Below are 115343 nucleotides of genomic sequence, written 5' to 3'. Positions count from 1 at the left end.
TCCGCAACATGGCCGCAGTATGAACGACTTATTGCGCGCTGCTGACATCGCCATGCATGAGGCTAAAAAAGCGCGCAATGCGGTGCATTTTTATCATGATGAAATGGAAACCGGTTACCTGCGCAAAATTAGAATCGAACAGCGGTTACGCTCGGCATTGTCGGGCGGCCATCTATTTATGGTGTATCAACCTCAAGTGAGTCACGATGGGCGTATGCTTGGCGTTGAGGCGCTGATCCGATGGAAAGACAGCGAGCTGGGATTTGTGCCGCCGGATGAGTTCATTGGCGTTGCAGAAACTACAGGCCTGATGCCGGCTATCGGCGAGTTTGTGGTCAGCACGGCGATGCGCGAAATGACCTTGTTGCAGCAGCATTTGGGGCAGAATTTCGACATCGCCATTAATATCTCGGTGAAGCAGTTTTTGCAGGCCGGTTTTGTGGATGGCATACGTGAACAGATCGACCACTATCGATTGCAACCTCACTTGCTAACGCTGGAAATTACCGAGAGTGTGTTTATTGAGGATCTGCAAATGGTATTGCCGATTCTGAATGAACTGCACGACATGGGGGTGCGCATTTCGTTAGACGATTTTGGTACGGGCTATTCATCGCTCAGTGTTTTGCGACTATTGCCAATCGACGAACTGAAAATTGATAAGAGCTTTATCGATGATATTCGCACCGATCAGACGGCCCATAAAATGGCCCAGAGTGTGATTGCCATCGGTAAAAACTATGGCATGTCAGTGTTGGCTGAAGGGGTGGAGACCGCCGACCAAAAAGATATGCTGGTTAAAGATGGCTGTGACCGTTATCAGGGTTATCACTTTGCTCGGCCGATGCCCGCTGCAGAGCTGGCCGTCTTTATTCGTGAGAGTCCTGCCATTTATCTCTAGCCTGTTGATCGCAGGCTTTTGCTTGTAGCCAGCGCTGGCCTGAACGGGTGTGCTCTTTTTTCCAAAACGGAGCATCGGTTTTTAGCCGATCCATGATGTACTGGCAGGCATCAAATGCTGCCTGTCTGTGCATACTGCTAACCGCCACCAGCACGATCTGATCACCTAGCTGCAGCTTGCCATAACGGTGTATCAGCCGATAACCGAGCAATGGCCAGCGCGCTTGAGCGGCCTCCACGATTTGCAGAAGGCAGCGCTCAGTCATACCTGGGTAGTGCTCAAGTTCCAATGCTTCCACATCGGCATCGAGATTCATGTCTCTGACCTGGCCGACAAATAAGGCGATTGCACCGGCCCTTGGGTCTGAACTAAGCGCTTGGTATTCATCGCCAACCACAAAGTCCTGTGGCTGAACCTGCACTAAATTCATGCTTAGCCTCCGGTCATGGGCGGGAAAAAGGCGACTTCATCGTTGTCTTGTAGCGTTATCTCTTCATCGTCGCACAGTGCTTGGTTGACCGCGACTAACGCTTGTTCGGGGGACAATTGAGAGGTATGTTCTGGCCAACGCAGCTGCAGCTGCTGGCGTAATTCAGCGACAGTATTAGCCTGTAGATCTAGTTGCTGACAGCCCAGCTGCTCGCGCAGAGCAGCAAAAATTAACACCTTCATGGCGCACTCCAGTCACCGCTTTTACCACCGCGCTTTTCCAATACCCGAATGGCATCAATGCGCATGGCTGGGTCCAGAGCTTTGCACATATCAAACAGGGTTAAAGCGGCCACCGAAACCGCGGTGAGTGCTTCCATTTCTACACCCGTTTGGCCACTTAATTTACAGCGCCCGATGATGCGCACGCGCTGCTGATCGGGCTGTGGTTCAAACTCAACCGCCACTTTTGACAGCATTAATGGGTGGCACAGCGGAATCAATTGCGCGGTCTGCTTGGCGGCTTGAATACCGGCAATACGAGCCACGGCAAACACGTCGCCTTTATCGTGGCCACCATCGAGAATGCGCTGCAGGGTATCGCTTTGCATGACTACAAAGCCTTCGGCCAGAGCCTCTCGGTGGCTGACCTCTTTGCCACTGACATCCACCATGTTGGCTTCGCCATCGGTATTGATATGAGAAAACTCACCCATTGCAAGGCTCCTTGAGCTGTTTTAACCGCAATACAAAGTTGCAGGGCTTGTGCTGACTGTTCAATTGATCGGCAATGATGTTATCCCAGGCGGTGCGACAGGCATTGGTCGAACCTGGCAAACAGAAAATCAACATATCGTTAGAGAAACCCGCGATGGCGCGACTTTGAATGGTTGAGCTGCCAATTTCCTGATACGAAATCTGGCGGAACAGTTCACCAAAGCCATCGACGGTTTTATCAAACAGTGGAGCGATGGCATCGGGTGTGGAATCGCGCTCGGTAAAGCCAGTGCCACCGGTGACCAATACGACTTGGGTGATATCGTCGGCCGCCCACTGCGCGACTTGCGCACGGATGCGGTATTTGTCGTCCGCCACGATGCGTTTGTCGATTAGCTGATGCCCATCGGTTATCAGCCGCTCGCTAAGCAGCTGTCCGCTTTTATCGGTGTCCTCGGTGCGACTGTCGGACACCGTCAGGACGGCGATGTTGAGGCCAATCGCCTGATCTGTGTAGGTGTTTGCCATAACTGACTCCTGGCGCAATTAGCCGCCGATCATAGCAAAATGTTTGATGGCGCCGGTATTGCCTTGATGTAAATCGTGGCTGGCGGCTTTGAGTTGTAGCAGCTCTCTGAGCCGCTGTTGCAATTCGAGCTGGTGCTCAGCACGCATCAGCGGGCGCAAGTCATGGCCATGTTCGCCAAACAGACATAAATGCAATTTGCCAGCGGCCGAAATGCGCAGACGGTTGCAGCTGCTGCAGAAATGGCGGCTGTACGGCATGATCAGACCGATGTTGCCCAGATAGTCGGGATGAGCAAACTCCTGTGCCGGGCCGGCATGGGGGCCGCGCGTGAGCGGCTGCCAGCCTTGCTGCAGCAGTTGCTGTTTAATGCTTTCGCCGCTGACATGATGGCGCGCAAAATAGTCGGGCTGATCGCCAGTTTCCATCAGCTCAATAAAGCGCAGCGTCACTGGCGTGCGTTTGACCCAATGCAAAAATTCGCTCAGTTGCTGCGGTTGATCGGCCAGTAATACGGCGTTGACCTTGATCGGCAGCCCCAGCTGTAGGCCGCGTTCGATGCCAGCCAAGATCTGCTGCAAACGGTGATGGCCGGTGATGGCTTGAAACGCCCTTGGGTCCAGACTGTCGATGCTGACATTGAGCTGATCGAGACCCGCCTCATACCAAGCGTCGATATGCTCTAACAGTTTGTAACCATTGGTGGTCAAAGCGACGCTTTCTATCCCCTGGGTGCGTTTAATCTGGCGCAGAATCTCAATCAGGTCACGGCGTAACACCGGCTCGCCGCCGGTAATGCGTACTTTGCGGGTGCCGGTGGCGGCAAACGCTTGCACGATCTGGTCGATTTCAGCCAGAGACAGTGGGTGCGGCTCACCATCTCCCTGATAGCCGTTAGGTAAGCAGTAGTGGCAGCGAAAGTTGCACACATCTGTGATCGATAGCCGCAGGTAAGAAAATTGTCGCCCGTGATTATCGTGCAAAGGCTGCAGGGGAATGGGTTGCAAGGACATCATCACCTTGAGTGGTTGCCAGCGGGAATGGCCATTCATAGGCGAGTGTCGCGGCCATGACCGACCCTTGAACCATCATTCTACGGCGGTGCAAAGCGATTTCAATAGCGCCGCGGACGACGCTATTGAACACAGGGATTCTCTGCAGCGCTTTACGGCAGCAGAGTGAGCAGACCATTTTGCTGGCTGGCTTTGATCAGTAAGCTTTGATCTGCCACCTGCAGGCGAGCACAGTAATGTTCTGCACAGGCTTGGGATTGCAGGCTAACGGTTGGCATGGCCTGTCCGTCCGCCGAGGTTTGCAGGAAGAACAGGCGTATGTCGCTGGCAAACGGACTGGCTGCCCGCCAACGCACCAGTTGTCGCTGTTCTTTTTGATTCACCTGGTTAGTGAGTTGTAATGTGGCGATACCGTTGACGAGTTTTACGCTATCACTGCGGAACGGCTCAACGTTGGGCCAATAGTCCGGGATATCCGTGCTGAAGCGACCACCGCGTTGAGACAGAGCGTGAATATTGGCGCTGATGTCAGAGTTATCGGCACGGCTCAGCTGATTGCACTTCGGCGTTAAATGCAGCTGTTGGGAATTTTTCACTTCCAGGTTTACTGTAATCGAAGTGCCACTGTCACACTTGTCGTTGTCATCGATAGGAATTTGGAACCACTGCTCAGCCTGTGTGGTTTGATCGGCTTTAGCTTGCACTAGATCGACCAGCAGATAACCCAGGTTGCCGACGGGAATAGCCCAGCGCTCATATTGCTGTAAATGTCCTTCATTGGCGGGGCGAGCAAATTTACCAACGTCTCCGTCGCGATAGGGGCCGCTGGCATCCACGCGTACCGCGGCAACACCACTCACGGTACGCTGTTCTAATTGGCCACCATGGCCATAAGACTGACCACGATACTGGTAGCGCTGACGATTTTCATGGTCGGCATAGCTATAGAAGGCTTCGGGTAAAACCAGTGTATTGGCACCTAACATATGATCGATATGGTTGTAATAGCCTGCCACCTGGTGGAAAACATCGTATTCGTAGTAGTTACGTGCAATGCGCCCGTAGCCCATGTCGGCTAATAATCGACTGCCATGCGCCGCCCAAATGATACCGCCAACGTCCATTTCTCGATGTGGCGTATTGGTTGCTGTCGTGGTTGCAACCAGAGTGCTGTGTCGACTTTGCAAATAAAAGGGGCGCTCAGCGGTGGCCTGCTGCGACAGTGGCGTATCTGACATCAGGTCTAAACGCATTAAACCCGAGTCAGGGTAAATGGCCAGCCGCGATACTTGAGAGTGTTGCTGGCAGGCCGTGACTTCATTTTGCCAGTCACGAAAGACCATGGGGGTGACTTGCCAAGGATCATAAAAAGGGACGTCGTAGTAACTATGGCTGAAGTAACGTTGTAGTTCACAGGCGTCGATTGGCGGATTTAAGTCGCTTCGATTGAGGACGTTACCCGGATACATCAATTGCAATGCCATATGGCTCGATAAGCCGGTTTTTGCCCAGGCATCACCAAAATCAACAAAACGATTATCAGGCAGCACAGAGTCCACTAACCAGCTGGCGATTTTTGGGCCGCGCAGCCAGTTAAAACTGTGCACTGGCTGGCCAAAGGCAGCCATCAGTAATTGATTCTGCAACAAGACATAGGGATAGGATGTCAGCACCGCGTAGCTGGCACCTTCTAGATAACCACCATCGGCAAGGAAAAATTCGCGATGTAACCAGTTAGTAGTCAATACGGCCGCTAACACCTGTTGGGCTTTTTCGGTTTGCTCGTGATAGTTGAGTATCGCCCAGTGCAATGCCGCCGTGTTGAGCATTACCGTCCAGTTGTTGCCGTTGTACAAAGACCAATGCTGATGCTCGTATTGTTTTAGATAGCTGTCGATCTGGTATTCCAGCTCCTGGCGCAGATACGCTTCATCGGAATCAGAGATCAAAGGGCTGTTATCAAAAACATCTAACACCAGAGTCCAGAACTGGAATGCAGGTGCGGCATCCAACACCATAAATTCGCTGCTGTTGGCCATGTGCCAGTATTTGTTAAAGCGATAGTCGGCGGGCATGCCAATGTCTGCTGCCCATTTGGGGGCAATGGTTGCCCTAGGCGCGTCGTGCAGACGCTTAAATTCAGTGGCGAGAAACTTTTGCGCAAAATTCAGCACATCACTGCGCTCAAATTGGCACGGGTAGGCGTACTGATCACAAAACAGCTCTCTGCGCAGCAAGTGAATCATACGAAAACGTAGATTGTTATCGGCTACCCGATTGGTTTGGATTTCATCGTTCAAATAACGCTTGGCATCACGGTGCTCTGATAGCGTTGCTGGCAGGTTGTTGTGGCAGGCAATGCCGCCCATCAACAGGTTCTGCCAGCTGTCCTTCATATTATTGATCGTACCTAAGCCGGAATTCGGTCCTGGCACTTGGCAGTTAGCATCGAACTGTTCGATCTGTTGCAGTGCTGCAAACCACTGTTGGTTGCTGCCGTATAAACGAGGATGTTGCTGCGCAGGTTGTTGCGCAGCATTGAGGATCAGTTGATCGAGCTGTTGTTGCTGTTGTGTGCTTAATGGGCTGCCTGATAAATGTGCCAAATCCTGCGGCAATACTTCTATTTGCAAGCTCTGCTGCACATGTTCAGCGTCGTCGCCACTGCTTAACGTCGCGCTGATGTGATAGCGGCCAACGGCTGGAGCCATTAATCGCACGCCTTGCTCGATGGATTCAGTGACGACTGACTGACCACTCACCTGCCAGCTGAGCTTGGTGGTTGCGGTGTTATCGTAGCTGGCTTGGATATCGATATGGCTTACTGGCCAATGGACTGTTGTTGCTGTGCTGCTCAGTTGCAGGTTGGCCGCCGGTTTGTCGTTATCCTGGTCGTCGCTAGCAGTATCGCCATCGTTATCGGTCGTGGATCCACCATCAGGGCTCTGGTCGATATCTGGTTCTGTGGCTGGATTATCGCTACTGCCTGTCGCTGTGTCGCCGTCACTGCTGCTATCGGAGACCTGTTGATCGGTCTCTTCAGAGTTGTGGTCAGACGTTGAATTTCCCTGATCCGCTCCTGCGTCTGCTGTTGCAGCAGGGTTATCCTCGCCGCGAGAATCGCCACCAGAGGAGCCGCCACAGCCGCTTAGCACTAACGTGAGGATGAGTAGTGAATGAAGTTTCCAAGACATGATGGCGCCCTCCCTAAATATCGAAAAGGCGCCGATTATAGTCATCGGGGGACATTGGCCGACATGGTGCACGTCGCAAAACGACGCGATTGATACAGGGTGGCGCGATTGGTTACAACCGCGCGCAGCAAACCTTTAGTTAGTCGGCCAGTGTCAGTTCTGGCGCTGGGGTTTCGAGCAGTGCTGCCAGTGTTCTCACCAGGTCCATCTCCACCGCTCGCACTTGTTGATCGGCTTTGGCGCACGTCACCAAGGCTTTGATAAAGCGTCCCTTTAGGTGCGGGTAGGCTTGTTGTAACTGGGTTAGCGCCTCGTTAAGTGGTTTGAACTGCTGCTCCTTGGGTTGCAGTGTCAGCGTTAACGCGGCGGCTTTGCAGCCTTGTTCAAACGCCTGCTGTGCCTGGGCTTGGTTGTCGTGACCGTAATGGGCCAGATAACTCAACACCAATGCAGCCGATTGCTCGATTTGGCTGAATTGGCGGTAGCGGGCTTTGATCGGGCTGATCTCACCAAATACGGGCTCCAGGTACTGTAATACCAGCCGGTACAGACACCATTCAAAGACATCTATGGTGCCATCGGCTTTGGCCAATTTGACTAGCGTGGTGCGAAAGTCCTGATACTGACTAGGTGACAGCTGCTTTAACGCTGGAATCGCTTTCTCAACCAAGGGCAACCGCTGACTGTCTTCTAAATCTGATAAATAGGGCAGCCAGCGCAAAACTGATTGATAACTGTCCTGTCCCTGAAACTGGCGCACCATATCAAGTTGCTGCTCGTGCACCATTTGCGAAGGCGGTGCCAGCAGTAAGGTGAACACTAAGGCCCTAGCGGAATATGGGTCGTGAGCCGCGTCGGTCAAAATAGCCAACGCTTGCTGCTGTTTCTGCTCTGCTGGTTGCTCGTTCTCGTCGTTTGAAACCTGTGTAGTGGCAGTCATCTGACCGGCTGCAACCATGGCCACTCCAGCCACCAGCTGGCTGTTATCAAGCCCAGCTAATTCCGGACTTTCCTGCAGCGCTTGTTGCTGGCTTTGCGGTGCTAGATAGCGACCATCCCAACGTTTATCCAATCGTCGAATTCGTTCAGGTAGAGGAGGATGGGTCAGAAACCAATGAAAGCGCCAGGGAGCAGCTTGACCAAAAAACATATGTGCAGTTTCTTCGCGCTCAGAGCTGGATATCTCACTACCCGCGCCATGACCGATTACCTTTAGCGCGCCGGCAATGCCATCTGGGTTGCGGGTAAACTGCACCGCTGAAGCATCGGCTAAAAACTCACGCTGGCGTGATACCGCAGCTTTTATCAAGTTGCCAAAAAACACGCCGCTGTAACCAATAACAATCAGCGCTAAGCCCACGGCCCACAGTGGCAAGGTGTTGTTTTCTTTGCTGGATCGACTGCGGCTGTGCATCGCCGCATCCAGCATGAATCGGCCTATCAGGCCGATAAACAAGATGCCAAACAGAATGGCCATCAGGCGAATATTGAGGCGCATATCGCCATTAAAAATATGGCTGAACTCGTGGGCAATCACGCCTTGCAGTTGCTCTCGAGACAGCTGTTCAATGGTCCCTTGAGTGACGCCAATGACCGCATCAGAAGGTTGGTAGCCGGCAGCAAAGGCGTTAATGCTGCGGTCAGGAAGAACATAAACCGGTGGCACAGGCATGCCGGCGGCAATGGCCATTTCTTCGACCACATTCAGCAACCGGCGCTGGTAAAAATCATTGCTGTTAGGTGGTACCAGGCGTCCACCCAGCATTTCCGCTACGCGCTGGCCACCGCCGCGCAGAGACAGCCACTTAAATAAGCTGGCACAGACAACCACGCCAATCACCGCGGCGCTGATTGCCACCCACTGCTGCCAAGAGACTTTCGATACCAAACTTTGTGCCACACCTGTTTGGTCGGCGCTGTTGTATTCAAATCCCCATAAGGCAGCAATCACCACTAAATTGACGAGCACGGTGAGAGCCAATACGGCCAGGCCAAACAGCAATATCAATTGGCCCGTGCGTTTACGGGCCTGGTCTTGCTGGCTGAAAAAATCCATCGCTTAGAACGACACTTTGGGTGCAGCCTGAATTTCTGCTGAGTCGGCAAACTCCAGTAGCTCAGCATCACTGCTATGGCCGAAGAAGTTGGCAAACACCACAGGTGGAAATGATTGACGGTAGGTGTTGTAAGTGGTGACGGCGTCATTAAAGGCCTGACGAGCAAAAGATACCTTGTTTTCGGTACTGGTCAGCTCTTCGCTCACCTGCATCATGTTTTGATTGGCTTTTAAATCGGGATATGCCTCCATCACCACATTCATGCGTCCCAATGCGCCAGCCAATGCCCCTTCGGCTCCTGCTAGCTGCTGCATGGCAGCCTTGCCGCCCGGTGACTGAGCTGCAGCCTTTAAACCGGCAGCGGCTTCGTTGCGGGCACTAATCACGGCCTCTAATGTGTCGCGCTCATGCTGCATATAGGCTTTGGCGGTTTCAACTAGGTTTGGAATCAGGTCGTAGCGTCTTTTCAGCTGCACTTCGATTTGCGCAAAGCTGTTTTGGTAGCGGTTTTTGTAGGTCACCAGTTTGTTGTATATGCCAATGACATACACCACCAGCAAGGCGATGACCACCAGCACTACAATGGTTGATATTTCCATAACCGTGTCTCCGTTATTTTGCCCACAGTCCGTCGGCAGTTTGATAAGCGGTATTGCTGGCGGCAGCTTTGGCCGTCAGCTTTTCACCGGCAATTTTTTCGATATTCGCCAGTGATGTTTTTTGTTGGTCGGCAATTTCCTGATACTTCTGCTGGCGCTTACGGTTGATGCTCTGTACCAAACGGGCAGCGTCATTGTGATCTTTAACCAATAATCCAAGGTAGCCATCACGCTGTTCGCCCACCAGCATTTGTTGTTTGGCCTGGTCCAGTTCGAGCGCCCACAGGTGACTGCTTAGCATTAGCAGAGTAGTGGCAAATAGTGTCCGTATCATCATTGTCATCTCCACGTCAGAACAGCTCATCTTCTTGCTGGAACAGGTCATCCAGCTGTTTCTCTACCTTGACCCGCACCTCATGTTCAATTTTGACGTTGAGGTTGATGGTGATGGGTTTATCGGGTGCTTCCATTTTGACCGTGCAGGCTGCAAGCGCCAGCAAGGGGCCCAGCAGTAACAGTTTTTTCATGCATTGATTTCCTATCCCCGCGGCAGCTCAGCCCGTGGGTCTGTCTGTGGTTAAAAAGTCACTCTAGCGATGGCGGCTTTGAATGCAAGCCTTTCGCGCTGATGCTGTGTTCTAGTGCGCGTTCAGACTGACAGGCTATCGAGCTTTAGAGGCAGTTTTTACTGAGAGTTCGCTGCGCACTGGAGTTGCGTCAATTTAATCCCCCAGCAAATACCGCTATAATCGCCCGACTACAAATCAGGAGTCTGTCCTGACGGGGCGGTTTTCGTGTCCGTGTGCAGACGCCATGCCGAGATAGCTTAAGAGAGGACAGTTACGTGAAACAACTGAAAGCACTGATTCTGGCAGCCGCAGCGGTTGTAGCTGCTCAGGCCATTGCGTTGACCGACAGCGAAGCTGAAAAAATCCGCGAGCGCATTAAGCCCGTCGGTGAAGTGTGTGTTGGTGCTGATTGTGGCGGTGCACCGGTCGTTGCTGGTGGTGCGCCGCGTTCGGGTGAAGAGATCTACAACACGGCATGTACCGCTTGTCATGGTAGCGGAATTTTAGGTGCGCCAAAAAATGGCGACACAGCTGCGTGGGATGAGCGCCTGAGCAAGGGTATGGATAAGACCTGGCAGAACGCCATTAATGGTATTAACGCCATGCCTCCGAAAGGCAACTGTATTGATTGCTCTGACGATGAAATCTTGGCAGCGATCAAGTTTATGTCAGGCCGTGAATAAGGTCTGATAGTAAAAAAGCCGCTCTTAGGAGCGGCTTTTTTGTGTCCGTTAATCGAGTTGTAGCGAGCGCTTCATAAACTCGGGTAATGCTAACGCTGCGGCATGGATTTCGGCGTTGTAATACTGCGTAGTAAAGGCCTTGCTGGCGGCATCTTCGATACGAAACGCGCTGGCATCACCACCTTTACAGGCCAGTGTGCAGCTCCACCAACCCGATGGGTAAATCACCTGTGGGAAGGGGAAGGTGTGACTGCTGCTCGCGCCCGCCGTCGACATATCCAGGTGAATCTGTTTAATGATGCTGTCGCTGTGATACAGCGGTGATTCGCTTTGCTGAACTACCACCCCATTATCAGCCAGGGTGCGCATGCAGTCACGATAGAAATCCACGGCAAACAGCCCTTCGGCTGGGCCCACCGGATCAGTACTGTCGATTATAATGACATCTAATGATCCCGCAGGACGCTGCTTGATCCAGTCGATGCCATCGGCAAACAGGATGTGAGCGCGAGGGTCCTGGTTGGATTCACACAGTTCAGGAAAGTACTTTTCCGCCATACGAGTCACTTGCTCATCAATATCAATTTGATAAGCGACCTCGACATCGGGATGTTTCAACACTTCACGCAAGGTACCACAATCGCCACCGCCGATAATGGCCACCCGTTTAGGAGCTGGGTGAGCAAACAAAGGCACGTGGGCCATCATCTCGTGATAAACAAAATTTTCCCGGCTGCTGACCATAGTACAGCCGTCGATCACCATCAGTTTGCCGAAAGTCTCGGTGTCGTACATATCAATGGTTTGAAACTCACTGGTGACTTGCTCCAAATGAGCACGAACCTTGAGTGAAAACGCTGAGCCTTGTTGCTCAAAAATCTCGGTAAACCAGCCGTTAGCCAGGGGGTGTGTCATAGCGATTCATCTCACTGCATGAGGAAATGCATCAGCACAGATATTGCTGCACTGATCTTCAGGGGTACAATTGGGCGCCACAATAACTCAAGCCCTTGATGACGCCAAGCTCGGGGCTGTCAATGGAGCTGCCAGCTATGTCTTATTCTTCTGCTCATCATTACAACCTGCCGTACTGGAGCGAAGGCTATGTGTGCGTCGACGATAGCGGCCAGCTACAGGTAAAGCCGCACCCTGATCAGCCGGCGGTGACCTTGCAGCAGGTGGCTCAGCAAGCGCAGCAGCAAGGCTTACGCCTGCCACTGCTGGTACGTTTCCCGGGCATTATTCACCACCGGGTGGAAACCCTAGTGAGTGCTTTCCGCCAGGCACGGCAAGATGTCGGTTACCAAGGGCCCTTTGTGCCTGTGTATCCCATCAAGGTGAATCAGCAGCGTCCGGTGGTGGAGCAGGTGGTGCGCGGCCAACAGTTGGCAGGCTGTGAATATGTTGGCTTAGAAGCGGGTAGCAAACCGGAATTGATCGCCGTGTTATCTCAGCTTGGTAGCACCAAAGGCTTAATCGTGTGTAACGGCTATAAGGACCGACACTTTATTCGACTGGCGCTATTGGCAGAAAAGCTGGGTCATCAAGTGTTTTTAGTGATCGAAAAGTTATCAGAGCTGAAGCTGATTCTTGAGCAAGCAGAAGAGCTACAGGTGACGCCCAGGTTGGGCATTCGTGCGCGACTGGCCACCATTGGCAAAGGCAACTGGCAAAATACCGGTGGTGAAAAATCCAAATTTGGTTTATCGGCTGATCAGATATTGCAGGTTGTGACACAACTACAGCAACGCAATCAACTGCACTGCCTGCAACTGCTGCACTTCCACCTGGGCTCACAGCTGGCCAATATTCGCGATATCCATACCGGTTTGCGCGAATGCAGCCGGATGTTTGCCGAGTTGGTGCGCTTGCAAGTGCCCATCGCCTGGCTCGATGTCGGTGGCGGTCTGGGCGTCGATTACGAGGGCACGCGCTCGCGCAGTTATTGCTCGATGAACTACAGCATTCAAGAATATGCCCGCAATGTGGTGACTGCTTTTGCCGATGTATGTCGCGAACTCGACATTGCTATGCCGGGTTTGATCACCGAATCTGGTCGCGCTATGACGGCTCACCATGCGGTATTGCTGGCTCAAGTCATTGATCATGAAAGTCCAGCAGCTCAAGACCCTCAGCCGCCGGCAGCGGATGCTCCCGCAGAACTGCACGCATTGTTTGGCGCCTGGCAGCAGTTACAGCAGTCGATGAGCCCGCGTTCTTTGGTGGAGTTGTACCATGATGTGCAGCACTGGATGAGTGATGCACAGACGGCCTTTAGTCATGGTTTATATCGGTTGCAGGAACGTGCCCAAGCCGAGTCTTTGTATCGCAGTGTTGGCATCTTGCTGAAGCAGCGGCTAAGCCCTAGCAACCGCAGTCATCGGGAACTGCTTGATGAGCTGTATGAAAAGCTGGCCGATAAGGTATTCGTGAATTTCTCTTTATTCCAGTCGTTGCCCGATGTTTGGGGAATTGACCAAATTTTCCCGGTCGTGCCGTTAACTCGTTTGGATGAGCCAGTGCGTTGTCGTGGGGTGTTGCAAGACATTACTTGTGACTCCGATGGTCGCATCGATCAATACGTCGATGCCGATGGCATAGGCTCAAGCTTGCCTTTGCCAGGTATCGAGCGCGGTGACCAATTGGGATTCTTCCTGGTGGGTGCTTATCAGGAAATTTTGGGCGACTTGCACAACCTGTTTGGCGACACCGACTCGGTCGATGTTGAAAGTGGTGCCGACGGTATGCGGTTAAGTTCAGCGGCCCAGGGGGATGATATTCAGGCCGTGTTGGCCTATGTGAACTACGATGCCGCGCAGCTGCGGCAGCAGTTGCAGCACCAGGTAGAAGGCTCTTCGTTGCCACAACAGGATCGCCAGCGTTGGCTGCAGGAATTGCAGGAAGCCCTAAACGCTTATACCTATTTGGCAGACTGACGGAATTCAGGCAGGTTTTTTCAGCAAATTGCGCAGAAATATCGACGCAAATGGCATTTTGGTTACGGTTTTTGTGCCACGACTGGCGCTTGTCGACGGCTGGTCTATAACTACAAAGCCGCACGCGGCAACTGTCCATCAACTTCTGCTGGGAGGGATGTATGGCTGAAGAAACCGAATTCCAAGACGACGATTTCAGCGCTCAGGAGTCTTCTGCAAATCAGGAGGCGGTTAGCGCGCTCAGCCGTGAGCAACTGCGCAAAGTCATGCAAAGTGATGTCGAAGCGTTTTTAGCCCGAGGAGGCAAAATTCAGCAAATCGACAACAACGTGATGGCAGATCCGCCGCGCAAACCACAAAGCAGTTACGGCAGTCGCCCCATTTAATGAGGCTGTCTGTGCCAACCGGCTCGTTGTCGGGCCGGGCCACTGTTCTCGTCACGGGTTGTTGCTAAGCTAGTGATTCACCACGAGACGAGTGACGGATCATGCCCTCTCAACAAGCCAGAAAACAACGTCAGCGCTTAAATGCGATTCCAGCCGCTGCGGCCCTATTAGCCTTTGCCTTTTTCTGGCTAGTGCACAGCAGTCTGATCTAGGGCCTGTTAACGCCATTTAGCTCTTTGCTGCTGGAATCCATTTTTATTGAGTAAGGCATGAGGTGCGCCGTTTAACCCGTTAAATAAGCATCGAATAACACAGCTCAAGGAAAAACGGACTCCAGCCCGTTTGCTTATGTCTGAAAATCCCTCAATCTGCGTTGCTCAACCTTCATCTAACTTGTTAAACATCCATCTTCGCGGCTTAATTGAGAGGTTTTCAGTTCATAACAGCGCGTCGAAATAGCGTTGCTCTAGTGTCAGGCAGAAATAGCTGCAATCGCTTGCGGCAACTGCGCTAAGTGGTTGATCTCTTGATCAGGCTGGCAATCTGAATAGCCCCAGGTCGCATCGCTAACATTAACCCACACGGTTTTCATGCCGAGTTGCTGGGCAGCGATAATATCCTGTTCCTGTTGATCTCCAATGTGCACACAGTGCTGTGGATCGGCACCGACGTGGGACATGGCTGCCTCGAACATATCGGCTGCCGGTTTGGCGGCACCAATTTGTTCGGCACTAAAGTGCGCAGTAAACAGATGATCAATGCCGATCAGGGATAAGTTGGCATTGCCGTTGGTGAGTGCGATCAAGGGGCAATTCTGGGACAGCTGCTGCAGAGACTGCAACGCACCATCGAATAAGGTGACTTGATTGCGAGCCTGATAAAACACGTCAAAGGCAGCGTTGGCCATCTCGCCAGCCGCGACTTCTTGTAGCCCCGCTTGTAAAAATATCCGCCGCAGCACTTCACGGCGTAGGTGTGACACTTGATGGCGCCATTGCGGATAACATTCGGCAATGGTGTTTTTATAGTCACGCAGCGTCTCCAGTGTGTAGAACTCGGCCGCTACCGGACAGTGCTGTTCTATCCAGCGAAAGCAGGCCAACTCAGCCGCGTGAATCACCGGGTCGGTATCCCACAAGGTGTGATCAAGGTCGAGAGTGATAAGCGCTGGTTGCATTACACCACCGGAATCTGCGGCAAACGCAGAGCGAGAATATCGGCGATGTAATCTAAAAATAGGGTGTCCATCGAGCTGCGATAATAACTGGGGTCATGGCTGGCAACACTGAGTACACCATGATTATCCTTGCCGCGTATTTGTGCAGCCGCGACAGACTTACAATCGGTGGATTGATTGCCCAGCAAGGTGGCAATGTCTTCGCCTTGTAGTTGACCGCAGATCGCACGATGACCTTTAAATAAGCGCTGTACTTGACGTTGTCGTTCCGCTGAGCGAATAGAGACGAGCGGCGCTTCCAGATTACGCTCGGTAAAGTGCAGCATGGCCCAGTTATCGACGCCAAAGTCATTGCGCAGCGAATCGTCCAGAGCCGCTTGCACCGCCAGCCAGTTTTCTGCTTCGACCAAGGCTAATACTAGGCGTCGACTTTTCTCAAATAATTGATCGTTGCGGCGGGCATTTTCCAGCAGGTCTGACAGACGCTGGCGCAGCTCGACGTTACGCTCCCTATGAATCGACAGCTGCCGTTCAACCAAAGAAGTGGCTGGGCCAGCATTGTGCGGGATACGCAGTTGCATGAGTAGCTCATCTTTACCGACAAAAAAGTCGGGATGATCCTGCAAATACTGCTTAACCTCGTCGTCTGTTAGATGAAGCTGCTGGCTCATGCTGTCCTCATACGTTCATTCGGCCTTCGAATACCGGGGTGGCTGGGCCTGTCATATGCACATGGCCTTGGTCACCATCCCAGTTGATCCACAGTTCTCCGCCGGGCAATGTTACCTTCACCCCGGGCTTTAACCAGCCTCTCAGTTGGCCTGAAACAACGGCAGCACAGGCGCCAGTACCACAAGCCATGGTTTCTCCGACACCACGCTCGAACACCCGGAGGCGGATTTCATGCTCGCTGACGATTTGCATAAAGCCAACGTTCACTTTGTTAGGAAACGCAGGGTGCGGTTCAATGCGTTGGCCCCACTCATTAACCGGGGCGCTATCGACATCTTCTACCCGCAATACGGCATGGGGATTGCCCATCGACACTGCGCCCAGCTGTACATTACCGATGCCATCGACCGGCAAGTCGTATTCTGGTTGAAAATCCGTAGCCGCAAACGGCACCTGAGCGGGGGCTAAGACAGGCTTGCCCATATCAACGATGACGTCTTTGTCATCGGTCAGCTGTAGTTGCATGATGCCGGTAGCGGTTTCGACTCGGATTGTGCGCTTGCCGGTTAGATGCTGATCGTAAACAAAGCGGGCAAAGCAGCGTGCACCATTGCCGCAGTTTTCAACTTCACTGCCATCGGCATTAAAAATACGGTAACGAAAGTCGACGTCAGGACGGCTGGGTTTTTCAACCAGCAGTAGCTGATCAAAACCGACGCCAAACTGTCTATGGGCTAGCTCGGCAATTCTATCGCTGCGGATATAGCCGTTCTGGGTGACCAGATCGACCACCATAAAGTCGTTGCCCAGGCCATGCATCTTGCTGAATTTAAGCCACATGCGACCTCCTCAGGGCAAACACTGTTCGGTGGCAAACTGCTCGGCCACCGTTTCGCGTTGGCGGACCAGATGCAGTTGTTGGCCATCGACCATCACTTCTGCAGGACGACCGCGGGTATTGTAGTTGGATGCCATCACAAAGCCGTAGGCGCCGGCCGACATCACGGCCAGCAGATCCCCGCTAGTGATGGCTAAATTGCGGTCCTTACCGAGAAAATCGCCGGTTTCGCACACCGGACCGACAACATCGTAGCTGCGTTGTTGTGCATCACTGTGCTGCTTGACCGGCTTAATATCTTGCCAAGCGTTGTACAACGATGGACGGATCAGGTCGTTCATGGCGCCGTCGATAATGGCAAAGTTCTTGTGCTCGCTCAGTTTCAGGTATTCAACCCGCGTGACAAATACTCCAGCATTGGCAGCGATGGAACGACCAGGCTCAAACAATAGCTGCAATGACCGGCCCTGCAGGCGCTGCTTTACTGCGCTGACAAATTCGCTAATGGAAGCGGGCGCTTCGTCCTGGTAAGTGACACCTAAGCCGCCGCCCAAGTCCAGGTGCTCAATGTGAATGCCGTTAGCGCTGAGTTCGTCGATCAGCGCCAGTAATCGATCAAGGGCATCAAGGAAGGGAGAAATCTCAGTCAGCTGGCTACCGATATGGCAATCAACGCCTTTGATGGTTAAACCCGGCAAGCTGCAGGCTTTTTGATAGATACGCACAGCATCATCAATGGCAATGCCAAATTTATTGTCTTTTAGACCGGTGGAAATATAAGGATGGGTTTGGGCGTCGACGTCTGGGTTGATGCGCAAAGATACCGGCGCACTGACACCCATGTCGCTGGCGACGTCGCTTAGTCGCTCTAGCTCCGCTTCGGATTCTACGTTGAAGCAGTGCACACCGACTTCCAGTGCTCGGCGCATTTCACTGGCCTGCTTGCCAACACCAGAAAATACTATTCGGCTGGCTTCGCCACCGGCGGCTAATACACGCTCTAACTCGCCTTGGCTGACGATGTCAAAACCCGCACCTAGGCGCGCCAACACCGACAATACCGCCAGGTTAGAGTTGGCTTTAACGGCGTAGCAAATCATGCCTGGCCAATCGCCCAAAGCCGTTTGATACTGTTTATAGTGGTGTTCCAGTGCCTGACGAGAATACACATACAGCGGTGTGCCATATTGTTCAGCGGCTGCCGTTAAGTCGACGTGTTCAGCGTGTAAAGTACCATCACGGTAAGTAAAAACTGACATCAGGATTGGGTATCCGTTACTGGTGGCGGAGTGGGTTCGGGTAGATACAAATCGCCTTTTTGCCCACAGGCTGTTAACTGACTCAGAGCGCAGCAAGCAAAAACAAGCATCAGCAGGCGCGTATGCATCAAACCCTCCAATTATGCACAACCAGGCGACTCTAGTGGTAGGTCGACTGGGCAGCGAAAAGGGCTAAGTATAAGGACAAACAGGCGTTCTGTCTCGGCGTAAGCGGATTGTTGCTCAGGCGCTTTCGACACCGCTATTGGTCGCTTTAAGTGCCTGATTGAGCAAACGTTCAGTGCGAAACTTGGCTTCCAGGTGATCGATAACCTGCCGATTGTCGGCCAGATCCAAGTCGGTCAGATAACAAGGGTAGTCGCTGCCGGGAGTTCGCAGCTTCATAACCGCCGCTGCTACGGCTTGGTACAGATCATCACCGTACTGCCAGATGCTGAATTCTTCGTTATTGCAGTACAGAGTCGGCTGTTGATGTTCATCGATAACCGAGCGCAAATCTATATTGGCTGTTTGCTCGGCGACATCAGGTAGGCGCTTTCGATTAACGGCAAAGTCGTAGCTGTTGGGCTGACGTTTGAGCTCGGCCAACAATAACTTGCGACCACCACGCTGTTGTTCCAATTGCCAGCGTTGATCTAGCTGTTTCAAAAATCTTACCACTGGCAGGACAGGATGCACGTTGGGTGTCGCGGATACCGGTTGGTGTAACAAGGCACCGCGCTCGTCCAGAAAGTACAAATACATTTGCTGTTTATGATGCCAATAAAATAATTGCCAAACGCCACTGCGGCTGTGCTCAAAAATCTGTCGTAGCGGGCTGTCTGGCAGCGCTGCGCGGTCAAACACGTAGGCTGTGTATTGTTCCCGTGGCCGTTGCAATAACTGCAGCAAATGTTTTGGGCTATTGGCTTTTAACAGCTTGGGCCCGTCGGAATCACACTCCAGTAAACAATACTGTTCTGCAACCTCGATGAGATAGGGGCTACGCGGACTTTTGATAAAATGTTTCAGTACATCTTCCAGTAGCTGTTCAACACGAATGGCGATGGCACCGGCATGGGTCAGAGACAGGCTGTGGCTGACAATTTCAGGCCAGCCATGCTCACGCGCCAGTGGCAGCCATTGCAATATATGCTGCAGACAGTCGAGTAACGCGGCATTGCCAGTGAAGCGATGAACATGCCATTCCCCCCAGCTGTTCATGGTCAGCAAATCAGCCGTCAGAATCAGGTTGTCACGCGCGGCACTGTAGCCCAGCGCATCATCGCGATTGGAGACCTTTTGCATGCCGCGACGGCTGAGCTGTTGCTGAGGATCAACCCCGACATTAATAAATAAATGCCAGTGCACGGGGCGAGCCGGTTGCTGCAGCTCAGTGCTGCTGGGTGGTTGAATCGGTAGCGCCCGAATGCGCTGCAATAATTCTTGCAGCTGATACTGATTCATTGGGTTGTCACTGGGATGCAAGCGTACTCGTGTGTGAGGTGTAAACAGGCCGTTGAATTGAGCAAAGCACAGCAATTCGATCAAGCTTGGGGATTGTTTTAGCGTTTGCTCTGGGCGAATTTCATTGTCTTGCCAATGGCCCACCACCAACTGCCAGCTTGGCATTTGATTGTCATCGTCACACAGGTTTAGATGCAGGCTTTCCTGCCCCAGTGACGTGACGATTCCCGGATTAATATCGATAATTTTTCCGGGTCGGGCATCAAATGCAGCGTACAGCCGGTTACCCAGTAAACGCATGTCACGACGACTGACATGAATACGATGGCTGTGTTTTTGGCTGAAATTAGCGATCAGCCGATAACTGCTGAGCATTTCGCTGATCAGTGCATGACGCTCTTGGGCCACTTGAGTCGGCCACCACTGTTCACGTTGATCGAGATCTTCCAGTTGAAAACGTCCCCATCCCCAATCCTGAGTAAGCTGCAGCATGGTTTGCGCGCGCCAACCACTGCTTTGTTGCCGCGACAGCTGGGTCAGACGCAGCTGAGTTTTGAAATAAAACGCCCGTCGTACTAATTCAATGCGCTGTTTGTTGCCTTCCTGGCTGAGCTGTTCGCTGATGCGCTGCAACATCAAAATGTAGGCATCACACTCACTGGCATCGGCATTGCCCTCATGCACCCGTTCTTTTAAGTCCCAGCACAAGGGCTTAATGTTGGGGTACTGGCTGGCGTAATGACGATTGAGCAGTAGCTTCAGTAGTGCTTTGTAGGGCGCGTGCAGGCCTTTACTTAACTGCCATAAACCGGCACCAACAAATTCGGAAATAGGGATAGTGGGAATGGCGCCAAAGTCGAGCCACTGCTCCGGATGAATGTGCATTTCATTGATTAAAAACTGCCAGCACTCTTCTGCTTTGCGTTCATGCTGATTGGGAATTAACCACCAGCGCGGTTTTAATCCTGCCAGCCACACCGCGCTGCGGTAAAACTCGTCGAGCAACAAAATATGTTGCGTGCTGCCGCAATCATCGCCTTCCGCCGAACGATGCTGGCCCTGGCGAAAGTCAGTCAGGTTCATGGTGAAGATATGCAACTCACAGCCTTGTTGCTTAGCCCAATCCTCTATTAAACGGCATTTGTTCTGCAATTCTGCCAGCGCATCGGCTGCGAGGGTTTCGTCGTGACACAGCCAGACATCCAGGTCACTGCCTGAACTTTGAGCCAATGAGCCAACGCTGCCCATTAAATACACCCCCAACAGGGCACAATCGCGTTGCATTCGCGGCAATTTGATGCCACGAGCTAACTGCTGCAATGCTTGCATTTGCTCCTGGCTCGGCGCAAACAAAGCGATGCCTGCGGTCACTTGGTGATGAATAAAACCAGGCAATCGGGGGTGATTTAGGTGCAGCAGCAGGGGCAAGGCATCGAGCACTTGCTGCTGCCTGGGCGTCATACGATCCCGGGCCCGCTGCAAGCGGGACCGGTTCAGTAGATCGAAGGATTGGTGCCAGCGTTGGAGGTCATTGGCACTAATATCAGGGGCAAACTTCATGGGCACAGTATAGGTGCCCACTAGTTAATCTGCCTGAATGATCCATTGTCCTTCGCGCATCAACGCACGCGTCGCTCCGGATAATTGTTGACCGCGACAGCTGATATTCCCACCACGAGAAAACAGCGCTGAGCGGCTAGCCGTTAAGCTTTGCTGCGGGTCGATCAGAGCAAATGTGGCGCTGTGACCAATGCTGAGTTCGGCACGTTTGCCAACGATGGCGGCAGGCACAGACGTCAAACTGCGAATCAGTGCTGTGGGGCTAAGTTCTTCGTTCAGCAACGACAATGCCAGTGGTAAGAAGTAGTCAAACATACTCAAACCCGCTTCGGCTTCGGCAAAGGGGGCTTTTTTGGCGGCAATTTCGTGCGGACGATGATTGCTGCTAATGGCCAGATCTCCCGCCGCGACGGCCTGCAATAAAGCTTGTCGGTCTGCTTCACTGCGCAATGGTGGTTGTACATGGAACTGGCTGTTGTAACCACGCACAGCTTCATCTGTGTACAACAAGTTGGCCAACGGCACATCAGCAGTAATCTGATGACCGCGGCTGCGGGCGTTACGCAACATGGCAATGCTGCGGGCACAGCTAATTTGACTGATATGCAGACGTACCGGTACTTGCTCCGCCAATAAAATGATTTGCGCCAACGCTGCGGTCTCGGCCGTCTCTGGCACACCCGCTAAGCCTAATTGAGTCGATACTGGCCCTTCATGCATGCAGCCACCGGCTGCTAAGGCGGCGTCGTTGGCCGACAAAAACATCGGTATATCGTAAGTGGCGGCATATTCCATTAGCCGTCGCAGCACATAACTGTCTTTGATGGGCTGGCGAGCGTTGCTCATGGCCACGCAGCCGGCCTCGTACAAACTGACCATATTGGCAATCTGCTCACCCGCTAAGCCTTGGGTCAGAGCGCCCAGTGGCAGTACTTCGGCGGCATTGGCTTGTTGCGACTTTTCGACAATCAGTTGCACGACGGCAGCGCTGTCGACCACGGGTTTTGTATCTGGCAACGAGCACACCTGGGTAAAACCACTGTGAGCGGCGGCCCGGGTTTCACTGGCAATATTGCCTTTGTGGCCGAAGCCCGGTTCGGCCAGATGAGCGCCGAGGTCGATAAAACCAGGAGTTAGCCACATGCCGCTGGCGTCGATGTGCTGATCGCCATCCAATGAGGTAGCGATGGCATCTATGCGGCCATCTAGGATGCGTACATCGGCGATTTCATCGCGTTCGTTGGCCGGATCTATGATACGTGCTTGGTGAATAACGGTACTGCTCATGCCGGCTCCTCGGTCGATTGTTGCGCTTGCTGGCCGCTCATGGCCATGGACATCACCGCCATGCGAACGGCGATGCCGTTGCTGACTTGATTGAGAATGACCGACTGTGGCCCATCAGCGACCGCCGATTCAATTTCGACACCGCGATTAATGGGCCCTGGGTGCATGACGATGGCGTCTGGTTTGGCCAGTGCCAATTTTTGCTCAGTCAAACCGTAAAGTTTGAAGAACTCACTTTCACTCGGCAGCAGGGCGTTTTGCATACGCTCCTTTTGCAGTCGCAGCATGATGACAACGTCGCAGTCTTTAAGCCCGTCTTCTAAACGATAAAACGCCTTGGCACCCAGTGACTCAATGTCGCGTGGCAGCAGGGTGGCCGGTCCTATGACTCGAACCTCCGCAGCGCCGAGTGTTTTTAACGCATGGATTTGTGAACGAGCAACGCGCGAGTGCAGTATGTCGCCGACAATGGCGACCACCTGGCCTTCGATTTGTTGCTTGTGGCGGCGAATGGTCAGCATATCCAGCATTGCTTGGGTTGGGTGTGCATGGCGACCGTCGCCGGCGTTGATAATGGCGACCCCTGGAGTCACCTGTTCGGCAATAAAGTGGGCGGCGCCTGAGTCGGCGTGGCGGACCACAAACATATCGCTGTACATGGCCTCCAGATTCCACAGGGTGTCCATTAGAGTTTCGCCCTTCGAGGTCGCCGAGCGAGCAATGTCGAGATTGAGAATGTCGGCCGACAAACGTTTCGCTGCTAGCTCAAAAGTAGAGCGGGTGCGAGTGCTGTTTTCAAAAAACAAATTCACCACGGTTTTACCGCGCAGCAAAGGCACTTTTTTAACCGCCCGTTCTTGCGTGCTGATAAAAGAATCGGCGGTATCGAGAATTTCAGTCAGTAGCTCGCGACTGAGGCCTTCGGTGGTGAGGAAGTGCTTCAGCCGACCGTCAGCGGTCAGCTGTACCTGGCTTGGATGGGACATAGATTAATTCTCTTTAGGACAAGCTCAGCGTTAATGGCTGTGGGCCAGACAATTTGATTACTTGGTTGTCTTTCAGCGTCAGGCGATGTGCACACACGTCGGGCTGAATGGGCAGTTCACGTTGACCGACGTCCAGCAAGCTGACCAGAGTAATGCGTGCAGGACGACCAAAATCGAATAGTTCATTCATCGCTGCGCGAATGGTGCGCCCGCTTTTGATAACGTCGTCCACCAGGATAATGTCTCTGTCTTCCAGGCTTTCTGGCAGGTTTGAGCCTTTCACCTCAGGGTGCAAGCCATGGCGGGTAAAGTCGTCGCGGTAAAAGCTGATGTCCAGTACCCCCATCGGGCCTGACAATGACAGTCGTTGTTGCAACTGTTCGGCGATCCATACCCCGCCGGTGCGGATGCCCACCAGCAGAGGCTGGTCGATCTGATGTTGTTGCAGGTATTGGCGAAGTTCATGTTCCAGCGTATCGAGCAGCTGGTTGATATCAGGCAGACTCATTGGGGCTCTCTTTCGCAGTGGGGGACCAGGGATGTTCGCTCATCCAGCTTTCTAGAATCAGTTGTGCCGCTAACCCATCGACGGAATGTTTGCCAAAGTCGCGCTCGCCCGAGTCGGCCAGCACCATGCCTTTGGCTTCGTAGCTGCTCAGACGTTCGTCGTGGGTCAGTGAGGGTCGATGAAAACGCCCCTCTAGGCGTCGGGCAAATTTGTCAGCACGGCGGCTCATGTCACTGGCGCTGCCATCCATATTCAGCGGCAAACCGGTAACAAAGGCATCAGGTTGCCACTCGTCTATGATGCGTTGCAATTGTTGCCAGTCGGGAATGCCGTCGCGGGCTTTAATGGGCGGTAACGGCTGCGCCGTGCCCGTCAGGCGCTGGCCAACGGCGATACCAATGCGCTTGGTACCGAAATCGAACGCCATCAGGCGTTGTAATGTGCTCAGGTTCATCAGGCGTGTCCGGCGTCCTGGCTGAGAAATTCGGCGCTGACGCCAAGGCGCTGCAGCGCTTTGTCGTACAGCGTTTGCGTCGGGGTATAAAACAGCAGCTCTTCATCGGCTTCAATGGTCAGCCAAGCATTGTTGAGCAGTTCGCTATCTAGCTGCTCGGCGTCCCAGCCAGCGTATCCGAGTGCCAGGTGAAAAGATTCTGGGCCTTCACCGGCGGCGATGGCGCGTAGAATATCTTTTGATGACGTCAGGTGACAGTATTGGCCAATGCTCAGGGTGGAGCTCCAGTTGCCAGGCTCGCGGTGCAAAATAAAGCCCGTTTCGGGGCTGACTGGGCCACCGCACTGAACCACCGGTTGGATGCCGGGTTTTCGTTCGATGTCGAGCTGTTCACACACGTCATGGAAGGTGACCGGCATCACACGATTGAGCACCAGACCCATGGCGCCTTCGTCGCTATGGTCACATAAATAAATGACACAGCCAGCAAACCAGTCTTCGTTCAGACTGGGCATGGCAATGAGAAAATGATTTTTCAGGCTGTTCAGTTGTTGCATTAACCCGCATCCGAGATGTAACGATTACCTTTAAACTGCCAGGTACGAATAATCTCTAGGATATCAAAATCGCGGCGCATTTCGTCGCTAAATGGTGCAAAAGGAGCTGCTTGGCGAACAATGCGCTTGGCGGCATCGTCCAGAACCTTGCGTCCCGATGATTGCAGAACGGTTAATTCGGCGATGCTGCCGTCCGGGCGAATGGCGACCAGCAAGCGCAATTGACAGTCATCAAAGCAGTCCTTGGCTTCTGGTGGATAATTACGTGCACCGGCCTTTTCGATATGGCGGCGCCAGTTATTGACGTAGTAGGCGTCGCTGGCCTTCATGGTGGAAGCTGCCGTCAGACGCTGCACCCTAGGTTTGCGGGCATAAGCTTGGCGCTGGCTATCGAGTTTGGCTTCTAGGCTGGCCATTTCTAGGCTGCGCTGTAGCAAGGATTGTTTGGGGCCGTCGGGTAATACCGTGCTTGGCGTTGGCGATTCACTGTTAATCTCACGCACTTTGCGCACGTTATTGCTTTGGCTGCTGACCAGCTGTTTTTCCGTTAGCTTTTGTTTGGGTGCGCTGGCCAGCTGCTCTTCAGGCGATGTTTTGCGAATGTCATTGTCATGGAAGTTGGCTTCCATGTCGGTAGTGAGCATTTTGGCTTCGTCTAACGTGCCGCTGCCTTGCTGATTTTCCTGGGCAATAAAATCGGCTTCATCGGGTGCTTTGTCACTGCGGTAATTGGCCAAGGTGACTTCAAGGGTGGTAGCCACTTGGCTGCTGTCCTGGGGAGCAAAGCTCACACCCAAAATAAGTAAGGCGTGCACAGCCAAGGCTAGAAACAAGGCAAAGCTAAGACGATCGGGCGCCTGCACTGGAGCGTATTGGGCCAGTGACAGATCTGAGTCAGGGAAAACAGGTGCGGTGGACATAAACTTCAGTATAGACCTACAAAAACACCGCCAAAGTCTGCGCTTTGGCGGCGCTTTTGTCCACCAGCTAGGGCCCGTCGCGGCGCTCTATTGCTGGATTTGTGATGCCAGACACTCAATCAGCTGGGCTGCCACATCGATACCGGAATCACGACTGATTTCACGCACACAAGTCGGGCTGGTGACATTAATCTCAGTGAGTTGATTGCCAATCACGTCAAGGCCAACAAAGTACAGCCCGCGTTGACGCAGGAAAGGACCTATTTCTTCGGCTAAGGCACGATTCTCATCCGACAGGGGCTGCGTGACGCCGCGCCCGCCGGCGGCCAAATTGCCGCGAGTTTCGCCAGAGGCGGGAATACGAGCCAAACAGTAAGGCACCGGCTCGCCATTAATCATCAAAATGCGTTTGTCTCCGTCGCTGATTTGCGGGATGAAACGCTGCGCCATGATTTGTTGTTGGCCATACTGGGTCAGTGTTTCGATGATCACGCTGACATTGGGGTCATCGGCTTTCAGGCGGAAAATTGACGAGCCACCCATGCCATCTAGCGGTTTGAAGATCACATCCTGATGCTGCTGATGAAACCCTTTGAGCAAATCAGCCCTGCGTGTAACCAGAGTTGGGGTCATCAGATGAGGAAAGGCGGTGGCATACAGCTTTTCATTGCAGTCGCGCAAACTTTGCGGCTTATTAGCGACCAGTACACCTTCTTGCTCGGCGCGTTCCAAAATATAAGTGCTATATACGAACTCGCTATCGAACGGTGGGTCTTTGCGCATCAATATGACGTTAAGATTAGCCAGTGGCGCTTCGCGATATTCACCGCGTTGGAACCAATTGTGTTCGTCCATACGAACGGTCAACGGGGCCATACGGGCCATTGCACGGCCATCTGAGATGTATAAATCTGCCTGTTCCATGTACCAAAGTTCAAAACCGTGACTTTGTGCCGCATTTAATAGCGCTAACGAGGTATCCTTATGGAAGTGGATGCCTTCGATGGGGTCCATGACCACGCCAAGGTGAATAGTCATGCAGTGAGTACTCCGCCAGTTGTAAAAATGCGACTACAGTGTAACCCATTGATGCAGATTATCGGTGCAACAGTGTTGGCGCTGATCGCTTCTGGTTTGGTGTATCAATGTGTGATACAAAAGTGCGCGAAGGCGTCACCTGCGTGGTCACAGTGCTTCAATCAGTTTCAGAACGGATGGTTAAGGCCCCTCTATGGACGACAACTTTCAGAATGTTAAGGTCATGGTCATTGACGATAGTAAAACGATTCGTCGTACGGCCGAGACGCTGTTGAAAAAAGTAGGCTGTGAAGTCATCACAGCCACCGATGGTTTTGATGCCCTCGCCAAGATTGCCGACACCCATCCCGATATCATTTTTGTGGATATCATGATGCCGCGTCTTGATGGCTATCAGACCTGTGCCCTGATCAAAAATAATTCCAAGTTCAAGTCGACGCCTGTCATTATGCTGTCCAGTAAGGACGGTTTGTTCGATAAAGCGAAAGGTCGCATCGTTGGCTCAGACGAGTACCTGACCAAGCCGTTCAGCAAAGAAGAGTTGCTGAGCTCAATTCGCCAATACGTTAATTCCTGAGCCGACAACACAGTTTAATGAGGAAGTAGGCATGGCCCGCATCTTGGTAGTTGATGATTCTCCCACCGAAATTAAAGCATTCGAAGCAATGCTCAAGAATAACGGTCACGAGGTGATCACAGCTGAAAATGGCGCCGACGGCGTTGCCAAAGCACGTCAGGAAAAACCCGATGTTGTTTTGATGGACATCGTTATGCCGGGTCTCAATGGTTTTCAGGCAACGCGTCAGTTAACTAAAGATGACGACACTAAGCATATTCCTGTCATCATCGTAACCACCAAAGATCAGGAAACTGATCGGGTGTGGGGCAAGCGCCAGGGGGCATCTGGCTATCTGGTTAAGCCAGTCAGCGAAGCCACCTTGATGTCTGAAATCGACTCTGTAATGGCTGGCTGATATGACACCATTTGCGCAACTTCTGGACATTGCCGAAAGAAGTCGGCGCAACGCTTCAGACCTGCCACAGCAGGTTGAAGCGGTACGTTATTGGCGCGGGGTTGGCTTCATGGTTGCGGGCCAAACCTTTGCAGCAGAGATGGAAGACGTGGCTGAAATTCTTCAGCCGCCCAGATTAACCCGAGTACCTGGTGTAAGAAGCTGGGTGCTGGGGGTGGCCAATGTGCGGGGACGCCTCGTTCCCGTCATGGACCTTGCGGGGTTGCTGCAGTTGCCGTCGAAAGCAAATTGGCGTAGCCGCAGGGTGTTGGTGGTCGAAGATGGTGATCACCTCACTGGCTTAATGGTCGATGCTGTGCTGGGCTTACAGCAGTTCCCTGAAGAAGATAGTCAAACGCCAGATGGTTTGGACCCCGCGTATGCGGGCTACATCAGCAATTGTTATCAGCGTGATGGCAAGCTCTGGCCTGTTTTTCAGCTGCGGCAACTGATTCAGTCGCCGGAGTTTATGCAGATAGCGGTGTAATAGCCGCGAGATAAATGTCACCAGCAATGTAAGTTGCCGGTGTACGAACAACAAAGCATGCAGTGAGTGTGGAGAGAACGGCATGAGCGGAAATAAAGGAAACGTCATCTCGACGGTATTCCGAAACCGTCTGAACGGTGTCTTGGTGGTTCTGCTGGTTGTGTTCCTGGTGGCCTTTATCGGTATCACGGTATACGTAAACAACCTGAGCAGTCGGGACGAGCAATACATTGAACACGCCAACGAATTGCGGGTTCTGTCGCAGGAGCTGGCGAAAAACGCCACCGAAGCGGCTGGCGGTAAAGAGCAAGCGTTCCGAGAGTTACGCGTCGCTCGTGACCGTTTTGAACAGCGCTGGCGTTATCTTAGCAAGGGCAATCCGGAAACAGGTTTGCCGCCTGCTGAAATTGCAACCATGACGGACGTGCAAGCGGTATGGGACGGCGTAAACGAAAATGCTGCTCAGATCGTACGTTCTCAAGACATTATTCTGTCTTTGCACGAAGTAGCAGCAACGCTCGCTGAGACGATTCCACAGCTGCAGGTGGAATATGATGAAATTGTTGAAATTTTGCTCGACAATAACGCCCCTGCTGAACAGGTAGCCGTTGCACAACGCCAATCCTGGCTGGCAGAACGTATCGTACGTTCGGTAAGCAAAGTGCTAGAAGGTGGTGAAGATGCGGTGATGGCGGCCGATGCATTTGGTCGAGATGCGTCTTTGTTCGGACGCGTACTGGAAGGTATGTCTGAAGGTAACGTGGCGATGAACATTTCTCAGGTTACCGACGATGAGGCCGTATTCGCCTTGGCTGAAGTTACAGAGTTGTTTGCCTTCGTTAACGGCTCGGTGGATGAAATTCTCGAAACCTCTCCAGAACTGTTCCAGGTGCGTGAGGCATCGGACCGAATCTTCGCTGACTCAGTGCAGCTTCTGAGTTTGACGTCTAACCTCGCTGCCCGCATTCAGTCCGATACTGCAACCCGTGACCTGTTACAGTTTGTTGGTTATGGCGCGGCTCTGCTGGCTATTGTGATGATGGTACTGCTGGGTGTGGTTTCGTTCCTAGAAGCACGCCGTGACTTGGAAGAAACAGCCAATAAAAACGAACAAAACCAGATGGCAATTTTGCGTCTGCTGGACGAAATTGCCGACCTTGCAGATGGTGACTTGACCGCATCGGCGACGGTAACGGAAGACTTTACCGGCGCGATCGCTGACTCTATCAACTACGCCATCGACCAGATGCGCTCGCTGGTGTCGGCGATTAACGAAACGGCGGTACAAGTATCGTCGGCCGCACAGGAAACTCAGGCGACTGCTATGCACCTTGCGGAAGCATCTGAGCACCAAGCTCAAGAAATTGCTGGTGCGTCAGCTGCGATCAACGAGATGGCGGTGTCGATTGACCAAGTATCTGCCAACGCCTCTGAATCGTCAGCGGTTGCGGAGCGGTCGGTTGCGATCGCCAACAAAGGCGCCGAGGTGGTACAAGCGACGATTAACGGCATGGACAACATCCGTGAACAGATCCAAGAAACCTCTAAGCGGATTAAGCGTCTGGGTGAATCGTCACAGGAAATTGGTGACATCATCTCGCTGATTACCGACATTGCTGACCAAACCAACATTCTGTCGCTTAACGCTGCGATTCAGGCATCGATGGCGGGTGACGCCGGTCGAGGCTTCGCGGTGGTTGCGGATGAGGTACAGCGTCTTGCGGAACGTTCTGCTGCGGCAACAAAGCAGATTGAGGCGCTGGTTAAAACGATTCAGAACGATACTAACGAAGCGGTAATTTCGATGGAAACCACCACTTCGGAGGTGGTGCGTGGTGCACGTCTGGCACAGGATGCGGGTGTTGCACTGGAAGAAATTGAGAACGTATCGAAAAACCTGGCCGACTTGATTCAGAACATTTCGAATGCGGCCCGTCAGCAGGCATCATCTGCCGGTCATATTTCCAACACGATGAACGTGATTCAGGAAATTACCTCGCAAACGTCGGCTGGTACGACCGCTACCGCGAAATCGATTGGTAACCTGGCAGAAATGGCGAACCAGCTGCGTGAATCTGTAGCCGGCTTTAAGCTGCCAGAAAGTGAACTGGAGTCTCACGACGAGCAGCAGCAAGTGCTGTAATGGCACGCTGATCGGATGAGGTCGAATGAATCACTCTTTGTACTCAGGTTCGGGCATTGTTCCAGAGATGGACGATGTCCAATTTAGTCGCTGGCAGTCTCTGCTAGAGGAACGCACTGGCATGTGTTTGCCGGTGCAACGCCGGTCGTTCCTGCAAACCAGTCTAGGACTGCGTATGCAAGAAGTTGGCTGCGAAAGCTATCAAGAGTACTACGACCGGGTATTAAGTGGCCCTGCGGGGGCAATTGAGTGGAATACTCTGGTTGATCGCTTAACCGTGCAGGAAACTCGTTTCTTCCGTGATCCGGATGCCTTTGCCTTCGCTGAACAGCATATGCGTCAGTTGCATCGTAGCTTGCCAGTCAATAGCGCATTCGAAGCTTGGAGCGTCGGCTGCTCCTCTGGTGAAGAAGCTTATAGTCTGGCAATGTTGGCGCAGGAAATATTTGCTGCCGACAATCGCAGCTTCGCGGTGACTGGTACAGATATCTCGACCATTGTTTTGCGTAAAGCCAGGGCTGGACGCTATATGTCGCGTTCTTTGCAGTGGTTACCTGAGTTCTGCCGCGATTCTGGCATGTTGGCGCTAGATAATGGTCATATCCAGATCAGTGATTCATTACGTAAAAGTTGCTGTTTCAGTCAAGTTAACATCCTAAATCTGGATGCTTGTCCACTAGAGGAACAGCACCTTATCTATTGCCAGAATGTATTGATCTATTTCCGTCGCTGGCGGCGTCGGGAAATATTGAATGCACTGGCCCAACGCCTGGCTCCGGGCGGTGTGCTAATAATTGGCCTCGGTGAAATGGTGGACTGGCAGCATCCGCTGCTGGAACCTGTGCGTAGCAGCCGTGTGTCGGCGTTTATACGCAAGTCAGAGAATTCGACAGGGGAGACCGCAAGGCGATGAGCCAGGACTACATCGCCCTTGAATGGGTAAAAGGGGAAATCAGCGAAACCTTGCAGCAAGCGCAGCAAGCGCTTGAGGTATACGTTGAAAACCCGGAAGACAAGAGTCGGCTGAAGTTCTGTCTCAGCTACCTGCATCAGATCCATGGCACCTTGCAAATGGTGGAATTCTATGGCGCTGCCTTGCTGGCTGAAGAAATGGAAGCGGTTGCCTCTGCTCTGGCCCATGGGGAGCTGAGAAACGAACGTGATGGCTTAGAAATTCTTATGCAGGCCATCATTCAACTGCCGCATTATTTAGAACACGTCAAAGTCGGACGTCGAGACCTGCCTGTGGTACTGCTGCCCATTTTGAATGAGCTACGTAGCGCCAGAGGTGAAGTATTCCTGTCAGAAACAGCACTATTTAAACCGACCATTCCTGCTGCCCAGCCTCTGACGGAGCAACAAAGCAAGGTGTTTGGTGGCCAGGAGTTTAAAGACTGGTCGCGTAAAGTTCGGCAGATGTTCCAAGCTGCAATGTTGCAGCTGCTGCAGCAAAAACAACCTGAAGTTGCTAAAGGCTATTTGAATAAAACCTTTATGCGGCTATACAAAGCCCTCAAAGGAACTCCGCAAGGGCGATTATGGCTGGCGGCGTTGGCGTTCAGTGAATGGTTGATGAAGCAGCAATCGATGCCGGCGAGTTCTAAACAGTTGCTGCGGGAACTCGATCACCTGTTGAAAGATACAGTGGATAAGGGTGCCGTCGCTGTCGCTCAAGAACCGTCCCATGAACTGATTAAAAATCTGCTGTTTTATGTCGCCCGCACCGAGGTGCAAGCAGATGGTATTCGGCTGGCGCAAGAATTGTTTGGTTTGCGCCAAGCATTGCCAACGGAAGATGAACTAGAGCAAGAGCGCAGCGCTTTATCGGGACCTGATAGAGACACGGTGACCAATGTTATTGGTGCCTTGATTGATGAGATTGCATCGGTCAAAGATCGTTTAGATTTGTTGGTACGTACCGACGAAGATCGCTTCACTGTACTCGAAGAAATGCAGCCTGCGTTGAAGCAACTCAGCGATACCATGGGCATGCTGGGTATGGGCATGCCGCGCAAGGTCATGCAACAGCAGTTAGGACAAGTCGGAAAAATGCTGGAAGAGCAGGAGGCGCCAGATAGCGACCTGCTCGATATGGCCGGTGCCCTGCTGTATGTCGAAGCGACATTAAGTGGCATGCAAAAAGATGGTGACCTCAGTCACCAGCAGGTGACGCCGCTATCAGATGCTCAGTTAGCGGTGCTGCGTGAAGCGCGCAATGTATTGGAACAGGTTAAAGAAGCCATCGTCGAATACATTGGCAAACACTGGGATCCGCAAGAAATCGATGATGTGCCGCGTTTACTGCACAGCATAGAAGGGTCTTTGAATATGATTCCGCTGCCAAGGGTGGCGGACATTCTTTCTCAGGCAGCCGCTTTTGTCAGTCAGCAGCTGATCGCAGAGGGCATACAGCCTCAGTGGTCGGTGATGGATGTATTGGCCGATGTGCTATCTGGTGTTGAATACTACTTAGAGCGTTATCAGCAAAGCACCACCAACACCAGTGACGAGTTATTGGATCGGGCTGAGCAGTCATTGCAGCAGTTGCCGGTGAGTGATACGCCGGTTGCAGCTGCTCTCGAAGATGATGCCCCGGACGAGTTGGGTGACGACGAAGTTACCTCATTTGATCGTGCATTGACTCTCGATAGTGCTGATGAAGCCCCTGCGACTGAAGCAATATCGACAGCAGACGTCGTGACCGATGTCGAACCTGAAGTGGTTGAGGACGAGCCGCAATCGGCTGACGAGATCTCAACCTCAGTTGCCGAAGAACAGATCGATACTGAAGCGGAAGTTGAGGCTGAAGAAGCCAGTTCCGAGCCGCCAGCTGTAGAAGTTGTGCCTGAGGTGGCAGAGACAGTCGAAGACGACGACAGTCTCATTGATGATGAAATCCTTGAAATCTTCCTCGAAGAAGCAGAGGAAGTGACGGAAACGCTCGAAGAGTTTTGGCCACAGTTTGTTGCCGATCGCAGTGATCAAGAGGCCCTTGCCACAGTACGTCGTGCCTACCACACGCTGAAAGGCAGTGGCCGTATGGTCGAAGCTGAGGTGATTGGCGAGTTGGCCTGGTCAGTCGAAAATATGTTCAACCGAGTGTTGGACAATACCATCCAGATTAATGATGACCTGATCGCTTTGGTCACTCATGTGATGCAGCAATTGCCGGCGTTAATTGACGACTTCCGTCATCGCCGCCCTGCATCCGTCGATACAAAACCACTGATGGAATATGCATTTGCGCTTGCCGGTGGTCAGGCCAGTCACTCCTTTCAAGCCTTACTGACTGGTGAAACAGACGAGCCTGCTGCTCAAGCCGAGGTACAGCGTGAGCCGTTAGTCGAGACTGCAACGCCTAAGCCAGATTACAAAGTTGAAGTAGATGAAGAGCTGATTGATGTCTTCGTCACAGAGGCGGCCACTCATCTGGCTTGCGTTAAAGATTTTATTAAAGAATCGCGCCAGGAGCAGTGCAGTAATCTCATCAGCGATCATTTGCAGCGAGCACTGCACACTTTAAAAGGCAGTGCCCATATGGCAGGCCTTACTCATGTGGCAGAAATCGCTGCACCGCTGGAACGCTTGATCAAGGAGTTACGTGCCTATCAAGTACGCAATACACCGGGACTGGTGGATCTGCTGGATGAGGCCGTTACTTTATTGAGCTCGGTGTTAGAACCTGATGTGTTAATTCGCACTGACGACATCGATGGCAGTGACGCTTTTCTGGAACGTTTGAAGCAACTTGAGACATTGGTGCTTGAGCCACTGCGTCAGTCTGAAGAGGCACACAATGCACCTAACCCTCATGCCATCTCTCAGTTTCTCGCCAATGGTATGGATTCTCTGCTAGAGGCCGATGAATTATTGCAGCAATGGCGTCAGGGCGAGCAGGGCGTGTTGGATGGCTTGGTAGATGACTTAAATGATGTCGCTACCGGCGCTACCGATGCAGAAATTCCAGCAATTCAGCTGCTGGCTGAATCACTCGATCAGTTTTACGAGCGGGTGCGTGGCCAGGAAGTCAGTGCTAATGATGAATTAGTGGACGCCGCATCAGAAGCCCACGAAAAGCTGCTAAGCATGATGGACTGTCTAGCCGCAGGACAAGAACTGCCTAGCCCAGATGCTATCACTGAACGCTTAGAGTCCTTACCCGAGGTGGCTGCAGAAGAGTCGCTGCCAATGGATGACTCAGAAGAAATAGAGCTGGCGGCAGGATTACCTGACGTCTCTATTGATGACGAAGCAGATAATGATGACGCTCAGTTAGCCAGCGTTGAAGATGAAGATATCGAGCTGTCTGCAGCATCGCCTCAAGCCGAAGCTGAACAGCAAGAGTCGGTCGAAGAACTCAGCATTGATGTTGAAGATGAAAACATCGATTTGGTTGCGGCCGTGCCTGATGTCGATAACGAGGACGAGCTTACATCATTCTTACCAGATGCATCTGATGACGAGGATGATGCTGATATTGAGTTGTCGGTGGCAGATGTGCCAGCAGACGATGACGTATTCGATGCGCCAGTTGCACCAGTAGAACCAACACAAGAACCAGAAGCTCTTGAGGCGTTGCAGCCGTTGTCTGACGAAGATGACGAGCTGTTGAATATTTTCCTTGAGGAAGCTCAGGAAATCACCGAAACCGTGGAAGGTGCCCTGCAACGCTGGCAGGACCAGCCGGATAACCTGCTCGAGGTGGCGCAGCTGCAACGTGAGTTGCACACCCTGAAGGGCGGTGCTCGTATGGCGGATCTACATGCCGTAGCCGATTTGTGTCACGAGTTGGAAACCCTGTACGAGAACGTTAACGATGGACGTCTGAGTGTCTCTGGAAAACTGTTCGAGTTGTTGTTGCAGTCTCACGATACCCTGGGAGAGCAGCTAGACACAGTACGTATGGGTTCTGCTCCACGTCCAGCTCAAGGCTTGGTGGATACACTGAAAGCCTTTGCCCGCGGTGAAAACAAAGCGTTTGTGTTGGAACAGGATAATTCCGAGAGCATCGTTGAAGAAATGGCAACGTCGCCGGTTCCTGCCGCTGAGGTGTCGGGTGTTCAGGTTGCAAGTCTGGACGAGTCTGACCGTGAAATTCTTGAGATTTTTGTCGAAGAAGCTCAGGAGTTACAGGAATCACTGGACCGCGCCTTGCACGATTGGGAGCAAACACCCGATGATCAAGAAGCGCCAGCAGAAGCTCAGCGGGTCTTACATACCTTAAAAGGTGGGGCTCGTCTTGCTGGTCTGACCGATATCGGTGATATGGCCCATGCCTTTGAAGCTGATATTTTACGCGCTCAGCAAGGCTTATTGGCGAAAGATCAGGCCTTCTTCCAGGATGCTTACTTGCGCCAGGATCGCCTTATTAACCAGGTTGAGTCGGTTGCTGATTTGCTGGCCAATGACGGTTACGTGGTGCTGGGAGAAAGCGAACTGGTACAGCCTACACCAGTGGTTGAAGATGCTCCTGTCGTCGACGTGGTTGACGAAGCGGACGTCATCGTTGAGGTAGAAGACACGACTCCGCCAGTTGCTGACATCAGCGACAGCGAAGCGGCGGAGAGCGAGCAAACCAACGTTGTGCCGTTGAGGCCACAACAGCCGTCTGCGCCAGCTCCAGAGCAAGCTGCAGCGCAACCAGCAGCCGTGCGCAAGGCACCACAGGAACTGGTTAAAGTGTCAGCTGACTTGCTTGATACTTTGGTGAACTTGGCCGGTGAGACCTCTATTGGTCGTGGCCGTCTGGAACAGCAGGTATCGGATTTCACCGGCACGCTGGACGAGATGGAGATGACTCTGGATCGTTTGCGCGATCAGCTGCGACGCTTGGATATCGAAACGGAAGCCCAGGTGCTATTTCGTCAGGAGCGTCAGGGGCCAGATTATGATGACTTTGACCCGCTAGAAATGGACCGCTATTCGGCCATGCAGCAGTTGTCGCGGGCTCTGATGGAATCCGCCTCGGATTTGTCCGACTTGAAAGAAACGTTGGGCATGAAATCCCGTGACGCAGAAACCTTGCTGTTGCAGCAAAGTCGGGTCAACACTGAACTGCAAGAGGGTCTGATGAAGACCCGCATGGTACCTTTCCAGCGCATGGTACCCAGGTTGCGTCGTATTGTGCGGCAAATCGGTCTTGAGCTGGATAAACAGGTTGAATTCCGCGTTATCAATGCTGATGGTGAAATGGACCGGACGATTCTTGAACGTCTGGTGTCACCGCTTGAGCACATGGTGCGTAACGCCATGGACCACGGCATCGAAGACCGGCAGCAGCGCGCCCAGGCGGGTAAATCCGATAGCGGTAACATTGAGCTGGAAATCAGCCGTGAAGGCGGCGACGTGGTGCTGAAGATGCGCGACGATGGTCGTGGCATCAACATCGATGCGGTGCGCAAAAAGGCTATCGAGCGTGGTTTGATGGAAGCCGGTGCACAATTGCCAGACCACGAAATCATGCAGTTTATTCTGCAAGCCGGTTTCTCCACTGCTCAGGCGGTGACGCAGATTTCTGGTCGTGGTGTCGGCATGGATGTGGTGAGCAGTGAAATCAAACAGATGGGTGGCACGGTAGAGATTCTGTCTCAGCCAGGCCAAGGCACTGAGTTTGTTATTCGTTTGCCGTTTACCGTGTCAGTGAACCGTGCCTTGATGGTACGTGTGGGGGATGATTTGTACGCTGTGCCGCTGAATAATATTCAGGGTATCGTGCGTATGCCGATCAAGCAGTTGCAAGCCATGTATGATCAACCGAGAGATCAGCGTGTTTATGAATATGCGGGTAACCGCTACCACCTAGAATATCTGGGGGTAGTGATGGATACCGATACACAGCCGAAAATTGCCTCTCAGCATTTGCCGTTACCCGTATTGTTAATTGGCGGTGCCAACCCATTTGCGGTGCAGGTAGATACCCTGCTGGGTTCACGTGAGATTGTGGTGAAAACCCTTGGGCCACAATTTGCTTCGGTGATGGGGGTATCGGGTGGCACCATCCTCGGGGATGGTAGTGTGGTAATCATTCTTGATTTACCGGCCATGATTCGTACTCAAAGCAGTCTTGAGTATCAGCAAGCGAAAGCGCTGGATGCCCAGGCAGCAGAGCGTCGTCACGAGCTTGAGCGGCGTTTACCACGCATTCTGGTGGTGGACGATTCGGTAACGGTGAGAAAAGTGACCACGCGCTTGTTGGAACGGAACGGCATGGAAGTGTTCACCGCCAAAGATGGTGTGGATGCGATGGCAACCATGCAAGACCATCATCCAGATCTGATTCTGCTCGATATCGAAATGCCGCGTATGGACGGCTTTGAGGTGGCTTCTCAGGTACGCCACGATTCGCGCTTAAAGGATATTCCTATCATCATGATTACCTCGCGGACCGGTGATAAGCACCGCGACCGAGCGATGTCGATTGGTGTGAACGATTATCTTGGTAAGCCTTTCCAAGAAGACAAACTGTTAGCGGCTATGACTCAGCTACTGGCGCTTGAGGATCGCTAACCATGTCGGCAACCCGCATCGGCATATTGTCCGATGATCGCCTGCAGCAGCACTTGTTGAGTAGTGCGCTGCGGGACTTTGGTCTGAATGTAGTCGCTAATATGGACCCTCAGCGTTTGCTGTTAGGGGGGAGCAAGGTTCCAGAAGTGGATGCCTGGCTTGTCGACGTTCGCCATGAAGATGAAGATAGCGATATCGCCTGGCTAGAAAGTTTGCTTGATGCCGATGTGCCAGTGTTGATGGGAATGGGGAAAGCGCCACAAAAGCACTGCCCAACCTTCCCGCGCTGGGAAAAACGTTTGTATGCCAAACTGCGTTCGGTGCTGCGTGATGCACCTGTCGTGACTGAGGACGCCTCGGTACTGGCATCGCTGACTGGCCGGCAAACACAGAAATTGATGCTGCCAGGGGTATTTACGCAAACTGCGCAAAGTGAACCCTTGATGGTGTGGGTGTTGGGGGCTTCTTTAGGTGGGCCTGAGGCTGTCAAAGCGTTTCTGGATGCATTGCCACCTGGGTTGCCATTGGCTTTTGTCTACGCTCAGCACATTGACCCTAGGTTTGAAAGCTCACTGGGACAAACGATTGGCCGCCACTGTGATTACAACATGCGCTCGTTCGCGCCTGGCTATCGTCTGCGCAGCGGTGATGTACTGGTCGCTCCAATCAGTCAGGAATTCTGCTTTGACGTCGCAGGCATGATGGTTGATAAGGGCACGGCTTGGCCAGGGCCTTATGGACCGTCTATTGATCAGGTTATTTTAAATGTCGATCGCTACTATGGTCGACGTGCGGGGTATATCCTGTTCAGTGGGATGGGCAATGACGGTAGCGAAGCCATTGTCAGCCTGGAAGAGGATCATGGACCTATCTGGGTTCAATCCTCCGACAGCTGTGCTAGCTCGTCTATGCCAGACAGTGCTGGAGAAACTGGCCGTACCAGTTTTACCGGAGATCCATACCAGTTGGCATTACAGCTGGTGAATTTTATTAAAAACTATTGGATAGAAAGCCATGAGTCAGCTTCCTAAAGCAGAAGGCCCAGCACAGCTGAACTGCTTGTTATTGCCATTGAAAGATCGCAATATGCTGCTGCCCAACGTGACCGTCGCTGAGATTGTGCCATTCTCTCACTTATTGCCGACCAACTCCTCCGTCGATTGGATACTTGGCCGAGTTGACTGGCGCGGCGTAACGGTTCCCGTTCTGTGTTATGAAATGCTGAATAAACAGGGCGCCCCAGCCCCCAATGCCAATGCACGTTTTGCCATAATTAACGGTGTCGGTGCCCATGCACAGATGCCGTTTTATGCCTTGTTAATTCAAGGGATTCCTCGCTTGGTGCATGTTGCTGAAAATGAAATTCAGCCTGTGGAATCGATCAATCAGGGGCCATTTGATCAGCAAGCGGTGTCGGTAAACAGTGAGAATGCTGTGCTGCCTGACCTTGATAGCCTGGAACAAACTGTTCTCCGAGCAATATAACTAAATCGATAAGATAAGACATGGCGGCAATGTATATTGACGCCCCCTTTCGCTATTGGGTTCGAATTGGCTGTGTTTAGGTTAATAAAGAGAATTTGGCGTCGAGCTGAGCCAGTCCAATCATATCGCCTCAGCCCTATCGAACTTAGCGCAGCCAATAATGCCTCAGTTGTCGTGTCAGTTCCGATAGAAAAATATCGCATGAATCTGACCGCGTTCCGCGCTGACAGTAACCCCTTTGTGGCAACCCTGCGGCAATCTTGGCTGAAGTATAATGACAGCCCGCTGTATCATTTTTATCAGAGCTTTTGTCCTACCTCTGTTGCTGACCTACTGGGAATATCAGCAAGCCCGATTAGTAATGAGCCGGCAATGGCCGCTGTGATGCCATGGTGGAATAAAGACCCGCAGCAGCGGCTGCAGCAGGTGGCAGAGCAGCGACCTCATGGCTGGTTAGGCAAAGAGGCGATTAAGCTGGGGATATCGTCGGCAGACGACTTTGGCTGGCAATATTTTGGTCCGGTATCTGAAAAACTCGGTCTCTTGGAGTTTGATCGCCAGCGTCAGGTGTATGACAGCATTGCTAAACGAGGATATAAACCGCGTACGCATTTACAGGTTCATGGCGAATTTTTGGTCGATGGAGATGACTGGGTGTGGGTGAATTTGGGCGGCAAGCACAGAGTTAATGCCTTGCTGGCGCAAGGGAACGACACATTTATTGCAGCGGCCAAAGGTAAATACGGTTCTATATTTGTTCGTCGCAGAGAGGTGGCGAGTTGGCCCAATGTCGTTAATGGCTGGTATACCAAAGAGGAGGCTTTGCAGGTTTTTGACCGCATAATGGCGGGGAAAGAGTGCGGTGTAGTAAATGAGTAATAGCAAAAAAAGAATTGGCTTACTGATTACCAGTTTAAATGGAGCCGGTGCAGAACGGACCATACTGTCATTAGCCGAAGGCTTAGTAGCCTGTGGTGCCAGCGTTGATTTATATATCATTCGGGAACATCAAGATTATGACGTACCTAGCGGCGTTCGACTGATTTGCCTAGGTGCAAAAAGTCACCGTCAGGCGCGGCGTGCTTTACGACAAACGATCCTGTCACAGGACTATCAGTACGATCTGTTTGTCGCCAGTAATGCGAAGTACTATCAAGGCATTGCTGTCACCAACAAATATTGCTCAGTACATATTACCCCAACGGCTTGGATACAAGATCCGACGCAACCTTGGTGGCGGCGCTGGCGAAAAATGCTGACGTTACGGCGTAAGTTCGCCAACAAACCACTGATTGCTTTATCTGATGGTATTCGCCGTGATCTGACTGGCCCATTAAAGGTGCCAACTGCCAATGTCTCGCTGATTCCTAATCCGTTTAATGTGACGGCCATACGTGCAGCCGCATTACAGCCAGGCTCATTACCCGACGGCGACTATATCCTTTGTGTGGCATCGCTGACGGCGCGTAAGCGTGTCGCTGACGCGATAACCGCATTGGCACAAATGCAAAACAAAACTGTGAAGCTGGTTGTGGTGGGGAAAGGGCCGCTGGAAGCTGAGTTACGCACACAGGCCGAAGCATTGGCGGTCGCGCACAGAGTCGTATTCTGGGGATGGGATCAAAACCCTTATCGGCTTATGCGCCATGCTCGTTGTTCGCTGCTGGCTTCAGAGGCGGAAGGCTCTCCTCGGGTAGTGATTGAATCCCTCATTGTTGGTACCCCGGTGGTGTCAACGGACTGTCCATCTGGACCTAATGAAGTCCTGGTGGGCGACTTATCGCCCTATTTAGTGCCTGTCGGTAATCCTTTTGCCATGGCGGCGGCGTTGGATAAAGCGTTGCTATCCTACCCAGAGATCGCTGAGCAGTATCACCAACGCTTTCATATGGAACAGGTGGCAGAGCGCTATTTAGCGCTGTGTGATGGCCACTGACGGCATACGAATAACAGGATAAAGAAGAACACAAGGGAGCCAGCTCTGATGCTGGGGGCATTGCTGAGTCCGCATATAACAAAGGTTAATGCGCAATAGGCACTGGCTTGAAGTCCTGGGCTCGGTGACCTTAAGTGTCGAAGTGGCAAAACCAATGGGGTCATAAACAGCAGCCCTAGCGGTATGCCAAACCAGGCGAATGCATTGATCCAGTCATTGTGCAGGTGCATGTATCCAATGGCTGCCGGTTCCATGTAACTCGGATTGCTGAGTAACTGAGATTGGAAATAGTCATTGTGACCGGAAATGCCAACACCCAGCCAAGGATGCTGGGCAATGGCATCCAGTCCAGATCGCCACAATTCCAGGCGAATGCCGATCGAAGATGTGGTGCTGCCGCTAACGGTATTCTCCACCGCTGCCCACAGTCGGTCGGCAATGGGACTGAACATGACGGCCGCCACAGAACAGATCAGTACGCAGGAAACTGCGAGCCACCCTTTCCAAGTTAGGCGTTGTTTTAGCAAATATGCCGCCAGAATCAGTGTGGCGACCACAGCCACAGCCACGAACGGACCGCGACTAGCACTCGCAATAATGGCAGCGATACCAATCACAATGGCTACAAAATACAAGCCACTGAGGTGCCATTGTCTCGCTTGAAGAGTTTGGCTGGCGGCAAAGATACAGACAGACACCAGCACGGCAACGTCAGTGCCATAGATGATCGGCATGTCCAAAGAACCGCTGACTCGTTCCTGCCAGCCACTTTGGAAAGCGGTGAATAAAGCTGGTAGTGCCAGTGTCGCCATGGCCAGGCTCAATAGCGTGGCGAGTTGCTTGTCGCTGGTCAATTTTGTGGCGGGCACCAGCATGACAAATGCCAGCACCAACACGTGAATGCCGTAGTCTTTCAATAAACGGGCGGCATAATCAGCATCATTATTGTGGGCCAGTGCAAACACCATCACAGCGGCCGCCAGTATGCACCAGAACTCCAGCGGCCAGCGTTTGAAATGCATGCTTTGTAAGCAAAAACATCCTAGCAGTGCCAGCACCCCAGCTACATGGTACAAGGTTTTGGCACTATGATAATGAACACCAAATAGCACCAGAGCTATGGCCAGTAGTCCGCTGATACCGGTGGTTAATGATAGCGGCGGCAATTTTTTAAGGTATGACAAAACAAATCTCTTTAGCGAGCAGTGGCAGTGATGGGGACAAAGGTGATGCCATGACGACTCAACATTGCCGACCAGCTGGCGGACAACTGCTCAGTTTGCAAAGCCTGTACACTAATATCCGCACGCAACCAGCGACAAGTGAGCAAGGCGCTGCTGGCGTCGCCGATGACGCGGCAGCCAGATGGCAAAAAGGGCAATAAAAGCTCTACCGGCAAACTCGCAGGCAATGCAGTTACCTTGGTATCCAGGGGCTGCTGAGAGCGCGGATGGGCTTTATACACAGCGCCTGGTTGCTGTTCTGCCAAATTCAATAAAGCGTTAATACCACTGCCAACGGATTCGTGTGGCAGCAATACCAAGCACTGTATCTGCTGTGCTGGCACAGGCAGCTGCTGCACAAAGTGAGCCGCCAGTTGTTGAAAACACGTGTGCTGAATGGGAATCGTCAGTTGCGTACAAGGTTTATCCTGCAGCAGAGGGTGGCGCTCCGCTGGACAAAATAAATGCAGCTGCTGAATCCACCGAGAGGCGCCAATGGTGGGCGGATGCTTCCACCAACTTCCCACCCAGGCTCGTTTAGCCACCGCTTCAAGGAAGTTACTGATGCCAGACTGTGGAAACCCCAGGTAGCTGTAGCTGCCATCATCCAAATAATGACCCACTACCTTGGGTTGTTGCTGAGCAAGCAAGTGCATCAACCACTGAAACTCAAAGCGACGATCATTGCCGGTATAGACATGTTGAGGACAAAAAGCTTGCAGGCTGGACTGCAGTACTTGCTGTTGGCCGGCTCGTAGCTGGCGCGAATTTTGTTGTGATTGGCGTTTACGGGTTTGCAGTCGGATCGCACTGAAAGGGCTGCTTGTCCATTGCAATACCTGCTGCATAAATGCAGTCAATTCCCCTGTTGGCTGGTCGATCAGCCATAACTCGGCAGTGTCGTTACCGGCCAGTTGTAGGGCCATTGCGGCGGAACTCAATACATTGAGTGGCGTTGACGCGAGAAACAGATGTCGCTGCAAGGGACACTCCTGAGTCAATCATAGGGGGCTCAAACGGGCTGCATTATAAGGATATTCTTGTGTTTGCGCGCGTTTCATCCACTGTCGATTAGTAGCAGTCAACCTGGCGGTGGCAGATGATATACTCGCGTCCTGACGACAAACGCCTCAATGAGTACCGCCATGAGCACAGTGCGTATCGCCATTATTAACGATACTTCGCCCAGCCATCACTTTGGATGCTTGCTGGTTATGCAAAACCTCAGGTATTTGCTGCAGCAGCATAATATTGAAGTACTTTGGAGCTGGCCTGTTAGTACCGACTGGCGTCAGCAGCGCAAACAGTTTGAGTCGTTGCCAGAGGTTGATGCCTTTATCATCAATGGCGAAGGCACATTACACAATAATGCTAGCCGACGCTTTTCTCAGGCTTTGGTTGATTTTTGCCAGGCTTATGCACCGCACAAGCCGGTGTATTTGCTGAATGCGACATTGCATAACAACACTGCTGATGCTTATCAAACTTTATCGCTTTGTCGGAAAATCTTTGTTCGTGACCGCAATAGCCTGACCGAACTTCAGCAACATGATGTCGATGGTCAATATGCCCCGGACTTAACCTTTGCGCGACGCTTTGCAACGGAAAATGGTTCCACCCCGACCGGTGTGCTGGTAACTGATAGCGCAGTAAAACAAGACAGCGCTTGGCTCAAGGCACTGGCCGAGTCGAAGCACTATGATTTTCGTTCTATGGTGGTGGCGCATCCGGGCAATGCACGTTTTTTGCGCAGTCCGCGCCCTTATGTAAAAAATGTTATTCGCTGGTTGCTCAGCGACCGTCATTTATCGCTCGAGCCTAGCGACTATATTGCTGACATGAAGCATCATGCTTTTGTGATTACTGGCCGCTATCACACTGTGACCATGTGCTTAAAACACCGAATACCCTTTGTTACCTTGGAGTCCAACACTCCGAAGGTGAGGGCACTGCTCAATGATGTGTTTGCTGGCGGACAGCGTTCTGTTAGTCGCCAGCAAATAGAAGCCGACGATTTGGATGCGCTACGTCATTTCTCCGCTAGGGAAGTGCAGGCCATGGAGGACTTTTCGGCCATGGCTGAGCAACGCATTCAAGCCATGATTGCAGCCGTTGTAGACGATATTCGCTCGCATGTTTGAGTGCCTAACTACACCGCTGCGAATTAGGCGTGCCGCCGCAGCAGCGTCGGTACCGCGTTCGCAGTTACAGGCGCTGTTGGAGAAAATTCAGCAGCAGCTATCGGCACAGCGCTTTCAGTTAGCCTCGTTAGGTGGCGTCAATAATATTGCCATGGTGTTATTTTTTGACGGCAATGACATTCCGCACGCCATAGCAAAAATTGAGCTGACGTCGCTGGCGCAAAGGGAATGGCAGTTTATTCGTTGGCAGCAGCAATTTAATCCAGGGCTTACGCCAGATCCGTTGGCCTTGCATGAGTTAGCAGGGAGTGATTATCAATTGTTGGTCAGCCAGTATTGCCGACCATTTGATGGCAGCAACCCGGATGCCGTAAACCAGTTATTTATGCGCTTAGCGGAGCTGGCGCAGCTGCCAATGCTGTTTCAGGGGTTACCGACACTCGTCGCCGACACACCTATTAAAATGGCGCTGAGTACCTGGGTGCAAAAAGCACCTTGGCAGCAGCGGCAAACGCACTTGTCTCAGCTATTGCAACAACGGCAAGAACTGCTCGGTAGTTCTCAGGCAGATTTGTCGACTGCGCTTATGTCGTTAGCCGAGCGTTGCCAGTCGTGGCTAGATCAACAATGTCAGGGACTGGTGCACGGCGATTTTAAGTATCAAAATATGTTGTGGCGTGAAGACCAGCTGTGCTTGATTGATCTGCAATATTATTGCATTGGCAATCGTCTGTGGGACCTAGCATTTTATTATTCTAAGCACGCTATTGCGCTGTCAGATCTGTTGCCGACTCTCAGCCAGCAGTGCGATTGGGACGAGCAGATGCAGCAATCGTTTGTATTGTATTTTGCTTTAGCCTGTCTGCTGAGTGGTAAAAAGAAAGTCGCCCTGCGGGCCCAAGGTAAACTAGCCGAGGTTATGGCTGTGATCGCTCAGTGGCAGGAGTCGTCAGTTGTCTAAGTCGTTGTGCCAGTAATTCGAGATGATGTTGATCCGCTTTTTTCCAGTGCGTGTCGATGACATGCTCATCCATCAAATGACATAAAAAGCGTTGTCGTAACTGCTCATCTGGCTGCCACTGATCCAGCTTGCATAACGCCGCTTTGAGAGCGTCACTGTTGTCGGCATGCAACACCAAACCATCGATATTGTAATACGCTAACCCGAGGGTGATGACCCGTTTACCGGCCAGTAAGGCTTCTAAGCCGGTGGTCGAATTAATGGTAATAACCGCCTCACTATGGGCCACCAGATCTGCAGTTGGGACGTCTTCAATAAAGCGGGCGTCGATCTCCATTGCCGACAAGGCTCGACGTAACTCTGAATAGTCTTGTGGGCAGGCGGGATGTGTTTTGAACACCAGCTGAGGAATGTCAGCGCCAAGCTGTTTCTTGATATTAACCAACTGTTCGACCAAATCGAACATGGTGCGTATCCAGGTCGACATCAGCAGCGTTTGGCTATCGGTATTTACCTGAAACGGCACAAACAAATAGGGCTCGGTTAATTGTGCCGGACGACTGTCGCTGTATTTGAGTGTGGGTAAACGGCTGTCGCTGGGCGGCAATGAGCGATAGAACTGCGGATCTCGAGGCACAGAGTTTAAGTAGTTAATACCGCAAGGGTCGAGGCTGGTGGTACCCGGAAAGGCGCCACGTTCCAGGTACAAACATGGGATGCCTAAGTCCTTTGCTGCTGCCACCGCGATTCGCTGGCGAAACTTAAGCCCATTCCAGATCAATAAGTGTTGAATACCACTGAGCTTGAAAGCTCTTCGATAGCAGCCATACAGTACGTGGGCTTCGAGCTTCTTGAGCCATCGTAGTCGTGTTTGCCCATGTAGCTGCCCGGCAATACCTTCAGGTGTATTGAGCTTGCCACGCATGTAGTCGTCAACAATATGATCGATCAGTTTTGTTGGGCTCGGCTGCAATAACGCCGGTGTGAGGAAGTGCCGCCTAAGTTCCTTGTACCAAAAGATACAGACCTGATCGTTTGAGTGGGTATGTAAAAACTGGCTTAGCTGCTTGGCATAACGGTGATGTGTTTGCCGAGAACAAAATATGCCAATGCGCATAGCCAGCCTTCAATTGTAGTTAAACCGTCAAATGCTCCCACACCGCCAAACTGGGCTCGGCCTGATTTAGGGTGTAGAAGTGGATGCCGGGGGCTCCGCCATCCAATAAGCGTTGACACAGTTCAGTCACAACCTGTTGGCCAAATTGGCGAATGCTGTCAATATCATCGCCGTAGGCTTCCAGTTGCTTGCGAATCCAGCGAGGGATTTCCGCGCCGCAGGCATCACTGAAACGTGCCAGTTTGCTGTAGTTAGTGATCGGCATAATACCCGGGATGATGGGAATGTCCACGCCCAGAGCCTGAACCCGTTCAACAAAGTGGAAATAGCTATCAGCATTGTAAAAATACTGGGTGATAGCGCTGTCCGCACCGGCCTTTACTTTATTGACGAAGTTTTGTACGTCACGTTCAAAGTTACTGGCCTGCGGGTGCATCTCCGGGTATGCCGCCACTTCAATAGTAAAATGGTCGCCGGTTTCTTGGCGAATAAATTCCACCAGTTCATTGGCGTAGCGCAGTTCACTGCTGGCTAAGCCAGCGCCTGATGGCAAATCGCCACGTAGGGCTACGATGCGGTTGATGCCTAACGCTTGATAGTCTTGCAGCAGCTGACGCAGATCCGCCTTGCTGTCACCGACGCAAGACATATGCGGTGCGGCGCTGATACCGCTGTCTTGAATCGCCTTAACAATGGCATAGGTGCGATCGCGAGTAGAGCCACCAGCACCGTAAGTGACGGAGAAAAATTCGGGGTTGTGCTGCGCCAGTTGGTCACGTACGTGCAGCAGTTTTTGTGTACCTTCCTCGGTCTTGGTAGGGAAGAATTCGAAGCTCAGGGTAGTCATAAAATATCGCCACGGTAGGGGGCCAGCATCAGGCTACTGCCCAGGTAGCCTGATGCGTAAGCGGGTTAGTATTTGTATGCGTCTGGCTTATAAGGGCCATCAACATTCACGGCAATGTAGTCGGCTTGCTGTTGTGTCAGGCGGGTAATCACACCGCCAAAGCCTTCGACCATGTCCTTCGCCACTTCTTCGTCCAGCTTCTTCGGTAACACTTTGACGTAAATGCTTTGTGTTTTTTGCTCTGCTGGCAAATCGGCGAACTTGCGCTCATACAGATACATTTGTGCCAGTACCTGGTTAGCAAAGGAGCCATCCATGATGCGAGATGGATGGCCCGTCGCGTTGCCCAGGTTCACCAAGCGGCCTTCAGACAGCAGGATCAGGTGATCATTGCTGGCGGCATCGCGAATGACCTTGTGCACTTGTGGTTTGATTTCATCCCACTGCCAGTTTTCGCGCATATAGGCAGTATCGATTTCATTGTCGAAGTGACCGATGTTGCATACCACAGCACCGCTTTTCAGCGCTTGCAGCATGTTTTTGTCACACACGTTGACGTTACCAGTGGTGGTCACAATCAGGTCGGTGTTGGCCAGTAACTGCTTGTTGATACCATCCGAGGTGCCAGTGTTAACGCCGTTAATATAGGGTGATACCACTTCAAAGCCGTCCATGCAGGCCTGCATGGCACAGATAGGATCTACTTCGGTAACTTTGACGATCATGCCTTCTTGGCGCAGGGACGCGGCAGAACCTTTACCGACATCGCCGTAACCAACAACCAGTGCCTTCTTACCGCTCAGCAAGTGATCGGTGGCACGTTTGATGGCGTCGTTCAGAGAATGACGGCAGCCGTATTTATTGTCGTTTTTCGACTTGGTCACAGCGTCATTCACGTTAATGGCAGGGACTTTCAGTTCGCCTTTATTGAGCATGTCTAACAGGCGATGCACACCGGTGGTGGTTTCTTCGGAAATACCGTGAATAGCGTCCAGCATCTGTGGGAAGCGGTTATGTACCATCTCGGTCAAGTCGCCACCGTCGTCCAGAATGATGTTGGCATCCCAGATTTGCTCGCTGTCTTTTTCGGCACGAATGGTCTGTTCAATACACCACAGGAACTCTTCTTCGGTTTCACCCTTCCAGGCGAATACCGGAATATTGGCAGCAGCGATGGCGGCAGCGGCGTGATCCTGAGTGGAGAAAATATTACATGACGACCAACGCACCTCTGCGCCCAGGTCAACCAGGGTTTCAATCAGCACAGCGGTCTGAATGGTCATGTGGATGCAGCCCATGATCTTGGCGCCAGCCAGCGGTTGCTGGTCTTTGTACTTACGACGCAGCGCCATCAGTGCAGGCATTTCACCTTCAGCGATGTCGATTTCTTTACGGCCCCATTCGGCCAGACTGATGTCGGCGACTTTATAATCGGTAAATTGAGTCATGGTCAGAATCCTTATACGTTGGCCGCTGCTTTTAAGGCATCGACTTTGTCGGTTTTTTCCCAGGTAAAGGCGGTGAAGGTTTTGCTCTTCTTCTCGCCGTTTTCCTCGTATTCATAGGTATGTTCAAATGGCTCGCGGCCAAAGTGACCATAGGCAGCGGTCAGCTGATACATGGGATAGAGTAGTTCCAGCTGGTTTTGAATGGCGTATGGACGCAGGTCAAATACCTGGCGTACTACATTAGCCAGCTCGATGTCGCTGATCTTGCCGGTACCAAAGGTGTTGATAGAAATAGACGTCGGCTCGGCCACGCCGATGGCGTAGGACACCTGAATTTCACAGCGTTCAGCCAATTCCGCAGCGACAATATTTTTCGCCACATAGCGGCCCATGTAGGCTGCGCTGCGGTCGACTTTTGACGGATCTTTGCCAGAGAAGGCACCGCCACCGTGGCGTGCCATGCCGCCATAGGTATCAACAATGATTTTGCGGCCGGTAAGGCCAGCATCACCCACAGGGCCGCCGATCACGAAGTTGCCGGTGGGGTTAATGTGATACAGGGTATCTTCGGTCAGCCACTCGGCCGGCAACACGGGTTTGATGATGTTTTCCAGTACCGCTTCGCGCAGGTCCTTTTGATCGATGGACGGATCGTGCTGGGTCGACAACACAACAGCGTCTACCTTCGGGGTATCGCCTTCATAGTTGATGGTGACCTGAGATTTGGCATCCGGGCGCAACCACGGCAGCATGCCGTTGCGACGCAGTTCCGACTGACGCTGTACCAAGCGGTGAGCGTAATACACAGGCGCCGGCATTAGGTTAGGCGTTTCATTGGTGGCATAACCAAACATCAGGCCCTGGTCGCCAGCGCCTTGGTCTTCCGGTTTAGCACGGTCGACACCTTGGTTGATATCGACTGACTGTTTGCCAATGCCATTTAACACGGCACAGGTCGCACCATCGAAGCCGACGTCCGAGCTGTTGTAGCCAATACCGGTGATGACGCCACGAACGATGTCTTCCAGATCAACGTAGCAAGAGGTGGTGACCTCGCCTGCTACCACGGCCATGCCGGTTTTAACCAGTGTTTCGACAGCGACACGGGCGTATGGATCACGAGCAATAATGGCGTCGAGTACGGCGTCAGATATCTGGTCTGCCACTTTATCGGGATGGCCTTCAGACACAGACTCAGAAGTGAAGATGGAATATTCGCTCATAGCGTCCTCTCTAATGTAGGTCCGCGCCGGGCGCGGGGCGATAAAACAGACGGAACTGAATTTGAAAACCGTTTCTCAGTCCCAGAAATTGACTGGCGCCGACTGCAAATCCAGCAGCTTGGGCCCAATCGGTTAAATCTTCAGGCTCAAAGCCTAGCCACAAATCACCGCAAGATTCCTTCGCCCAGCTTTGCTCATGGCGACATAGGTCGGTGATTAATAAGGTGCCGCCTGCTGCCATCAACTGATACACATCAGCAAAAATGGCCTGGGGTGCTGGTACGTGATGCAACACCATATTGGCGACGGCAAAGTCCACGGCAGCATGGCCTTGCTGTACCAGCCAGTGCGGGTCGCCTAATTCACAATGCACATTAGTCAGCTGTTGCTGGCGTACGGTATCGCTTGCTTGAGCCAGCATTTGCGGCGATATATCCAGCGCCGTGACCGACTTAAATCGCTGTGCTAAAGCTGGCAGAAAGGCACCTTCGCCCGGGCCTATTTCTAATGCCGTTTGTTGGCCGCCTTGAAAATCAGCCAACAAGGTTTCCAATGCTTCGCCATATTGCTCATAGGAGGCAATCAGATCCTGTTGTTCTCGAAACGCATCGGCATTGCGAGCAAAGAACTCGGCGCAGGCGCGTGAGCGTTCCTCTAAGACTCGCTGCAGTCGCTGTTGTATCTCTGGTTCAGTCAATGCATCACTGGCATCGATAGCGATAAAGGTTGCTCGCAGCCACTGACTCCAGCTGTCTTTGCCGCTGAGTAACGGACGGCGATAAAAAATGCTGGTGCCTTCGCGCTGGGTGCTGACTAAACCCGCTTGGGACAACACCTTCAGGTGGTGACTCATACCCGACTGCTTGACGTCAAATACCTGGCTGAGTTCCAGCACACCAAATGAGCCTCGCCCCAGCAGCTTTAATATGCTCAGCCGAAGAGCATCTCCGGCAGCCTTGTGCGCTTGGGCCAAGTGTTGATGTTGTATCTGGGAGGCAGGGTGAGTCGTCATAGCTTGGCAGTGTAGGTGCTTGATGGATATATATCAAATTATTTTGATATATATTTGAGCGTGTTTCTGGACTAAGGTCACAAGCTGAGTCCAATACCTTTTTCAGACTCTTGGGGCCGGACCTTCTGGCAGGCATACTTGCTCCATCCGTCAGACAGGGAACCACTATGACAAGCACCAACTCCGCTACCGATAGCAGTGCCGCCACGGGTAAAGTTCAGGCCATGATTCACCAGTTACAGCAATCGCTAGCGTCGGTTGTTCAAGCCGAACCTGCGACCTTGCGATTGGTGATGGTGTGTTTGCTCAGTCGAGGCCATCTGCTGTTGGAAGATGCGCCGGGGTTGGGTAAAACCACGTTGGCGCGAGCACTGGGTAAGGCGTTGGCGCTGCAGATGAAGCGTATCCAATGCACGCCCGATCTGATGCCTAGTGATATTACCGGCATTAATGTCTACAACAGTGAGGAGCATCAGTTCCACTTTATGCCAGGGCCAGTATTCAGCCATTTACTGCTGGCCGATGAAATCAACCGCGCTACACCTCGTACCCAGTCAGCACTATTAGAAGCCATGGCTGAAGGCACAGTCACGGCCGATCGCAAAACCTATAACTTGCCCAAGCCGTTTATGGTGATGGCGACTCAGAACCCGGTGGAGTTCAGTGGCACATTCCCACTGCCAGAGGCTCAGCTAGATCGCTTTTTTATGCGTTTGAGTCTTGGTTATCCAACAGAAGATCAGGAAGTGGCACTAATGCTGGCACAGCAGCAGGGCCACCCGTTAGATAACCTGAAACCGTTATTTAACGAAGCGACCATTTTAGCCATGCAATCTCAGGTCGATAAAATCACCGTCAGCGATGCCATGGCGCGATACATCAGCCAGCTGGTGCGTGCCACCCGTGATCAGGCTGGAGTTAAGCTGGGGGCCAGCCCGCGCGGATCGTTGGCTTTGATGCAGGCTGGTCGTGCGCTGGCATTAATCAACGGCAAAAGTGCTGTGGTTCCGGCATTGGTGAAACCCTTGCTGGAGCCCGTCTTAGCGCACCGAATCTTGTTTCGAGATGCGGCTTTGTTAACTGCTGAAGGCCGGCAAGAGTTCTGGCAGCAGCTACTGAGCTCAGTTCCGGTGCCAGACTACGCTGGCAGTGAGCAAGCAGCGGTTAAAAAAACTGCCGATGGTGGCAATGACGCCAGCTCTGCCACATGAGCCAAGGTAACTGGTCTGCACGGATACGACCTGTGCTGGAGCAGGTGGGGCGACACGTTAATGCTCATCGCTTTTTATGGTTTATGTCGCTGGTCTGTTTTCTGATGGCTTGGAATCGCGGCATTGCCTTGCTGTACGGCAGCTTGGCATTAATGTTGGCGTTGATCGCTATCAGCTGGCTGGCTCCCTGGTGGGCGATGAGAGGTTTGCAGCTTGAGCGTCGTCAGCGAGGTGAGGCCAGGGCGGATGGTGAACTGCTATTGGAATACCAATGCCATCCACGCCGGCCTTTATTGTTTGTCAGCCTTATCGAAACCTTGAGTGGAACCCCGCAGCAGCACTTCATCCCCAGCTTACCTGCGGGGCGGCTGGCGCTAACCTATCAAAGCCCCGTGCGCGGTATCTATACCTTGCCAGACCCAGTGGTCAGTTGCGGTTGGCCGTTTGGCTTTGTTGAACGACGGGTGCAGATAGCCGCTGCCCCCTGTGAGGTTAGAGTACAGCCTAAGGTACATAACATTCGCCAATTGCCACAACCCTGCTCAGATAATCCCTTGATGGAAGGTGATGATTCACTGATGAGTCGCGGCGCGCACAGTGAGTTTGCTGGTGTTCGCCCGCACCGCCAGGGCGATAGCCTCAAGCATGTGCATTGGGCGGCTTCCGCGCGTCAGCAGCAGTTAGTGATGAGGGAGTATCACAGCTTTGATCGGCCATCTTGGTTGGTGGTGGTGGATGGTCATGCGGACAGTGATATTGGCCAAGGCACCGATTCTTTATTTGAATTCGCCATTCAAATCGCCGCCTCGGTATTGGAATTCGCTCGTAAGCAGCAATTGTCGGCCAGTTTGGTGGTGGTGGCGAAGCAGACCACGAGCCTTGATGTGCTGCCAGGCAGCGCTGATATCAATGATGCCCTATGGGCATTAGCCGCGGTTCAGGCCGATGGTAAGACAGACTATTCATCTGCCATTGCTAAAGCCGTGCAGCAGCGCCAGCAGCCACCCATATTGGTGACGATCCGAAGTGATCGTCAGCCCATTTCGATTCCTGCTTGTGGTGGTCATCTGGACATTGTTTATGCCGCACAGAGTTTTGATTTACCGTTGGCTAATTATGAGCAGGGCTGGCGTCAATTGAGTGCTGAGCATTGGCGTTTGCATTTACATCAGCTCAGTAAGCTGCATCAGGTACTGTCGTTATGATTCATCGTCAGGCGGTATTGTTTTGGCTGGCATTACAGCTGGCACTCGTGACTGGCGCTGCCCTAACGACTTTGTTTGGCATTGCTATCGGCGTGCTGAGCGGGTTGCTAGCAATGCCTGCGAATATCTTTGTGTTGCAACGTGCCTGGCGCCAGCGTGAGCAAATTGAAACCAATAAACCATTGAGTGACGGCCTTGCCGTGGCAGGTCTGTTGGCTTTCTTGGCGTTGTTGTTCAGCGCGAACTTATTGTCTGCGCTGAGTGTTCTGTTGGTCATGATTCAACTGGCATTGGGCAGCATTACACGAAGTTATCGGCAGTATTATCTGTTGCAGTTGGTGAGCTTTATCTTGTTGTTAACCGGCGCTGCCGAAGCTACCAGCGGTAGTTATTTGCTGGTGATGATGGCTTACACCTTGTTGGCTTCATTTTCGTTGAGCGAAGCTTGGCTGGATCGCGATGCCAGTAGCGGTGCTATAAAAGGGCCAGGCATTCAACCGAGATTACGTGTGGCAGGGAAAACCATGCTGCTGGCGGTGCTAATTTATTTTCTAATACCTAGGCTGGCCCCGCTGAACTGGGGTGGTTACCAATCCGACAGCGGTGATTTTTATCATAATGAGCAATGGCAATCTGAAGCGCGCCAATCCGTCGATCGCCCACAGGAAAAGCAGCGTAAGTCAGACGTAGAGCGCACAACTCAGGAAGGCTATCAGGAGCTGAATGACATCACCGAGTTGTCAGGTTTTGGCGGTGACGAGTACCAATATACGGGCTTTAACGAGTCATTTGACGTACGTGATGGCGATCGCTCTGGCCAGGTTGATCTAAATGCCATCGTCGCGCGCATGAAAGCCAGTCGTGGCAGTTATCTAAAGGTACGCACCTTCGATACCTTTGATGGTATTCGCTGGTCATCCAGTAGCGAAGATATTTCGCGCAAGTTACGCACCGACGGCCGCGGCAAAGTGCAGTTACGACCGGGCAAGGGCGAGTATCAGCAAGTCATTGAAATTGTGCAGCCGATGACCGCTTGGCTGCCCGTTGCAGCAGACCCAGTAGCCATTTGGTTGCCGTCCAGCAGTGTGGCATTGGATCAGTACGGCCATCCATTGTTACCTGCCCCCCTATCTGCTGGCACTCGCTACACAGTACTGTCTAGCGATGAGCGCATCGATCAACGGCCGGTATCTCATTCGGCCGCACCAGATAGCTTTGATATCCAGTTGCCTAAGCCATTTGATTCTCGTATTCATCGCTTGGCTAGAGAGGTCACTCACACTGCGCAAACACCGTATCAGCAAGCCGTAGCCCTAGAGCAGCATTTGCGTACTCAATATGACTACAGCTTTGACTCGATTTTGCAGTCTCAGGGACAAACGCCACTCGACCGTTTCTTATTTGAAGACAAGCGTGGACACTGCGAATACTTTGCCAGTGCTATGACCATTATGTTACGCAGCCTTGGTATTCCAGCGCGATTGATTACTGGCTTTAGCGCCAGTAGCCAAAATCCGCTCACCGGTTATTACGAAATTCGCGCCATTGATGGCCACGCTTGGACCGAAGCCTGGATTGATGGACGTTGGGTCACATTTGAACCAACGGCCTATTATCAAATGCCAACACCGCAGTCGAGCCTTTTTGCCGGTGAACAAATCCAGCAATATGCCGAGGATGTGGTTCGTCGCAGTCAGCTGGCGAATGATGAATGGTCATTGACAGGGTTGGTCAGTGGGCTTTGGATACTGATCTACAGCCTGTTGGTGATTCTGCTGGCGGCGCTTAAATGGCTAACACTGGGGCTGTGGCCGCTATGGGCATTGGTGGCTGTGGTGTGCACCCTAGGCTACTGGCAGCGCGCGCACTGGTGGCCCATGGCTGTGGCTCGCTTTAGTCAGTGGAAGTTAAAGCGCTATCAACCGAGCGATGCACAATCAGCCCAGTATTATTATCTGTTTCACCTACAGCGGATCGCAATGCTGCATGGTATCGAACGTCCGCCTTGGCAGACGGCTGATGAATGGGCGCAGCGATTACCTTCCGATGCCTTACAGCAGTTGGTTGGGGCTATTGGTGCCTCGTTATATGAGCAAGCTGATGCTGACTTAGCGCAGTGGCAACAGTGGGCGTTGCAGGCGGCAGAGCAATTGCTAAATACAGAATCTATCACCTGATTAGGGATAAGTGATTATCAATGGATGGTTTAACAAACTAATATTTTCTTCTAGTCAAATCTAGGAGGCTTAATATGAAAGGTATTAGAAAACTGTTGGGTTCTATAGCTGCAGTAAAAGAAGCTTTAGAGAGCAAGAATAGCGACTGTAACTATAAAGATAACTACTACGGTGATCGAGTATGTCGCTGAGTAGCGATGTTGGCAGGTAAAGCACAGACAGGCCGGTGCCTGTCTGTGTGTCAGTTCGCTTACAGCGGAACTATGTTCTCAGCCTGAGGGCCTTTGGCTCCTTGGGCAATTGTGAACTGAACTGCCTGACCTTCATGCAACGTTTTGAAACCGTCGCCAGTGATGGCGTTGAAGTGAGCAAAAACGTCTGGGCCGGATGGCTGCTCAATAAAACCAAAACCTTTAGTTTCGTTGAACCACTTCACGGTGCCTTTGATAGTAGACATAATAGATATCCTGAGTTTTAACAATAAAGTGCCCTGCGGGCGGAAACGCTTAGAAATATAGGCTGGAACTTAGAAACTGCAGGACGGTGTATTACGAGTAAAACAGCGAAGTGAAGGATATAAATTGAAGTCTTTTCTCTAGCTGAATCCACCATACGTAGATCATTCACTAAAGTCCAATGTTTTTTTATTTTTTGGCTGTCTCGCCTGTCAGCTTCTGCAGGTAAGAAAAATGGGTTCCTTTTGATCTCGATAGAAAGCCATCTAACTCTTTGTTTTTGCGGATAATTCTGAAAATTCATGATTATATCCTGTTGTAGGACTGGCGAGGCTTACTATTGCTATCTCGGTTTATCAACTTAGTTGTATGGACTGGATGCACCACAAGAACTTCTTTTGGGGTGAGAATCACTAGCGAGCGCTGGTTGTTGATTCGGATGGATACGCTAGCTCATCATTGAATGCCCCATCTATTTGCTTATTTACACAGATAAGCGAGGGTTCTCAGCTGATGATTTTTATAAGCTAAATTGGTTGATCGAGTGTGATAATGGTTTTTGTTATGGTGGATCTTGGTTTTTTTGTATTAGAAATTTTCCTGAGTCTGATGGTGTCGATTTCTTGGTTGTTTCGATTTTTTCCTCGGTGTTTTTGCGTACGCGATAGAATTTAAAAACCGATAATAAAGTTGGGTTTTTATTGATGCTTCAATACTAATGCATGAATTAGAATGTCACTGTAAAAATTGGCTGTTGTGTGCCTGTTATGTTGGCCTGATTGGGGAATCAGAGATTTCTCAGAGTACCTTCATAAACCAACAAACTTGGAAGAAACGCACATGAGCTTAACTGAAGAATATTTCCGCACCGCTGGCTTTGTTCCTACCAGGCGCGAAACTCTGAATCTACACAATGATCTTGATATTAGTATTTATAACGAGATTCCCAAAAATATCATTCAAGAGGCGTCGGGTCATGTTGATAATGTGACCGCCGTTACTGGGCAGCTGATTACTTCTGGCGGCTTAAGCTCTGATGAGAAGAATATGACGGCTATTACCGCTTTGTGGGTGCAGCACGTTACTATCGGTATCGCCAAACAGCATGGTTGGACAACGGCGATGCTAGCAGACCCAGAGCGTGTCAATTCGCTCGAGTATTGGGGTTATACCTTGCAAGCAATAACCCAATACACACCTTGGGTGGTGCCTTACTACCGCACTTATGAAAACTACAACAAAGAACTGCATTCTGGCGAAATTAATCTGGCGCAGATTATCTCCACCGTTATTCAGGTGGCATTAGGCACCGAAGCCGCTCAAAAAATGAGTGCATTGGCTGAGATTATGCAGTCTACGCAAAATGTAGGCGTGGAGAATGTTGCTACCTTCTTCTGGAACCATAAATACGAGCACCACGAGCAAAGCAAAGTTTCTTTCAGTCCTATTGTTCGTGACACCAATGGCCGTTGCGAAATGTCCTTTGCTTATACCTTTATGAGCTACACCCAGGAAGACTGGCGTAGTTTGTTTGTGCAAAGCCATTATGAAGACTTCCAACTGATCGTGAGCTCTATTGGTATCAAGTTCTATCCATCGATCTGGGACATGAGAAAGTCCACGGTTGAAAATCGTATGCAGCCTTGGCTGGACAATGTCAACTCAGCCCCTCTGGGTTAACGTGTCATAATAAGGGAGCGCTTGCTCCCTTATTTATATCTGGAGCGATATTATGAGCACTATTTCAAGTGGGCTGAACGTACTCAGCTTTGCTGATAACTTAACGTTAGATGAGCAAGTAGCCACTATCTCTACCCAGGCGGCCATCTATCAAAAGGCCGTTGAATTTGTCAACTTACGCCATGCAGACGTCAACGACCCATCAACTTATCGCACCGATGTTTGGTGGGATTCGGTACGAGATTCCATTAATAGCTTAGGTTTTCCATGGTTGATGGGAAATATCGATGGTAGCAGCATACACCGAGAGTTTTATCCGCCGGTGAATGTGGCAGAAAAACTTCGAGAAATCATGCAAGCTTATATTCCCAATTTTTCCGATGACCAGTTGCAAGCACTTATTCGACTGCTAAATGCTGGCCAGCAAAGCGATGGTGCAACGGATTGCATGAACTTTTGGAATAATAATTGGCGCAGCAATAATGAATTTATTGCCGTGGGAATGGGTCCTTCGTGGAAAAATACGGCTTATAATCGTTTAGAAACCTATATGACGTTCTTTTATGTGTCATACCAGGGTGGAGAATGGCCAGGCTTGTTTAGTGATAACCATCAGCAAGAATTAGAAGTCCATGCCGGTTGTTATCATATCAGCTTTTATCTACAGCAGTTCCAAGACCCTCAGGCACAGTACGTCATTAAAACCATTCTAGGCGGCAGCATAGAGGATAGAATCCGAAATGCGCCGCTAGGATAACGCCGCAGATAATGACAGCGTGTCAACGGCAATCAAATAAGTGAGTGCCAGCTTTGTTTGATTGCCTGATCAATCGAATCAGGTGAGCCATTGCATGATATTTGGCAGTTTATCAGGGCCGTGTGTCAGTAGCGCAAAGACCAGCATGCTTATCAAACTAGTCATTAATACTCGCCGTGTGATTAACGCCAATAGGATGGCGGTAATGGCGCCGATCAGATAAGGGTTTTGATACGACAGGGCTAACTCCTGCTGCTTAATAAATACCAGGGGTGCCCAAATGGCGGTTAACACGGCGGGAGCACAGTGACTCATAAACTGCTGAAACTCACTGCTAAGCTTGAAATTGATGACTGGGGATATCAGTACATAACGACTGGCAAACACCAAAAGCGCCATAGCAATAATACTCAACTCGATCATCCCTGTGCCTCCGCCTGAGATTGTGTGCCTTGTGTTTTTTGTACTAGGTAACCGGCAGCCATGGCGATCAGTACGCTGATTAGTAACGCGGCGGGCAGTTGCCAGTAAGTCAGCGCTACTGACAACACCAGTGCGACAACAACAGTGGTAAAGCTGGCTGACGTTCGTATTGCCGGAATGGATAACGCAATAAAAGTCGAGGCGACGGCAAAGTCGAGCCCGAGCTCATCTAGGTTGCTGATAGATTGGCCGGCAATAATGCCCAGTGCTGTCGACAGATTCCAGCACAGATAAAACGACAGCCCTGCCGCTAATGCGTAGTGACGGTCGAAAGGGGTTTTGTTGGCGCTTAATACAAACAGCTCATCGGTTAATAAAAAGCCTAGGCTATAGCGCCAGCGTGCCGGTAACGGCTGTAATTGCTGGCGTAAGGTCAGGGCATACAGCAAGTGACGGGCGGTAATTAGTGCCACGGTTAACAACAGCACCACTAAGCCGCTGCCAGCGGCCAGCATGCCGGTGGAAACAATCTGGGCAGAACCTGCGAAGACAAATACCGACATGGCCTGAGCCTGCCAGGCGCTAAAGCCTGAATCTATGGCGTAAGACCCGGCCAATACCCCCCAGGGTAAGACCGCCAAATTTAATGGCATCATGGCAACAAGGCCGCGCAGCCATGAGGTTCGTGTGGACATTCTGTTACTCCTAGAAAGTCGCTGATTAGAGTACGCAAGACTGGTACTGCCCGGGTGTAGCTCCCATGGCACGTACAAAATGACGGTGCAGATGGCTTTGATCGTGAAAACCGCATTCTTGCGCCACCTGGGTGCTGGGCAGCCCCTGGCGCAGCAATTGTTTGGCGCGACGCAAACGCACTTGCACCTGATAAGCATGGGGCGGTAAACCAAACTGCTGCTTAAAAGCGCGAGCCATATGGTAAGGGCTTAATGCCGCTAATTGTGCTAGTTCCTGCAGGGATACATCGGCACAGGGATGCTGATCGAGAAAGTCTTTCACCCGCAGTAACTGGCTTAACGCGCGGCCGCGTTTGGCTACTTGAGGTCGGCTGCGAGCATGGCGACTGATCAACTGCTGCAGTGCCTGCAGCATCCATGTTTCACGCTGTAGCCGACTGCAATAGGGATCGCTACTGGCCTGTAAGGCTGTTCTAAGGGCATTGGCGAGTTGTGGGTCGAACACCACGGGTAGCGGGAAATAAGGGGTAGATTCGCGCCCTTCGGTCATGGCTAGGGTGAGTTCGCCGAGTTGTTGCGGTAACGGGTATAGCGCCTGATAGGCCCAGCCGCCATGGGTTTCAGCATGACCATCATGTATGTCGTCGGCATTGACCAGAATGATGGTGCCGGTGGGAGCAATGTGCTGACTGCCACTGCGATAAAAGCTTTGTGCACCTTCTTCAATGACGCCAATGGTAAAGCCCTCGTGGCTGTGCTTGCCAAAGGTGCGGGTTTGGTAACGGGCGCGCAATAGCTCCAGGCCACCGAGCATGTCGCTGTGGTGATAGTGAGCAAATTCGCTATGTGCTGTGGCTTGGGTCATGGCGGCACGTCCTGACGACTAGTACACAGAGTACTATAAAGTGCCAGCTCAGGTCGGCTTGTACAGGATTGCGCAATTATCTGAGGGGAGCAGGTTTAAAGTGAAGGGCAAAAAAAGGGGGCGCTAAGCGCCCCAAAAGGACTACCATCGAGCCATGCTTATTTGATCCAGTGCTTACCCCAGTGAGTTTTGTCGTAACCGTGCTGGTAGCTGTGGATCGTCATCTTGTCGCCTTGCGAGTCTTTGCTGGCGGCGATTTCATCATCGATTACCCGGGTTGATAACGACAACCAGCTGGTCACAAAGGCGCTGGCGTCGGCGTTAATCTCCAGTGCCTGCTCATTGATATTGAGCAAGTTGTCACAGGCATCGTGATAACAAGGGTCGTAAGATACGCCGGCTTCGCCGCCGAATTTCGCCGCTTGCTCTTCTGTTTTAACACCTTCAGCACCAGTGAATAGGCCACCAAATGCGATGCCTTCTTCGAAGAATTGAGCGTAATCCGAGCGGAAGCTGATCTCTGAACCTTCCGCTTCTAAGCCACGTAGCTGGAAGTATTTCTCAAACAGTTTCTCCGTTGCAGCAGAACCCGGAGGGCCTTGCAGGTCGAAGTCTGAGCCATCACCGTCGTAAATAAAGTTGCCAAAGTTAGTGGAGCCGATCATGTCGTAGTTGAGGTACACCTTGATCTTGGCTTTTTCTTCCGCTGATAGGGACTTAACGTATTCAGTCGAGCCTACTAGGCCGGCTTCTTCAGCACCCCACCAAGCAAACCGGACTTTGTTGCGCGGGAAGGCTTTGCTCATTTGCACAGCCATTTCCAGCAGAGCTGCACTGCCAGAGCCGTTATCGTTAATACCGGCGCCTTCATACACTGAGTCCAAATGCGCTCCTGCCATGACGATATTGTCTGGGTTGCCGCGCTTGGTTTCAGCGACCAAGTTGTAAGAGTCAACATTCTCGCGCACCACATCGGCTTTTAGCCGAAGTTCCAGCCCCTTGGTTTGTGACCAAGTAACGCCATTGTCGTAGGTGGCGAACATTGCCGGAATACCGCCAGAATAATCGTCGCCCAAGGTGGCACCAGTCAGCCCCTTGCGATCGTCGGTATCACCCTGGTTGAAGATCACGATACCAGCCGCACCTGCGGCAGCGGCATTTTCCGCTTTGGTCTGGAACGCACAGCTACCACGCTGTACTAGCGCAATATGGCCTTTGGTGAAGCCGTTGAAATCGTCCATTTCGCAGCCACTGGTGGAGGTGTTGCCATCACCTAACTGCAGATCAACCGCGCTCACAGGAGCGGTGACATCGCCGCCATCGGTTTGCGACAGATAGGTGAAATCCTGGTCAAAAACATAAGACACTGGATCAGGCAGAGTGGCCGAAAGCACGCCATCACCCACCACGTAATACATATTAAACGGGAAGGGCTTTAGCTCGACGCTGTAACCAACACTTTCCAAGGTTTGCTGAATGTACTCCAGTGACGCGGTATAGCCAGGCATACCTGCAGCGCGATTGCCGTCGTTGGCTTCAGCAATGCCATACAGCATTTCCAAGTGATATTGAATATTACTGGCCTGAACGCAGCGTGGTAAGCCAAGGGGTGTGCTGTTTAATACACCAAATTGGCATTCAAACATGCCTAGTCGATCGGGGCTCCAATAGCGATCTAACAAATTGCTTGGCGAATCCAGGCTGATAGCAGAGGCTTGTGAAGAGATAGCCATGGCGAGTGCAGTTGCCATGCCGGGGTGTAAATATTTTCTCATATCGATAATCCGATCCTGTAACGAGATGGCTGTGAAAAAACTTAATCAGGGAATCACAGTCAGGCACGCAAATGAATGGATTATCTGAGCCTTTTTCGAAAGTGGTGCTATTTCGAATTTATCTTCTGTCGATGTTGCGCTTTACAGTAGGTGATTTTCTATTTATTAACTTTTTCAGGAAAATATTCTTTAGGAGTGGTTTTTAGTGTCGAAGCTTAGATGATTGTGCAGGTGTTTCTAGACCTGATCTTGATTGTCTAATGATTATTAACGATTTTTATTATTGGGTCTACATTTGGTTATTTATCGTTGGTGACTTTGTTGTCCCTTTATTGGTGCAACAGAAAAGGTCCGTGCATTAAATTAGGTCAGTCATCGGGCGATGGTATTAATTTTCGCGGCAGAGAGGAAGAGGAATTTTTTACTTTTCTAGCTATCGATCATGCTAATCGATGCCCTTGGTATGACCAGCCTTGGGCATCCACGGAGGAGGGTGGTAACCGCAGTATGTCGCCACGCCGGATGGCAAGGCCAGCTGCTCCAGTGGACCAACATAAAGGTCTATCAAAAGGGTTCTAATCATGATGAAAACATCATCTCTACTTGCACTGGTCGCCACAAGCGCGCTGTGTGCATCCGTTAATGTACAGGGGCATAGTGCTATGTTCCCTGATGGCTTTAAATATGATGCCAGCAATGGTGGTGAGGGACTGCAAGGCTCTGACCGCTTAACTGCTGGTAATGCGGAAACCGCTGCCGTGACACGTTGCGAAAATGGCAGTGCCGGTGGATATCCATGTAAGAACATAGATTTACAATCCTTCTTATCCAAAAATAGTATGGGAGGGAGTGGCTCAGAACTAAACGACATATGGGGCTGGACTGATCCGCAAACAGGCGCAGAAATTGCCATTGTCGGTCGTACTAACGGTACTTCCTTTGTCGATGTGACTAATGCCACCCAGCCTGTTTATTTGGGTTTTTTGCCTTCTCATAATGGCGGTAGCGCTGCTTGGCGTGATATTAAAACCTATAACGATCATGCTTTTATTGTTGCCGACGGTAATGCCAATCGTAGCCACGGCTTACAGGTATTTGATTTAACCAGTCTGCGCAATACCACACCGGGCAGCACTTTGACCGAAACTAAGCATATGAGTGGCTTCGGCAATGCTCACAATATTGCCATTAATGAAGCAACAGGTTACGCCTATATCGTTGGCAGTAACCAATGCAGCGGCGGTCTATATATGGTGGATGTTTCTGATCCAGTGAATCCTGCTTACGCAGGTTGTTTTTCCAGTGACGGCTATACCCACGATGCACAATGTGTCGTTTATAACGGCCCGGATAGCGACTATCAAAATCGTGAAGTGTGTGCGGCCTATAATGAAGACACCATTACCATTGTCGACGTGACGACCAAATCGAATCCACAGCAAATATCACGTACACCCTATCAAGGCTCACAATATACCCATCAGGGCTGGTTCTTGGATGATGATCATGCCTTGCTGATCATGAATGATGAGTTAGATGAGCAGCGTAATGGTCATAACACGACCTCTTATATCTACGATGTTAGTGATCTTGATAATCCGGTTGAGTTAGGGCGCTATGTTGGTCCAACGGCCGCTATTGATCACAATCTGTATACCCTAAACGGCTACGTATTTGAGTCAAACTACCGGGCTGGTTTACGTATTCTAGATACAGAACAAATCGCATCGGGTAGCCTGACGGAAGTGGCTTATTTTGACACTATTCCAAATTCCAATAGCGCCCAGTTTTCTGGCACCTGGAGTAACTACATTTATTTTGCCAGTGGCAATGTGATCACCAGTGATATTGGCAATGGACTCTTTACTTTAACACCAGACTGGGAGGCGATTAATCAGCCTGGCCAAGTTGAGTACTGCAGCGCAAAAGGTAACAACGCCAGTTACGAGTGGGTAGCTAAGGTGGAAGTGGGAGACTTTGTTAACGCCTCGGTCGGTGCGGGATATTCAGACTTCACCAGCAAAAAAATAGAGTTGGCTGGTGGTGAAACGGCAGTCACTCTGACGCCAGGGTTCAGCAACAGTAGCTATAACGAAGTGTGGAAAATCTGGGTCGATCTGAATCAGGATGGTGATTTCAGCGATGAAGGTGAGCAAGTCTTTTCTTCCGCAGCATCTAGCGGTTCTGTCACTGGTAAACTTACTATTCCAGCCAGTGCCAAAGTTGGTGACACACGCATGCGCGTGGTGATGCGTTATCAAAACGCCCCTGATGCGTGTGGTTCGTTTGATTATGGAGAGGTGGAAGATTACACCGTGACTATTGTCGATGGCGGCACTACCCCAGGTGACCGGTACGAGAATAATAATCCAGTCGCGATTCCAGACAACAACACTACCGGCATCAGCAGTGAGATCAACGTTGATCGAACTGACAGTGCCAGTTCGGTCAGCGTGATTGTTAATATCAGTCATAGCTACATCGGCGATCTGGTGGTAGAACTGCAGCACCCAGATGGCAGCACCAGTACCTTACATGATCGTAAGGGTGGCTCTGATAATGACATCAATAAAACCTATGAACTTGATTTAAGTGATATTAACCCTGCTGGTAAATGGACTCTTAACGTCAAGGATTTAGTTAACCAGGATTCAGGCACGCTGAATTCCTGGGCATTGCAGTTCTAAATAACAATAAATCCATCAGGCAGCGATGTTCTTTGTCGCTGCCGCTCTTCACGACAGGTGAAGTTGGGAGTAGAAAAATGATTAAGCCGTTAAAGCTTTTTGCTGTTATATCATTGGGGTTTTCATTAGTAGGCTTGTGTCATGCTGAGCATAAAAATCCCATTGAACTTGTTGCTCATGCAAATGCCATTTTGCAGGAATCAAAAGTGCTGGAATTGGAATCCATCGAAGTGCTAAAACGCAGTAATAAACTGCTGGGAGATATAAAAAAGTTACGTGTTGAGCAAAGAAAAGTACAAGGCAGCGGCAGTGAAGCCAGCTTTACAACCATGGTGAATACGCTGAATGAACAGAGGCAGAACTGGCAGCAGCATGGCCGTATGTTAAGACAGCGCAGCAGTATCCTTGAACAGCAGGCTATGGCGTTGATCAAGCTAGGTTTTACAGCTTCTTGGAGTGACAAGGTCCACTTGCATGGGCCGATGAAATTGGCCTCGCGTGAACATCCTGTGATGGCACACAATGCGCAAATTCGCAGCGTACACCCCTCCATGTTAGGTCAAATGACGGACGGTGCTGATACCGATAGCAAGTCGGGCATGAGTATGAAAGTACCGGCTCTGAGCGGTCAAAATGCCCCTGCGGATCTCGATGTGTCGACCTTTCAGCGCTCAAGAAATTTAACTTTTTTTGCTCATGCTGAGCCCTTAACTCAGCCGGCAGCGGATGTTCCCCTAAATAAAATCCATCAGTGGCGGTTGCTGGTGTCTGATGCCCAAGGAAAACCCGTTACCGGTGCAAAAATTAATATCGATGGTCATATGCCGGGTCATGTACATGGCCTTCCCACTCAGCCAAAAATTACCAAAGAATTATCGCCTGGCGAATATCTTGTGGATGGCGTTAAGTTTCAAATGACAGGCTGGTGGGTGATGCAGTTTGATATTGAGCATCAGAATAATAGTGACTCTTTGGTATTTAATTTGGTGTTGTAATATGAATACCATCAGTCGTTTGATTTGTCAGACATTCCTGGGCGTATGCCTGTGGTCGATTGCAATATTGTCGGTTCAAGCAGAGTCCGTTTACGATTTTACCGAAGCCGACATACGGTTTTTGTCACAGTTCCATTTGAGCCAGTTACCACCACCTCCCTCAGCCTTTGGCAACCGGCTAGCAGATGATGCGGCAGCGGCTCAGTTAGGGCGAGAGCTGTTTTTTGATCCAGGATTAAGTCGCAATGGCCAAGTATCCTGTGCAAGCTGTCATCAGCCTGAGCAGTATTTTACTGACGGTCTGCAACGTTCGGTGGGCTTGGGGCAGGTACGTCGTAATGCGCCTTCCATCGCCACATCTCAGTATGGGCCATGGCAGTTCTGGGATGGGCGAGCGGACAGTTTATGGGCACAGGCCCTGTCTCCATTAGAGGATATCAATGAGCACGGCATTGCCCGCAGTCAGGCTGTGCAATATGTCGCAAGCCATTATCACCAAGCCTATGATGCTTTATTTGCGCCGCTGAATATCGCTTTAATAAAAACCCTACCGGAGCAACCCGCGAGTCCACGGCAGGATTCTGAAGCGCGGCAGCGCTGGAATCAGCTTTCACATCAGCAGCAGCAGGTGGTCAATCAGGTGTTTGCCAATATAGGCAAAGCTTTGATGGCCTATCAGCGCCAGATCCAGTTGCAGCCTGCGCCCTTTGATCGCTTTGTTACGGCCTTACAGCAAGGCCAAGATAAGCAGCAATTGACACGTCTGATGACGGCAGACGAAGTTAGCGGCATGCGACTGTTTATGGGCAAAGGCAACTGTGCCAGTTGTCATAACGGACCGTTATTTACCAACTTTGAGTTTCACAATATTGGTGCGCCTGAGCCGAACCAAAAACAGGTGGATATGGGACGCTTTGAAGGTGTAACGAGCTTGCAGAAAAATGAGTTCACTTGCTTGTCGCCTTACAGCGACGCCAATCCTTCGCAATGCGAAGAAATGCAATTTCTTAAACGTCAGGGGCCTGAGTTGGTCGGGGCTTTCAAAACCCCGAGTTTGCGCAATGTGGCAAAAACGGCGCCATATATGCAGTCTGGCCAGCTAGCCAGCTTGATTGAAGTAATTGCACATTATAATAAGCCCACACCACCATTTTATGATCGAGAGCAGCACCCGAGCCGGCCGCACTTCGATATAGTGCCGTTAAATCTGACGGAAGAAGAGCAGCAACAGCTGCTGCGTTTTCTCGATACCCTCACTTCACCGATCGATGCCAGTGACCGTTGGTGGCTCGCCACTGACGACTAAAGCAGCACCGTTATCGCCCTAGCTTACAGCTGGGGCATTTTTTTATTATACTGTACGGATATACATAGTTGTGTCCGTGTTATGCGTCTATTCATTGCCGAAAAGCCCAGTCTAGGACGTGCTATTGCTGCTGTGATGCCCAAGCCTCATCAAAAGGGTGATGGCTTTATTCAGGTGGGCAATGGCGATGTGGTCAGTTGGTGCATTGGTCATTTGCTTGAGCAAGCTGAGCCCGATGCCTACAACCCAGCATTTAAGCAGTGGCGACTGGACCTGTTGCCGATCGTACCTGATGTCTGGCAATTACAGCCAAAAGCTTCAACTCGCAAGCAGTTGTCGGTCTTACGCCGCTGGGTAAAACAAGCGCAGCAGCTGGTGCATGCCGGTGACCCCGATCGCGAAGGGCAGTTGCTGGTGGACGAGGTGGTCGATTACCTGAAGGTCAGTGATGCAAAAAAGCGTGGCATGCAACGTTTATTAATCTCGGATCTAAATCCAGCTGCGGTGAAAAATGCGCTAAACCAGCTGCGCCCTAATCGCGATTTTTTGCCCTTGTCTGTGTCGGCTTTGGCTCGCAGTCGTGCTGACTGGTTATACGGCATTAATTTAACCCGCGCCTCCACCATTAAGGGGCAGCAGGCGGGTGTTGGCCAGGTACTGTCTGTGGGTCGAGTGCAAACACCGTTACTGGGGCTGGTGGTACGTCGAGATAAAGAGATTTCCGAATTTGTTAGCCGCCCTTATTACCCGGTACGGGCAGCGATTCAAGCAGCGCCGGACACCCCTGTTCTTTTTTATGCCGACTGGCAACCGAGCGAAGCCTGTGTCGCCCACCAAGACGAGGAAGGGCGAGTATTGAACCCTAAGTTGTCACACAATGTGGCCGAGCGAATTCGCCAGCAGCCTGCTGAAGTCTGTCGTTTTGATCAGCAAAATAAACGTCAAGCGCCGCCTTTGCCCTACAACTTATCGAGCTTGCAGGTAGATGCCGCCAAGGCCTTGGCCATGTCGGCTCAACAGGTGTTAGACACTTGCCAAAGTCTGTATGAAAAGCATCAGTTGATCACCTATCCTCGCTCGGATTGTCGTTATTTGCCGGTGGCACACTGGCAGGATCGCCAGGCGCTAGCAACAGCTATTGCAACGGTTAGCCCCGAGCTGGCGGCGGCCTGCAACAATGCGGATTGGCAGCTGCGTTCGGCTGCCTGGAATGATGCAAAGGTGGGCGCTCACCATGCCATTATTCCGACTCAGAAGGCGTTGTCGGCCCAGCGTCTGAGCAACAACGAACAACGCCTTTATCGACTCATCGCCCGGCAATATCTGATGCAGTTCTATCCGGCCTGGCACTATCAACAACGCCGGGTGGAACTCATTATTGCTGGTGGCCGCTTTAGCGCCAGCGGTCGCAGTACTAGCGATAGCGGTTGGAAAGTGCTTTTGCCTAATGGCGATGACAGTGAACAAAAAGAAAATCCCTTGCCCGAACTTAAAGTTGGGCAGGGCTTATGGAGTGGTGAGCCTGTGTTGGAAGAAAAACATACGCAGCCGCCTAAAGCCTTTACCGATGCCAGTTTATTGGCCGCCATGACCGGTATTGCTCGCTATGTGACAGATCCTGAATTGCGTAAGATATTGCGTGATACCGACGGTTTGGGTACTGAAGCCACCCGGGCAGGCATTATTGAATTATTGTTTAAGCGTGGGTTTATTCAGCGGCAAGGAAAAAGTATCAAGGCGACGGCGCTCGGGGCTGCACTGATTGAGGCATTGCCGCCGAGCACCACCTTACCGGACACCACGGCTGATTGGGAGCGACAGCTAAATGAAATTAGTCAGCAGCAGCTAAATTACCAAGCATTTATGCAGCCTCTGCAGCAACGCTTGCGGCAGCTCATTGCCGAGACGGTCGCCATGGATAGCAGTCAGTTTCAAAAGGTGCCGAAATCGGCATCCAAATCGAGCAGCAAACGCCGTGCGAGTTATACTCGATCGAAGTCGTCGGGCGGTAAAAATAAAAGAAGTAAACCCATTAACAAAACGGGTTAGTTGCTTTATTGCTCACTATATATGAGCGCTCTTCAAGTGCCTATTTTATAGGCCGAGATAAGCAAAGGTTAAAAAAGCACTGTGTTGCACATTGCGCTCCACCAAAGGACTGTCTTGCAAAACCTGATCCAGCCACTCAGCGTGATATTTAAAACGCATTTGCCAGGTGCTGCTGAAAGGCCACATGATTTTTAACCCTAGCATGGGGTTGATGGCATCTTTGCTCTGGTAGGTTGTCAGGATATCGGTGGCATCTTGTTGGTCGACACCATAAACACTTTGGCTATAGGATTGGCTTAACCAGCGTCCTCCCAACATCCATTGGGCTTTAGGAGTAAAGCGTCCGGGCCAATAAAATAGTGGCATCGTTAGGTTCGTATCAATGGTGGTGCCATTGGATTGACCCGATATATCCTGAGCGATATCGATGTCTAAGTAGTGCCAGGTGAGACCGACATTGGCCGTCGCCTCTAGCCCTCCACCATCAAAACCCCGGTAGCGTTTATCGTCGGCATCACCCCAGACTTCGCTGTTGACACTTTCATCGCGCAGTCCAACGCCGGAGTGTAAATCAAGCTGAGACCACTGCCAGTGATAACTAATCAGACTGTTGCCTGTGCCTATGTGCCAGCCGCCGTAACGTGCACTGAACATAGGTACATTACGTTGTTGCGTGGATTGTTCATACCAGGGAGCTTTGCGCACCAAACTGGCACCGCCCAGTTCATAACGCCAGTGCTGGTCAGCAACGGCCGATAGGGTTGATATAAGTGCCAGTGGTACAAGCCAGAACCGTTTCATAAGAACACCCAGTTAACTATGCTGAAGTCATCATGGCCGAACCCAGCGACTGACTTCATGTGGCAAATGTCACGACAGCAGATGACATTTGCCCTATTCTGACCACCCTGTTTTTACGGCACAGTAGCAATGGATTCGGCCAAACAGCGCGACATATTCTTGAAGTGGATTGACTTTGTTCTGGCGGCACTGACCGTAACGACCATCAGTGTGTTGCTTATGTACTTGTGGACGACGGATATGCCAGAGGTGGCCGTTGTTGCCGCTGACCCTATCTGGCTTACGCTGTGCACACTTCTGTTTATGGTCAGTTTAAGTACCAATCTTCACGCGCGTTTGCCTAAGGTTAAAAAGCGTCCGACACCACCGCTAAGCCTGTGGATATCGGCTGCTGTGGCTGTGGTTTTGATGCTGATTTTCACGCCAGGCATTTGCGGCATTTTATGGATCATGTTGGTTGGCCAGTTGCCGCGTTATTATTCTCTTAAATTCAGCTTACTGGCGGCCGTTGTGCCGCCACTTGTGATTGGTCTGTATCACCAGCTGGTGCTGCAATGGCCCTACGCTTTAATCAATATGGGCTTGTATACGTTATTTAATTTATTGGTTGTTTATTTAAGCACTACGCTGGAGTCGGAGCAGCAAGCGCGAGAGCAGGCGTCGCGGTTGGTAACTGAATTGACCCTGACGCAACAATTATTGGCTTCAACTAGCAAACGCGATGAGCGTTTACGTATCGCCCGGGAACTGCATGATTTGTCTGGCCATCATTTAGCGGCGCTGAGTTTGCAGTTGGAAATAGCTCGTCATACCGAGGGCGAGCAACACGATTTGGCCTTGGAGCGAGCTGGAGTGATAGCGCATCTGCTATTAAGTGAGCTGCGTGATACGGTATCGACGTTTCGCCAGCATCGCGGAATTGATCTGCATAGCGCGTTGCAGACGCTCGTGTCTAGCTTGGCGCGCCCTAAAGTGTGGCTGCAAATTGAAAGTGATTTGACCGTAGACGATGTGCAGCAAGCGGAAACCCTGTTGCGCTGTGTGCAGGAAGCTCTGACCAATAGCGTGCGTCATAGCAGAGCTGAGCGGGCTGTGGTAAAGCTGTGGCGTCGTGGTGAGCAAGTTCATTTGCATATTGTTGATAACGGTGGCTGTCACTCAATGCCACAGCCAGGTAACGGGCTAACAGGCATGCAAGAACGAGTGTTGGCTGTGGGGGGGAACTTGAGTTATCAGCCAGGTACCTTGGGTTTGCAGATCGATATTGAACTGCCGCTAGGCAATGGGTTAGTAGTGTGATCAACATTGTATTAATCGAAGATCAGCAGCTGGTGAGAGATGGAATTCGCACCTTGCTGGAGTTACGTCCAGGCTATCAGGTGGTGGCTACGGCCGAGGATGGTCGGGCGGGTTTAGAGGCAATTCAGACCTTTAGCCCAGATGTGGTGCTATTGGATATCCGTATGCCGGTGATGTCGGGCACTGAGGTGCTGGAGAGCATGCATCAGCAGCGCAACAACACACCAGTACTGGTACTGACGACCTTTGACGATCATGAGCTGGTGCATCAATGCATCGAATATGGCGCTAAGGGCTATCTGCGTAAAGATGTTGGCTTGGATGAGTTATTAGCCGCAATTGATGCGTTGAATGGCGGTGGTGAATGGCTGCAACCAGCTCTGACGCAGCGTATTCAGCGTTATCAGAGCCGTCAGCCTGAGGTGCTGCCAGTTCAGGTGAATTTAACAGCAGCAGAAGTCCGGGTTTTGCGATTGGTCGCTGCTGGCCATAGCAATCAAGAAATTGCCCGAGCATTGCATCGGGCGCCGGGAACGGTAAGAAACCAGGTGTCGGCGATACTGGAAAAACTCAGCGCCCGCGACCGCACTCAAGCGGTGCTGCGGGCTATCGATCAGGGGTTGATTTAAACTCTAAAGCGCGACAGGTTGCCTGCAATGCTGGTGCTTAGGCTATGCAGCTGTCCAGATTGATTCATCGCCTCAGCGACGTTGCCAGCCAGGTCATCCGAGGCGGTTTGAATGGCAGTGGCAATGCGACTGATTTCTTCTGTGGCAGCATGCTGTTCACGCGATGCGTTGGCAATATTTTGTGAGCGCTCTGATATGTCACCTAATGCATCGGCAATAGCGGTCAGGCTTTGAGTGACCTGAGCAGCACTGTCAGCGGTTTCATCCGTTAGCTCTTTGCTGGTTTGCATAATGCTCACAGCGCTTTGGCTGTGCTGTTTGAGGTTATCAATCATTTCCTGAATTTCGCCGGTGGCTTCGTGGGTACGTTGCGACAAGGTGCGGACTTCGTCAGCGACCACTGCAAAACCACGCCCTTGCTCGCCCGCCCTGGCAGCCTCGATGGCCGCGTTTAACGCCAGCAAATTGGTTTGTTCGGCAATGCCCTGAATGGTGGCAAGAATTCCGGTGATTTGCTGTGCTTGCTCATCCAGCTGAGTGATGACGCCGGTTGCATCGTCAATCTGACTGGTGAGGCGGCTCATACGGCGTTTGTTTTCTTCGGCATTAACCATGCCTGACTGGCCTTCTGATGTTGCATTTTGTGCAGCTCCGGCCGTATCTGATGCGTTAGAGGCGACCTCAGATGAGGTTGAAGACAGCTCATTCACTGCCACCGCCACTTGGCTAATTTCGCTTTGCTGTACCTGTACCGCCTGATTATTTTCCTCGGCATTGGTGCGTGCAGAGCTTGATAGGCTATCGAGTTGGCGGGATGAATCCATGCTTTGCGACACCAGATCGTGAATCGAGCTAACAAAAATATTAAAGGCGTTGCTGAGAGCACCAATTTCATCGTTGCGCACCACCTCAAGGCGTTTGGTCAGGTCTGCTTCGCCTTGAGCTATATCGGACATGGCGACACTCAGGTTCGCCAATGGCCGCAATAGCCGTGAGATAATCACCCCAGTAATCAGGGTGACGATGATGATGGTCATAATGCCAGTTACCCAGCTCGACCAGCGCAGTGAATCCAGGCTGGCATAGGCTTCTTTTTCTGGTGCCACCAGCAAAACCTGCCAGTCAGTGCCATCAATGGGATAAAGGCCAAGCAAGCTGTGGTGGCCGCCAAAGTCTGCCGATACCACACTACCAGAGCGCAGTTTCCCGGTGGCGGACATTAGGCTACTGACGGGTTTATCCAACAGTTTTTCATCCGGATGAACCATAAACTTTTGCTCAGCATTCAGTAGAGCGGCGTAGCCATTTTCGCCAAGATCGATATTGAGCACCTGCTGCACCACAGCGGTAAGGGCAACATCTCCGGCTAGTACGCCATTTCGAGTTGGTTCGGCAAAGGTAATCACCATGGTACCTGTGCTGGCATCGACATAGGGCGGGGTAATAATCTGCCGGCCAGCCTGTTTGGCTTGGGTATACCAAGGACGCACTCGCGGGTCGTAGCCGGCGGGTAAGTCGTCATCTGGGCGCATGGTCATGCCGCCGTCTTGGGTGCCAAGGTAGAGGTACATAAAGTCTCCGGCCTTTTGGCCTTGGCCGACCACATCAGCAGTGGATAAGTTGCTGCCCAGGGAAGACGCTGCCGCAGACACTACCTTGCCTTTGGCGTCGATCCAGCTGCTGACAAAGCTGCTGGTCTTTTCACCGGTAATTCGAATCCGTTCGCTTATCTCTTGTGCCAGGCTGGAGCGGGCCTGGTAATAGCTGAATGCACTGCTTAACGCCAGTAACACCAGAATAGTGACACCGACGGCTAGCATCAGCTGCTTACGAATGCTCATGTTGTTCATGCGTGCTGTCCTCGTACCTTGGCATTGTTCAGCTTAGATGAAATTCATCGGCACGAGGTGGAGTAGCTTGAGCAAATTATAACGCTGGGTATCAATGACCCGAAAGACTGTTACCTTCGGCGAGTACCTCTCCGAACTGCCATAATTTCCAGTCACCGGGTTGGAATAGAGTCCATTGCTCGTCGTCTGTTAATGGTTCGGTGGCAATGATACTAACGATGTCTTTGGGCGTAGTTTCTGCTGCAAAATCAATGTTCACCTCGGCGTCACACAAGTGTGCTGGGCCAAATGGGGCACGGCGGGTGATGCAGGCCATCTTGGTGCTGCAATAACTGAACAGCCAGTCGCCGTTGCTGAGCAAGCAGTTAAACACTCCTTGTTGGCGATAGCCGTCGGCAAGCGTTACTAATGTCTTGGCCAGCTGTTGTGGCATGGCGTCGCGAGGCAAACTCTGGCGTACTTGATTCATTAGGTCACAGAAGATGTTTTCACTGTCAGTGTCACCGACGGGCTCATACATTCCAGTCCGACGATGGAATTCCTGCAGCTGACCATTATGTGCAAACACCCAATGGCGTCCCCACAGCTCGCGTACAAAGGGGTGGGTGTTGGCCAGCTGAATGCTGCCCACGTTGGCTTGTCTGATATGGCAAATAGCCGTGTTGCTCTTGATGGGGTGGCGCTGTACCAGCTCGGCGATGGGAGAAGACGCGCTTGGTTGTGGATCATGAAAACAGCGCACGCCTTTGCCTTCATAAAAAGCGACGCCCCAGCCGTCTTTGTGAGGGCCCGTTTCTCCTCCCCGGCGTGTTAGGCCGGTAAAGCTAAAACATAAATCGGTTGGAGTGTTGGCACTCATGCCTAGTAGTTCGCACATTTAATAGATCATCGTTCGTAAAAAAACTATCAATAGGTGATTGCTCGGCTTTGACCGCAGCCTCCATTGCACTGATCAAGCTTTGATGATGAATAATTCAGTATGGCTCTATCGCTCATCTGCGACTCAGTATAAGCAGTATTTAGAAGACGATGTTAACGGATTTTTCCAGCCAAAGGGAGCGTCGAATGTTAGTTCCGGATTGTAATGAAGGGGTAAAAATGTCGTTAAAAAGTATTCTGTTGATAGCCCCTGGTAGGTATCATTGCTAGTACGTGACTACTCAGTATTCAAATGGAATCACATTTAGAATAGTCATGCTAGAGCCATTATTGAGTTCATATCAATGGTGCTAATAATTAAAAACTAAGGGATTAAATAGTGAAGAATAATATAATAATAGCTACAGTAGGATTGACATTGGCCGCTTGTGGCGGTGGCTCTGGAGGATCGTTGCAGGATGGTGATTCTATAATTTTAGGTGATTCTCATAGTGTAAGCCTTAAATCTGATTCACTTGATATGTCATATCAACCTGAACCTGGACGTTCGGCTTTGGCTAAAATTGACTCTAGTTCTTCCGAAACAGCATTGTATGCATATGGCTTAGAAAATCAGTCCAATGACGTGCCGGATTGGAGGTCTGAGGGAGCTGCAGACTCGCAGTGGGTTTATCTTCCTGCAGATGCTTTGCAAAATGTGCGTTTGAGACTGGTGTCCTCTGGTTCTTCAAAAGTTGACTTCTCGTTGCGAGAGCCTAGTCGGGATTTGTTGGCTATGACTTCAGGGGAGAAACTGTTTTCAGGGCATAGAGTTATTGAGAAAATATGTTCGGCTGGCATGGATGACTCCAAATATGATTCTATTGTTCAGTATATTATCAATATGTCTGATAACTACCAAATAGACACGTCTGGGTTTAGACAAAATTTGTCCTTGTCAGGTGATGGAGTTTTGACAGATAAACTGGTTGTTTCATTTGAAAGTGATGAACAGTCTATCGATGTTTTTTACGACTATAATGAGGCTGATGGCACTCTTCTAGCTGAAGGTGAAAGTGATGTCTTTGCGCAAGAAGGTAGGGGTGATTGCACGATAAAAGTCAAATACGAAGCAAAAGCTTATCTATAGTCTTTTTTAGGCTATAGGAGTAACGGCCATCTAGTGATTGGCCGTTATTTTTATTGCTTTATATCCGTTCTTTTTTTAAATTAATCGGTGTGTTTCTGTCGATTATTCCAGGGATTTCTCTGATTTCTATCAGATTTTAATCATCCAATCACGGTTCTGTTTCCAATATCATAGCGCTAGACTTCTGAAACAGGTATTACGACTGGGAGGTGGGCCTCATACGCCTTGCCATAAGGAGTATCGAATGGCACTGGGTAAAGTGTTAGCCTCTCTTTTTCAGCTTCAGATAGCATGTTAAATACACCATCGTCGTCGTTACGGTCGTGTGCGGCGAAGTAAATTTGAGTTACTAGGACTTCATTCAGGCCTTTTTTAATCTTTAAGTGAATATGTTGTGTTCTTCCTTCGTACAGTCCAGGCATGACGGTGCGGAACATAAAACGAGCATTAATATCCGTAGTGCACTTGCCAAATCCTTGGAAATAAGGATCCCTATCTTCGCTGTTGGGTGTTTCGGTATGGATATAAACGCCATTGGCATCTGCTTGCCATATTTCAACCACAACGGATGGTTCTGGCTCTGATGCTTCATTAAATACTGCACCGTGTAAGTGCAGGACTTCGCCCTTGGTTTTAATTCCAAATCTATCCTCGTATACCAAGTCATTGTCTTGGTCTAGTGGTAGTTTGTCAGGGTAGAAGGGCCCCTCGATTTGTGATGGGGTAGTGGCAACAATTCCTGCCATTGCATGTGCGCTGATGGCGGCAGCAGGTGTGGCTAAGAGAAATTTTCTCCGGTCTATTTTTGGCATATTAATTTCCTGGTTGGGTGTCTTAAATTAACCTTTTAATACTGCGCACAATAATATTTTTATTTCAACAGTTTGATTTTTGTTTATCTTGGTTTTGTTGTTGAATGTGGACTATTGAACAATCAGGACAAAGCCAGTCAGTAGATAGCATTAGTGAATATTGAAGTTAACCCGGTGTTAACCCTTGGCTTCCTACATTTTTCAGTTCATGAGCTTCGTTTGCGCAGTATCAATGGCGAAGTGTCCCAGTCACTTAAGTGACGGCTGTTCTGGAGAAGAAGGAAAGCCAGTATGCGCAAGTTAACTTCTGTTTTGCTAGCCGGTCTGTGGCTGTCACAGGCACAGGCATCACCTATTCCCATACCTGATGATTTAGATGGCGCCCTGTCGCAGTTGATAGAACAACATGGTTTGACTGGCGATCCATTAGCTGGGCAAGACTTACCGGCTATTGACGATCCCGAAGCCCGTCTCGGCAAGCTGCTATTTTTCTCCAAATCCTTAAGCGGAAATAAAGATGTAGCCTGCGCTAGTTGTCATCACCCTTATTTAGGCGGTGGTGATGGCCTTTCATTGCCAGTCGGTGCCTTAGCTGAAGATGAAAATGTGCTAGGACCCGGGCGGAAAACCACCACAGGGCAGCTTTATGTTCCAAGAAATGTGCCTACCATTTTTAATGCATGGGCTTACCGACGCAGCTTGTTCCGCGATGCCAGAGTTGAATTTGTTGACTGGCATGCACCTGAAAAAGGCATTAGCACTCCCGACGTTCCCTTTGGCGAAGCCGACCCTAATGCTGGTGATACCCTACTGTCGGCGCAAGCGCGTTTCCCTGTAGTGACAGCTTCGGAAATGCGTGGCTTTGATTTTATGGCGGATGAATCCAATGATGCGGTACGTGCTCATTTAGCAGCGCGTATTGGTGACTATGGCGCTGGCCAAGGTGAACTGTTCCGCAACCAATGGTTACCTTATTTTGAAGCCGTTTATGGCAAGGCTGATAAAGCCGATGAGGTAGTGACTTTTGCCAATATCACCCGCGCGATCGCAGCTTATCAGCAATCCATGGTGTTTATTGATAATCCTTGGTATAGCTATATTCGTGGCGATAAAGATGCATTAACGGAGTCGCAAAAACGTGGAGCTTATTTATATCTCTTTATGCCACCGCCTCCTTCTGATGGTGGAACAGAGCCGGACTTTTTGCCGACTCAGTGTATTGGGTGTCATAATACGGATACCTTTACTCAAACCAAAGAGTCTAATTATCACCGCCTGGCATTTCCGCAAATTGGCCCGGGTACTGGCTCCCCAGGTGCAGAAACCAATGACCTAGGGCGCATGCATCGCAACGGTGATGAAGCAGATATTTATAGTTTCCGTTCGGGGACGTTACTCAATATCGAAGTGACAGGGCCCTTTGGTCACGCCGGCAATTACGATACGCTGGAGCAGGTCATGCATCACTACAATGATTATCGCCCATTTATTAAGCAATATTTTGATGAAAAGGGCTGGTGCAGCCAGCCACAGTTTGCCTCGATGGAAAACTGTGAAGACTTATTCCCCGATGCTGAAGCCAATACCGAACCTGCTGCTGTCATAATCGACTGGGAAATCGCAGACGGAGCACCGGTACTGCAACCGCTGTTATTAGAGCAGCAAGATATAGATGACCTAGTGAACTTTATGAAAGCGCTAACAGACCCTTGCGTCAAAAGCGCTGAGTGTCTTAAAGCTTGGCTGCCGCAACGACAAGACGGCGATCCCGATGGCCTGCTGCTGAATGCAAAAAACTATCAAGGTGTGCCTTTGTATTTACCGTCTAATTGTCATGACGGGGATACCTTATTCTCTGGCGATAGTTTAAAACCTGATCAGGGTGAATGTATTTCCGGGCAGTGGCACTTCCTCAGTTTTAATGTCCCTGAAGACAATACCTTGGTATATCTCAGTAGCCGAGATGGTAGTGGCGAAACGCGTTTGTATTTCCATCCGGATACCTGGGCAACCCCAGACAATGCGTTTGCTGTTTCAACCGGAGAGGGTACCGAACAAGTACTGTCGTTAACCCTGAATAAGGGGCGCCATTATGTGACGGTCGGGCATCCTGAGGGATACGACGGTGTCAGCGTAGCGCTAGGGATGGAAAGCGCGTTGCGTGAGCCTGGTGAGGTACCTCTGCCAATGGTCGATAGTTGTGAGCTGCAAGATGCTATCGGTTTTGGAGAGTTACAGTCTGGCCAGCCGGTGTGCGTTAAACCAGGCAGCGGACATTTCTACATTCACGTTAAACAGCCCAATAGCCGCTTGGAAATACGCACTCGACACGGTGAAGGAGATGTGGATATTTATGCCGCCCCATGGTGGCCGACCAGCAACCACTATGCCTTTCGCTCCGCTCAAGAGGGCAACCAGGAGTATCTGCGTATCGATGCACCTATGCCAGGTTGGTTCTATGTACTGTTGGACGGATTTGAGCACGAGGGTGTGACCTTGCAGGTGAATCTCAGCACCGCGCAATAAATATTGTACTTGGCCCGCTCAGGTGGCTTAGGGAGTGTTGCCAGCCTGATTTCCGCCGTCAATGCCCAGGCAGAGCTTGTCTCTGTTTGGGCATTTTACCTTCAGCAGAGTGATCACAAGGCAAGATCAACTGTCATTGTGGCAGGCCGACGCTGTTGGCCGTGTTTTTAACCCATTGATAACCAGGGTTTAGCTAGCCTGCGCGGCCGATCTGATTGCCTTGGACTCATCCATGACATTGCCAACCGTTTTACGTTTGCCAGGAGGGCTGCTAAGCGCTTTATTGCTGTGCAGCTGCGCTTTGCACAGCGATGGCGATTATCGCCAGGACTTGACCCTGCACATGCCCGATTTGCCCGTTGAACAAGCTGCTGAGCCTGAACAGCAACTGACTGACTTAATGACCGATCCGTTATTGCAGCAAGCGGTACAGCAGGCGCTCAATGCAAACCCAGACATCCAGCAGCTGTATTGGCAATGGCAGCAGTCCCTGGCCAGTGTGTCTCAGCGTCAGGGCGAACGACTGCCAGAAGTTGAAGCCCAGTTGCAGCGCCAGCACAAAGCCGGTGAGCAGGTCGACAGTGCTGCGGCCTCGTTACGGGTCAGTTGGCAGTTGGATATCTGGATGCAGCTGGCCGATCAGGCCGAAGCTGCTGAGCAAAGAGCCCTGCAACAGCAAGCGCTGCTGGATGCTGGGCGTGCCAGCTTGGCAGCCGATGTGATGGATGCCTGGCTGGCGATAGTGCATGCACAAAAACAGTGGATGTTGGAACAACAGCGCCAGGCGCTGTTGCAGCAAAATGAAAGCTTTGTGCGCCAGCGCTATCGTCGTGGCCTGGGAGAGTTGGAAGACCTGGATAATGTCGCTACTGAGCTGGCCCAGAGTCAGGCGCGGTTGGCACAGTATAAAACTGAGTTGAAGCAACAACAGTATCGTTTGCGACGCCTGTTAGGAGCGTCCAGCGGTGAACTGGCCAGCCCAGATACGTTTCCACAAGTTGGCCTGGTGCTGACGCAGATGGCGCAGCAAACCCTGGCGCAACGCCCGGATCTCCGTGCTGCTTATGCCGCTATTGCCGCCGCTGAAAGTGACGTTGATGTGGCCTACAAAGACCTATTGCCCAGTCTCAGCCTAGAAGCAGCACTGACGGGCCAAGATGGCAACTTTGGCCTTAGCGATCCGGTGTGGTCGTTGCTCGGTCAGCTGGTGGCGCCGATATTAAATGCCGGCCAACGCCAGGCCAAAGCCGACAGCGCCGAAGCCAAAGCGGGTGAATTGTATGCGGCTTATCAATCCACACTGCTGACGGCGGTGCAGGAAGTCGACAACGCGGTCGAAAGTGAGCGCAGCCTGCTGCGCCAGCAACAGCAATTGCAGCAAGCGCTGGCCAGTGCCCAGCGCACGGTGGCGCAATATCAATACAAATATCGCAACGGCTTAGTATCGATTCTCGATCTGCTCAATACCCAGCAGCAAGCCTTTGATCTCGAGCTACAGCTCAATACCGCTATTTATCAGCATTTAAGTAATCGCATCACACTTGGCCTGGCTTTGGGCCTAGGGGTTTCATAATGAGCACTCTTCTTTCTTTACGCCCTTTGGTCGTGGCGCTGTTGTGTCTGGCCGTGACCATCGGACTGATCGCCGTGCAACTGGCACCTGCGCAGCAGCCTGCTGATCGTCCTGCCGAGCAGGATGCGCGCCCACAAGTCAGCGTGATGATGGTCGAAGCGCAAGCGCACAAGATCATGGTGCAAGGCTACGGCAGCGCCACCAGTCGTTATCAGCAGGCGTTGACCAGCGCTGTCTCAGGGCGCGTCGAACGTGTCAGCGAAACCTTCGAAGCGGGCCAATGGGTCGCGGCAGGAACACCTTTAGTGATGCTGGAATCGGCAGCTTTTGCCGCGCAGGTCGCCAGTGCCCAGCGTGAGCTGGCCGATGCCAAGGTCGCCTGGCTAGAAGAGCAACGTTCCAGTCAGCAGGCAAAACAAGAATGGTATGCCAGTCAGCAAGGTGAGCCGGAATCCGAGTTGGTGTTGCGTGGGCCGCAATTGCAGGCTGCCAAAGCGCGTTTGCAGCAAGCCGAAGCGGATTTACAACAAGCGCTGCAACAGCAACACAACAGCGTTATTCGCGCCCCATTTGATGCCATCATCACTGAGCGTAGCGTTGCCGTGGGCGATTACCTAACGGCTGGTAGTCACAGTGGTGAGTTGTTAAGCAGTGATTCGCTCTATATTCGTGTGCCGCTATCGCTGCTGCAATGGCAGCAGTTGCCCAGTCGCGAGCAGCTGCTGAGTGGCGATTGGCAAGCCTGGGTTGAGGATATCGAAACTGGCCAGCGCTGGAAGGCTCGGGTGGCTCAGGTGGATCAGCACATTGACAGTGAACAGCGTCAGCGTGCCATTACGTTGCAAGTGGAGCAGCCGTTGCAGCAACAGCCTGCCTTGTATCCCGGCACTTTTGTCAGTGCCCAGCTGGAGGGTAATACCCAGCCCCAAGTCTGGCGTTTACCACCGTCGGTGCTAACGGCATCGGGACATATTTGGTACGTCGATGGCCAGCAGCATTTGGTCAAATTAGCGGCGGATATCATCGGTCGTGATGATGACGCTGTGTATGTTCAGCCGCCTGAGGCGTTAACCCATAGCGCCGTTGCAATTGTGCGTCATCCGCTGACCAGTTATCAGCCGACGATGGCAGTGATCGCCGTTGAACAGCAGGAGGTGGCCGATGTCAGCCAGCACTGATAGCGGTGTGATCGCCTGGTTTGTACGCAACCCCGTAGCGGCAAACTTATTGCTGCTACTGGTGTTGCTGCTTGGCCTGTTCCAGGCGGGCCAGTTGCGGCGTGAGGCGTTTCCTGGCCTTGAAGCCGATTCATTGAAAATCGAAGTTCAGTACGACAGCGGCTCGGCGCGACAAGGGGAAGAAGGTGTTGCCATTAAGATTGAACAGCAGCTGCAGGATGTCACTGGCATAAAATCGATCAGCAGCGAATCCAGCGACAGTTCGGTCACGGTGACGGTGGAGAAAACCAGCCAGACCGATCTGGATGATTTGTTCAGCCGCGTGCGCGATAAGGTCAACGCTATTTATAGTTTTCCTGTTGAGGCGAAAACGCCGGTGATGGAAAAGGTGCAGCGCTCCGATCATGCTTTGTGGATTCAGCTCAGTGGTGATGCCGGTCGCGACACCTTGCAAAGTCTGGCCTCCGACTTGCGCAGCGACTTATTAGCGGCAACGGATATTAGTGGCGTGGATCTGTACGGTTGGCGCGACCCTGTGATTGATGTCGCCGTCAGTGAAGCCAAACTGCAGGCCTATGGGCTGAGTTTTGATGATATTGAAACGGCCATCAGTCAAGGCTCCAACAGCAGCGGCCAGGCGCTGATCAACCAAAGTGATTTTTACCTGCAGCTGGGTAATGTCAGTCAGGCCTATGAGGCACGGGATTTTGCCCAGCTGCCGCTGCGGCATTTGGCCAATGGTGTGGCCATCCGCCTGGGTGATGTGGCCGATGTGCGCGATGCTTACAGCAGCTCAGAAGCGAGCTTGTCGCGCTATAACGGCCAGTCGAGCATCGCGCTGGAAGTGGTGAGCAAAGGCAATACCGACATCAGTCGCAGTGTTGATGCGGCCAAAGAGATCGTCGAGGGCTGGCGTCAGTCTGGCCGTCTGCCAGACAATGTTGAGCTCAGTACCTGGTACGATCGCAGTACCTTTATTAATGATCGGCTGGAGTTATTAGCAGACAACGCCTTAACCGGCATCCTGTTGGTGTTTGTATTGCTGGCGCTGTTTTTAAATACCTCAGTGGCGTTTTGGGTGGCCATGGGGCTGCCCTTTACCTTCTTTGGCACCCTGTATTTTATGGGCGATAACTTTCTCGGTTTATCGCTCAACGAGTTCACCACCTTCGGTTTTATCATGGCCCTGGGCATAGTGGTGGATGACGCCGTGGTGGTGGGGGAGAGTATTTATACAACCCGCCGCAGCCATGGAGACAACGTCGGCAATACCATTATTGGCACGCAACGGGTGGCAATTCCGACCATGTTTGGTGTGCTGACCACAGTGGCGGCGTTTTATGCATTGTCACTGACCTCTGGCCCGTTGGGACAAATCTACGCGCAGTTTGCTACCGTTGTCGCAGTTTGCCTGCTGCTGTCTATGGTCGAGTCCAAGTTAATCTTGCCGACTCACTTAACCCATCTGAATACCCGATCAATGCCGGCAGATGGTTCCATTAAAGGCCGTTGGCGACGTATCCAGCAGGGCGTCGATGATGGCTTGCAGTGGTTTATTCAACACGCTTATCAACCGGCCTTGCGTTGGGCGCTGCAGCACAGATATGTGTCTTTGTTATGGGCGCTGATTATCTTTTTGCTGATTGCTTCTATGCCGATTACGGGGGCCGTGCGTCTGAGCTTCTTTCCGGCGTTACCCGGCGATACCGTCAGTGCTTATATCACCTTGGAAGATGATGCCAGCCACGGTCTGACTCACCAGGCGTTGTTACAGCTGGAGCAGGCCGTTATCCGTGCCGATCAGCAGTTACAAGGAGATGCCGAGAGTGGCATCGGTAGCCTGCAGTTGCTGACCTCAGGGAACCGCAGCGGCTCGGTAACGGTGGAGCTGAACGACTCAGCGCGCTACAGCCTGGATGACCTGCGACGACAGTGGCAACAAGGCGTTGGTCTGCCGGAAGGGGTGAAAACCCTGGCCGTGCAAAGCCACTCGCGGTTGGTGTCGGATCTGGAAGTGGAGTTGTTGAGTAGCGATGACGAGCAGCTGCAGCAGGCAACCCAGGCTCTACGCGACGAAATCAGCTCGATGCAGGCCGTGAGCGGCGTGGAAGATACCTTCGCGGCCGGTCAACCGAGTGTACAGGTCGAACTCAATGCTCATGGCAAAGCCCTGGGTCTGAGCAATGAAAGCCTAGCGCAGCAGCTATTGCAGGGCTTTGATGGTCGTGTGGTGCAGCGTTTTCAGCGTGATACCGACGAAGTGGAAGTAACGGTGCGCTACCCCAGCAGTGAACGTCAGAACCTGTTGGATGTGCTCAATGCCAAGGTGCGATTGCCATCGGGGGCGGCGGTGGCGTTGTCGTCTGTGGCGGAATTAAAAATGAGCTATAGCCGCGCCAATATTACCCGCTTGGACGGCAAACGGGCCTTTACCGTGTCGGCCGATGTTGATAAAAGCCAGCGCTCCTCAATGGAGATCGTTATGCAGCTAAAGCAGCAACTGCTGCCGGAATTTGCCAAACGCTATCCGCTAGTTGAGCTGCGCTTTGCTGGTGAAGCCGAGCAGCAAGATGAAACTCAGTCGTCAATGCTGAGCTTGTTTGTCGCCGCTTTGCTGATTATTTATGGCTTGCTGGCGGTGCCATTAAAGTCGTACTGGCAGCCTTTGATTATTATGACGGCCATTCCATTTGGCATTTTGGGAGCAATTCTTGGCCACTGGTTTAACGACATTGCTCTGGGAATATTGTCGTTCAACGGCATTATTGCCCTAACGGGCGTTGTAGTGAATGACAGCTTGTTATTGGTGTCGCGATTTAATGAGCTGCGCCAGCATCATCATGACTGGCAAGAAGCACTGATCACGGCTTGCAGCAGTCGCTTGCGGGCGGTGTTGCTGACGTCATTAACCACCTTTGCTGGCTTGTTGCCGTTGCTGGCTGAAACCTCGTTTCAGGCGCAGTTCCTGATCCCGGCTGCGGTCTCTCTGGCTTACGGCATTATCTTTGCCACACTGATTACATTGCTGCTGGTGCCGACCTTGCTGTGGGTGCAGCACGACATCAGCCTGGCATGGCAGCGCCGTCGACAGGAGCCAGCAGATGCTGAACGTATTACTGGTTGAAGACGATCTGGATCTGGCCGCGACCTTAATGGACGTGATGCAGCTGGAAAATATGGCCTGTGATCACGCCAGTAATGGTCTGGCGGGACTGCAACTGTTACAGCAACAGCAATACGATGTGTTGGTGTTGGATTTGAATCTGCCCAAGCTGGATGGCTTGTCGGTTTGTCGCCAGGCGCGTGAGCAAGGCCAGGACATACCCGTGTTGATGCTCACAGCACGCGATGCTCTGGACGATAAGCTGCAGGGCTTCGAGGCCGGTAGCGACGATTACCTGGTGAAGCCGTTTGAAGTTGAAGAGTTGCTGGCACGTATTCGGGTGCAGGCGCGGCGGCGCAGTGGTCAGGCGCGGCGAATCTGGCGGGGTGATATTCAGATGTGGCTGGATGAGCACAGAGCTCAGCGTGGTGAGCGCATTTTGAACTTGTCACCTACGGGCTGGCGGTTACTGGAGTGTTTACTGCGTGCTTCGCCCAGCCCGGTGTCGCGAGAAAAACTGATCGCGACGGTGTGGGGAGAAAACCCACCCGACAGCAACAGTCTTAAAGTACACATCCATAAGTTGCGCAAAATATTAGAGCAAGGCGGCGAACCCAGTTGTATTTTCCATATTGCTGGAGCAGGTTTTGCGCTGCAGCTGGAGGACAGTGAGTGAAGCGACTTAGCCTGCGCTGGTTATTGGTATTGGCTTTTATCTGTTTGAGTTTGGCGCTAATGGCCGCGTATTCGTGGTTATCGGCTTATTATTTTATGCGTGGTCTCGACAGTGCCACCCTGCTGACGTTAGAGCAGCATATTCAGGTGGCCAGCACGGCAAAGAAGAGTGTGCCCACCGATGCCGCTGACGAACAGCTGCCACAGCGTTTGTCCATCGCCTTTCAGTGGTCGGATATGCCAGAGTCTGTGCGGCAATTGTGGCCACAGCCACCGCTGCAGGTGGGTCAATTACTGAAAGCACGGGCTGGTGACGTCCGTGCCGACGAGCCACCTGCGCGTATGGTGTTTTTGCTGCGTGAGCAACTACAAGACGGCTCTCCTGTGTACGCCAGCTTGATCTTTGATAGCCCACACGAATCAGCGCGGGTGATTGAAAATCATCAGCAAAATCGCACGCTACTATTCGCTATGGCCATTGCTCTGATGTGTGCTGTTGGTCTGGGCATTATGGTCGTGATTCGTGGAGTCTTTAATCCGTTATCACGGCTACAGCAATGGACCGATGGTTTAACCCCTGAGCAACTGGACAAGCCCGTTCCGGATTTTTATTACCCCGAGCTAAACACCCTGGCCGAGCTGATTCGAAGCAGTTTAATCACGGTGCAGCAAAGTGTTGAGCGAGAGCAGCGTTTTTTACATCACGCCAGCCATGAGCTGCGCACGCCCATTAGTGTAGTGCGCTCAAATATCGTATTGGCGTTGCGTTTATTAGAACAGCAGCGCAGTGCAGAAACTGCCCTACAGCGCATTGATCGCGCCAGTCGCACCATGAAAGATCTGACTGAGACGCTATTGTGGCTGGGCCGAACGCATGCAGAGCAATTGCCCCATAGCAATATCGAGTTGGCTGATGAAATTCGCTACTGGTGTGGGGAGTTAGAATACCTGCTGCATAATAAACCCATCGAACTGAGCGTTCAGACGCAGCCGGGCCAGTATGATTTGCCATTAACCGCAGTGCGTATTGCCGTCAGCAACCTGATTCGCAACGCCATTCAGCACACCTGGCAGGGCAATATTCGCATACAGCAACAAGGGCTTGTGGTGCTGATTGAAAATACCGGTGAGCTTGCTGTCGATGATCACAGTAGCACGGGTTATGGTTTGGGAATTGAATTGGTGAGACAGTTGTGTGAAAAAATGCACTGGCATTATCATGTCAGTCAAACTGATGATTGTTATCGAACGGAGTTGCAGTTAGAACAACGGGATGTTGGTGTCGAGCAAAAAAATTCGGCTAGTGAATGAAGGCTAGGGTTATTTTACCGATTGCATGATGTTTTGATATTGACCGCTGTCTTTTAGCTTTTTTAATCCTTGGTTAAACTGCTTAACATAATAGTCTTGGTGTGGACTTTTATTGGATATCAAAACACTCCATTGTTGTGTGTCGAGTGGTTTTTTTGAATAGGTAATTCGTTCAGCTTGCTCTCTGTTTAGCCATTTTTTAATAAGGGCGTGGCCGACTTTTTCGGTGGCAATGAAAATGTCTATGCGTTTTTCTAACAATAGCTTTAGGTTATGCCACTCCTCTTTAGTGCGATCGACTCGAATGATGCCTGCAGCCTCGGCATCCTGAAACTCCTGAGAATATTGGTAGCCAATCGTGCCACCAAAAAAATAGTCTTTAAGATCTTCTATTTGCTCCCAGTCGGTGTTTAATCCTTTTAAATGGAACAGTAGACGCCGTTCGGTTAGCACAGGGTCACTGTAAACAAAGGCACGTCGCCTTTCTTCGTTATCAGACCAGATTACGCTGCCATCGAACTCGCCGGATTTGGCCAAATTGTAGGAGCGCTGCCAGGGAAACCAGTGCCACTCAACGTCTATGCCTTGCAATTTAAAGGCTTCTTCCACCACCTGCGACGAGGGGCCGCCATGGGGAAGTTGCTGGGAAAGGTATGGCGGCCATTCACCATTGGTCAGGCGAATAAGCGATGGTTGTTGCGACCAGCATAAGGGGGGCAATAACCAGAGAAGCAATATTAGCCATCGAATCATGGCCGTTACTCAGTACAGGATTGGAGATAAAAGAGCATATCAATGCTGGTCAGTCTTAATGCATTAACAGGCCTAGCCAGCATTGTTATAGTCTAGTTCACTTGTTTCATTATTTCGTCATAACGCCCGGAATCTTTCAGCTTTTTCAGACCGAGATTGAACTGCTCAACGAAGTACGCTTGATTGGGGCTGTTATTAGAAATAATCACACTCCAACGCTGCACGTCAATGGGTTTGTCTGCGTGGGTGATCTGACCGACTTGGTCAGCATTCAGTACTTTCTTAGCGAGTGAATAACCCACTCGCTCTGTTGCTACAAATAAATCAATACGTTTGGCGATTAGTTTTTTGAAGTTGTTGCCTTCTTCTGGGATACGATCGACATTGATTGCACCTGATTTTTCAGCATCTTGGAATTCTTGTGAATATTCGTAGCCAATGGTGCCGCCAATCTTGTATTTGCCCAGGTCTGCCATGGTATTCCAGTCAATGCTGCGACCTTTTAAATGGAACAGCACCCGCCTTTCTTCTAGTACCGGCTCGGTGTATTTAAAGGCCGCCTGCCGTTTGGCGTTTTCAGACCAGATAACACTGCCATCAAACTTGCCTTCTTCCGCCAGGGTATAAGACCGCTGCCAGGGATACCAACCCCATTCGACATCAATGCCCTGCAGCTTAAAGGCTTCGGCGACCACCTGAGATGAAGGGCCATTATTGGGCAAGTCTTTCGATAGATACGGAGGCCACTCGCCATTGGTCAGGCGAATGCTGCTGGGGCCTTGGCTCCAAACCAAGCTGGAGGCCAATAGCATCAAGATGAACAGTGCAATGTGCTTCATTCGATGAGTCCTTTGTGGTTAGCGAATGTACTGTTCAACAATAGCCTGAAGGTCGATAACTTCCAGGCCAGTGGCCAACTTTTCAGCCAGCCATCGGCCTTGCTGGGAATCGTCGAAACACACGTATAAGCTGCGCTGGTTCAGTATCTTGCTGTTGAACTGCACCTCACTGCGCTTACCGATGAAATCTGGGTCAAAGGAAAACAAGTATTCCAACAAAAAGCGATCGACAACAATGGCGTCAACCCGACCTGCCAACAGTTTTTGAATGTTATTTTTGTCGTAGTTGGCGGGTTCCGTTTCCAGTAAACCGGTGGCCACCATACGGTCGAACTCGGCGGAATTGACATAACCCGATACCAGTCCGAGTCGATACTGTTTTAAATCTGATAGCTGCTGCCACTCGATGGGATTGTCGGTGCGTTGAGCAAAGCCTGTGACACTTAGACCGAGCTCAACCGAGGTGATAAAGCCTTCATCACACTGATAAGCCGGAAAGAATCCAACCTTCATACCGGCTTTGTGTTTGGCTAAAGCAATGGCACGGCGCCATGGGTAAAAACGGATATCGACATCCACTCCCTGACTGCCAAGGGCCGCGCGCACTATGCTGCTGGTCACCCCTTGGCCGGGCAGCTGTTCACTGGCATAGGGCGGCAGTTCTACCGACGCCAAAGATACCGGCTCTGCCGCCAATCCTGGAGCCAAGCACAGCAGTACAGCAGCAAGTGAAGTCAGCTTTTTAACAGCGAGCAGTTGAAAAGCAGCCATTGGCATCAGCATCCGGTGGGCATCCTCCTAAGCGTAGACAGCTTGCCCGGTCAGTGTGTGATTACATGCTGTTGCCAATCGCTTACAAGGCCTCACGCCATCCAAACAGATTCCAATATATCTTTGTGGGAATATGCGCGCTTTCGTATGTTGCGCCTAGAAATAGGCGATAACTACGCTATACCTACTTCCAGAAAGCAAACTGATCAGGAGAGCCTGAATGAGAGTTTCTTTGTTATCTGCCATGGCGTGGCTGGTACTGTTAAGTGCCCCGAGTGTGGCCAACGACATTCGCATCAGTGGTTTTGCCAATATTACGGCGGGCACCAGTGGCGATGAAGACGTACCGTACGGTATGTATGACGACAATATCTCCTTTAAACCAGACAGCCTGGTTGGCATTCAGTTTCAAAAAAGTCTGGATGACAATTTGTCGTTTACTACGCAGATTACCTCACGCGGCATGAATAATTATGATAGCCGCATTGAATGGGCCTATCTGTCATACCACCTTAACAATCAGTGGACGGTAAAAGCGGGTAAGTTTCGCACCCCATTTTACGAATACAGTGAAACGTTAGATGTGGGATACACCTACCACTGGGTTAAACCACCAGAAAGTGTTTATATTCCGCTGTTTAATAATATGGAAGGTGCCAACGTTAGCTATAAAAATCGCTGGGGTGCATTAGACTCTCGCATTAATGTTTTTTACGGCACCTTACAAGAAGAATCGCCCGCTGGACCAGTTGAGTTACCTTACATGGCCGGTGGTTCGCTAAATTTGGCTTATTCTAGCTTTAGCGCGCGTTTCTCTTACTTTAAGTCAAAAACTACCATTCCGCCGGTGTTTGCGCCTGACGTGTTGGCGTTGTTGCCATCGGATGGTGCTGCACCTCCGGGAGCTCCGCCAGCCGATCCCAATGCTCCTGCTGCTCCAACTGTGTCAGATGAAGTGGCAGCGGCCATAATTCCAGAAGAAGAAGACAGTTCTTATTTAGGTGTTGCACTTAAGGCTGAGTTAGATGATTTGTTGGTGCTGTATGAATACACCTCGACGGAAATGGATGACAGCATTTTTACCGATCCGGTGGGTCAATATTTGTCATTTGCTTATACCTTGGGCGACTTCCAGCCACATATCACCTATGAGATTTTTGATACCAGTCCACGAACTGAAATCTTGGATTTAATGGATGATTCAGACCCATTGAAGCCACAACTAACAACCATCATTAATTCAACCAATGAAGACTATACCCGGCTCACTGTCGGTGTGCGTTACGATTTCCATTACACCACCGCATTAAAGCTCGACTTCAGTAAGGTGGATTATGATGAAGAGCTGGAATCACCCATTCGGCCGCGGCTGGATGGCAAGTTGATCAGTGTTTCAATTTCAACCTTGTTCTGAGCAGGAGGAGTGCAGATGAAATCACGTTTGATTTTCTTAACTTGTCTGGCTTCTCTGATTGGCGTGGCTAATGCCAACTCAGAAGTCGTTGTGATTGCCCACCCGAGTAATAGCCAGGCTTTGGACGAGTCTACTTTAACGCGAATATTCTTGGGTAAAGATCTGTTTTATCCCAGTGGCGATAAGGTTACTCCCATTCAACTCGATGGCAGTGTCGCTTCGCACCAGGAATTTGTTAAAAAATTACTGGATAAATCACCAAAGCAATTTAATGCCTACTGGGCTCGTATGGTCTTTACCGGTAAAGCTCCTATGCCGGCGACCATGGCATCAGGTGCCGATATGAAAGCCGCGGTGGCCAAAGATAGCGCTGCCATTGGCTATATCGATGCCAGTGAAGTAGATGACAGTGTTAAGGTGATTTTAACCTTGCCCTAATAATAATGGCGGGCAATAAAAAAACCCCGCTGTGCGGGGTTTTTTGTTTAGCCAGTCACGATGTTATTTCACCAAGGTTTGCCACTCTGGTTTGTAATCGCGTTTGCCAGTGACCTGATCAAAATATTGGCTTTGCAGTTGCTCTGTGATCGGGCCGCGGCGACCTTCACCAATAATACGTCGATCCAATGATTGGATCGGCAGTACTTCTGCTGCGGTGCCGGTAAAGAAAGCTTCATCGGCAATATAGACTTCATCGCGGGTAATGCGTTTTTCTCTGACCGGATAACCAAGGTTATCGGCAAACTCCATAATGGTTTTACGGGTAATACCATCAAGGCACGAGGTCAGCTCAGGGGTGTAAATTACACCATCGCGAATAACAAAAATGTTTTCACCTGAACCTTCGGCGACATAGCCTTCATTATCCAACAGCAACGCTTCTTCACAGCCGCTATCAATGGCTTCACGCAATGCCAGCATAGAATTAATGTAGTTGCCATTCGCCTTGGCTTTACACATGGTGATGTTAACGTGATGACGCGTGTAAGACGACGTACGAATGCGGATGCCTTGGGTCTTGGCATCTTCGCCCATGTAGGCTGGCCATTCCCACGCCGCCACCATGACGTGCACTTTTAAATTATCGGCACGCAGGCCCATGCCTTCGCTGCCGTAAAACACCATGGGGCGAATATAGGCGCTGTCGAGATTGTTCTCTCGCACGGCAGCACGTTGTGCCTCGTTTATTTCATCTTTGGTATACGGCATGTCAATGCCGAGAATGTGGGCAGAACGGAACAGGCGGTCGGTGTGTTCTTGTAAACGGAAAATCGCCGCACCCTGGTCGGTCTCATACGCCCGCACACCTTCAAAAACGCCCATACCGTAATGCAGGGTGTGAGTCAGTACATGGACCTTGGCATCACGCCAATCAACCAACTCTCCGTCTAACCAGATCAGACCGTCGCGGTCTGCCATGGAAGGTAGCATATCGACCTCTTTGTACACTGTTGGCGGCCATTAAGGCTGCGCCGAATTATTAAGTTCCAGACTCGTTATGGTCAGTCTCTAACCAGCGGTTCCAAAACCGCATAACCTGCTGGCGACGCTGTTCAAAGCCTAAGGCCTGAACGCGCTCATGATCCAGCAGCAACTTTTGTTTTTGCAGTGCTCGCCGGTGAGTTTCGGCTCGGTAGGACAGGTAGATTTCCTGCAGGGTCGTCTGATCTTGTGAATCCATCAAACCCGTGGCTGCGAACGCATCCAACAACCGCATATTATCTGTTACTTGCAGCAACTGCGGGTGTTGGCAGGACCAGGCCAGAACCCCGTATTGAACCAGAAACTCGATGTCAACAATACCCCCTGCATCCTGTTTCAGATGGAATTGTTGGCCATTAGACGAATTAGAGCCAAGATTTTCGCGCATTTTCTCACGCATCTCCCTGACTTGCTGACGCAGATCAGGTAAATCCCTGGGGGCCGCCAGGGTGGTCGCGCGAACCTGCTGAAACTCAGTGCTGGCGGTCTCACTGCCGCATAACACTCGGGCCCGTACCAATGCTTGGTGCTCCCAAGTCCAAGCATGTTTTTGCTGGTATTCACTGAAGGCGGCCATGGAGGTCACTATCATGCCTGAATTACCCGAAGGTCTAAGACGCATGTCCACTTCATATAGGTCACCGGAGCGTGTTTGCGTGGTCATGATGTGAATAATGCGTTGGCCCATGCGGGTATAAAACACGCCATTGTCTTGGCTACGCTGACCATTGGTGTAGCGATTGCTGGCGCTGTTGTGCAAAAACACTAAGTCCAAATCAGAGCTGTAGCTCAGCTCCAAACCACCGACCTTGCCATAACCAATCACGGCAAACTCAGGCTCAGTAACGGGCTCTTTGTCGGCATTGGTGGGATAGCCATATTTAGCCACCATTTGCTCAAACGCCAGATACATGACTTTTTCAATAATGACTTCAGCCAGCCAGGTCAGGTAGTCACTGATTTGCATCAGTGGCAAGGCTTCCATCACTTCGCAGGCGGCAGCCCTGAGTTTGTGAGCTCGCAAGAATTGGCGCAGCTGCTCCATTTGCTGCTCAAGATCATCGGCATCGAGGCGCAGCAGACGCAAGTGCAGCTCTTCTGCCAGTTCGGCTTTATCGGGAAGGCGATAAAGGGTGTCGGGCACCAGTAACTCATCGAGCAATAATGGTGTCGTCGCTATGTACTCAGCGACCCAACTAGAAGCGCCGCACAAGCGCACCAGTTGCTCCAGCGCTTGTGGGTTTTCGTTCAATAGCACCAGATAGGCGGTACGCCGCAACACCGCTTCTAATAGAGGAATGATTCGCTCCAAGGTGGTGACTGGCTGTTGCCCTTGCCACAGCATGGCCAGCAGCTTTGGCATTAACGCATCCAGACGTTGGCGGCCAATCTCCTGCATATTGAGTACCGCCCGGGATTGGCGAAAGCGAGTTAAGCATTGCTGCACTTCTTCTGACCGTGCACAGGGGAACTGGTCCAGGAAATCCAGCTCTTGCTGACCATGCAGTTCACCCAGCCATAAGTCATGCCATGCATGATCCAAATCTTGTGTGTGTTCATCGTCGTCATCGCTGGCAACGATATGGGAAAAGTGCAGGCTGACGATGTCGCGATGCTGTTGCAGCTGAGCTAAAAAGCTTGTCCAGTCGTCAAAGCCCATGGCGATGGCTAGGCGTTGCTGATCAAATTCGTTGTCGGGCAGTTGCTGGGTTTGCTCATCGTGGCGCGCCTGAATCGCGTGCTCAACATCGCGTAAAAACAAATAGGCCTGTTTTAGCTCGCTACAGGCATTGGCAGGCAAATAACCATCGGCGGCGAGAATATCGAGCACTTTGCACAGCTCGCGGGTTTGTAAATCGCTGTCTTGGCCGCCGCGAATCAGCTGAAACGCCTGTACGATAAATTCCACTTCGCGAATACCGCCCGGGCCAAGCTTGACGTTCAGCTGCAAACCGCGGCGGCGCACTTCGGCATTAATCATGGCTTTCATCGAGCGCAATGAATCAAAGGCGCTGAAATCAACGTATTGGCGATAGGTAAAGGGCCTAAGAATGCTCAGCAGCTCTTGCGCGGCTGGGTTATCTTCACCCGTCATCACCCGCGCCTTGACCATGGCGTAGCGCTCCCAGTCGCGGCCTTGCTGTTGGTAATAGGCTTCCATCGAGGCGAAGTTCATTACCAGAGGGCCGCTTTGACCATAGGGGCGTAAACGCATATCGGTGCGAAAGACAAAACCATCGGTGGTGACGGTATCTAACGCCTGTATGAGCTTTTGCCCCAGTTTAATAAAATATTCCTGATTGCTGATGACCTTAGGGCCTTGGCTGTCGCCAGACTCGGGATAGGTAAAAATTAAGTCGATATCTGAGCTGAGATTAAGTTCGTAAGCACCCAGTTTGCCCATGCCCAACACCAGCAATGTCTGTTCTTCACCACTGTGCTTGCCAATGGGGGCGCCGTAGCGTTGCTGGAGTATTGGGGTTAAAAAATTCAGGCTGCGACAGACACACTCATCGGCCAGCTGTGATAGTGCACGGGTGGTTTGCAAGGTACTGGCGCTGCGTAATAAGTCGCGCCAAATGATATGGACCAGGGCGCGTTGGCGTAACTGTCGCAAGGCGCGCTGCCAATCGTCTTCGCTGCTGGCGTTAGCGGCTAGCTCATCGAGCCAGTGGGCAAAGTGTTGTCGTGTCAGGGCGGGTTGCAGTTCATCGCCTTGCAGCACCGGCTGCCAATAGTCAGGGTCTTTGGCGATGACTTCAAAGGCGTAATCACTGAGACAGAGCACCTGCTGACATTGCTGCTGACGCTGTTGGCTTAGCCCTTGCCAGCAAGCCGACCAGTCAGCCTGCTGGCGGCGCCAGCGTTCGGTAAGTTGTTGATCCAGGTGTTGCCAATGCGAGTACAGCGCGGGTGGCAGCATAAACAGCAGCTCCGAAGTCATATCAGTAGCTGCTACTGTAACCAGTTCTGCGATTTAGTGCAGGCCTTGGATCAAGCCTGACGCATCTCCTTGCGATACAGGCTGATACCGGTAATCAGTACCGCCAGAGCCACAACCGCAATGATGATGGTGGCTAAGGCATTGATTTGTGGACTGACCCCCAAACGTACACTGGAATAGACCACCATTGGCAAGGTCGTTGAGCCTGGCCCTGAGACAAAACTGGCGATAACCAGATCGTCCATCGACAGGGTAAAGGCCAATAGCCAGCCAGCCCCTAATGCCGGCGCGATTAACGGCAGTGTAATGGTAAAAAATACCGTTAATGGCCGTGCACCTAAATCCAATGCTGCTTCTTCTAACGACCGATCCATATGGGCTAAACGGCTTTGCACAATGACGGTGACATAGGCCATGGAAAAGGTGACGTGGGCCAACAAAATGGTCAGCATGCCGCGACCTTGGGGCCAACCCAGCAGGTCTTCCATTGCGACAAATAGCAGCAGCAGCGACAGCCCGATCATAATTTCTGGCATCACCAGCGGCGCGGTGACCATGACGTCAAGACTTTTGTGGCCGCGCTGTTTTCGCATGCGCACCAGCGCTAGCGCCGCCAGTGTGCCCAATATCACTGCCAGACTGGCGTTTAGAGCGGCAATTTTAATGCTCATCCAGGCCGCTTCTAACAGCGGCTCATTATTCATCAGCTCGCCGTACCAGCGTGTACTAAAGCCGCCCCACACTGTGACCAGACGACTGTCATTAAAGGAATACACCACCAGGCTGATAATCGGCGTGTACAGAAAAACGTAGCCAGCTATCAGCGCCAGCACCAATAACGGATGCTTTTTCAACATCAGCTTTGCTCCTCTGCCAGGCGCTGCTCGTAATGTCGCATAAGCACAAAGGGCACGACCAATACCAACAGCAACACAGATGCTAGAGATGACGCTACTGGCCAGTCTTTGTTAGCAAAGAACTCGGTCCACATTAGCTTGCCGATCATAAGAGTATCGGGTCCACCCAGCAGGTCTGGAATCACGAACTCACCCATCACCGGAATAAAGACCAGCATCGAGCCGGCCAATACTCCCGGTAATGATTGCGGCAAGGTAATGCTAATGAACTGGCGCCAGGGTCTTGCACCCAAATCGGCGGCGGCTTCCAGCAAGGTGTTATCGAGGCGGATCAAGGTGGCATACAGCGGCAGCACCAAAAATGGCAAATAGCTGTACACCACACCAATGTATACAGCGGTACTGGTATGCAAAATGGCTAACGGCTGATCGATGATGCCCAGCCCCATTAATAACTGATTGAGCAAGCCGTTGTTTTTTAAGATGCCAATCCAGGCGTATACCCGAATCAAAAACGACGTCCAAAACGGCAGTATGATCAGCATCAAGAGTGGCAAACGCCAATGCGACGGTGCCTGGGCGATGCCATAAGCCATGGGGTAACCAATCAATAAACACAAGAAGGTCGAAATCAGCGCTACTTCCATCGAGCCCCACAAGGCTTCACGGTACAAAGGGTCTTGCCACAGCAAACCATAGTTACCGAGGTTAATCTGAATAGTGACCAGTCCATCTTCAACGCTGCGAATTAGATCGGCGTAAGGAGGCTGAGCCAGCATGGGCTCGGACAGGGAGATTTTTAGGACAAACAAAAACGGCAGCATAAAAAATACCGCCAGCCACATCCAGGGCACTGCCATCACCAGCTTTTGCTGTTGCAGTCCCAAGCGCTCGTGCAGGGTCTTCATTGCGTGAGCACTCCGCAGCTATCGGCATTCCAGCTGAGGGCAACATCCTGGCCCCACGTCAGCGGTTGCTCAGCCAGAGCCTGAACATTGGATTGAGTGAACTGAATGGTTTTACCGCTGGCCAACTTAACGTGATAAATCGACACGTCACCGAGGTACGCGATTTCTTCAATGGTGCCATGAATACGGTTGGGCAGATCACGGTGCTGCTCGTACACTCGAATCTTTTCTGGGCGCACGGCCACCGTCACTTCCATGCCGTTTGATAATGGCTGGCTATGATGCACCTGAATATCACAACCGGCTTCTTCGCTGTGCAGGGTGACCAAATCGTCTTCATGCTCAATGACATGGCCATTAAACAGGTTAACCAGGCCAATAAAATTAGCGGCATAGCGGGTGGCCGGAAATTCATACATACGCCGCGGCGTATCCATCTGTTCGATGCGACCGTCGTGCATCAGGGCGATGCGCGATGACATGGTCATGGCTTCTTCCTGGTCGTGGGTGACGACCACAAAGGTAATGCCGAGGCGCTCCTGAATATTGACCAACTCAAACTGGGTTTGCTCACGCAGTTTTTTGTCCAGTGCGCCCAGAGGTTCGTCCAGCAGTAGGATTTTCGGGTGTTTGGCTAACGCCCGGGCAAGGGCGACACGCTGACGCTGGCCGCCCGATAGCTGTTGTGGCTTACGCTCGGCCAGCTGGCTAATTTGCACCAATGCCATGACCTCAAGCACACGCTCGGCAATCACGGGTTTGGGCATACGGTCCTGCTTCAGGCCATAAGCAATGTTCTGCGCCACTGTCATATGCGGAAACAGCGCATAGTTCTGAAACATCATATTGACCGGGCGCAGATAGGGCGGCAGATCGGTGACATCCTGGCCGTCGATATAAATGCGGCCACTGTCAGGGGCTTCAAAGCCACCCAACATCCGCAGCAGGGTGGTTTTGCCACAGCCAGAAGAGCCCAGCAGCGAGAAAAACTCGCCACGCTGGATGGTCAGACTGACATCATCCACCGCGTAGGTGGAGCCAAAGGTCTTGGTGACGCCCTCAATACGGACGATGGGTTCTTCATCGCTGGCCGTCCAATGATTGTCGGCCGGGTTGGGGGATGTCGGTGCCATGCTGACACAGTTCTCCTCTATGCTGTCGCCCCGCGAACGGGGCGTTGGATTATTGTTTGCCGCTTTTGATGCGTGTCCAGGTGCGCGACATTAGCCGTGCCTGGCGATCATCGGGGAGTGGTAGCACCAGCAAACGCTGGCGGGTCGACTCGGGCGGATAAATGCCGCGATGATGCCGGATTTGTTCATCCAGTAAAGTCGTTGCGGCTAAATTTGCATTGGCGTACTGCACAAAGTTGCTGATGTCAGCAATTACCTCAGGCTGCAGCAGGTAGTTGAGAAACCGCTGTGCAGCCTCTGGATTGGGCGCATCAACTGGAATGGCCGCCACGTCCGTCCACACCACCGCGCCTTCTTGCGGCACTATGTAACGAATATCAACCTCTTGACCGGCTTCTTGGGCGCGACTCTGTGCCTGCAACATATCGCCGGAATAACCGTGGGCAACACAAATATCACCATTAGCCAGGTCACTGATGGTCTGGGAATTATGGAAATATCGCACGTACGGCCGTATGGCGGTGACTGTGGCAGCGGCTTCGGTAATGGCGGTGGCGCTGTAGTCTGCCGCTTTGCGTCCCTGATAGGCTTGCGCCGCGACCAGTACTTCTAATGCGTCGTCCATCAGAGCAATACCGCAGCTGGCCAGTCGCTTGGCAATGTCGGGGTTAAATACCAGTTGCCAGCTGTCGGTTGGCATGTCGTTACCAAGAATGGCCGCTACCTTATTGTGGTTGTAGGCCAAACCGGTAGTGCCCCACATATAGGGCAGCAAAAACTGATTGTCAGGGTCCATATCCTGCAGTGATCGCAGAATTTCCGGATCGAGATGCTGCCAGCCGGTGAGCACTTGCTTATCGAGCGGCTGGTACAGCTTTGCTTTTAACAGGCGTTCGGCAAACGGCCGGGCACTGGGAAATACCAGATCATAACCACTGCGACCTGCCAGCATTTTGGCTTCCAGCATTTCATTGGAATCGTACAGATCGTAGATCACCCGGATGCCAGTTTGTTGTTGGAAATTGGCCAAGGTATCTTCGGCAATGTAATCGGACCAGTTATAAATGCGCAGGGTTTGCTGGGCTTCTTTGGCAGCCACAGTAAAGCTGCCACACAACAACAGGGCAGCGGCGGTCAGTAAGGTGCGTAGTTGCATAATGGGCTCCACAGCCAACATCTAAAACAACGCCAGACGTTAGGCCGCCTGGCTATTGAAGTAGCGCAGTGGGTTGAGCACTGCGTTGGGTCTGGTGTAGGCCTCGCCCGCTACGGCGCGCACTATTGCCAAATAGTGCGGCAAAATACAGCGAATAGATTTGATCGTAACGATCAGTGTTAACGATAGAGCCGGCGGTGCCGGCGCAGAGTTAATGGCTGGTTTTGGCGCGGGTCCACATGCGATTGATATTGCGCAACTCACGCTCGTTAGGTGGCGTTAGCACCAGCAGCTTTTCACGGGTCGCCTTGGGCGGATAGATGCCAGGATTGTTACGAATATCTTCTTCCAGCATAGGCGTGGCGGCCTCATTGGCATTGGCGTAGGCCACGTAGTTGGTGATATCGGCAATCACGCTCGGGCGCATCAGATAATTGAGGAACTGATGGGCGGCGTCGACATTGGGGGCGTCGGCTGGAATGGCAACCACATCGGTCCATACCACAGCACCCTCTTGCGGCACGACATACTGAATTTGCACGCCATTGTCGGCTTCGTCGGCTCTGTCTTGTGCTTGCAGCATGTCGCCAGAATAGCCGTGGGCAACACAGATATCGCCATTAGCCATGTCGTTAATGGTTTGCGAACTGTGGAAATAACGAATATCTGAACGCACTGCCGCGATGCTGTCAGCGACAGAATTAATGGCGTTGCGGCTAAAGTCGTCGGTGGCAGCACCTTGATAGGCACGGGCAGCCATAAAGACTTCAATCGGATCATCCATTAGCGCAATGCCACAGTCTTTTAACTGTGCAGTGATCTCAGGGTCAAACACCAGTCGCCAGGTATCGAGTGGCATATCGTCGCCGAGAATGGCGGTGACCTTATCAACGTTATAGGCAATGCCGCTGCTGCCCCACATATATGGGATCAAATGCTGGTTGTTTGGATCGATCTTGCTCAGCGACTTGAGGATTACAGGGTCCAGGTTGCTGCGCTGATCGAGCTTGTCGAGCTGCAACGGCTGCAATAACTTGGCGCGCAGCAAGCGGTCGGCAAATGGCCGTGCCGTTGGGAAAATCAAATCATAGCCACTGCTGCCAGCCAGCATTTTTGCTTCTAACACTTCATTGGCATCGTACACGTCGTAGGTTACACGAATACCGGTTTCTTGTTCGAAATTGGCAATCGTGTCTTCGGCGATGTAATCCGACCAGTTATAGATATGCAGGCTTTGTTCGGCCTGAGCACTGAGGCCAAGGCAGGCAGTTAGAGCGGTCAGCAGTTTTTTCATGCGGCTGAGTCTCCAGCAGTGGGTGAGTGGTATGGGTTTGTGGCCCTGGAAAAGCCGCGCACGATAAAGCCTAACTGGTCATTTGTCATCCAATATCTAATACCTGCGCACAAATGGTCTAAACGCATGCAGCACTGGCCAGTAACCTAATTCAGTCGCTGCCACCGGCTCGCTCAGGTGTCGGCTTCTATCTGCTTGGCGCAGTGCTTGTCGGCCCGATATCTAGCACTGACGCTAAATGGGTCTAAGCGCACACAACACTGACAATCGTGCAGTTCAGCCACTGCAATGGGCCTGCTATGATGCCGGCGTCTATCTGCTTATGGCTATCTATGTCTGCACGCAAAACTAAGTCTGCTCCTGCACAGCGCAAAGGCCGTAAACCGCCTCGCTCCAGTACCAAAATGGCGACGACATCCACCTGGAAACGCTGGTTCTGGCGCCTGGCATTAATCATGTCTGTGTTGCTGGCGGCCTATCTGGTGTATCTCGATGCTCAGGTCCGACAGCGCTTTGAGGGCAATAAGTGGGATCTGCCAGCTAAGGTTTATGCCCGTCCGCTGGCCTTGTACCCTGGGCTGGCCGTTAGCCACGAGCAACTGAAGGCAGAGCTGCAATGGGCTGACTATCGCGCCGATAAAGAAGCCCTGCAGCCTGGTAGCTACGCTCGTCGCGGTGACGACTGGCTGATCTACCGCCGTGCTTTTCCGTTCTGGGATGGCGCTGAAGCAGCACGCCAATTACGCATTGAACTTGATCAGGGGCGTATTTCGCGTATTTGGGATGGTCAGGGAGAGCAGGCATTTGTCAGGCTAGAGCCACAATACATAGGTGGAATCTTTCCGGCACACAATGAAGACAGAGAGTTGGTACGACTAGATCAAGTACCGCCTGAGCTGGTGGCGGCCTTGGTTATCACTGAAGACCAAAGCTTTTTTGAGCACTGGGGTATTTCGCTGCGTGGTATCGCTCGTGCCATGTTGGCCAATGTGCGTGCCGGCGGCATGGTTCAAGGGGGCTCAACCCTGACTCAGCAGCTAGTAAAAAACTTCTTTTTAACCTCCGAGCGTACCCTGACACGGAAAGTCCAAGAAGCTTTTATGTCGGTGCTGTTGGAGCTGCACTACGACAAAGAAGCGATTTTGCAGGCCTACCTAAATGAGGTGTATTTGGGCCAAGCCGGACGTCGGGCAATACATGGCTTCGGCTTGGCGGCGCGCTTCTATTTTGGCAAATCAGCGCGTGAACTAACGCTGGCTGAATCCGCCACCTTGGTTGGGTTAGTAAAAGGCGCTTCCTACTACAACCCTCGCCGCAACCCTGAACGCGCCAAACAACGTCGCGATCTGGTATTGGATTTAATGGCCGATAACAACATTATTTCCGATCAGCAAAGGCGTCAGGCCCAGGCTCAGCCATTAATGACCTCGTCGCCAAGGCGCGCAGGGCAGCGTGAATACCCGGCATTTTTGGAGCTGGCTAAGCAGCAATTGCAGCGCGACTATCGCTTGGAGGATTTACAAACCGACGGTCTCAATATCTTCACTACGTTAGATCCTTGGGTTCAGCATGCGGTTGAACAGGCCGCCGTTGAAGAGTTGCAGCGTCTTGAGCGCCGCTACCCTAAACAAAAAGATAAACTGGAAACCGCGGCAGTCGTGACCAGCGTTGACGGCGGTGAAATTCGTGCTTTGTTGGGCTCAAGGCAAGCCGAGTTTTTTGGTTTTAACCGCGCCTTAAATGCCCGTCGCCCCATGGGCTCGCTGGTGAAGCCGGCAGTCTATTTGGCCGCTTTGCAAACCGGTCGTTATCACTGGGCCAGCTTGGTCAGTGATCGGCCTGTGGTCGTCACTGGCCCCGGCGATCAGCGCTGGGAGCCAAAAAACTACGACTTGCAAAGCCATGGTGACGTCACTTTGGAAGAGGCTCTGCGACGCTCGTTGAATCAGGCCACTGCACGCTTAGGCATGACCATAGGTTTGGAGCAGGTAGTCGATACCCTGCGTAAATTGGGGCTAAGTGGCGATATTCCGCCTTATCCATCGTTATTGTTGGGCTCTGTTGAAGCCAGCCCGCTGGAAGTCGCAGGGTTTTATCAAACCATAGCGTCACAAGGGTTTCACACGCCGCTGCGTAGCATAGATGCCGTTACCACTAGTCAAGGTCAGACCTTGTCGTCCTATGCCATTAATGGTGAGCAACGTTATGACGCTGCCACTATGCAATGGCTGCGCTACGGCCTGGAGCAAGTCGCCGAGTCTGGTACTGCTCGACGGTTGAGTCAGCACTTTCCAGTTCCTTTGGCGGCCAAAACCGGCACCAGTGATGAGCAACGTGATGCCTGGTTTGCAGGCTTTGATAATCGTCATTTGGGCATTGTTTGGGTGGGCCGAGATGACAATCAACCAATGCCGGTTGCCGGCAGCAGTGGTGCTTTGCCGTTATGGGTTAACGCTTTTGAGCGTATTGGGGTGGAAGGTTTACAGCCGGCATCGGCATTGCAGTGGTACCCTGTGTTAGCGGATGGCCAGCTGTTGCCCCAGGGCTGTCGCGATCGCCGCGCCAGTGATTACCCCTTTACCGATCAGGCGTTAGCCAGCTTCCAGCCGGATGTGGCCGCTTGTGAGCAAAACCAACCGCAGAATAAGGAGAAGTCGTGGCTCGATTGGCTGTTCTAACCGTTTTTTTGCTGTTGCTGGCGGGTTGCTCCAGCACTGCACCAAGGTCGTACCCGACAGCATCGTCAGTGGAAGACTTGCCGCGCTGGAATAGCGGCATGCTGGCGGCTCTCGATCAAGGCCAGCACCACCCGGCGGTAGCGGCGTTATTTCGCCAAGCTGAACAGGCGCGGCAGCAATACCAGTGGCAAACGGCACTGACTTATCTCGATCAGGCGCGTCAAATTCAGCCGCGCAATGCTGCGATTTTGTACCGCCAAGCCTGGGTGAGCTTGCAGTTAAAGCAACCGCAACGAGCGGAGCAATTATTGCAACGGGCGTTAGTCTTTAGTCAGGATGTTAGGCTCAGTGCCCGGTTACACCTATTGCTGGCTGAAGCGCTGGACGCTCAGGGGAAGCACGACGCTGCGGAGCAACAGCGCCGCCGAGCGGCGCTGGCTGGTTAACGAGCCGGCGCGGGTTGGCGGCGAACTAAAGTCAGCGCGAGCATGGATGCGGCCAGCCACAACCACAAACCGGTGTGGTTGGGAATCTGAGCCAGCTGATACACCAGTATCAGCACCAGCCAGCATGGCAAGGCCAGCCAGCAAGCACGACGCCGCTGCAACGCTCCCCAAAGCAGGGCCACTAACGCCGCTGCTAACACCAGATAGAGCCAATAGTGCAGGTAAGGTCCACTGCGCAGCAGGGCAAATACAGCACAAATAGCGAGCAAAGCGCGGCCCCAGATTAAGCGGCTGAAAAAGTGATCCAACTGCTCAGCTAAGGTGATCGCAGCCAACAATGGCAAACCGGCATACAGACTGAGCTGCAACAGCAACTGCGCAGCATGATTCAAGTCTGTGTTATTGCTGATGGCTGCCAGGGCATTCAGCAAACCTGCCGGCAGCATGATCACAGCGACACTGAAGCGACCGGCATCGCCGCCACTCCAGTGGTCGCGCGGACGTGTGAGCCAAGCCATGACCACGGCAGCGACCATGGCCAGCAAGCTTCCAATCATCCACATACGCAGGCCTTACAGCGTCGCCATCACCCGCTCAGCAGCGGCGATGGTGTCTTCAATGTCTTGCTCGCTGTGGGCGGCCGACATAAAGCCCGCTTCAAACGATGACGGCGCCAGGTAAACACCTTGCTCCAACATGCCGTGGAAGAAGCGGTTAAAGCGCTCGCCATCACAGTGTTCGGCCACGTCTGTAAAGCAGCTCACTTGTTCAAGCTCGGTAAAGAACAGACCAAACATAGAGCCGGCGCGGTTGCTGGTAAAGGCAATGCCGTGTTGATCGGCAGCCTGCTGGAAGCCGGCCAGCATCTGCTCTACACGGGCATTGAGCTGATCGTACAGGCCAGGCTTTTGAATGGCTTTCATCATCGCCAGCCCAGCCGACATGGCCAATGGGTTGCCTGACAAGGTACCGGCTTGGTACACAGGGCCGAGTGGAGCCAGATGTTCCATGATGGCGCGCTTGCCGCCAAAGGCACCGACCGGTAAGCCGCCGCCAATAACTTTACCCAAGCAAGTCATGTCGGGGGTGATGTCGTACCAGGCTTGAGCACCGCCCAGGGATACCCGAAAGCCGGTCATGACCTCATCAAAAATCAGCACGGTGCCGTGCACGTCGCACAGCTCGCGCAGACCTTGCAAGAACGACTTGCTCGGTGGAATGCAGTTCATGTTGCCCGCCACAGGTTCAACGATGATGGCGGCAATCTGATCACCGGCTTGAGCAAAGCATTCGCGCACGCTGTCGAGATTGTTAAATTCCAGCGTGATGGTGTGTTCGGCGACGGATGCCGGCACGCCTGGAGACGTCGGTACACCTAATGTCAGCGCGCCGGATCCGGCTTTGACCAATAACGAGTCGGCGTGGCCGTGATAGCAGCCTTCAAACTTCACCAGCTTGTCGCGGCCAGTAAAGCCGCGGGCTAGGCGAATAGCACTCATGGTGGCTTCGGTGCCTGAGTTGGTCATGCGTACCATGTCCATGGATGGCACCAGTTTGCATACTTCGTTGGCCATCTCGGTTTCGATGCCGGTAGGGGCACCAAAGCTCAGGCCTTTTTCCATACGATTGCGCACGGCGTCCAAGATTTCTGGCGCACTGTGGCCCAGTATCATTGGCCCCCAGGAGCCAACGTAATCGATGTAACGGTTACCATCGACATCAAAAACATGGGCGCCCTTGGCGTGGTCAAAAAAGATGGGAGTGCCACCCACACCTTTAAATGCGCGTACCGGCGAGTTAACGCCACCTGGAATATGTTGCTGAGCGGCAGTAAACAAAGACTCAGATTGGGCAATGGAATAGCTCATATACAGCTCTCAATTAAAAGGGTTTAACAACCGCCAGAATCACCACGGCGATCAAAATAAAAACGGGAATTTCGTTGAACCAGCGATAAAACACATGGGAGCGTTGGTTTTGGTCGTTGAGAAAAACTTTGCGTAAATGGCCGCAGTACAGGTGATAGCCCACTAAAGCGGCTACCAGAGTTAACTTGGCATGCAGCCAGCCAGCCTTGGCGTAATACTCCGGACTAAAACTAATCAGCCATAATCCCAGGGCAATCACAGCCACCATGGATGGCCACATAATGCCGCGATAAAGCTTGCGCTCCATGACTTTGAAGCGTTCACGTGACACCTGATCTTCGGCACTGGCGTGATACACAAATAGTCGCGGCAAATAAAAAATGGCAGCGAACCAGGTCACCACGGCAACCATATGAAAGGCTTTCACCCACAGCATTAGGACTCCTTACGCATCGGCTGATAGCGGTAAAAATGTTCAATTTGCTCACGCGACAGCAGTCCCAAACATTGAGGCTGTTGCTCACGGCGTGTGACGGCCAGCCATTGTAATTGAGCGGACTGCATTTGGTCTAAAGCATCCTGCAAGTTTGCACGCAGCGGCACCCAAGCAGTCGGACAGCGCTCCGCCGGAATGGCCAGCAAATCGACGGATTCAGGTTGCTCATCGGCCTCTTGCTGTTGCTTTAGCCAATGGGCCAGATCTGCTGCTGGTAACAGGGTTTGTTCTTCGCTGAGTAGCAGCCATTGCATTTGCTGGGTCAGTAACCACTCAGCGGTAGCAAAGCTGACATGACGCTCGACTTCAATGACCGAACGCTGCATTAACGGAGCTATCCAGGTATTACGCAGCAGCTGTTGCACTGGGCTGGGTTCGGCGTTAGCGGCAGGCTGCAATTTAAACACCGATGGCAATTGAAACAGTTCGCTGACCACTAAGCTGGCAATGACGATGGCGAGCATGCCAGGCATGATGATATTGGGGTTGGCCGTTAGCTCCAGTAATGCGATCAGCGCAGCCAGTGGTGCCCGCAGCGCGGCGGCCATCAATGCCGCCATGCCGAGCATGGCGTAAAAGCCAGTAGAAATGGGATAGCTGGGCAGCCACAAAATCGACAGCTTGGCTAAGATGGCACCTAAAATGGCGCCAATAAACATCACGGGCCCAATCAAGCCGGCCGGAAAGCCGACCCCCGCCGCCCAGGCTGCCAGCAGTAATTTGCCGATCAGCAGCAGAATAAGCGTCGTCAGGGCGATATCGCCTAATAATGCCGCATTGACGGTGTCGTACCCAATGCCCAGTAGTTGCGGCATATAAAAGCCGATCACCGCTGTGGTCGCGGTTAATCCACCCCAGCGTAACCACAATGGCCAGTGTTGATAGTTTTGCAATTGGCGGACTAACAAGATAAAGCAGCTGGCTACCAGCCCGGCCAATAGCCCAAGTAACAATATAAACGGCAGCTCTTTTAATGAGTGCATATCCAAGTCCGGCACGGCAAAGGCCGTTTGCGCGCCAAATACCGCTTCGCTGACGATGGCTCCCACTACCGAGGCAAGAATAATCGGAATAAAGCCACGAATACTGTACTCCAGCAGCACCACTTCCATGGCAAAAATAACTCCGGCCATGGGCGTATTAAAGGAGGCCGAAATAGCACTGGCGATGCCACAGCCGGCAAGAATGCGCAGTCGGTGATGAGCCAACCCGGCTCGTTGGCCGATTTGGCTGGCAACGCCGGCACCTAAGTGAATGGCTGGACCTTCGCGTCCGGCACTGTGGCCACTGGTCAAGGCAACCACGGCAGCCAGCCATTGCACCACAATATTACTCAGCGGCAGATAACCCTGGTGTTGTTCCATGCGCTGCAATACATGGGCGACACCGACCTGGCGGCGCCGTTCTGGCAGCCAATAAAAAGCCGCGATCAGTAAGCTGCCACCGCCGCACACCATTGCAGCCCGTAGCCAAGGCTGCAGTGCTTCGTAGTGTTCTGGGTTGTCGAGGGATAACCAAACGGTGAGTGGCCACTCGATGGCGAGCCGAAATAAGGTGATGACGCCAGCGCTTACCAGCCCGACGACTAACGCCAGCAGTGCCAGGCTGATTTGGTTGTCAGACAGTACAATCTGTTGTTGCCACTGTTGGCGCAAGCCAAACCATCGCATTGGCAATCCATGGGTCGCGGTTGATAAGGGCCGGTGTCCAGAACCGGGCATAAGCTATATTATACGCTTCTTTTATAAGCATTTGCTTGGGAGGGACGCTGTGATCAAGGTCGGTATTGTTGGCGGAACTGGCTACACTGGGGTAGAGCTACTGCGCATTTTGGCGCACCACCCCCAGGCCGAACTGCACGTCATTACTTCGCGTAGCGAAGAGGGAGTGGCGGTCAGTGAGTTGTATCCCAACCTGCGTGGCCACACCGATCTAACTTTTAGTGTTCCAAATGCCGATACTCTCGGTCGCTGTGATGTGGTGTTTTTTGCTACCCCGCACGGCGTTGCCCACAGCTTGGCTGATGATGTGTTGCAGGCCGGAGCGCGGGTGATCGATTTATCGGCAGACTTTCGCCTGACCGACGTCCCCACCTGGGAAGCCTGGTACAACCAGGAACATGGTGCGCCCCATTTGCTGCCCCAGGCGGTGTACGGATTGCCGGAACGTTATCGCAGCCAGATCCGCGATTGCTCCTTGGTGGCTGTGCCGGGCTGTTTCCCGACCTCAATCGAGTTGGGTTTGTTGCCTCTGGCGGAGCAAGGCCTGCTGCAGGATCAGAGGGTGATCGCCGATTGTAAAACCGGCGTTAGTGGCGCTGGTCGTGGTGCCAAGGTCGGCTCGCTGTTGTGTGAAGCCAGTGAATCCTTGCAAGCCTATGGCGTGGCTGGCCATCGGCATTTGCCTGAGATTAAGCAGGTATTAACGGAAGCCGCCGGCAATGCCATCGACGTGACCTTTATTCCACATTTGACGCCTATGATTCGTGGCATACACGCCACCTTGTATTGCACCAGCGAGCTGACCCAGGTGCAGTTGCAGCAACTGTATGAGCAGCGTTACGCCGATCAGCCCTTTGTTGATGTGATGCCCGCTGGCAGTCTTCCGGCAACTCGCAGTGTAAAGGGTAGTAATGTTTGTCGTATTGCCGTGCACAAACTTGCCGACAGCAATCAGGTCGTGATCTTGTCGGCCATCGATAACCTGGTCAAAGGCGCCTCGGGTCAAGCGGTGCAAAATATGAATCTTATGTTTGGGCTGGATGAACAATGCGGCCTAAATCATGTCGCATTGATGCCTTGATCCACAGCAGCTAAGGACGTATCCCATGACGGTAGTGAAAGGTCGTTCACAAGACCGCCTTGTCATTCAGCGTTACCAACCAGGACAACGCACTCGGCGTTTTTTTTATGGGCTGTTACTGCTGGTGCTTGTTGGTGGTGGTGCGTACTTTGCCGGGGTTTATCAAAGTCTCGCCAGAATCAATGCCTTGACCGAGCAGCGCGACCAACTCAGTGAGCGTATGACTCAGTCGCAGCGCTCACTGGAAGAAATGACTCAGCAAGTCAAAGTGTTGGAAAAAGGCGGCGAAGTCGACCGCCAGGCCACAGAGGGCATACGCCAGACGGTACGTGAATTAAAAGCGCAAATCGCCACACTGGAAGAAGAGGTCAGCTTTTATAAGGGCATTATGGCGCCCAGTTCCGGTGATAAAGGACTGCGTATCAGCAAGGTCGATGTATCACAGAGCGTTGACGGTGCTGTTGATTATTCCATCATGATGACTCAAGTGGCCGATAACTCCAGCTACATCAGCGGTTTGGCGGCCATTAATGTGATTGGTTCGCGTCAGGGGGAGCAACTGATTTTGCCGCTGCGTGAACTTGATGAGCAGGTAACGGAGTTGGGGATTAAATTCCGCTTTCGTTATTTTCAGGAAGTTAAAGGCCGGCTAGCACTGCCGGCTGATTTCCTGCCGGAAAAAATACAAGTGGTGTTGCAGGCTACTGGCAACAAAGCACAGCGTGTTGAGCGCACCGAAGAATGGCCGCAACCACAAGGAGAGGCATAATGTTTAGCAGTAATAAAGGTAATGGTACTGGCTCGACCCCAGATACGCTGATTTCATCCAAAACCGAAATCGCCGGAGATGTGAAATTCACCGGTGTGTTGCGTATTGAAGGCGTGGTTAAAGGCAATGTGTTAGCCGAAGCTGGCTCAGGTGCAGAGCTGGATATTGCTTCCAGTGGACGGGTTGAAGGACAGGTTTCTGCCCCCAAAATTATCATCAATGGTGAAGTGGTCGGGGACGTGCACACCGACGAGCATATCCTGCTGGACGCAAAAGCTCGGGTACGCGGTGATGTCTATTACAAGTCGATGGAGATGGTGCTAGGTGCCGAAGTAAATGGCAAACTGAATCATCAAGGCAAAGGCCAGGGCAAGGGGCAAGGTAAAAAAGGCCCTCAGCCGACCCCCGTTCCAGATCCGTTAGTGGCCCCAGCGGCAGGTAAAGTTGACTAAATCAGTCGGGTACCTGGATAATGCCGGCGCAAGTACGCCGACCAGAAGTTGGCGTGAACACGATGAATCAAGACAGGCCGCAAGGCCTTCGCTGGAGCTCCTATGAGTGCTGTTGAACAAGCAAGCCCATTTGAATTGACTGCGGCAGCCAAGGACAAGGTACGTGAACTGTTGTTGGATGAAGCTGATGACGAGCTGTGCTTACGGGTGTTTGTCACCGGTGGCGGCTGCTCTGGCTTTCAGTATGGTTTTACCTTTGACGACGAGCGTGCCGAAGACGATGCGTTGATTGCCGAAGACGGTGTGCGGGTTTTGGTCGACTCTCTCAGTTACGGTTATTTAGTCGGCTCGGTGCTGGACTATAAAGAGGGCCTGGAAGGGTCGCGCTTTACCGTTGATAACCCCAGCGCCAGTTCAACCTGCGGCTGCGGCTCCTCATTCTCGATTTGATCCAATAACCGCTCACCGACCAGAACCTCCTGTCGTTAGTGAGGCGTTGGGTTAAAGCCTGTTGAATCAGTATCAACAGGCTTTGGCCAATATTCTCAGTCTGCTTAGCAGCGGCATTCCCCTGTCAAAACCATCATCCCATCCTTTGCCCGCGCGCTTTGATGCTAAGGTCAAATGATCTTATTTTGCCCAAGGCCTGCGTATGAAAAGCGTGCTGATTGTGCTGGCGATAGTGTTTACCAGCCCTATTTTTGCTGAGCCCATTGGTGTGATAGCCACAACCATGGGTGATGTTATCTGGCAGCGCGGAGTGGAGCGTTTGCGTTTGCAGCGAGGAGAGTCTGTCGAGCGCAATGATACAGTGGTTACCGGTAAAAAAGCTCGTTTGGTGTTGCGCATGAACGAGGGCAGTGTGATTACCCTGGGCGGCGATACCGGCATGGCATTCAATGAATGGAATTTCCGTGAGGGAGCAGATGATAATTCAGCTCGGCTGCAGCTGACGGAAGGTGCTTTTCGTTTTGTCACCGGGCTTATCACTCAACAATCGGACCCCAAGTTGGTGGTGCAAACACCGTCAGCCACTATCGGTGTGCGTGGAACCGACTTTTGGGGCGGCTATTTAGATGCAGATAAACTCGATGTCATCCTGCTCAGCGGTGAACATAAATTGGCTATCATAAATGACTATGGGCTGGTGTATATCTCCGAACCTGGCCTTGGTGTTACCGTTGCGCCCGGCAAAAAACCCGCCCAGCCGAAAAAGTGGGGTGAGGCAAAGTTGCAGCGTGCAGTCGCCACCATCGCCTTGCCGCCAGACAGTTAAGCCGGATAAATCGCTCCGAGAATGCGCTCGCCCGCTGCACCAGTGACGGCGGGAGCATTGCCACTAAGTCCCTGCAAGGTACGTGAAGCCAGCCATGCGAAGGCAATGGCTTCCAGCCAGTCGGGATCGAGACCTGCTCTACTGCTGCTGTTGATTGTGTGTTGCGGCAACAGGCTGCGCAAGCGTTGCAGTAAAAAGTGATTATGTACGCCGCCGCCACAAATCAGCAGTTCACCTTGTTGATGGCCGTATCTCTGGATACTGTCGCTGATACTGCGAGCCGTCAGCTCGGTGAGGGTGGCAGCAATATCGACAGGACTGTACTCGCTAAGATCGCCCAAAGCCTCCAGATTAAACACTTCTCGCCCGGTACTTTTGGGCGGCGGCTGTTGGAAGTAAGGCCATTGCAGCCATTGCTCCAATAAATGGGTAATTATCTTGCCCTGGGCTGCCAGCTGTCCGCCTTGGTCACACGCACAGTTCAGCTGGCGTTGACACCACTCATCCAATAACGCGTTACCTGGGCCGACATCAAATCCGGCTAACCCTAGCTTGCCGTGGGGCAAGACCGTCAGGTTGGCGATACCGCCGATATTCAGCACCATGCGAGCATGTTCGCTGCTAAGAGCGTGCTGGTGAAAGGCCGGTACCAAAGGCGCTCCCTGACCTCCGGCGGCAATATCGCGCCGACGAAAATCAGCGACGCAGCAAATGCCAGTCAGCTCGGCAATACGGGCGCTATCCCCCACTTGCCAGCTGAAGCCTTTGGGCTGTGCCTTATGACGCAGAGTATGGCCATGGCAGCCGATGGCTCGGATGTCGATGGCCGTTAGCTCATTACCCTGCAATAGCATCTGTACTGCCTGGGCCGACAGATCAGCGATGTTTTGCTCAAGGTCGATGATTTCTTCAACGGCCAGCTCCACAGCCAACGCCGCTTGGCGTAAACGCTGGCGAAAGTCGGGGTGATAAGGCAGGCATAGTGCATCGATTAAGCGCACGCTGGGCTGCGTGTTGTTATTAATATCGACCAACGCGGCGTCCATGCCGTCAGCGCTGGTGCCAGACATGAGGCCGATATACAGCGTCACTCAAAGCTCTCCGATGAGGCGACATCGCCGTCACTTTCTAACCAGCTCTGCATGGTTTGGGCGTGTTTTAAGAAATCCGTTTTATGAGCGCTGGCAATGGACTGTGCTTTTGGCAACTTAACGCGCAGTGAATCTCGGTGCACGCCGTCGACTCGGAACTCGTAATGCAAGTGTGGACCGGTGGCAAGGCCACTGCTACCGACATAACCAATGACCTGACCCTGTTTGATGCTGCGACCTTTACGCGCACGACGGTGAAACTTGCTCATATGGGCGTACAAAGTTTCGTAGCGAGTACCATGTTGGATGATGACCACATTGCCAAAACCACCTTTACGGCCGGCGAAGGTGATTTTGCCATCGCCAGCGGCTTTAATCGGAGTGCCTGTCGGCGCTGCGTAGTCGGTGCCGCGGTGGGCTCGGATACGGTTTAATACCGGGTGTTTGCGGCTTAGGTTAAAACGCGAGCTGATGCGAAAGAAATCAATCGGGTTACGCAAAAACTCTTTGCGCATGCTGTGGCCATCGGGGGTGTAATAGCTGCCATTACCTTGCTCATCTTGATAACGTACGGCGGTGAGATCTCGACCATTGTTTAAAAAACGCGCAATTAAAATATCGCCATTGCCGATTTTTTCACCATCCAGGTACACCTCTTCGTAAATCAGACTGAATTGGTCACCTTCACGAATATCAAGGGCAAAGTCGATATCCCAGCCAAAGATGCCGGCCAGCTCGATCAAAATCTCTTCCGGCACACCGGCATTGGTGCCATCGACAAATAATGAGTTATTAATGGTGGCCTTAGCATGATGCGGACGATATTCGGCATCACGTTCCAATAACTGGTAGCCAAGTACTCCCTGTTCATCGCGCTCCAAGCTGTGGCGCGCAAGTGGGGAGATAATTATTTCCAAATGTTGAATGCGATTATCATCGCTACGAACCCAGCGCAACGTTTGACCTGGCTGTAATTTCAGCGCTTCTTTGGGTAGCTGAGCAGCCACTTCCAATACATCGGCGGCGCGCAGTTGCTGACGTTCAAACAGGGTCGACAAGCTATCTCCAGCGCGGATGCTGTCGCTTTCCCAGTTTAATTGTGGCTCGGTAATAATGGGTTCAACCACCGAAGGTTGCGATGACGCTGTTGTGTCTGTGATTGTTATTTGATCAATGCTGGCGGTTGGGTCGTTGGTCGGAGTTTCCGTGGCCGGAATAATCAGGGGGCTGGAAACCGAACGCGGGCTTGGTTGAGGAGAAGGAAGAACAAAAATAACGGCTAACAAAAGCAACAAAAATGCAGCAGCAATCAGGTGTCGAGCGGGGAAATACTGCAAACGTCCCGGCAGAGGCATAATAAAAAACCTTAATCTACATTATGGCAACGCAGGCAGTGTAAACAATCCGTCGCCGTTTTACCGCACCCTTACATCGATAGTTGCTGCCAGGATACCACTGCTGGCTTGATTTTAACCTTTGTTCAGGTATGTTCAGCCTCCTTTTCACCATCACAATATTGAGTGCTGATATGACTGCCGCATTGATTGAAGACTTAAAGGCGCGGGGCCTGATCAACCAGGTGACTGCCGATGAAGAACTGGTTGAACACCTGAACACAGGCTCGCGTGCACTTTATTGTGGCTTCGATCCGACTGCTGACAGTTTGCATATTGGCTCTTTGGTGCCGCTGCTCACTCTCAAGCGTTTCCAGCAGGCGGGCCATAAACCCATCGCTCTGGTCGGTGGAGCTACCGGCTTAATTGGCGACCCCAGCTTTAAAGCGGCTGAGCGTCAATTGAATGGTCCAGAAGTAGTCGCTGGTTGGGTCGAGAAGTTGAAAACCCAAGTCAGTAGCTTTGTTGAGTTTGATGACGTCGATAACGCTGCCGCTGTGGTCAACAACCTTGACTGGGTCGGTAACATGAATGTGCTCGATTTCCTGCGCGACGTCGGAAAGCACTTCTCTGTTAACAACATGATTCAAAAAGAGTCAGTAAAGCAGCGCATTGAGCGTGAAGGTTCGGGGATTTCCTTTACTGAGTTCACCTACATGCTGCTGCAGTCTTATGACTTTGCTGAGTTGGCGAATCGTGATGCCTGCACATTGCAAATCGGTGGCTCTGATCAATGGGGCAACATCGTGGGTGGTGTTGATCTGGCTCGTCGTATGTATGGCAAGCAGGTGTTTGGTTTAACCTTGCCGTTGGTGACTAAGTCGGATGGTACCAAGTTTGGTAAAACCGAAAGCGGCACTATCTGGTTAGATGCCAACAAAACCTCTCCTTACGCGTTTTATCAGTTCTGGATGAATACCTCTGATGCAGATGTGTATAAGTTTCTGCGTTACTTCACCTTCTTGCCGGTCGAGAAGATTGAAGAAATTGAACAAGCCGACGCGGACATTGAAGGTCGTAAATCGGCACAGCCTATTTTGGCCGAAGAAGTCACTCGTCTGGTTCATGGCGAACAAGCACTGCAATCGGCCAAGCGTATAACAGCGGCGCTGTTTTCAGGTGATATGACCGAGCTCAGCGAGCAAGAACTGGAGCAAATTAAACAAGACGGTTTGCCATCCAGCGATCTGGATTCCAGCG

Annotated in this window: 99 protein-coding genes and 2 pseudogenes (2 of these 101 only partly in view); 45 read left to right on the top strand and 56 right to left on the bottom strand. The window is 51.9% G+C overall.

Annotation, left to right across the window (positions count from 1 at the left end):
- Positions 1 to 901, top strand: partial view of a putative bifunctional diguanylate cyclase/phosphodiesterase gene (locus AC55FS_RS00650; protein WP_496935928.1) — the end only. The gene continues 1364 nt to the left of window position 1, outside the view; the window shows 901 of its 2265 coding nt (coding positions 1365-2265); its start codon lies beyond the left edge, outside the window; the stop codon is at positions 899 to 901.
- Here AC55FS_RS00650 and moaE read toward each other — a convergent pair.
- The 10 genes from moaE to AC55FS_RS00600 form a co-directional block, all read right to left on the bottom strand.
- The gene (moaE, locus tag AC55FS_RS00645) at positions 870 to 1331 is read right to left on the bottom strand and encodes a molybdopterin synthase catalytic subunit MoaE (RefSeq protein ID WP_496934131.1); all 462 of its coding nucleotides are present in this window, start codon (positions 1329 to 1331) and stop codon (positions 870 to 872) included. The two genes, AC55FS_RS00650 and moaE, sit on opposite strands and share 32 nt — an antisense overlap.
- A 2-nt stretch (positions 1332 to 1333) precedes the next feature.
- Positions 1334 to 1573 (bottom strand): molybdopterin converting factor subunit 1, encoded by a 240-nt coding sequence (moaD, locus tag AC55FS_RS00640; protein WP_496934130.1) that lies wholly within the window; start codon positions 1571 to 1573, stop codon positions 1334 to 1336.
- The gene (gene moaC, locus AC55FS_RS00635; protein WP_496934129.1) at positions 1570 to 2046 is read right to left on the bottom strand and encodes a cyclic pyranopterin monophosphate synthase MoaC; all 477 of its coding nucleotides are present in this window, start codon (positions 2044 to 2046) and stop codon (positions 1570 to 1572) included. The genes moaD and moaC overlap by 4 nt, the downstream gene beginning before the upstream one ends.
- On the bottom strand, positions 2039 to 2575 hold the full coding sequence (gene moaB / locus AC55FS_RS00630) for a molybdenum cofactor biosynthesis protein B (RefSeq protein WP_496934128.1): 537 nt from the start codon (positions 2573 to 2575) through the stop codon (positions 2039 to 2041). Before moaB ends, moaC begins: the two co-directional genes overlap by 8 nt.
- An 18-nt stretch (positions 2576 to 2593) precedes the next feature.
- Complete coding sequence (moaA, locus tag AC55FS_RS00625; protein WP_496934127.1) at positions 2594 to 3625, bottom strand: GTP 3',8-cyclase MoaA; 1032 nt, start codon at positions 3623 to 3625, stop codon at positions 2594 to 2596.
- Between the two features lie 113 nt (positions 3626 to 3738).
- Positions 3739 to 6780: a hypothetical protein gene (locus tag AC55FS_RS00620; RefSeq protein WP_496934126.1), complete on the bottom strand. Its 3042-nt coding sequence runs from the start codon at positions 6778 to 6780 to the stop codon at positions 3739 to 3741.
- 139 nt (positions 6781 to 6919) lie between these two features.
- Positions 6920 to 8836: a M48 family metallopeptidase gene (locus AC55FS_RS00615; RefSeq protein ID WP_496934125.1), complete on the bottom strand. Its 1917-nt coding sequence runs from the start codon at positions 8834 to 8836 to the stop codon at positions 6920 to 6922.
- A gap of 3 nt (positions 8837 to 8839) precedes the next feature.
- Positions 8840 to 9436 carry a LemA family protein gene (locus tag AC55FS_RS00610; protein WP_496934124.1) on the bottom strand — a complete coding sequence of 199 codons (597 nt, stop codon included), beginning with the start codon at positions 9434 to 9436 and terminating at the stop codon, positions 8840 to 8842.
- 13 nt (positions 9437 to 9449) lie between these two features.
- Positions 9450 to 9773: a YdbL family probable chaperone protein gene (locus AC55FS_RS00605; RefSeq protein WP_496934123.1), complete on the bottom strand. Its 324-nt coding sequence runs from the start codon at positions 9771 to 9773 to the stop codon at positions 9450 to 9452.
- Positions 9774 to 9786: 13 nt separating this feature from the next.
- Complete coding sequence (locus tag AC55FS_RS00600) at positions 9787 to 9963, bottom strand: YnbE family lipoprotein (protein WP_496934122.1); 177 nt, start codon at positions 9961 to 9963, stop codon at positions 9787 to 9789.
- 317 nt (positions 9964 to 10280) lie between these two features.
- Here AC55FS_RS00600 and AC55FS_RS00595 point away from each other — a divergent pair, with 317 nt between their 5' ends.
- The gene (locus AC55FS_RS00595; protein ID WP_496934121.1) at positions 10281 to 10688 is read left to right on the top strand and encodes a c-type cytochrome; all 408 of its coding nucleotides are present in this window, start codon (positions 10281 to 10283) and stop codon (positions 10686 to 10688) included.
- A 48-nt stretch (positions 10689 to 10736) separates the two neighbouring features.
- Here the strand turns inward: AC55FS_RS00595 and speE are convergent, their stop codons facing one another.
- A complete protein-coding gene (gene speE / locus AC55FS_RS00590) occupies positions 10737 to 11603 on the bottom strand; it encodes a polyamine aminopropyltransferase (RefSeq protein WP_496934120.1) in 867 nt (288 codons plus the stop codon).
- A gap of 137 nt (positions 11604 to 11740) precedes the next feature.
- Here speE and speA point away from each other — a divergent pair, with 137 nt between their 5' ends.
- Together speA and AC55FS_RS00580 are read left to right on the top strand one after the other, a co-directional pair.
- The gene (gene speA / locus AC55FS_RS00585) at positions 11741 to 13624 is read left to right on the top strand and encodes a biosynthetic arginine decarboxylase (protein ID WP_496934119.1); all 1884 of its coding nucleotides are present in this window, start codon (positions 11741 to 11743) and stop codon (positions 13622 to 13624) included.
- Positions 13625 to 13785: 161 nt separating this feature from the next.
- Positions 13786 to 14010 (top strand): hypothetical protein, encoded by a 225-nt coding sequence (locus AC55FS_RS00580; protein ID WP_496934118.1) that lies wholly within the window; start codon positions 13786 to 13788, stop codon positions 14008 to 14010.
- Positions 14011 to 14482: 472 nt separating this feature from the next.
- Here AC55FS_RS00580 and AC55FS_RS00575 read toward each other — a convergent pair whose 3' ends face one another.
- The 13 genes from AC55FS_RS00575 to gshB all read right to left on the bottom strand — a co-directional run bounded on the left by AC55FS_RS00575 (position 14483) and on the right by gshB (position 26733).
- Entirely contained in the window at positions 14483 to 15187 is a 705-nt protein-coding gene (locus AC55FS_RS00575; RefSeq protein ID WP_496934117.1) for an HAD family hydrolase, read from the bottom strand.
- Complete coding sequence (locus AC55FS_RS00570; RefSeq protein ID WP_496934116.1) at positions 15187 to 15858, bottom strand: DUF484 family protein; 672 nt, start codon at positions 15856 to 15858, stop codon at positions 15187 to 15189. The genes AC55FS_RS00575 and AC55FS_RS00570 overlap by 1 nt, the downstream gene beginning before the upstream one ends.
- A gap of 7 nt (positions 15859 to 15865) precedes the next feature.
- A complete protein-coding gene (dapF, locus tag AC55FS_RS00565) occupies positions 15866 to 16699 on the bottom strand; it encodes a diaminopimelate epimerase (RefSeq protein ID WP_496934115.1) in 834 nt (277 codons plus the stop codon).
- Between the two features lie 9 nt (positions 16700 to 16708).
- The gene (gene lysA, locus AC55FS_RS00560; RefSeq protein WP_496934114.1) at positions 16709 to 17956 is read right to left on the bottom strand and encodes a diaminopimelate decarboxylase; all 1248 of its coding nucleotides are present in this window, start codon (positions 17954 to 17956) and stop codon (positions 16709 to 16711) included.
- Complete coding sequence (lptM, locus tag AC55FS_RS00555) at positions 17956 to 18066, bottom strand: LPS translocon maturation chaperone LptM (protein WP_496935927.1); 111 nt, start codon at positions 18064 to 18066, stop codon at positions 17956 to 17958. Before lptM ends, lysA begins: the two co-directional genes overlap by 1 nt.
- A 133-nt stretch (positions 18067 to 18199) precedes the next feature.
- Entirely contained in the window at positions 18200 to 21004 is a 2805-nt protein-coding gene (locus tag AC55FS_RS00550) for a class I adenylate cyclase domain-containing protein (protein ID WP_496934113.1), read from the bottom strand.
- A gap of 3 nt (positions 21005 to 21007) precedes the next feature.
- A complete protein-coding gene (locus AC55FS_RS00545) occupies positions 21008 to 22270 on the bottom strand; it encodes a dihydroorotase (RefSeq protein WP_496934112.1) in 1263 nt (420 codons plus the stop codon).
- On the bottom strand, positions 22267 to 23256 hold the full coding sequence (locus AC55FS_RS00540) for an aspartate carbamoyltransferase catalytic subunit (protein ID WP_496934111.1): 990 nt from the start codon (positions 23254 to 23256) through the stop codon (positions 22267 to 22269). The genes AC55FS_RS00545 and AC55FS_RS00540 overlap by 4 nt, the downstream gene beginning before the upstream one ends.
- Before the next feature lie 13 nt (positions 23257 to 23269).
- The gene (gene pyrR / locus AC55FS_RS00535; protein WP_496934110.1) at positions 23270 to 23764 is read right to left on the bottom strand and encodes a bifunctional pyr operon transcriptional regulator/uracil phosphoribosyltransferase PyrR; all 495 of its coding nucleotides are present in this window, start codon (positions 23762 to 23764) and stop codon (positions 23270 to 23272) included.
- Positions 23751 to 24218 carry a Holliday junction resolvase RuvX gene (gene ruvX / locus AC55FS_RS00530; protein WP_496934109.1) on the bottom strand — a complete coding sequence of 156 codons (468 nt, stop codon included), beginning with the start codon at positions 24216 to 24218 and terminating at the stop codon, positions 23751 to 23753. The genes pyrR and ruvX overlap by 14 nt, the downstream gene beginning before the upstream one ends.
- Positions 24218 to 24775, bottom strand: coding sequence for a YqgE/AlgH family protein (locus tag AC55FS_RS00525; RefSeq protein ID WP_496934108.1), 558 nt, complete (start codon positions 24773 to 24775; stop codon positions 24218 to 24220). Before AC55FS_RS00525 ends, ruvX begins: the two co-directional genes overlap by 1 nt.
- Positions 24775 to 25695: an energy transducer TonB gene (locus AC55FS_RS00520; RefSeq protein WP_496934107.1), complete on the bottom strand. Its 921-nt coding sequence runs from the start codon at positions 25693 to 25695 to the stop codon at positions 24775 to 24777. Before AC55FS_RS00520 ends, AC55FS_RS00525 begins: the two co-directional genes overlap by 1 nt.
- Before the next feature lie 87 nt (positions 25696 to 25782).
- Positions 25783 to 26733: a glutathione synthase gene (gshB, locus tag AC55FS_RS00515; protein WP_496934106.1), complete on the bottom strand. Its 951-nt coding sequence runs from the start codon at positions 26731 to 26733 to the stop codon at positions 25783 to 25785.
- Positions 26734 to 26926: 193 nt separating this feature from the next.
- Here gshB and pilG point away from each other — a divergent pair, with 193 nt between their 5' ends.
- The 11 genes and pseudogenes from pilG (at position 26927) to AC55FS_RS00460 (ending at position 41303) form a co-directional block, all read left to right on the top strand.
- Complete coding sequence (gene pilG / locus AC55FS_RS00510) at positions 26927 to 27310, top strand: twitching motility response regulator PilG (protein ID WP_094059372.1); 384 nt, start codon at positions 26927 to 26929, stop codon at positions 27308 to 27310.
- Between the two features lie 31 nt (positions 27311 to 27341).
- Positions 27342 to 27707, top strand: coding sequence for a twitching motility response regulator PilH (gene pilH / locus AC55FS_RS00505; protein ID WP_496934105.1), 366 nt, complete (start codon positions 27342 to 27344; stop codon positions 27705 to 27707).
- Between the two features lies 1 nt (position 27708).
- Positions 27709 to 28233 (top strand): chemotaxis protein CheW, encoded by a 525-nt coding sequence (locus AC55FS_RS00500; protein WP_496934104.1) that lies wholly within the window; start codon positions 27709 to 27711, stop codon positions 28231 to 28233.
- 238 nt (positions 28234 to 28471) lie between these two features.
- A pseudogene (locus tag AC55FS_RS00495) lies at positions 28472 to 29171 on the top strand (type IV pili methyl-accepting chemotaxis transducer N-terminal domain-containing protein); the annotation flags it as partial.
- A gap of 167 nt (positions 29172 to 29338) precedes the next feature.
- Positions 29339 to 30376, top strand: a pseudogene (locus AC55FS_RS00490) (methyl-accepting chemotaxis protein); the annotation flags it as partial.
- Between the two features lie 25 nt (positions 30377 to 30401).
- Positions 30402 to 31289 (top strand): CheR family methyltransferase, encoded by an 888-nt coding sequence (locus tag AC55FS_RS00485; protein ID WP_496934103.1) that lies wholly within the window; start codon positions 30402 to 30404, stop codon positions 31287 to 31289.
- Positions 31286 to 37882: an Hpt domain-containing protein gene (locus AC55FS_RS00480; protein ID WP_496934102.1), complete on the top strand. Its 6597-nt coding sequence runs from the start codon at positions 31286 to 31288 to the stop codon at positions 37880 to 37882. Before AC55FS_RS00485 ends, AC55FS_RS00480 begins: the two co-directional genes overlap by 4 nt.
- 2 nt (positions 37883 to 37884) lie before the next feature.
- On the top strand, positions 37885 to 38913 hold the full coding sequence (locus tag AC55FS_RS00475) for a chemotaxis protein CheB (RefSeq protein WP_496934101.1): 1029 nt from the start codon (positions 37885 to 37887) through the stop codon (positions 38911 to 38913).
- Positions 38897 to 39367 (top strand): chemotaxis protein CheW, encoded by a 471-nt coding sequence (locus AC55FS_RS00470; RefSeq protein ID WP_496934100.1) that lies wholly within the window; start codon positions 38897 to 38899, stop codon positions 39365 to 39367. The genes AC55FS_RS00475 and AC55FS_RS00470 overlap by 17 nt, the downstream gene beginning before the upstream one ends.
- Positions 39368 to 39739: 372 nt before the next feature.
- Entirely contained in the window at positions 39740 to 40246 is a 507-nt protein-coding gene (locus tag AC55FS_RS00465) for a hypothetical protein (protein WP_496934099.1), read from the top strand.
- The gene (locus AC55FS_RS00460) at positions 40239 to 41303 is read left to right on the top strand and encodes a glycosyltransferase (protein WP_496934098.1); all 1065 of its coding nucleotides are present in this window, start codon (positions 40239 to 40241) and stop codon (positions 41301 to 41303) included. Before AC55FS_RS00465 ends, AC55FS_RS00460 begins: the two co-directional genes overlap by 8 nt.
- Here AC55FS_RS00460 and AC55FS_RS00455 read toward each other — a convergent pair.
- Positions 41276 to 42487, bottom strand: a complete 1212-nt coding sequence (locus AC55FS_RS00455; protein ID WP_496934097.1) for an O-antigen ligase family protein — start codon at positions 42485 to 42487, stop codon at positions 41276 to 41278. The two genes, AC55FS_RS00460 and AC55FS_RS00455, sit on opposite strands and share 28 nt — an antisense overlap.
- Before the next feature lie 11 nt (positions 42488 to 42498).
- On the bottom strand, positions 42499 to 43509 hold the full coding sequence (locus AC55FS_RS00450) for a hypothetical protein (protein WP_496934096.1): 1011 nt from the start codon (positions 43507 to 43509) through the stop codon (positions 42499 to 42501).
- Between the two features lie 162 nt (positions 43510 to 43671).
- On the opposite strand from AC55FS_RS00450, the gene AC55FS_RS00445 reads away from it, so the two are divergent.
- Both AC55FS_RS00445 and AC55FS_RS00440 read left to right on the top strand, forming a co-directional pair.
- Positions 43672 to 44667 carry a polysaccharide pyruvyl transferase family protein gene (locus AC55FS_RS00445; protein ID WP_496934095.1) on the top strand — a complete coding sequence of 332 codons (996 nt, stop codon included), beginning with the start codon at positions 43672 to 43674 and terminating at the stop codon, positions 44665 to 44667.
- Positions 44660 to 45628 (top strand): phosphotransferase, encoded by a 969-nt coding sequence (locus AC55FS_RS00440; RefSeq protein WP_496934094.1) that lies wholly within the window; start codon positions 44660 to 44662, stop codon positions 45626 to 45628. The genes AC55FS_RS00445 and AC55FS_RS00440 overlap by 8 nt, the downstream gene beginning before the upstream one ends.
- Here AC55FS_RS00440 and AC55FS_RS00435 read toward each other — a convergent pair.
- The 5 genes from AC55FS_RS00435 to AC55FS_RS00415 form a co-directional block, all read right to left on the bottom strand.
- A complete protein-coding gene (locus AC55FS_RS00435) occupies positions 45585 to 46745 on the bottom strand; it encodes a capsular polysaccharide export protein, LipB/KpsS family (protein WP_496934093.1) in 1161 nt (386 codons plus the stop codon). The genes AC55FS_RS00440 and AC55FS_RS00435 overlap by 44 nt on opposite strands.
- A gap of 19 nt (positions 46746 to 46764) precedes the next feature.
- Positions 46765 to 47592, bottom strand: coding sequence for a methylenetetrahydrofolate reductase [NAD(P)H] (gene metF / locus AC55FS_RS00430; RefSeq protein ID WP_496934092.1), 828 nt, complete (start codon positions 47590 to 47592; stop codon positions 46765 to 46767).
- Positions 47593 to 47657: 65 nt separating this feature from the next.
- Positions 47658 to 49040 carry an adenosylhomocysteinase gene (ahcY, locus tag AC55FS_RS00425; protein ID WP_496934091.1) on the bottom strand — a complete coding sequence of 461 codons (1383 nt, stop codon included), beginning with the start codon at positions 49038 to 49040 and terminating at the stop codon, positions 47658 to 47660.
- Between the two features lie 11 nt (positions 49041 to 49051).
- Complete coding sequence (gene metK, locus AC55FS_RS00420; RefSeq protein ID WP_496934090.1) at positions 49052 to 50263, bottom strand: methionine adenosyltransferase; 1212 nt, start codon at positions 50261 to 50263, stop codon at positions 49052 to 49054.
- A 10-nt stretch (positions 50264 to 50273) separates the two neighbouring features.
- Complete coding sequence (locus tag AC55FS_RS00415) at positions 50274 to 51275, bottom strand: ArsR/SmtB family transcription factor (protein ID WP_496934089.1); 1002 nt, start codon at positions 51273 to 51275, stop codon at positions 50274 to 50276.
- 167 nt (positions 51276 to 51442) lie between these two features.
- On the opposite strand from AC55FS_RS00415, the gene AC55FS_RS00410 reads away from it, so the two are divergent.
- Genes AC55FS_RS00410 through AC55FS_RS00400 form a run of 3 tightly spaced genes read left to right on the top strand, consistent with a single transcriptional unit; the run spans position 51443 to position 55868 of the window.
- Positions 51443 to 52486, top strand: a complete 1044-nt coding sequence (locus tag AC55FS_RS00410) for an AAA family ATPase (RefSeq protein WP_496934088.1) — start codon at positions 51443 to 51445, stop codon at positions 52484 to 52486.
- A complete protein-coding gene (locus AC55FS_RS00405; RefSeq protein ID WP_496934087.1) occupies positions 52483 to 53691 on the top strand; it encodes a DUF58 domain-containing protein in 1209 nt (402 codons plus the stop codon). Before AC55FS_RS00410 ends, AC55FS_RS00405 begins: the two co-directional genes overlap by 4 nt.
- Complete coding sequence (locus AC55FS_RS00400) at positions 53688 to 55868, top strand: transglutaminase TgpA family protein (protein ID WP_496934086.1); 2181 nt, start codon at positions 53688 to 53690, stop codon at positions 55866 to 55868. Before AC55FS_RS00405 ends, AC55FS_RS00400 begins: the two co-directional genes overlap by 4 nt.
- Positions 55869 to 56118: 250 nt before the next feature.
- Here AC55FS_RS00400 and AC55FS_RS00395 read toward each other — a convergent pair whose 3' ends face one another.
- The gene (locus tag AC55FS_RS00395; RefSeq protein WP_496934085.1) at positions 56119 to 56325 is read right to left on the bottom strand and encodes a cold-shock protein; all 207 of its coding nucleotides are present in this window, start codon (positions 56323 to 56325) and stop codon (positions 56119 to 56121) included.
- Between the two features lie 838 nt (positions 56326 to 57163).
- On the opposite strand from AC55FS_RS00395, the gene AC55FS_RS00390 reads away from it, so the two are divergent.
- Complete coding sequence (locus tag AC55FS_RS00390; RefSeq protein WP_496934084.1) at positions 57164 to 58003, top strand: hypothetical protein; 840 nt, start codon at positions 57164 to 57166, stop codon at positions 58001 to 58003.
- 52 nt (positions 58004 to 58055) lie between these two features.
- A complete protein-coding gene (locus tag AC55FS_RS00385) occupies positions 58056 to 58760 on the top strand; it encodes a hypothetical protein (protein ID WP_496934083.1) in 705 nt (234 codons plus the stop codon).
- A 78-nt stretch (positions 58761 to 58838) separates the two neighbouring features.
- On the opposite strand, the gene AC55FS_RS00380 is transcribed toward AC55FS_RS00385, so the two are convergent.
- The 4 genes from AC55FS_RS00380 to AC55FS_RS00365 all read right to left on the bottom strand — a co-directional run bounded on the left by AC55FS_RS00380 (position 58839) and on the right by AC55FS_RS00365 (position 62518).
- Positions 58839 to 59183: an AzlD domain-containing protein gene (locus AC55FS_RS00380; protein WP_496934082.1), complete on the bottom strand. Its 345-nt coding sequence runs from the start codon at positions 59181 to 59183 to the stop codon at positions 58839 to 58841.
- Entirely contained in the window at positions 59180 to 59878 is a 699-nt protein-coding gene (locus AC55FS_RS00375) for an AzlC family ABC transporter permease (RefSeq protein ID WP_496934081.1), read from the bottom strand. The genes AC55FS_RS00380 and AC55FS_RS00375 overlap by 4 nt, the downstream gene beginning before the upstream one ends.
- A gap of 25 nt (positions 59879 to 59903) precedes the next feature.
- Positions 59904 to 60743, bottom strand: a complete 840-nt coding sequence (locus tag AC55FS_RS00370; protein ID WP_496934080.1) for a helix-turn-helix domain-containing protein — start codon at positions 60741 to 60743, stop codon at positions 59904 to 59906.
- 158 nt (positions 60744 to 60901) lie between these two features.
- Positions 60902 to 62518: a M28 family metallopeptidase gene (locus tag AC55FS_RS00365; RefSeq protein ID WP_496934079.1), complete on the bottom strand. Its 1617-nt coding sequence runs from the start codon at positions 62516 to 62518 to the stop codon at positions 60902 to 60904.
- Positions 62519 to 63099: 581 nt separating this feature from the next.
- Here AC55FS_RS00365 and AC55FS_RS00360 point away from each other — a divergent pair.
- From AC55FS_RS00360 to AC55FS_RS00345, 4 genes are all read left to right on the top strand, one after another.
- Positions 63100 to 65205: a choice-of-anchor B family protein gene (locus AC55FS_RS00360; RefSeq protein WP_496934078.1), complete on the top strand. Its 2106-nt coding sequence runs from the start codon at positions 63100 to 63102 to the stop codon at positions 65203 to 65205.
- 77 nt (positions 65206 to 65282) lie between these two features.
- A complete protein-coding gene (locus AC55FS_RS00355; RefSeq protein ID WP_496934077.1) occupies positions 65283 to 66200 on the top strand; it encodes a FixH family protein in 918 nt (305 codons plus the stop codon).
- A gap of 1 nt (position 66201) precedes the next feature.
- Positions 66202 to 67506 carry a cytochrome-c peroxidase gene (locus AC55FS_RS00350; protein WP_496934076.1) on the top strand — a complete coding sequence of 435 codons (1305 nt, stop codon included), beginning with the start codon at positions 66202 to 66204 and terminating at the stop codon, positions 67504 to 67506.
- 81 nt (positions 67507 to 67587) lie between these two features.
- Positions 67588 to 69555, top strand: coding sequence for a DNA topoisomerase III (locus AC55FS_RS00345; protein WP_496934075.1), 1968 nt, complete (start codon positions 67588 to 67590; stop codon positions 69553 to 69555).
- Between the two features lie 45 nt (positions 69556 to 69600).
- On the opposite strand, the gene AC55FS_RS00340 is transcribed toward AC55FS_RS00345, so the two are convergent.
- Positions 69601 to 70356, bottom strand: a complete 756-nt coding sequence (locus AC55FS_RS00340) for a MipA/OmpV family protein (RefSeq protein WP_496934074.1) — start codon at positions 70354 to 70356, stop codon at positions 69601 to 69603.
- 129 nt (positions 70357 to 70485) lie between these two features.
- Between AC55FS_RS00340 and AC55FS_RS00335 the strand changes: the two genes are divergently transcribed.
- The gene (locus tag AC55FS_RS00335) at positions 70486 to 71655 is read left to right on the top strand and encodes a sensor histidine kinase (protein ID WP_496934073.1); all 1170 of its coding nucleotides are present in this window, start codon (positions 70486 to 70488) and stop codon (positions 71653 to 71655) included.
- Positions 71652 to 72284 (top strand): response regulator transcription factor, encoded by a 633-nt coding sequence (locus tag AC55FS_RS00330; protein ID WP_496934072.1) that lies wholly within the window; start codon positions 71652 to 71654, stop codon positions 72282 to 72284. The genes AC55FS_RS00335 and AC55FS_RS00330 overlap by 4 nt, the downstream gene beginning before the upstream one ends.
- On the opposite strand, the gene AC55FS_RS00325 is transcribed toward AC55FS_RS00330, so the two are convergent.
- A complete protein-coding gene (locus AC55FS_RS00325; RefSeq protein WP_496934071.1) occupies positions 72281 to 74134 on the bottom strand; it encodes a methyl-accepting chemotaxis protein in 1854 nt (617 codons plus the stop codon). The genes AC55FS_RS00330 and AC55FS_RS00325 overlap by 4 nt on opposite strands.
- Before the next feature lie 91 nt (positions 74135 to 74225).
- A complete protein-coding gene (locus AC55FS_RS00320) occupies positions 74226 to 75011 on the bottom strand; it encodes a class II glutamine amidotransferase (RefSeq protein WP_496934070.1) in 786 nt (261 codons plus the stop codon).
- 381 nt (positions 75012 to 75392) lie between these two features.
- Here AC55FS_RS00320 and AC55FS_RS00315 point away from each other — a divergent pair, with 381 nt between their 5' ends.
- Entirely contained in the window at positions 75393 to 76142 is a 750-nt protein-coding gene (locus tag AC55FS_RS00315; RefSeq protein WP_496934069.1) for a hypothetical protein, read from the top strand.
- Between the two features lie 176 nt (positions 76143 to 76318).
- On the opposite strand, the gene AC55FS_RS00310 is transcribed toward AC55FS_RS00315, so the two are convergent.
- The gene (locus AC55FS_RS00310) at positions 76319 to 76954 is read right to left on the bottom strand and encodes a dioxygenase family protein (RefSeq protein WP_496934068.1); all 636 of its coding nucleotides are present in this window, start codon (positions 76952 to 76954) and stop codon (positions 76319 to 76321) included.
- Positions 76955 to 77245: 291 nt separating this feature from the next.
- Here AC55FS_RS00310 and AC55FS_RS00305 point away from each other — a divergent pair, with 291 nt between their 5' ends.
- The 6 genes from AC55FS_RS00305 to AC55FS_RS00280 all read left to right on the top strand — a co-directional run bounded on the left by AC55FS_RS00305 (position 77246) and on the right by AC55FS_RS00280 (position 87320).
- Positions 77246 to 79480: a cytochrome c peroxidase gene (locus AC55FS_RS00305; protein ID WP_496934067.1), complete on the top strand. Its 2235-nt coding sequence runs from the start codon at positions 77246 to 77248 to the stop codon at positions 79478 to 79480.
- 232 nt (positions 79481 to 79712) lie between these two features.
- On the top strand, positions 79713 to 81053 hold the full coding sequence (locus tag AC55FS_RS00300; protein ID WP_496934066.1) for a TolC family protein: 1341 nt from the start codon (positions 79713 to 79715) through the stop codon (positions 81051 to 81053).
- Positions 81053 to 82231: an efflux RND transporter periplasmic adaptor subunit gene (locus AC55FS_RS00295; RefSeq protein ID WP_496934065.1), complete on the top strand. Its 1179-nt coding sequence runs from the start codon at positions 81053 to 81055 to the stop codon at positions 82229 to 82231. The genes AC55FS_RS00300 and AC55FS_RS00295 overlap by 1 nt, the downstream gene beginning before the upstream one ends.
- The gene (locus AC55FS_RS00290) at positions 82215 to 85355 is read left to right on the top strand and encodes an efflux RND transporter permease subunit (protein WP_496934064.1); all 3141 of its coding nucleotides are present in this window, start codon (positions 82215 to 82217) and stop codon (positions 85353 to 85355) included. The genes AC55FS_RS00295 and AC55FS_RS00290 overlap by 17 nt, the downstream gene beginning before the upstream one ends.
- On the top strand, positions 85333 to 86010 hold the full coding sequence (locus tag AC55FS_RS00285; RefSeq protein ID WP_496934063.1) for a response regulator transcription factor: 678 nt from the start codon (positions 85333 to 85335) through the stop codon (positions 86008 to 86010). The genes AC55FS_RS00290 and AC55FS_RS00285 overlap by 23 nt, the downstream gene beginning before the upstream one ends.
- Positions 86007 to 87320 (top strand): sensor histidine kinase, encoded by a 1314-nt coding sequence (locus tag AC55FS_RS00280; protein WP_496934062.1) that lies wholly within the window; start codon positions 86007 to 86009, stop codon positions 87318 to 87320. Before AC55FS_RS00285 ends, AC55FS_RS00280 begins: the two co-directional genes overlap by 4 nt.
- Before the next feature lie 9 nt (positions 87321 to 87329).
- Here AC55FS_RS00280 and AC55FS_RS00275 read toward each other — a convergent pair whose 3' ends face one another.
- The 3 genes from AC55FS_RS00275 to AC55FS_RS00265 all read right to left on the bottom strand — a co-directional run bounded on the left by AC55FS_RS00275 (position 87330) and on the right by AC55FS_RS00265 (position 89695).
- The gene (locus tag AC55FS_RS00275; RefSeq protein WP_496934061.1) at positions 87330 to 88073 is read right to left on the bottom strand and encodes a substrate-binding periplasmic protein; all 744 of its coding nucleotides are present in this window, start codon (positions 88071 to 88073) and stop codon (positions 87330 to 87332) included.
- Between the two features lie 92 nt (positions 88074 to 88165).
- Complete coding sequence (locus AC55FS_RS00270) at positions 88166 to 88912, bottom strand: substrate-binding periplasmic protein (protein ID WP_496934060.1); 747 nt, start codon at positions 88910 to 88912, stop codon at positions 88166 to 88168.
- 18 nt (positions 88913 to 88930) lie between these two features.
- Positions 88931 to 89695: a substrate-binding periplasmic protein gene (locus AC55FS_RS00265; RefSeq protein WP_496934059.1), complete on the bottom strand. Its 765-nt coding sequence runs from the start codon at positions 89693 to 89695 to the stop codon at positions 88931 to 88933.
- A gap of 208 nt (positions 89696 to 89903) precedes the next feature.
- Here AC55FS_RS00265 and AC55FS_RS00260 point away from each other — a divergent pair, with 208 nt between their 5' ends.
- Together AC55FS_RS00260 and AC55FS_RS00255 are read left to right on the top strand one after the other, a co-directional pair.
- The gene (locus AC55FS_RS00260; protein ID WP_496934058.1) at positions 89904 to 91097 is read left to right on the top strand and encodes a hypothetical protein; all 1194 of its coding nucleotides are present in this window, start codon (positions 89904 to 89906) and stop codon (positions 91095 to 91097) included.
- Between the two features lie 15 nt (positions 91098 to 91112).
- Positions 91113 to 91535, top strand: coding sequence for a type 2 periplasmic-binding domain-containing protein (locus AC55FS_RS00255; protein ID WP_496934057.1), 423 nt, complete (start codon positions 91113 to 91115; stop codon positions 91533 to 91535).
- A gap of 63 nt (positions 91536 to 91598) precedes the next feature.
- Here the strand turns inward: AC55FS_RS00255 and AC55FS_RS00250 are convergent, their stop codons facing one another.
- The 7 genes from AC55FS_RS00250 to AC55FS_RS00220 all read right to left on the bottom strand — a co-directional run bounded on the left by AC55FS_RS00250 (position 91599) and on the right by AC55FS_RS00220 (position 100871).
- Complete coding sequence (locus AC55FS_RS00250; protein ID WP_496934056.1) at positions 91599 to 92528, bottom strand: branched-chain amino acid transaminase; 930 nt, start codon at positions 92526 to 92528, stop codon at positions 91599 to 91601.
- Positions 92529 to 92577: 49 nt separating this feature from the next.
- Positions 92578 to 95523 (bottom strand): bifunctional [glutamate--ammonia ligase]-adenylyl-L-tyrosine phosphorylase/[glutamate--ammonia-ligase] adenylyltransferase, encoded by a 2946-nt coding sequence (gene glnE, locus AC55FS_RS00245; protein ID WP_496934055.1) that lies wholly within the window; start codon positions 95521 to 95523, stop codon positions 92578 to 92580.
- 50 nt (positions 95524 to 95573) lie between these two features.
- Positions 95574 to 96380, bottom strand: coding sequence for an ABC transporter permease subunit (locus tag AC55FS_RS00240; protein ID WP_496934054.1), 807 nt, complete (start codon positions 96378 to 96380; stop codon positions 95574 to 95576).
- On the bottom strand, positions 96380 to 97288 hold the full coding sequence (locus AC55FS_RS00235; RefSeq protein WP_496934053.1) for an ABC transporter permease subunit: 909 nt from the start codon (positions 97286 to 97288) through the stop codon (positions 96380 to 96382). The genes AC55FS_RS00240 and AC55FS_RS00235 overlap by 1 nt, the downstream gene beginning before the upstream one ends.
- Positions 97285 to 98421, bottom strand: a complete 1137-nt coding sequence (locus tag AC55FS_RS00230; protein ID WP_496934052.1) for an ABC transporter ATP-binding protein — start codon at positions 98419 to 98421, stop codon at positions 97285 to 97287. The genes AC55FS_RS00235 and AC55FS_RS00230 overlap by 4 nt, the downstream gene beginning before the upstream one ends.
- Positions 98422 to 98470: 49 nt before the next feature.
- Positions 98471 to 99577 (bottom strand): polyamine ABC transporter substrate-binding protein, encoded by a 1107-nt coding sequence (locus AC55FS_RS00225; RefSeq protein WP_496934051.1) that lies wholly within the window; start codon positions 99575 to 99577, stop codon positions 98471 to 98473.
- Positions 99578 to 99788: 211 nt separating this feature from the next.
- A complete protein-coding gene (locus AC55FS_RS00220; RefSeq protein WP_496934050.1) occupies positions 99789 to 100871 on the bottom strand; it encodes a polyamine ABC transporter substrate-binding protein in 1083 nt (360 codons plus the stop codon).
- A gap of 332 nt (positions 100872 to 101203) precedes the next feature.
- Between AC55FS_RS00220 and mrcB the strand changes: the two genes are divergently transcribed.
- Together mrcB and AC55FS_RS00210 are read left to right on the top strand one after the other, a co-directional pair.
- On the top strand, positions 101204 to 103549 hold the full coding sequence (gene mrcB / locus AC55FS_RS00215; protein ID WP_496934049.1) for a penicillin-binding protein 1B: 2346 nt from the start codon (positions 101204 to 101206) through the stop codon (positions 103547 to 103549).
- Positions 103528 to 103995, top strand: coding sequence for a tetratricopeptide repeat protein (locus tag AC55FS_RS00210; protein ID WP_496934048.1), 468 nt, complete (start codon positions 103528 to 103530; stop codon positions 103993 to 103995). Before mrcB ends, AC55FS_RS00210 begins: the two co-directional genes overlap by 22 nt.
- Here AC55FS_RS00210 and AC55FS_RS00205 read toward each other — a convergent pair.
- From AC55FS_RS00205 to AC55FS_RS00190, 4 genes are read right to left on the bottom strand one after another with little or no spacing between them, the layout of a single operon-like run.
- On the bottom strand, positions 103992 to 104558 hold the full coding sequence (locus AC55FS_RS00205) for a hypothetical protein (RefSeq protein WP_496934047.1): 567 nt from the start codon (positions 104556 to 104558) through the stop codon (positions 103992 to 103994). The genes AC55FS_RS00210 and AC55FS_RS00205 overlap by 4 nt on opposite strands.
- Before the next feature lie 9 nt (positions 104559 to 104567).
- A complete protein-coding gene (gene hemL, locus AC55FS_RS00200) occupies positions 104568 to 105863 on the bottom strand; it encodes a glutamate-1-semialdehyde 2,1-aminomutase (RefSeq protein WP_496934046.1) in 1296 nt (431 codons plus the stop codon).
- A 13-nt stretch (positions 105864 to 105876) separates the two neighbouring features.
- On the bottom strand, positions 105877 to 106299 hold the full coding sequence (gene hemJ, locus AC55FS_RS00195; protein WP_496934045.1) for a protoporphyrinogen oxidase HemJ: 423 nt from the start codon (positions 106297 to 106299) through the stop codon (positions 105877 to 105879).
- Complete coding sequence (locus AC55FS_RS00190; protein WP_496934044.1) at positions 106299 to 108029, bottom strand: chloride channel protein; 1731 nt, start codon at positions 108027 to 108029, stop codon at positions 106299 to 106301. The genes hemJ and AC55FS_RS00190 overlap by 1 nt, the downstream gene beginning before the upstream one ends.
- 100 nt (positions 108030 to 108129) lie before the next feature.
- Between AC55FS_RS00190 and argC the strand changes: the two genes are divergently transcribed.
- From argC to AC55FS_RS00165, 5 genes are all read left to right on the top strand, one after another.
- Positions 108130 to 109161: an N-acetyl-gamma-glutamyl-phosphate reductase gene (argC, locus tag AC55FS_RS00185; protein WP_496934043.1), complete on the top strand. Its 1032-nt coding sequence runs from the start codon at positions 108130 to 108132 to the stop codon at positions 109159 to 109161.
- Between the two features lie 25 nt (positions 109162 to 109186).
- Positions 109187 to 109930, top strand: coding sequence for a DUF6776 family protein (locus AC55FS_RS00180; protein WP_496934042.1), 744 nt, complete (start codon positions 109187 to 109189; stop codon positions 109928 to 109930).
- A complete protein-coding gene (locus AC55FS_RS00175) occupies positions 109930 to 110382 on the top strand; it encodes a bactofilin family protein (protein ID WP_496934041.1) in 453 nt (150 codons plus the stop codon). Before AC55FS_RS00180 ends, AC55FS_RS00175 begins: the two co-directional genes overlap by 1 nt.
- A gap of 102 nt (positions 110383 to 110484) precedes the next feature.
- Complete coding sequence (erpA, locus tag AC55FS_RS00170) at positions 110485 to 110832, top strand: iron-sulfur cluster insertion protein ErpA (RefSeq protein WP_496934040.1); 348 nt, start codon at positions 110485 to 110487, stop codon at positions 110830 to 110832.
- A gap of 202 nt (positions 110833 to 111034) precedes the next feature.
- Entirely contained in the window at positions 111035 to 111658 is a 624-nt protein-coding gene (locus tag AC55FS_RS00165; RefSeq protein ID WP_496934039.1) for a FecR family protein, read from the top strand.
- On the opposite strand, the gene AC55FS_RS00160 is transcribed toward AC55FS_RS00165, so the two are convergent.
- A complete protein-coding gene (locus tag AC55FS_RS00160; protein ID WP_496934038.1) occupies positions 111655 to 112749 on the bottom strand; it encodes an anhydro-N-acetylmuramic acid kinase in 1095 nt (364 codons plus the stop codon). The two genes, AC55FS_RS00165 and AC55FS_RS00160, sit on opposite strands and share 4 nt — an antisense overlap.
- Positions 112746 to 114104, bottom strand: a complete 1359-nt coding sequence (locus AC55FS_RS00155) for a peptidoglycan DD-metalloendopeptidase family protein (protein ID WP_496934037.1) — start codon at positions 114102 to 114104, stop codon at positions 112746 to 112748. The genes AC55FS_RS00160 and AC55FS_RS00155 overlap by 4 nt, the downstream gene beginning before the upstream one ends.
- A 173-nt stretch (positions 114105 to 114277) precedes the next feature.
- Between AC55FS_RS00155 and tyrS the strand changes: the two genes are divergently transcribed.
- Positions 114278 to 115343: the 5' portion of a tyrosine--tRNA ligase gene (gene tyrS / locus AC55FS_RS00150; RefSeq protein ID WP_496934036.1), read on the top strand. 233 nt of this gene lie beyond the right edge of the window; 1066 of the gene's 1299 nt are visible here — the first part of the coding sequence; the start codon lies at positions 114278 to 114280; its stop codon lies off the right edge, out of view.

The sequence above is a fragment of the Bacterioplanes sp. CLAM21 genome (assembly GCF_059641015.1).
The sequence above is the reverse complement of the archived record's forward strand: the minus strand, read 5'-3'. Positions and strand labels throughout refer to the sequence as shown.

Excerpts from the sequence above, each read along its gene's own strand:
- AC55FS_RS00225 (WP_496934051.1), bottom strand. The coding sequence starts at position 99,577 with ATGCAACTACGCACCTTACTGACCGCCGCTGCCCTGTTGTTGTGTGGC.
- AC55FS_RS00460 (WP_496934098.1), top strand. The coding sequence starts at position 40,239 with ATGAGTAATAGCAAAAAAAGAATTGGCTTACTGATTACCAGTTTAAAT.
- AC55FS_RS00410 (WP_496934088.1), top strand. The coding sequence starts at position 51,443 with ATGACAAGCACCAACTCCGCTACCGATAGCAGTGCCGCCACGGGTAAA.
- AC55FS_RS00295 (WP_496934065.1), top strand. The coding sequence starts at position 81,053 with ATGAGCACTCTTCTTTCTTTACGCCCTTTGGTCGTGGCGCTGTTGTGT.
- AC55FS_RS00285 (WP_496934063.1), top strand. The coding sequence starts at position 85,333 with ATGCTGAACGTATTACTGGTTGAAGACGATCTGGATCTGGCCGCGACC.
- AC55FS_RS00375 (WP_496934081.1), bottom strand. The coding sequence starts at position 59,878 with ATGTCCACACGAACCTCATGGCTGCGCGGCCTTGTTGCCATGATGCCA.
- AC55FS_RS00525 (WP_496934108.1), bottom strand. The coding sequence starts at position 24,775 with ATGCAACAACTGAACAGCCTGAAAAATCATTTTCTCATTGCCATGCCC.
- AC55FS_RS00190 (WP_496934044.1), bottom strand. The coding sequence starts at position 108,029 with ATGCGATGGTTTGGCTTGCGCCAACAGTGGCAACAACAGATTGTACTG.
- AC55FS_RS00485 (WP_496934103.1), top strand. The coding sequence starts at position 30,402 with ATGAATCACTCTTTGTACTCAGGTTCGGGCATTGTTCCAGAGATGGAC.
- AC55FS_RS00445 (WP_496934095.1), top strand. The coding sequence starts at position 43,672 with ATGAGCACAGTGCGTATCGCCATTATTAACGATACTTCGCCCAGCCAT.
- AC55FS_RS00230 (WP_496934052.1), bottom strand. The coding sequence starts at position 98,421 with ATGGCACCGACATCCCCCAACCCGGCCGACAATCATTGGACGGCCAGC.
- lysA (WP_496934114.1), bottom strand. The coding sequence starts at position 17,956 with ATGTCAGTTTTTACTTACCGTGATGGTACTTTACACGCTGAACACGTC.
- AC55FS_RS00310 (WP_496934068.1), bottom strand. The coding sequence starts at position 76,954 with ATGCCAAAAATAGACCGGAGAAAATTTCTCTTAGCCACACCTGCTGCC.
- pilH (WP_496934105.1), top strand. The coding sequence starts at position 27,342 with ATGGCCCGCATCTTGGTAGTTGATGATTCTCCCACCGAAATTAAAGCA.
- AC55FS_RS00580 (WP_496934118.1), top strand. The coding sequence starts at position 13,786 with ATGGCTGAAGAAACCGAATTCCAAGACGACGATTTCAGCGCTCAGGAG.
- AC55FS_RS00365 (WP_496934079.1), bottom strand. The coding sequence starts at position 62,518 with ATGAGAAAATATTTACACCCCGGCATGGCAACTGCACTCGCCATGGCT.
- AC55FS_RS00415 (WP_496934089.1), bottom strand. The coding sequence starts at position 51,275 with ATGACGACTCACCCTGCCTCCCAGATACAACATCAACACTTGGCCCAA.
- AC55FS_RS00390 (WP_496934084.1), top strand. The coding sequence starts at position 57,164 with ATGAGCTTAACTGAAGAATATTTCCGCACCGCTGGCTTTGTTCCTACC.
- AC55FS_RS00545 (WP_496934112.1), bottom strand. The coding sequence starts at position 22,270 with ATGAGCAGTACCGTTATTCACCAAGCACGTATCATAGATCCGGCCAAC.
- dapF (WP_496934115.1), bottom strand. The coding sequence starts at position 16,699 with ATGTGGCTTAAATTCAGCAAGATGCATGGCCTGGGCAACGACTTTATG.
- AC55FS_RS00440 (WP_496934094.1), top strand. The coding sequence starts at position 44,660 with ATGTTTGAGTGCCTAACTACACCGCTGCGAATTAGGCGTGCCGCCGCA.
- AC55FS_RS00220 (WP_496934050.1), bottom strand. The coding sequence starts at position 100,871 with ATGAAAAAACTGCTGACCGCTCTAACTGCCTGCCTTGGCCTCAGTGCT.
- AC55FS_RS00400 (WP_496934086.1), top strand. The coding sequence starts at position 53,688 with ATGATTCATCGTCAGGCGGTATTGTTTTGGCTGGCATTACAGCTGGCA.
- erpA (WP_496934040.1), top strand. The coding sequence starts at position 110,485 with ATGAGTGCTGTTGAACAAGCAAGCCCATTTGAATTGACTGCGGCAGCC.
- AC55FS_RS00290 (WP_496934064.1), top strand. The coding sequence starts at position 82,215 with ATGTCAGCCAGCACTGATAGCGGTGTGATCGCCTGGTTTGTACGCAAC.
- AC55FS_RS00155 (WP_496934037.1), bottom strand. The coding sequence starts at position 114,104 with ATGCCTCTGCCGGGACGTTTGCAGTATTTCCCCGCTCGACACCTGATT.
- AC55FS_RS00205 (WP_496934047.1), bottom strand. The coding sequence starts at position 104,558 with ATGTGGATGATTGGAAGCTTGCTGGCCATGGTCGCTGCCGTGGTCATG.
- lptM (WP_496935927.1), bottom strand. The coding sequence starts at position 18,066 with ATGCTTGTTTTTGCTTGCTGCGCTCTGAGTCAGTTAACAGCCTGTGGG.
- AC55FS_RS00520 (WP_496934107.1), bottom strand. The coding sequence starts at position 25,695 with ATGTCCACCGCACCTGTTTTCCCTGACTCAGATCTGTCACTGGCCCAA.
- gshB (WP_496934106.1), bottom strand. The coding sequence starts at position 26,733 with ATGACTATTCACCTTGGCGTGGTCATGGACCCCATCGAAGGCATCCAC.
- AC55FS_RS00385 (WP_496934083.1), top strand. The coding sequence starts at position 58,056 with ATGAGCACTATTTCAAGTGGGCTGAACGTACTCAGCTTTGCTGATAAC.
- AC55FS_RS00540 (WP_496934111.1), bottom strand. The coding sequence starts at position 23,256 with ATGTCCCATCCAAGCCAGGTACAGCTGACCGCTGACGGTCGGCTGAAG.
- ruvX (WP_496934109.1), bottom strand. The coding sequence starts at position 24,218 with ATGAACCTGAGCACATTACAACGCCTGATGGCGTTCGATTTCGGTACC.
- AC55FS_RS00345 (WP_496934075.1), top strand. The coding sequence starts at position 67,588 with ATGCGTCTATTCATTGCCGAAAAGCCCAGTCTAGGACGTGCTATTGCT.
- AC55FS_RS00260 (WP_496934058.1), top strand. The coding sequence starts at position 89,904 with ATGAGAGTTTCTTTGTTATCTGCCATGGCGTGGCTGGTACTGTTAAGT.
- AC55FS_RS00275 (WP_496934061.1), bottom strand. The coding sequence starts at position 88,073 with ATGATTCGATGGCTAATATTGCTTCTCTGGTTATTGCCCCCCTTATGC.
- AC55FS_RS00610 (WP_496934124.1), bottom strand. The coding sequence starts at position 9,436 with ATGGAAATATCAACCATTGTAGTGCTGGTGGTCATCGCCTTGCTGGTG.
- AC55FS_RS00325 (WP_496934071.1), bottom strand. The coding sequence starts at position 74,134 with ATGAACAACATGAGCATTCGTAAGCAGCTGATGCTAGCCGTCGGTGTC.
- AC55FS_RS00355 (WP_496934077.1), top strand. The coding sequence starts at position 65,283 with ATGATTAAGCCGTTAAAGCTTTTTGCTGTTATATCATTGGGGTTTTCA.
- AC55FS_RS00165 (WP_496934039.1), top strand. The coding sequence starts at position 111,035 with ATGAAAAGCGTGCTGATTGTGCTGGCGATAGTGTTTACCAGCCCTATT.
- AC55FS_RS00270 (WP_496934060.1), bottom strand. The coding sequence starts at position 88,912 with ATGAAGCACATTGCACTGTTCATCTTGATGCTATTGGCCTCCAGCTTG.
- speE (WP_496934120.1), bottom strand. The coding sequence starts at position 11,603 with ATGACACACCCCCTGGCTAACGGCTGGTTTACCGAGATTTTTGAGCAA.
- AC55FS_RS00605 (WP_496934123.1), bottom strand. The coding sequence starts at position 9,773 with ATGATGATACGGACACTATTTGCCACTACTCTGCTAATGCTAAGCAGT.
- AC55FS_RS00300 (WP_496934066.1), top strand. The coding sequence starts at position 79,713 with ATGACATTGCCAACCGTTTTACGTTTGCCAGGAGGGCTGCTAAGCGCT.
- moaA (WP_496934127.1), bottom strand. The coding sequence starts at position 3,625 with ATGAATGGCCATTCCCGCTGGCAACCACTCAAGGTGATGATGTCCTTG.
- AC55FS_RS00600 (WP_496934122.1), bottom strand. The coding sequence starts at position 9,963 with ATGAAAAAACTGTTACTGCTGGGCCCCTTGCTGGCGCTTGCAGCCTGC.
- AC55FS_RS00370 (WP_496934080.1), bottom strand. The coding sequence starts at position 60,743 with ATGACCCAAGCCACAGCACATAGCGAATTTGCTCACTATCACCACAGC.
- glnE (WP_496934055.1), bottom strand. The coding sequence starts at position 95,523 with ATGACTTCGGAGCTGCTGTTTATGCTGCCACCCGCGCTGTACTCGCAT.
- AC55FS_RS00615 (WP_496934125.1), bottom strand. The coding sequence starts at position 8,836 with ATGGATTTTTTCAGCCAGCAAGACCAGGCCCGTAAACGCACGGGCCAA.
- speA (WP_496934119.1), top strand. The coding sequence starts at position 11,741 with ATGTCTTATTCTTCTGCTCATCATTACAACCTGCCGTACTGGAGCGAA.
- AC55FS_RS00235 (WP_496934053.1), bottom strand. The coding sequence starts at position 97,288 with ATGAAGACCCTGCACGAGCGCTTGGGACTGCAACAGCAAAAGCTGGTG.
- AC55FS_RS00305 (WP_496934067.1), top strand. The coding sequence starts at position 77,246 with ATGCGCAAGTTAACTTCTGTTTTGCTAGCCGGTCTGTGGCTGTCACAG.
- moaB (WP_496934128.1), bottom strand. The coding sequence starts at position 2,575 with ATGGCAAACACCTACACAGATCAGGCGATTGGCCTCAACATCGCCGTC.
- AC55FS_RS00405 (WP_496934087.1), top strand. The coding sequence starts at position 52,483 with ATGAGCCAAGGTAACTGGTCTGCACGGATACGACCTGTGCTGGAGCAG.
- AC55FS_RS00470 (WP_496934100.1), top strand. The coding sequence starts at position 38,897 with ATGAGTCAGCTTCCTAAAGCAGAAGGCCCAGCACAGCTGAACTGCTTG.
- AC55FS_RS00340 (WP_496934074.1), bottom strand. The coding sequence starts at position 70,356 with ATGAAACGGTTCTGGCTTGTACCACTGGCACTTATATCAACCCTATCG.
- AC55FS_RS00435 (WP_496934093.1), bottom strand. The coding sequence starts at position 46,745 with ATGCGCATTGGCATATTTTGTTCTCGGCAAACACATCACCGTTATGCC.
- AC55FS_RS00480 (WP_496934102.1), top strand. The coding sequence starts at position 31,286 with ATGAGCCAGGACTACATCGCCCTTGAATGGGTAAAAGGGGAAATCAGC.
- mrcB (WP_496934049.1), top strand. The coding sequence starts at position 101,204 with ATGTCTGCACGCAAAACTAAGTCTGCTCCTGCACAGCGCAAAGGCCGT.
- ahcY (WP_496934091.1), bottom strand. The coding sequence starts at position 49,040 with ATGACTCAATTTACCGATTATAAAGTCGCCGACATCAGTCTGGCCGAA.
- AC55FS_RS00250 (WP_496934056.1), bottom strand. The coding sequence starts at position 92,528 with ATGCTACCTTCCATGGCAGACCGCGACGGTCTGATCTGGTTAGACGGA.
- AC55FS_RS00350 (WP_496934076.1), top strand. The coding sequence starts at position 66,202 with ATGAATACCATCAGTCGTTTGATTTGTCAGACATTCCTGGGCGTATGC.
- pyrR (WP_496934110.1), bottom strand. The coding sequence starts at position 23,764 with ATGAGTCTGCCTGATATCAACCAGCTGCTCGATACGCTGGAACATGAA.
- AC55FS_RS00620 (WP_496934126.1), bottom strand. The coding sequence starts at position 6,780 with ATGTCTTGGAAACTTCATTCACTACTCATCCTCACGTTAGTGCTAAGC.
- AC55FS_RS00320 (WP_496934070.1), bottom strand. The coding sequence starts at position 75,011 with ATGTGCGAACTACTAGGCATGAGTGCCAACACTCCAACCGATTTATGT.
- AC55FS_RS00395 (WP_496934085.1), bottom strand. The coding sequence starts at position 56,325 with ATGTCTACTATCAAAGGCACCGTGAAGTGGTTCAACGAAACTAAAGGT.
- AC55FS_RS00180 (WP_496934042.1), top strand. The coding sequence starts at position 109,187 with ATGACGGTAGTGAAAGGTCGTTCACAAGACCGCCTTGTCATTCAGCGT.
- AC55FS_RS00175 (WP_496934041.1), top strand. The coding sequence starts at position 109,930 with ATGTTTAGCAGTAATAAAGGTAATGGTACTGGCTCGACCCCAGATACG.
- moaE (WP_496934131.1), bottom strand. The coding sequence starts at position 1,331 with ATGAATTTAGTGCAGGTTCAGCCACAGGACTTTGTGGTTGGCGATGAA.
- AC55FS_RS00265 (WP_496934059.1), bottom strand. The coding sequence starts at position 89,695 with ATGCTGATGCCAATGGCTGCTTTTCAACTGCTCGCTGTTAAAAAGCTG.
- hemL (WP_496934046.1), bottom strand. The coding sequence starts at position 105,863 with ATGAGCTATTCCATTGCCCAATCTGAGTCTTTGTTTACTGCCGCTCAG.
- AC55FS_RS00575 (WP_496934117.1), bottom strand. The coding sequence starts at position 15,187 with ATGCAACCAGCGCTTATCACTCTCGACCTTGATCACACCTTGTGGGAT.
- AC55FS_RS00380 (WP_496934082.1), bottom strand. The coding sequence starts at position 59,183 with ATGATCGAGTTGAGTATTATTGCTATGGCGCTTTTGGTGTTTGCCAGT.
- AC55FS_RS00360 (WP_496934078.1), top strand. The coding sequence starts at position 63,100 with ATGATGAAAACATCATCTCTACTTGCACTGGTCGCCACAAGCGCGCTG.
- AC55FS_RS00500 (WP_496934104.1), top strand. The coding sequence starts at position 27,709 with ATGACACCATTTGCGCAACTTCTGGACATTGCCGAAAGAAGTCGGCGC.
- AC55FS_RS00465 (WP_496934099.1), top strand. The coding sequence starts at position 39,740 with ATGGCCGCTGTGATGCCATGGTGGAATAAAGACCCGCAGCAGCGGCTG.
- pilG (WP_094059372.1), top strand. The coding sequence starts at position 26,927 with ATGGACGACAACTTTCAGAATGTTAAGGTCATGGTCATTGACGATAGT.
- AC55FS_RS00570 (WP_496934116.1), bottom strand. The coding sequence starts at position 15,858 with ATGAGCCAGCAGCTTCATCTAACAGACGACGAGGTTAAGCAGTATTTG.
- moaC (WP_496934129.1), bottom strand. The coding sequence starts at position 2,046 with ATGGGTGAGTTTTCTCATATCAATACCGATGGCGAAGCCAACATGGTG.
- AC55FS_RS00475 (WP_496934101.1), top strand. The coding sequence starts at position 37,885 with ATGTCGGCAACCCGCATCGGCATATTGTCCGATGATCGCCTGCAGCAG.
- metF (WP_496934092.1), bottom strand. The coding sequence starts at position 47,592 with ATGACTACCCTGAGCTTCGAATTCTTCCCTACCAAGACCGAGGAAGGT.
- moaD (WP_496934130.1), bottom strand. The coding sequence starts at position 1,573 with ATGAAGGTGTTAATTTTTGCTGCTCTGCGCGAGCAGCTGGGCTGTCAG.
- AC55FS_RS00335 (WP_496934073.1), top strand. The coding sequence starts at position 70,486 with ATGGATTCGGCCAAACAGCGCGACATATTCTTGAAGTGGATTGACTTT.
- hemJ (WP_496934045.1), bottom strand. The coding sequence starts at position 106,299 with ATGCTGTGGGTGAAAGCCTTTCATATGGTTGCCGTGGTGACCTGGTTC.
- AC55FS_RS00255 (WP_496934057.1), top strand. The coding sequence starts at position 91,113 with ATGAAATCACGTTTGATTTTCTTAACTTGTCTGGCTTCTCTGATTGGC.
- metK (WP_496934090.1), bottom strand. The coding sequence starts at position 50,263 with ATGAGCGAATATTCCATCTTCACTTCTGAGTCTGTGTCTGAAGGCCAT.
- AC55FS_RS00240 (WP_496934054.1), bottom strand. The coding sequence starts at position 96,380 with ATGTTGAAAAAGCATCCGTTATTGGTGCTGGCGCTGATAGCTGGCTAC.